This is a genomic window from Leptospira andrefontaineae (assembly GCF_004770105.1).
GTDB lineage: Bacteria > Spirochaetota > Leptospiria > Leptospirales > Leptospiraceae > Leptospira_B > Leptospira_B andrefontaineae.
Genome location: NZ_RQEY01000005.1, coordinates 230,685 through 346,027, shown reverse-complemented (window position 1 = coordinate 346,027; position 115,343 = coordinate 230,685). Strand labels below are relative to the sequence as shown.

109 protein-coding genes and 2 tRNA genes (2 of these 111 cut by a window edge) are annotated in these 115,343 nt (G+C 40.3%); 48 read left to right on the top strand and 63 right to left on the bottom strand.

Annotated elements, in window-relative coordinates:
• From amt to EHO65_RS03290, 3 genes are all read right to left on the bottom strand, one after another.
• Positions 1-2,075: the 5' portion of an ammonium transporter gene (gene amt, locus EHO65_RS03300; RefSeq protein ID WP_135772760.1), read on the bottom strand. The gene continues 199 nt to the left of window position 1, outside the view; the window shows 2,075 of its 2,274 coding nt (coding positions 1-2,075); its start codon is at positions 2,073-2,075; the stop codon falls past the left edge of the window.
• A 222-nt stretch (positions 2,076-2,297) separates the two neighbouring features.
• Positions 2,298-2,633, bottom strand: coding sequence for an Mpo1-like protein (locus EHO65_RS03295; protein WP_135772759.1), 336 nt, complete (start codon positions 2,631-2,633; stop codon positions 2,298-2,300).
• Between the two features lie 79 nt (positions 2,634-2,712).
• A complete protein-coding gene (locus EHO65_RS03290; protein ID WP_135772758.1) occupies positions 2,713-4,224 on the bottom strand; it encodes a deoxyribodipyrimidine photolyase in 1,512 nt (503 codons plus the stop codon).
• Between the two features lie 252 nt (positions 4,225-4,476).
• Between EHO65_RS03290 and groES the strand changes: the two genes are divergently transcribed.
• Both groES and groL read left to right on the top strand, forming a co-directional pair.
• Complete coding sequence (groES, locus tag EHO65_RS03285; protein ID WP_135649261.1) at positions 4,477-4,764, top strand: co-chaperone GroES; 288 nt, start codon at positions 4,477-4,479, stop codon at positions 4,762-4,764.
• 18 nt (positions 4,765-4,782) lie between these two features.
• Positions 4,783-6,423, top strand: coding sequence for a chaperonin GroEL (groL, locus tag EHO65_RS03280; RefSeq protein ID WP_135772757.1), 1,641 nt, complete (start codon positions 4,783-4,785; stop codon positions 6,421-6,423).
• A gap of 61 nt (positions 6,424-6,484) precedes the next feature.
• On the opposite strand, the gene EHO65_RS03275 is transcribed toward groL, so the two are convergent.
• From EHO65_RS03275 to lipB, 6 genes are all read right to left on the bottom strand, one after another.
• Positions 6,485-11,155 (bottom strand): LA_1737 family protein, encoded by a 4,671-nt coding sequence (locus tag EHO65_RS03275; RefSeq protein WP_244243420.1) that lies wholly within the window; start codon positions 11,153-11,155, stop codon positions 6,485-6,487.
• A complete protein-coding gene (locus EHO65_RS03270; protein WP_135772756.1) occupies positions 11,148-11,369 on the bottom strand; it encodes a DUF167 domain-containing protein in 222 nt (73 codons plus the stop codon). Before EHO65_RS03270 ends, EHO65_RS03275 begins: the two co-directional genes overlap by 8 nt.
• A 20-nt stretch (positions 11,370-11,389) precedes the next feature.
• Positions 11,390-12,979: a murein biosynthesis integral membrane protein MurJ gene (murJ, locus tag EHO65_RS03265; protein WP_135772755.1), complete on the bottom strand. Its 1,590-nt coding sequence runs from the start codon at positions 12,977-12,979 to the stop codon at positions 11,390-11,392.
• Between the two features lie 37 nt (positions 12,980-13,016).
• The gene (locus tag EHO65_RS03260; RefSeq protein WP_135772754.1) at positions 13,017-13,721 is read right to left on the bottom strand and encodes an STAS domain-containing protein; all 705 of its coding nucleotides are present in this window, start codon (positions 13,719-13,721) and stop codon (positions 13,017-13,019) included.
• 6 nt (positions 13,722-13,727) lie between these two features.
• Positions 13,728-14,708, bottom strand: coding sequence for an LIC_12071 family protein (locus EHO65_RS03255; RefSeq protein ID WP_135772753.1), 981 nt, complete (start codon positions 14,706-14,708; stop codon positions 13,728-13,730).
• 66 nt (positions 14,709-14,774) lie between these two features.
• Positions 14,775-15,464, bottom strand: coding sequence for a lipoyl(octanoyl) transferase LipB (lipB, locus tag EHO65_RS03250; RefSeq protein ID WP_135772752.1), 690 nt, complete (start codon positions 15,462-15,464; stop codon positions 14,775-14,777).
• Between lipB and EHO65_RS03245 the strand changes: the two genes are divergently transcribed.
• The 3 genes from EHO65_RS03245 (at position 15,442) to EHO65_RS03235 (ending at position 17,375) form a co-directional block, all read left to right on the top strand.
• A complete protein-coding gene (locus tag EHO65_RS03245; protein ID WP_100709536.1) occupies positions 15,442-15,975 on the top strand; it encodes a type II toxin-antitoxin system antitoxin SocA domain-containing protein in 534 nt (177 codons plus the stop codon). The genes lipB and EHO65_RS03245 overlap by 23 nt on opposite strands.
• 6 nt (positions 15,976-15,981) lie before the next feature.
• Positions 15,982-16,338, top strand: a complete 357-nt coding sequence (panD, locus tag EHO65_RS03240; RefSeq protein ID WP_135772751.1) for an aspartate 1-decarboxylase — start codon at positions 15,982-15,984, stop codon at positions 16,336-16,338.
• A 188-nt stretch (positions 16,339-16,526) separates the two neighbouring features.
• Positions 16,527-17,375 (top strand): hypothetical protein, encoded by an 849-nt coding sequence (locus tag EHO65_RS03235; protein WP_135772750.1) that lies wholly within the window; start codon positions 16,527-16,529, stop codon positions 17,373-17,375.
• Between the two features lie 65 nt (positions 17,376-17,440).
• On the opposite strand, the gene EHO65_RS03230 is transcribed toward EHO65_RS03235, so the two are convergent.
• Entirely contained in the window at positions 17,441-17,683 is a 243-nt protein-coding gene (locus EHO65_RS03230; RefSeq protein WP_100709534.1) for a hypothetical protein, read from the bottom strand.
• Between the two features lie 152 nt (positions 17,684-17,835).
• Complete coding sequence (locus EHO65_RS03225; protein WP_135772749.1) at positions 17,836-18,123, bottom strand: hypothetical protein; 288 nt, start codon at positions 18,121-18,123, stop codon at positions 17,836-17,838.
• A gap of 114 nt (positions 18,124-18,237) precedes the next feature.
• On the opposite strand from EHO65_RS03225, the gene EHO65_RS03220 reads away from it, so the two are divergent.
• Together EHO65_RS03220 and EHO65_RS03215 are read left to right on the top strand one after the other, a co-directional pair.
• Positions 18,238-19,719 (top strand): HDOD domain-containing protein, encoded by a 1,482-nt coding sequence (locus tag EHO65_RS03220; protein WP_135772748.1) that lies wholly within the window; start codon positions 18,238-18,240, stop codon positions 19,717-19,719.
• On the top strand, positions 19,706-20,506 hold the full coding sequence (locus tag EHO65_RS03215; RefSeq protein WP_135772747.1) for an ABC transporter ATP-binding protein: 801 nt from the start codon (positions 19,706-19,708) through the stop codon (positions 20,504-20,506). The genes EHO65_RS03220 and EHO65_RS03215 overlap by 14 nt, the downstream gene beginning before the upstream one ends.
• A gap of 88 nt (positions 20,507-20,594) precedes the next feature.
• Here EHO65_RS03215 and topA read toward each other — a convergent pair whose 3' ends face one another.
• The 5 genes from topA to EHO65_RS03190 all read right to left on the bottom strand — a co-directional run bounded on the left by topA (position 20,595) and on the right by EHO65_RS03190 (position 26,481).
• The gene (gene topA, locus EHO65_RS03210; RefSeq protein ID WP_135772746.1) at positions 20,595-22,439 is read right to left on the bottom strand and encodes a type I DNA topoisomerase; all 1,845 of its coding nucleotides are present in this window, start codon (positions 22,437-22,439) and stop codon (positions 20,595-20,597) included.
• Positions 22,440-22,477: 38 nt separating this feature from the next.
• Complete coding sequence (locus tag EHO65_RS03205) at positions 22,478-23,326, bottom strand: oxygenase MpaB family protein (RefSeq protein ID WP_135772745.1); 849 nt, start codon at positions 23,324-23,326, stop codon at positions 22,478-22,480.
• 422 nt (positions 23,327-23,748) lie between these two features.
• Complete coding sequence (cysK, locus tag EHO65_RS03200; protein WP_135772744.1) at positions 23,749-24,678, bottom strand: cysteine synthase A; 930 nt, start codon at positions 24,676-24,678, stop codon at positions 23,749-23,751.
• Between the two features lie 123 nt (positions 24,679-24,801).
• On the bottom strand, positions 24,802-25,872 hold the full coding sequence (locus EHO65_RS03195; RefSeq protein ID WP_135772743.1) for a hypothetical protein: 1,071 nt from the start codon (positions 25,870-25,872) through the stop codon (positions 24,802-24,804).
• Positions 25,873-25,923: 51 nt separating this feature from the next.
• Entirely contained in the window at positions 25,924-26,481 is a 558-nt protein-coding gene (locus EHO65_RS03190; protein ID WP_135772742.1) for a gamma carbonic anhydrase family protein, read from the bottom strand.
• Positions 26,482-26,594: 113 nt separating this feature from the next.
• Here EHO65_RS03190 and EHO65_RS03185 point away from each other — a divergent pair, with 113 nt between their 5' ends.
• The 10 genes from EHO65_RS03185 (at position 26,595) to EHO65_RS03140 (ending at position 37,079) form a co-directional block, all read left to right on the top strand.
• On the top strand, positions 26,595-28,166 hold the full coding sequence (locus tag EHO65_RS03185) for an LA_3751/LA_3752 family putative glycosyltransferase (protein WP_135772741.1): 1,572 nt from the start codon (positions 26,595-26,597) through the stop codon (positions 28,164-28,166).
• A gap of 69 nt (positions 28,167-28,235) precedes the next feature.
• A complete protein-coding gene (gene lepB, locus EHO65_RS03180) occupies positions 28,236-28,793 on the top strand; it encodes a signal peptidase I (RefSeq protein WP_135772740.1) in 558 nt (185 codons plus the stop codon).
• 137 nt (positions 28,794-28,930) lie between these two features.
• Positions 28,931-29,938, top strand: coding sequence for a type I glyceraldehyde-3-phosphate dehydrogenase (gene gap, locus EHO65_RS03175; protein ID WP_100709523.1), 1,008 nt, complete (start codon positions 28,931-28,933; stop codon positions 29,936-29,938).
• Between the two features lie 3 nt (positions 29,939-29,941).
• Positions 29,942-31,132 (top strand): phosphoglycerate kinase, encoded by a 1,191-nt coding sequence (locus EHO65_RS20015; RefSeq protein WP_135772739.1) that lies wholly within the window; start codon positions 29,942-29,944, stop codon positions 31,130-31,132.
• 24 nt (positions 31,133-31,156) lie between these two features.
• The gene (tpiA, locus tag EHO65_RS20010) at positions 31,157-31,909 is read left to right on the top strand and encodes a triose-phosphate isomerase (RefSeq protein ID WP_135772738.1); all 753 of its coding nucleotides are present in this window, start codon (positions 31,157-31,159) and stop codon (positions 31,907-31,909) included.
• A gap of 134 nt (positions 31,910-32,043) precedes the next feature.
• Positions 32,044-32,424: a preprotein translocase subunit SecG gene (secG, locus tag EHO65_RS03160; protein WP_135772737.1), complete on the top strand. Its 381-nt coding sequence runs from the start codon at positions 32,044-32,046 to the stop codon at positions 32,422-32,424.
• Positions 32,360-33,124, top strand: coding sequence for an endostatin-like outer membrane lipoprotein LenA (lenA, locus tag EHO65_RS03155; RefSeq protein WP_425269320.1), 765 nt, complete (start codon positions 32,360-32,362; stop codon positions 33,122-33,124). The genes secG and lenA overlap by 65 nt, the downstream gene beginning before the upstream one ends.
• A 5-nt stretch (positions 33,125-33,129) precedes the next feature.
• Positions 33,130-34,254 carry an LIC_12097 family sensor histidine kinase gene (locus EHO65_RS03150; protein ID WP_135772736.1) on the top strand — a complete coding sequence of 375 codons (1,125 nt, stop codon included), beginning with the start codon at positions 33,130-33,132 and terminating at the stop codon, positions 34,252-34,254.
• 1 nt (position 34,255) lies between these two features.
• A complete protein-coding gene (locus EHO65_RS03145; protein ID WP_135772735.1) occupies positions 34,256-35,251 on the top strand; it encodes a response regulator transcription factor in 996 nt (331 codons plus the stop codon).
• Positions 35,252-35,399: 148 nt separating this feature from the next.
• The gene (locus EHO65_RS03140; RefSeq protein ID WP_135772734.1) at positions 35,400-37,079 is read left to right on the top strand and encodes an AAA family ATPase; all 1,680 of its coding nucleotides are present in this window, start codon (positions 35,400-35,402) and stop codon (positions 37,077-37,079) included.
• A 48-nt stretch (positions 37,080-37,127) separates the two neighbouring features.
• Here EHO65_RS03140 and EHO65_RS03135 read toward each other — a convergent pair whose 3' ends face one another.
• The 14 genes from EHO65_RS03135 to rpsF all read right to left on the bottom strand — a co-directional run bounded on the left by EHO65_RS03135 (position 37,128) and on the right by rpsF (position 50,862).
• On the bottom strand, positions 37,128-38,216 hold the full coding sequence (locus EHO65_RS03135) for a hypothetical protein (protein ID WP_135772733.1): 1,089 nt from the start codon (positions 38,214-38,216) through the stop codon (positions 37,128-37,130).
• Positions 38,213-39,469 carry a CinA family nicotinamide mononucleotide deamidase-related protein gene (locus EHO65_RS03130; RefSeq protein ID WP_135772732.1) on the bottom strand — a complete coding sequence of 419 codons (1,257 nt, stop codon included), beginning with the start codon at positions 39,467-39,469 and terminating at the stop codon, positions 38,213-38,215. The genes EHO65_RS03135 and EHO65_RS03130 overlap by 4 nt, the downstream gene beginning before the upstream one ends.
• Positions 39,466-41,232, bottom strand: coding sequence for an arginine--tRNA ligase (gene argS / locus EHO65_RS03125; protein WP_135772980.1), 1,767 nt, complete (start codon positions 41,230-41,232; stop codon positions 39,466-39,468). Before argS ends, EHO65_RS03130 begins: the two co-directional genes overlap by 4 nt.
• Before the next feature lie 19 nt (positions 41,233-41,251).
• On the bottom strand, positions 41,252-41,509 hold the full coding sequence (locus tag EHO65_RS03120; RefSeq protein ID WP_135772731.1) for a hypothetical protein: 258 nt from the start codon (positions 41,507-41,509) through the stop codon (positions 41,252-41,254).
• A complete protein-coding gene (gene recO / locus EHO65_RS03115) occupies positions 41,502-42,275 on the bottom strand; it encodes a DNA repair protein RecO (RefSeq protein WP_135772730.1) in 774 nt (257 codons plus the stop codon). The genes EHO65_RS03120 and recO overlap by 8 nt, the downstream gene beginning before the upstream one ends.
• Entirely contained in the window at positions 42,248-42,682 is a 435-nt protein-coding gene (ybeY, locus tag EHO65_RS03110) for an rRNA maturation RNase YbeY (RefSeq protein ID WP_425269323.1), read from the bottom strand. Before ybeY ends, recO begins: the two co-directional genes overlap by 28 nt.
• A 49-nt stretch (positions 42,683-42,731) precedes the next feature.
• Positions 42,732-45,140 (bottom strand): HD family phosphohydrolase, encoded by a 2,409-nt coding sequence (locus EHO65_RS03105; protein WP_135772728.1) that lies wholly within the window; start codon positions 45,138-45,140, stop codon positions 42,732-42,734.
• Positions 45,140-46,108: a PhoH family protein gene (locus EHO65_RS03100; protein ID WP_135772727.1), complete on the bottom strand. Its 969-nt coding sequence runs from the start codon at positions 46,106-46,108 to the stop codon at positions 45,140-45,142. The genes EHO65_RS03105 and EHO65_RS03100 overlap by 1 nt, the downstream gene beginning before the upstream one ends.
• A gap of 4 nt (positions 46,109-46,112) precedes the next feature.
• The gene (gene aspS / locus EHO65_RS03095; RefSeq protein WP_135772726.1) at positions 46,113-47,918 is read right to left on the bottom strand and encodes an aspartate--tRNA ligase; all 1,806 of its coding nucleotides are present in this window, start codon (positions 47,916-47,918) and stop codon (positions 46,113-46,115) included.
• A gap of 96 nt (positions 47,919-48,014) precedes the next feature.
• On the bottom strand, positions 48,015-49,337 hold the full coding sequence (dnaB, locus tag EHO65_RS03090) for a replicative DNA helicase (protein ID WP_135772725.1): 1,323 nt from the start codon (positions 49,335-49,337) through the stop codon (positions 48,015-48,017).
• Positions 49,338-49,349: 12 nt separating this feature from the next.
• Complete coding sequence (rplI, locus tag EHO65_RS03085; RefSeq protein ID WP_135772724.1) at positions 49,350-49,814, bottom strand: 50S ribosomal protein L9; 465 nt, start codon at positions 49,812-49,814, stop codon at positions 49,350-49,352.
• A 10-nt stretch (positions 49,815-49,824) separates the two neighbouring features.
• Complete coding sequence (gene rpsR / locus EHO65_RS03080) at positions 49,825-50,139, bottom strand: 30S ribosomal protein S18 (protein WP_086446611.1); 315 nt, start codon at positions 50,137-50,139, stop codon at positions 49,825-49,827.
• 14 nt (positions 50,140-50,153) lie between these two features.
• On the bottom strand, positions 50,154-50,594 hold the full coding sequence (locus tag EHO65_RS03075) for a single-stranded DNA-binding protein (protein ID WP_008592888.1): 441 nt from the start codon (positions 50,592-50,594) through the stop codon (positions 50,154-50,156).
• Positions 50,587-50,862: a 30S ribosomal protein S6 gene (rpsF, locus tag EHO65_RS03070; RefSeq protein WP_008592451.1), complete on the bottom strand. Its 276-nt coding sequence runs from the start codon at positions 50,860-50,862 to the stop codon at positions 50,587-50,589. The genes EHO65_RS03075 and rpsF overlap by 8 nt, the downstream gene beginning before the upstream one ends.
• Before the next feature lie 315 nt (positions 50,863-51,177).
• Here rpsF and EHO65_RS03065 point away from each other — a divergent pair, with 315 nt between their 5' ends.
• Both EHO65_RS03065 and EHO65_RS03060 read left to right on the top strand, forming a co-directional pair.
• Positions 51,178-51,456: a FitA-like ribbon-helix-helix domain-containing protein gene (locus EHO65_RS03065; protein WP_135772723.1), complete on the top strand. Its 279-nt coding sequence runs from the start codon at positions 51,178-51,180 to the stop codon at positions 51,454-51,456.
• Positions 51,440-51,844, top strand: a complete 405-nt coding sequence (locus tag EHO65_RS03060) for a type II toxin-antitoxin system VapC family toxin (protein WP_135772722.1) — start codon at positions 51,440-51,442, stop codon at positions 51,842-51,844. The genes EHO65_RS03065 and EHO65_RS03060 overlap by 17 nt, the downstream gene beginning before the upstream one ends.
• Here the strand turns inward: EHO65_RS03060 and EHO65_RS03055 are convergent.
• The 3 genes from EHO65_RS03055 to purU form a co-directional block, all read right to left on the bottom strand.
• The gene (locus EHO65_RS03055) at positions 51,841-53,049 is read right to left on the bottom strand and encodes a CapA family protein (protein ID WP_135772721.1); all 1,209 of its coding nucleotides are present in this window, start codon (positions 53,047-53,049) and stop codon (positions 51,841-51,843) included. The two genes, EHO65_RS03060 and EHO65_RS03055, sit on opposite strands and share 4 nt — an antisense overlap.
• Positions 53,050-53,121: 72 nt before the next feature.
• The gene (locus EHO65_RS03050) at positions 53,122-54,525 is read right to left on the bottom strand and encodes an SLC13 family permease (protein WP_135772720.1); all 1,404 of its coding nucleotides are present in this window, start codon (positions 54,523-54,525) and stop codon (positions 53,122-53,124) included.
• Positions 54,526-54,563: 38 nt separating this feature from the next.
• A complete protein-coding gene (gene purU, locus EHO65_RS03045) occupies positions 54,564-55,427 on the bottom strand; it encodes a formyltetrahydrofolate deformylase (RefSeq protein WP_135772719.1) in 864 nt (287 codons plus the stop codon).
• Between the two features lie 265 nt (positions 55,428-55,692).
• Between purU and EHO65_RS03040 the strand changes: the two genes are divergently transcribed.
• The 3 genes from EHO65_RS03040 (at position 55,693) to EHO65_RS03030 (ending at position 56,937) form a co-directional block, all read left to right on the top strand.
• Complete coding sequence (locus EHO65_RS03040) at positions 55,693-56,100, top strand: Hsp20/alpha crystallin family protein (RefSeq protein WP_135772718.1); 408 nt, start codon at positions 55,693-55,695, stop codon at positions 56,098-56,100.
• Positions 56,101-56,111: 11 nt separating this feature from the next.
• Positions 56,112-56,507 carry an Hsp20/alpha crystallin family protein gene (locus tag EHO65_RS03035; RefSeq protein WP_135772717.1) on the top strand — a complete coding sequence of 132 codons (396 nt, stop codon included), beginning with the start codon at positions 56,112-56,114 and terminating at the stop codon, positions 56,505-56,507.
• 88 nt (positions 56,508-56,595) lie between these two features.
• A complete protein-coding gene (locus EHO65_RS03030) occupies positions 56,596-56,937 on the top strand; it encodes a DMT family protein (protein WP_135626087.1) in 342 nt (113 codons plus the stop codon).
• Between the two features lie 64 nt (positions 56,938-57,001).
• On the opposite strand, the gene EHO65_RS03025 is transcribed toward EHO65_RS03030, so the two are convergent.
• The 12 genes from EHO65_RS03025 to EHO65_RS02970 form a co-directional block, all read right to left on the bottom strand.
• On the bottom strand, positions 57,002-57,529 hold the full coding sequence (locus tag EHO65_RS03025) for an SCO family protein (RefSeq protein ID WP_244243419.1): 528 nt from the start codon (positions 57,527-57,529) through the stop codon (positions 57,002-57,004).
• 77 nt (positions 57,530-57,606) lie between these two features.
• A complete protein-coding gene (locus tag EHO65_RS03020; protein WP_135772715.1) occupies positions 57,607-58,641 on the bottom strand; it encodes a multicopper oxidase domain-containing protein in 1,035 nt (344 codons plus the stop codon).
• 16 nt (positions 58,642-58,657) lie between these two features.
• Positions 58,658-58,972 carry a PLDc N-terminal domain-containing protein gene (locus EHO65_RS03015; RefSeq protein ID WP_100768743.1) on the bottom strand — a complete coding sequence of 105 codons (315 nt, stop codon included), beginning with the start codon at positions 58,970-58,972 and terminating at the stop codon, positions 58,658-58,660.
• A gap of 50 nt (positions 58,973-59,022) precedes the next feature.
• On the bottom strand, positions 59,023-61,029 hold the full coding sequence (locus EHO65_RS03010; protein ID WP_135772714.1) for a right-handed parallel beta-helix repeat-containing protein: 2,007 nt from the start codon (positions 61,027-61,029) through the stop codon (positions 59,023-59,025).
• A gap of 188 nt (positions 61,030-61,217) precedes the next feature.
• A complete protein-coding gene (nhaC, locus tag EHO65_RS03005; RefSeq protein ID WP_135772713.1) occupies positions 61,218-62,666 on the bottom strand; it encodes a Na+/H+ antiporter NhaC in 1,449 nt (482 codons plus the stop codon).
• Complete coding sequence (locus EHO65_RS03000; protein WP_135772979.1) at positions 62,663-63,562, bottom strand: RluA family pseudouridine synthase; 900 nt, start codon at positions 63,560-63,562, stop codon at positions 62,663-62,665. The genes nhaC and EHO65_RS03000 overlap by 4 nt, the downstream gene beginning before the upstream one ends.
• 64 nt (positions 63,563-63,626) lie before the next feature.
• Positions 63,627-64,838: a PilZ domain-containing protein gene (locus EHO65_RS02995; RefSeq protein ID WP_135772712.1), complete on the bottom strand. Its 1,212-nt coding sequence runs from the start codon at positions 64,836-64,838 to the stop codon at positions 63,627-63,629.
• 208 nt (positions 64,839-65,046) lie between these two features.
• Positions 65,047-67,311 carry an alpha-hydroxy-acid oxidizing protein gene (locus EHO65_RS02990; protein ID WP_135772711.1) on the bottom strand — a complete coding sequence of 755 codons (2,265 nt, stop codon included), beginning with the start codon at positions 67,309-67,311 and terminating at the stop codon, positions 65,047-65,049.
• Positions 67,308-68,462 carry a tRNA 2-thiouridine(34) synthase MnmA gene (mnmA, locus tag EHO65_RS02985; protein WP_135772710.1) on the bottom strand — a complete coding sequence of 385 codons (1,155 nt, stop codon included), beginning with the start codon at positions 68,460-68,462 and terminating at the stop codon, positions 67,308-67,310. Before mnmA ends, EHO65_RS02990 begins: the two co-directional genes overlap by 4 nt.
• Positions 68,455-69,474 carry a retropepsin-like aspartic protease gene (locus EHO65_RS02980; RefSeq protein WP_135772709.1) on the bottom strand — a complete coding sequence of 340 codons (1,020 nt, stop codon included), beginning with the start codon at positions 69,472-69,474 and terminating at the stop codon, positions 68,455-68,457. Before EHO65_RS02980 ends, mnmA begins: the two co-directional genes overlap by 8 nt.
• Positions 69,475-69,582: 108 nt before the next feature.
• On the bottom strand, positions 69,583-69,813 hold the full coding sequence (locus EHO65_RS02975) for a hypothetical protein (RefSeq protein WP_008592549.1): 231 nt from the start codon (positions 69,811-69,813) through the stop codon (positions 69,583-69,585).
• A gap of 66 nt (positions 69,814-69,879) precedes the next feature.
• The gene (locus EHO65_RS02970; protein ID WP_135772708.1) at positions 69,880-70,944 is read right to left on the bottom strand and encodes a sensor domain-containing diguanylate cyclase; all 1,065 of its coding nucleotides are present in this window, start codon (positions 70,942-70,944) and stop codon (positions 69,880-69,882) included.
• 199 nt (positions 70,945-71,143) lie between these two features.
• Between EHO65_RS02970 and EHO65_RS02965 the strand changes: the two genes are divergently transcribed.
• Positions 71,144-71,216 (top strand) — tRNA-Met (locus EHO65_RS02965).
• A 118-nt stretch (positions 71,217-71,334) separates the two neighbouring features.
• On the opposite strand, the gene proC is transcribed toward EHO65_RS02965, so the two are convergent.
• Genes proC through EHO65_RS02950 form a run of 3 tightly spaced genes read right to left on the bottom strand, consistent with a single transcriptional unit; the run spans position 71,335 to position 73,465 of the window.
• Positions 71,335-72,114: a pyrroline-5-carboxylate reductase gene (proC, locus tag EHO65_RS02960; protein WP_135772707.1), complete on the bottom strand. Its 780-nt coding sequence runs from the start codon at positions 72,112-72,114 to the stop codon at positions 71,335-71,337.
• The gene (locus tag EHO65_RS02955; protein WP_135772706.1) at positions 72,111-72,776 is read right to left on the bottom strand and encodes a YggS family pyridoxal phosphate-dependent enzyme; all 666 of its coding nucleotides are present in this window, start codon (positions 72,774-72,776) and stop codon (positions 72,111-72,113) included. The genes proC and EHO65_RS02955 overlap by 4 nt, the downstream gene beginning before the upstream one ends.
• Positions 72,777-72,778: 2 nt before the next feature.
• Entirely contained in the window at positions 72,779-73,465 is a 687-nt protein-coding gene (locus tag EHO65_RS02950; RefSeq protein WP_244243418.1) for a hypothetical protein, read from the bottom strand.
• Positions 73,466-73,564: 99 nt separating this feature from the next.
• Between EHO65_RS02950 and EHO65_RS02945 the strand changes: the two genes are divergently transcribed.
• Positions 73,565-74,305, top strand: a complete 741-nt coding sequence (locus tag EHO65_RS02945) for a flagellar filament outer layer protein FlaA (RefSeq protein WP_135772704.1) — start codon at positions 73,565-73,567, stop codon at positions 74,303-74,305.
• Here EHO65_RS02945 and EHO65_RS02940 read toward each other — a convergent pair.
• A complete protein-coding gene (locus tag EHO65_RS02940; RefSeq protein WP_135772703.1) occupies positions 74,277-74,894 on the bottom strand; it encodes an HAD family hydrolase in 618 nt (205 codons plus the stop codon). The two genes, EHO65_RS02945 and EHO65_RS02940, sit on opposite strands and share 29 nt — an antisense overlap.
• Before the next feature lie 6 nt (positions 74,895-74,900).
• On the opposite strand from EHO65_RS02940, the gene EHO65_RS02935 reads away from it, so the two are divergent.
• A complete protein-coding gene (locus tag EHO65_RS02935; RefSeq protein ID WP_135772702.1) occupies positions 74,901-76,166 on the top strand; it encodes a 3-deoxy-D-manno-octulosonic acid transferase in 1,266 nt (421 codons plus the stop codon).
• Between the two features lie 241 nt (positions 76,167-76,407).
• Positions 76,408-78,297 (top strand): NAD(+) synthase, encoded by a 1,890-nt coding sequence (gene nadE, locus EHO65_RS02930; RefSeq protein WP_135772701.1) that lies wholly within the window; start codon positions 76,408-76,410, stop codon positions 78,295-78,297.
• Here nadE and EHO65_RS02925 read toward each other — a convergent pair.
• Complete coding sequence (locus tag EHO65_RS02925) at positions 78,294-78,953, bottom strand: TetR/AcrR family transcriptional regulator (RefSeq protein ID WP_208743953.1); 660 nt, start codon at positions 78,951-78,953, stop codon at positions 78,294-78,296. The two genes, nadE and EHO65_RS02925, sit on opposite strands and share 4 nt — an antisense overlap.
• 52 nt (positions 78,954-79,005) lie before the next feature.
• On the opposite strand from EHO65_RS02925, the gene EHO65_RS02920 reads away from it, so the two are divergent.
• Complete coding sequence (locus tag EHO65_RS02920; protein WP_135772700.1) at positions 79,006-79,884, top strand: alpha/beta hydrolase family protein; 879 nt, start codon at positions 79,006-79,008, stop codon at positions 79,882-79,884.
• Positions 79,885-80,011: 127 nt separating this feature from the next.
• Here the strand turns inward: EHO65_RS02920 and EHO65_RS02915 are convergent, their stop codons facing one another.
• Positions 80,012-80,734, bottom strand: coding sequence for an LIC_20245 family lipoprotein (locus EHO65_RS02915; RefSeq protein WP_208743951.1), 723 nt, complete (start codon positions 80,732-80,734; stop codon positions 80,012-80,014).
• A gap of 94 nt (positions 80,735-80,828) precedes the next feature.
• On the opposite strand from EHO65_RS02915, the gene EHO65_RS02910 reads away from it, so the two are divergent.
• From EHO65_RS02910 to recJ, 6 genes are all read left to right on the top strand, one after another.
• Complete coding sequence (locus EHO65_RS02910; protein WP_167481999.1) at positions 80,829-81,518, top strand: LIC11073 family putative lipoprotein; 690 nt, start codon at positions 80,829-80,831, stop codon at positions 81,516-81,518.
• Positions 81,515-82,264 (top strand): 16S rRNA (cytidine(1402)-2'-O)-methyltransferase, encoded by a 750-nt coding sequence (rsmI, locus tag EHO65_RS02905; protein ID WP_135772697.1) that lies wholly within the window; start codon positions 81,515-81,517, stop codon positions 82,262-82,264. Before EHO65_RS02910 ends, rsmI begins: the two co-directional genes overlap by 4 nt.
• A gap of 12 nt (positions 82,265-82,276) precedes the next feature.
• On the top strand, positions 82,277-82,600 hold the full coding sequence (locus tag EHO65_RS02900; protein ID WP_008592868.1) for a flagellar biosynthesis anti-sigma factor FlgM: 324 nt from the start codon (positions 82,277-82,279) through the stop codon (positions 82,598-82,600).
• Positions 82,601-82,682: 82 nt separating this feature from the next.
• Positions 82,683-83,852: an iron-containing alcohol dehydrogenase gene (locus EHO65_RS02895; RefSeq protein ID WP_135772696.1), complete on the top strand. Its 1,170-nt coding sequence runs from the start codon at positions 82,683-82,685 to the stop codon at positions 83,850-83,852.
• A gap of 215 nt (positions 83,853-84,067) precedes the next feature.
• On the top strand, positions 84,068-84,388 hold the full coding sequence (locus EHO65_RS02890; protein WP_010515397.1) for a bactofilin family protein: 321 nt from the start codon (positions 84,068-84,070) through the stop codon (positions 84,386-84,388).
• Positions 84,389-84,390: 2 nt separating this feature from the next.
• Positions 84,391-86,295: a single-stranded-DNA-specific exonuclease RecJ gene (recJ, locus tag EHO65_RS02885; RefSeq protein WP_135772695.1), complete on the top strand. Its 1,905-nt coding sequence runs from the start codon at positions 84,391-84,393 to the stop codon at positions 86,293-86,295.
• A 7-nt stretch (positions 86,296-86,302) separates the two neighbouring features.
• On the opposite strand, the gene pcnB is transcribed toward recJ, so the two are convergent.
• Complete coding sequence (pcnB, locus tag EHO65_RS02880; protein ID WP_135772694.1) at positions 86,303-87,787, bottom strand: polynucleotide adenylyltransferase PcnB; 1,485 nt, start codon at positions 87,785-87,787, stop codon at positions 86,303-86,305.
• A 59-nt stretch (positions 87,788-87,846) separates the two neighbouring features.
• On the opposite strand from pcnB, the gene EHO65_RS02875 reads away from it, so the two are divergent.
• Both EHO65_RS02875 and EHO65_RS02870 read left to right on the top strand, forming a co-directional pair.
• Positions 87,847-88,863 (top strand): M23 family metallopeptidase, encoded by a 1,017-nt coding sequence (locus tag EHO65_RS02875; RefSeq protein ID WP_135772693.1) that lies wholly within the window; start codon positions 87,847-87,849, stop codon positions 88,861-88,863.
• A 71-nt stretch (positions 88,864-88,934) separates the two neighbouring features.
• Positions 88,935-89,897, top strand: a complete 963-nt coding sequence (locus EHO65_RS02870) for a prolipoprotein diacylglyceryl transferase (RefSeq protein ID WP_135772692.1) — start codon at positions 88,935-88,937, stop codon at positions 89,895-89,897.
• A 127-nt stretch (positions 89,898-90,024) separates the two neighbouring features.
• Here EHO65_RS02870 and EHO65_RS02865 read toward each other — a convergent pair whose 3' ends face one another.
• Both EHO65_RS02865 and EHO65_RS02860 read right to left on the bottom strand, forming a co-directional pair.
• Complete coding sequence (locus tag EHO65_RS02865; RefSeq protein ID WP_135772691.1) at positions 90,025-91,431, bottom strand: cytochrome c biogenesis protein CcdA; 1,407 nt, start codon at positions 91,429-91,431, stop codon at positions 90,025-90,027.
• Positions 91,432-91,661: 230 nt separating this feature from the next.
• Complete coding sequence (locus tag EHO65_RS02860; RefSeq protein ID WP_135772690.1) at positions 91,662-93,590, bottom strand: alginate export family protein; 1,929 nt, start codon at positions 93,588-93,590, stop codon at positions 91,662-91,664.
• A 238-nt stretch (positions 93,591-93,828) separates the two neighbouring features.
• Between EHO65_RS02860 and EHO65_RS02855 the strand changes: the two genes are divergently transcribed.
• Positions 93,829-94,587, top strand: a complete 759-nt coding sequence (locus tag EHO65_RS02855) for a hypothetical protein (protein WP_135772689.1) — start codon at positions 93,829-93,831, stop codon at positions 94,585-94,587.
• A 253-nt stretch (positions 94,588-94,840) separates the two neighbouring features.
• Here EHO65_RS02855 and glnA read toward each other — a convergent pair whose 3' ends face one another.
• On the bottom strand, positions 94,841-96,262 hold the full coding sequence (gene glnA, locus EHO65_RS02850; RefSeq protein WP_100723541.1) for a type I glutamate--ammonia ligase: 1,422 nt from the start codon (positions 96,260-96,262) through the stop codon (positions 94,841-94,843).
• Positions 96,263-96,581: 319 nt separating this feature from the next.
• On the opposite strand from glnA, the gene EHO65_RS02845 reads away from it, so the two are divergent.
• The 3 genes from EHO65_RS02845 (at position 96,582) to EHO65_RS02835 (ending at position 98,337) form a co-directional block, all read left to right on the top strand.
• On the top strand, positions 96,582-97,829 hold the full coding sequence (locus EHO65_RS02845; RefSeq protein ID WP_135772688.1) for a hypothetical protein: 1,248 nt from the start codon (positions 96,582-96,584) through the stop codon (positions 97,827-97,829).
• 123 nt (positions 97,830-97,952) lie between these two features.
• Positions 97,953-98,026: transfer RNA gene (locus tag EHO65_RS02840), tRNA-Met, on the top strand.
• A 23-nt stretch (positions 98,027-98,049) separates the two neighbouring features.
• Complete coding sequence (locus EHO65_RS02835; RefSeq protein ID WP_135772687.1) at positions 98,050-98,337, top strand: Cys-rich protein; 288 nt, start codon at positions 98,050-98,052, stop codon at positions 98,335-98,337.
• Between the two features lie 3 nt (positions 98,338-98,340).
• On the opposite strand, the gene thiH is transcribed toward EHO65_RS02835, so the two are convergent.
• The 3 genes from thiH to EHO65_RS02820 are packed head-to-tail and all read right to left on the bottom strand — an operon-like array spanning position 98,341 to position 103,063.
• A complete protein-coding gene (thiH, locus tag EHO65_RS02830; RefSeq protein ID WP_135772686.1) occupies positions 98,341-99,477 on the bottom strand; it encodes a 2-iminoacetate synthase ThiH in 1,137 nt (378 codons plus the stop codon).
• The gene (locus tag EHO65_RS02825; protein WP_135772685.1) at positions 99,458-100,270 is read right to left on the bottom strand and encodes a thiazole synthase; all 813 of its coding nucleotides are present in this window, start codon (positions 100,268-100,270) and stop codon (positions 99,458-99,460) included. Before EHO65_RS02825 ends, thiH begins: the two co-directional genes overlap by 20 nt.
• A gap of 9 nt (positions 100,271-100,279) precedes the next feature.
• A complete protein-coding gene (locus EHO65_RS02820) occupies positions 100,280-103,063 on the bottom strand; it encodes a chromosome segregation SMC family protein (protein WP_135772684.1) in 2,784 nt (927 codons plus the stop codon).
• A gap of 77 nt (positions 103,064-103,140) precedes the next feature.
• Between EHO65_RS02820 and EHO65_RS02815 the strand changes: the two genes are divergently transcribed.
• The 3 genes from EHO65_RS02815 to EHO65_RS02805 all read left to right on the top strand — a co-directional run bounded on the left by EHO65_RS02815 (position 103,141) and on the right by EHO65_RS02805 (position 106,838).
• Complete coding sequence (locus tag EHO65_RS02815; protein WP_135772683.1) at positions 103,141-104,967, top strand: motility associated factor glycosyltransferase family protein; 1,827 nt, start codon at positions 103,141-103,143, stop codon at positions 104,965-104,967.
• 62 nt (positions 104,968-105,029) lie between these two features.
• Positions 105,030-105,296 (top strand): SMI1/KNR4 family protein, encoded by a 267-nt coding sequence (locus tag EHO65_RS02810; RefSeq protein ID WP_135772682.1) that lies wholly within the window; start codon positions 105,030-105,032, stop codon positions 105,294-105,296.
• Positions 105,297-105,785: 489 nt separating this feature from the next.
• Positions 105,786-106,838, top strand: a complete 1,053-nt coding sequence (locus EHO65_RS02805) for a serine/threonine protein kinase (protein ID WP_135772681.1) — start codon at positions 105,786-105,788, stop codon at positions 106,836-106,838.
• Between the two features lie 12 nt (positions 106,839-106,850).
• Here EHO65_RS02805 and EHO65_RS02800 read toward each other — a convergent pair whose 3' ends face one another.
• A complete protein-coding gene (locus tag EHO65_RS02800; protein ID WP_167481998.1) occupies positions 106,851-107,963 on the bottom strand; it encodes an SH3 domain-containing protein in 1,113 nt (370 codons plus the stop codon).
• Positions 107,964-108,260: 297 nt separating this feature from the next.
• Here EHO65_RS02800 and EHO65_RS02795 point away from each other — a divergent pair, with 297 nt between their 5' ends.
• The 6 genes from EHO65_RS02795 to EHO65_RS02770 all read left to right on the top strand — a co-directional run bounded on the left by EHO65_RS02795 (position 108,261) and on the right by EHO65_RS02770 (position 112,800).
• Complete coding sequence (locus tag EHO65_RS02795; protein ID WP_135772679.1) at positions 108,261-108,941, top strand: biliverdin-producing heme oxygenase; 681 nt, start codon at positions 108,261-108,263, stop codon at positions 108,939-108,941.
• 3 nt (positions 108,942-108,944) lie between these two features.
• Positions 108,945-110,195, top strand: a complete 1,251-nt coding sequence (locus EHO65_RS02790; protein ID WP_135772678.1) for an MFS transporter — start codon at positions 108,945-108,947, stop codon at positions 110,193-110,195.
• Between the two features lie 28 nt (positions 110,196-110,223).
• Complete coding sequence (locus EHO65_RS02785) at positions 110,224-110,829, top strand: TetR/AcrR family transcriptional regulator (protein WP_135772677.1); 606 nt, start codon at positions 110,224-110,226, stop codon at positions 110,827-110,829.
• A 3-nt stretch (positions 110,830-110,832) separates the two neighbouring features.
• Complete coding sequence (locus EHO65_RS02780; RefSeq protein ID WP_135772676.1) at positions 110,833-111,249, top strand: acyl-CoA thioesterase; 417 nt, start codon at positions 110,833-110,835, stop codon at positions 111,247-111,249.
• Between the two features lie 105 nt (positions 111,250-111,354).
• Entirely contained in the window at positions 111,355-112,566 is a 1,212-nt protein-coding gene (locus EHO65_RS02775; protein ID WP_135772675.1) for an EAL domain-containing protein, read from the top strand.
• A gap of 12 nt (positions 112,567-112,578) precedes the next feature.
• Entirely contained in the window at positions 112,579-112,800 is a 222-nt protein-coding gene (locus EHO65_RS02770) for a hypothetical protein (protein WP_135772674.1), read from the top strand.
• On the opposite strand, the gene EHO65_RS02765 is transcribed toward EHO65_RS02770, so the two are convergent.
• The 4 genes from EHO65_RS02765 to plsY all read right to left on the bottom strand — a co-directional run.
• Positions 112,797-113,729 (bottom strand): DMT family transporter, encoded by a 933-nt coding sequence (locus EHO65_RS02765; protein ID WP_135772977.1) that lies wholly within the window; start codon positions 113,727-113,729, stop codon positions 112,797-112,799. The genes EHO65_RS02770 and EHO65_RS02765 overlap by 4 nt on opposite strands.
• Before the next feature lie 113 nt (positions 113,730-113,842).
• A complete protein-coding gene (locus EHO65_RS02760) occupies positions 113,843-114,055 on the bottom strand; it encodes a hypothetical protein (protein ID WP_100707304.1) in 213 nt (70 codons plus the stop codon).
• Between the two features lie 103 nt (positions 114,056-114,158).
• A complete protein-coding gene (locus EHO65_RS02755) occupies positions 114,159-114,845 on the bottom strand; it encodes a hypothetical protein (RefSeq protein WP_100768778.1) in 687 nt (228 codons plus the stop codon).
• Positions 114,846-114,924: 79 nt separating this feature from the next.
• A protein-coding gene (plsY, locus tag EHO65_RS02750) for a glycerol-3-phosphate 1-O-acyltransferase PlsY (RefSeq protein ID WP_135772673.1) crosses the window boundary here: on the bottom strand, positions 114,925-115,343 show its 3' portion. The gene runs 214 nt beyond the window's last position; the window shows 419 of its 633 coding nt (coding positions 215-633); its start codon lies off the right edge, out of view; it ends in the stop codon at positions 114,925-114,927.

Here is a 115,343-nt window from a genome sequence, read left to right as displayed (position 1 = left end):
TCGCTCATATTGGCCACTCCTTGGATGGAAGTTTCCAATTCTTCCGATCTGGAGGAATAATCGCGAACGGAATCGAAAGCGTACTTCATAGTTTTGGAAAGTTCGGGGATCTGGGTTAAGATGGATTTGAAAGAGTCGACTGTTTCGGATAAGGACTGTAAGGAACCGGTCACAGTCTCCCAAATCTCTTGCAGATATTTGTTTGCCTGTTTGGCGTTCGAAGCAGTTTTTTCGGAAAGGACCGAGATCTGTTCCGCAACAACTGCAAATCCTTTATCTCCACCTCTTGCGGATTCGATAGAGGCGTTGATCGACAACATTCCAAGTTGTTCCGCAATTTTTTGAAGAATTACTACAAGTTCTTCCACTTTCTTGGCGGAACCGTTCAGGCCTTGCATACTTTTCACTGTTCTTTCCAAAGTCCTCTCACCGGTGAAAGCAATGGATTGTATGGACTCGCTTATCTTGCCCGAAGTCAAAATATCCGTCTGCAATTCCCTCATCCCTTGGGACATTTCCTCGGACATTCTTCTCATTTCGGAAGACCTTCTTCTTTCTTCTAGAACCAAATCCAAAACCGCCTTTAAGGAAGATTCCAATAAGTCGGAAGTTTCCCGAACGAGTGCTGTCCTTTCCTTTTGTTTTTCGATCTCTTTGGTGATGGCAAGAGTGGAATTTTCCAAGAGTCCGGATTCGTTTTCGATCTTATCCGAATTCTCTTTTACAACTCCTATGATCTGAGTTAAGCTCAAAAGCAAACGATTGAATAATTCAGCAACTGCTCCGGATTCAACTCCAGGATCTACTTCTATTCTTTTTCTCAAGTCCTTGGAATCTGCGACGTATTTCATCGCGTTCATCAAATCCAGCCAAACTGTTTTAGCGCCATGTTCGGATTCGTTCAATCCTCTCTCCTCTTCTTCCGAAGAAACCCGAATAGATATGGTGAATTTCATTAGGAAAAACAGGATCAGTCCCATGCTGAAGGACCAAACCGCGCAAACAGCTATTCCTACAAGTTGAGCCTGCCATTGGTTCCAACTACGTAATGTTTCGTCTTGGGCGAATATACTTACAGCGAGAGTTCCCCAAATTCCTCCGACCCCATGAACAGGAAACGCACTTACAACATCGTCTAACTTTAAAATGTTCTCCATGATCCAAGCAGCGATCTCAACTAAAATTCCCGCAATCAACCCAACAAGCAACGAAGATGCAGGACTAATAACATCGCAGCCGGCAGTGATCGCGACTAATCCGGCAAGGACCCCGTTAATCGCTCCTCCTACATGAGGAACACCTTTCGTGATATAATCAAATATGATAGCAGCAGAACAACCTGCACAAGCAGCCAAGCTAGTATTTACTATAATTTTCGGAACAGCATCCGTAAGCGAAAGTGTACTTCCTCCGTTAAATCCGAACCAACCAAACCATAAGATGAAAGTTCCTAGGACGGAAAATGGAAGATTATGCCCATACAATTCCCTTGGTTTTCCATCGGAATCAAAACGGTCTTTTCTTGGGCCTAGAACGATTACTCCTGCAAGAGAAACCCAAGCTCCAACGGAATGGACAACAGAGCTTCCTGCAAAATCGTGAAAGCCCGATTTAGAAAGCCAACCGCCTCCCCAAGCCCAATGTCCGAATATTGGATATATCAAAAAGGAAACAAAAATAGAACAGACTAGATATGCCTGGAATCTTATTCTTTCAGCGACTGCTCCGGATACAATTGTAGCTGCAGTTCCCATAAAGGTAACCTGGAACAAAAAGAATGCGAATTCTTTTCCTGTATTTAAACCCTCTAAAAGGAATAGGTCATTACCGATCCATCCTTCGACACTGGTTCCATACATAAAACCGTAACCCATCAGAAAAAAACAAATGGTTCCGACTACGTAATCCAGTAGATTCTTGATCGCTACGTTGATTGAATTTTTAGAACGAACCAATCCGGATTCTAAAAGTAGAAAACCGGCTTGCATGAAAAAAACAAGAGCGGAGGCGAAAATCACCCATAAGGTGTCTACATTCTTTGCTAATTCTTTGGCGGCGGGAAGAACGGGATCCAACGAGAACCTCTTTTCGTTCTAAGAATGAGCATATGTATCGACTAATCTTAGATTGAGAAAGAAAAAAACGTTAGTTTATAATAATTTATGACGTGGATTTAATAAACGAAGTGAATGTATTTTGTTTTCGGCGCTCGGGGAATATCCCTCAAATGAGGTAATGATTACGAAATCGCAGGTAACGTGAAAATTCCCATCCTGCGATTCCGCAATATAGTTAACTTACTTCACTCCAGCTTTTTGCAATTCCTTACCGAGCTGTCCTGTAATTGTGCAAAAATACATTCTCCAATCGCTTATGAAAGATTTGAACGGATAAATAAATGTGGCAGGACGGTTTTTTTCTAAGAAGAAATGCCCCACCCATGCAAAAAAGTACCCGCTAAACAATGCTCCCAGTAAATACCAAGCATTTAGATAGAAGATTGCAGAAACGATAAATACCAGAGCACATGTGGTTCCTATAAAATGGAATACCCGGTTCATCTTGTTTGAATGTTCTCTTAGGTAGTATGGCCAGAATTCCTGTAGGGTTTCGTATTTTTTGTTTTCAGTCATCTTTGACCCTCCGGAACTACATGATACGGCAGAGAAAAAGAATCCGCAACAACTTCTCTTTCATTTATAATAACGTCTGTTATTTAAAAAGTCCTAGTTCCGACATTCCTTCCAGAGATTGGATATATTCCAGGTACGGCTTTATTTTGAATTTTTTAGAAGTAGAATCCGAGGACATATAACGAATATTTCCGAGCACCGCTCTTTCCGGGGACCAAGGTCGGTCAAACGCGCCAAAACACCAGAGGATACCCGTATACGAATTAGGATCCCTTCCATCATACGCATATTTATGATTCAAATCTTCTAATATACGAAATGCTTCTTCCGGTGAAGAGGACCATTCTATTACTTTTTTACCCCAAAGCATTCTCAGATAATTTTGGATAGTCCCAGTTAGAATTAATTCCTTCTGGGCTGCATTCCAGATTGGATCATGGGTCATCGCCTTCTCAAATTGTTCTTTAGTATATAGACATTCTCTTTTATCCTCCCTGTGAGCATCCAAAGAAAGTTTTGCCCAATTCGGAAGAATGGAGAGATCCTTTCTAAAACTTGGCTCTTTATAGAACAAAAGATAACCAAGCTCTCTCCAAGTTAGAAGTTCATCTAAAAAAGAATTTATATTTGGATTTGGATGAAAAAAACCTTCGTTCTTTCCTCTATAAGAATGATTTAATACATCCGGGCTCCAATCAACCTTTAGGTCAGACTCCAAGACCGCAGTGACAATTTCATCTACCGAGATCATTCCAAAATGTAAATAAGGAGATAAATAGGAAGATTTTGTTCTTTCAGGAGGTCTTGGTTCACTTCTCTCTTCCGAATAAAAAGGAACTCCTTCTTTTAGGAATTTTTTAAGAAGTTTTAAGCCTTCTTTTCTTCCTCCAATCTTACCGGAAACAGGAAGAATATTCGGAAATTGTGAACTCATTTTTTTGAGATAGGAAGGGACATCCTCCTTCTTTCCAGAAAATAGAAATTTCGGCTTTTTTAAAAATTCAGAACTCGGAATTCCTTTTGAACTCGGCTTTGGATTGGATCGATGAACATAAGATTCCACAAACCTATCATGAAGTTTTGGCCTTAAAACTCTGGCGTATCCAAATGATTTTTCATAAGAAGCAAGTGGAGTGATCGAATTAGAATCCACGAGTAATAGTTTACAATTTAGGATCTCAGAAATTTTCTCAGCATGTTCCGGAAGAAAAAAGCAAGGGAAATCATCCGTGATCACTACGGATGCTTTGGATAAAACTGTAGGAATTATTTCAGAAAGAGAATGTTCTTTTGTTTCAACGAAAGGCCAATAGGTAAAGCCAGTGCGAGAAGCATCTTCTACAGTATCACAAATTCCTTCTAAAAGGAATTGATGGAATCTAGGAGAACTCCATTCGAATTCCATCATAACCGATTCAAAGATGACTAATGGTTTTCCGAATTTTTTGGCAAGATGGATGGAATAATCCAAAGAATGGTTCCAAGCCAATCGTCGATTCGCTCGGATCCAATACAGAATATATTCTCCATCTTCTAAAACAGGCTTCTTATTTCCTTCTCGAACCCGAATTAAATTCTTCTCAGAAAACAAATACTATATCCTTATTTCTTTTCTCACGCGGAGGCGCAAAGACGCGTGTGAAAATAACTTTGCGTCTCTCAATTCGCTCTTAGACTGATTCTTCCAAAAAACGGGAAATGAAAAATTCGAGGGTTTAAGCGGATTTTAACGAATATTTTAGCACTCTATCGCCTAAAGTGCTTGACCGCCTACCCCAGTTTCGGATTTCCTGGAATTTATATTCAAGCACTCATTTATTTCAAGTGCTAAAAGGAGAAAGTCATGGCGATTAAACCGCTAGGTGACCGTGTTTTGGTCGAGCCTAAACAAGAAGCTGAAGAAAAAATCGGCAGCATCTTCGTTCCTGATACGGCTAAAGAAAAACCGCAAGAGGGAAAAGTTGTAGAAGTAGGAAGCGGACGTTATGAAGACGGAAAGCTTATACCACTAGAAGTTAAAGCCGGCGACGTCGTTCTATACGGCAAATATTCCGGAACTGAAATTAAATCCGAAGGTAAAGAATACTTAATCATTCGCGAAAGCGACATTCTTGCCATCGTGAAAAAGTAATAGGCCGAGGAAATAAAAATGGCAAAAATTATCGAGTATGATGAAACAGCTAGACGTAAACTTTTAGAAGGCGTTAACAAACTTGCGAACGCTGTAAAAGTTACTCTTGGTCCCAAAGGAAGAAACGTAGTAATCGACAAAAAATTCGGATCTCCTACTATCACTAAGGACGGAGTTACCGTAGCAAAAGAAATCGAACTAGAAGATTCCATCGAGAATATGGGCGCTCAGATGGTAAAAGAAGTTTCCACAAAAACGAATGACGTTGCTGGAGACGGAACTACCACTGCGACTATTCTCGCTCAATCCATCGTTAACGAAGGATTGAAAAACGTTACCGCTGGTGCAAACCCTATGGCACTTAAACACGGTATCGATAAAGCTGTTAATGCAGCAGTAGAAAGTATCAAAAAACGTTCCGTAAAAATCGAAAATAAAAAAGATATCGCGAACGTTGCAACCATCTCCGCAAACAACGACAAGGATATAGGAAATCTGATCGCAGATGCTATGGACAAAGTCGGAAAAGACGGAGTTATCACTGTAGAAGAAGCAAAATCTATCGAAACCACTTTAGACGTGGTAGAAGGTATGCAATTCGACCGTGGATACGTTTCTCCTTATATGGTGACCGATCCTGAAGCAATGATCGCTACTTTAAGCGATCCTTATATTCTAATCTACGACAAAAAGATCTCTTCTATGAGAGACCTTCTTCCTGTATTAGAAAAAGTTGCTCAAGCAGGAAGACCTTTAGTGATCATCGCAGAAGAAGTAGAAGGAGAAGCATTAGCTACTATCGTAGTAAACACTCTTCGTAAAACTATTTCTTGCGTTGCTGTTAAAGCTCCTGGATTCGGAGATCGTCGTAAAGCGATGTTGGAAGATATCGCGATCCTTACCGGTGGACAAGTGATTTCCGAAGACCTCGGAATGAAATTGGAAAACGCAACAGTTCAACAACTGGGACGCGCTAAAAAAGTTACCGTGGATAAAGAAAACACGACCATCATCGAAGGACAAGGTGCTTCTAAAGATATCCAAGGCCGCGTAGGTCAGATCAAAAAACAGATCGAAGATACTACTTCCGAGTACGATCGTGAAAAACTACAAGAACGCCTAGCAAAACTTGCTGGTGGTGTTGCAGTGATCCATGTTGGTGCAGCTACTGAAGTAGAAATGAAAGAGAAAAAACACCGTGTAGAAGACGCACTTTCAGCTACTCGCGCAGCAGTAGAAGAAGGAATCGTTCCTGGTGGTGGATTAACTCTTCTAAAAGCTCAAGAAGCAGTCGCAGGTCTTAAATTAGAAGGCGACGAAGCTACTGGAGCAAAAATCATCTTCCGTGCATTAGAAGAACCGATCCGTATGATCACTTCTAACGCTGGTCTGGAAGGATCCGTAATCGTAGAGCAAGCAAAAGGTAAAAAAGGAAACGAAGGTTTCAATGCTCTTACTATGGTTTGGGAAGACCTATTACAGGCTGGAGTCGTTGACCCTGCTAAAGTAGTTCGTTCCGCACTCCAAAACGCTGCTTCTATCGGATCAATGTTGTTAACTACAGAAGTTACAATCACCGACAAACCTGAAAAAGACGGTGGCGGAATGCCTCCTATGGGTGGAATGGGCGGTATGGGAGGAATGGGCGGCATGATGTAATGCCCGCTCTTCCTTTCGGAAAGTTAAAAGCCGAGGAGAAATCCTCGGCTTTTTTTATTTATCACCAGAGCGGAATCCCGAAAATTTTATTCTTAGTCTTACCTTCTTTATTTGTTACGTTTGCATAAAGTAAGGAAAGGATCGTATAACGACTATACTTTGTTTTCTCTTCATATTCCCAATCCCAGAGCAAACCTCCAAGCCCAGGGAGAGCCAAAATTCCCATCGCATTCAAGCCATTAGAGTTCGGGTATTTTCTATAATAGAATAATCCGGGCCCAACAAGCATCAGATCTTCTTCTTTGGAGATCTTTTGGTTCCTATAATACAATAATCCTAAACCAAGCATATCGAATCTTCCGTCTTTTTCGGAAGAGAAATATCCTAATACCGGAGGGATTAAAGATGCAGTTCCTGTAGCATCCGAATGATAATAATAGACCGGAAGGAAATTCGCTAGAGTATCTCCTGGAGAAGATCTATAACGTAACCACAACAAATTCGCATCAAAATAGTCAGGACGTTTTTCGATCCCAAAGGCTAAACCACCTAAAATTGCGAATCTAGTTCTTTCTTCTTGTAATTCAGTATGGATTAAACCTAAAAATAAATTCAGGCTTTTTCTCTTTAAAACAGCTTCGTTATTATAATCAAATATTCCTGCAAATCCGAAACGGTCCCAATCTCTATCTATATAACTATAAAGACCGAGTGCGAACCAAAATTTGGACTCATTACTTTTTCGATAGAAAGCGAGAGGAACAAGACCATACAAATATCTTTCGGAATTATTTGCATAGAATGCAGGACCAAAAATTAATCTTTCTAAACCTGAATTTCCGGATTTAAAATCAGAGATTAATAAAAAGTTAATATGTGTCTCTTTGCCCTCTGAATATGTTTCTGCATTATACCAGTATAAAGGGAAGAGATACGATTTTGTCCTGTATGATTTTTCGCCCGTCTTTTTCTCCCATGTTTCGAATTTATTAGAGAATAAAATGAAGGCAGAAAATTCTTTTTCGAAAGTTTTTCCGATCCCGGAAGTATTGTCCGGTGAATTGTTTACCTCTTCCAAACTTGTATAATTTACCAATTTTAAGAAGCTGACCTCCTTTCTTTTTATCTCCTTCATATACTGATTGGAATTATCTGATTCAGTATATAAGAATGGGATCGGTAAAAAATAGAGAGAACTACTGTAATTGCCAGTTTTATTTCCAGAAGAAGAGAAGGACCCGAAAGGATTCAAATTATAGGAATTCCACGTACCATTCTCATATTCCGATCTATCAGAATAATAAAGTAATCCCCAAGTTGTTCTGAATTTATATAAATTCGGATTATTCGTTTCAGTATTCGAATAAAATGGAAAAATTCGGACTGAATTCGATGTCTGTCCCTGGCCATTCTTTTCTTGAGAAGATGATACTAATCCCAAAAAGCTCCCGCTCGAAACAGTTGGAGAAGATTCACTATAATAACCTAACAAAAAGAATTTGCTCTCTGTAGGACTTCTTTTCCAATAAAAACCTGGGACCAGCAAAAAATCAGTCTTAGTAGTTTGCTCCGGAGTCACTCCAGCATCTCTTGATCTATTAGAATAATAGAATGGAGTCAGAATGGTTGTCGATTCTTCCCCATTTTGTTCCTTCTTATTGGAATAATAAGATAATAAAGTATAAAAATTAGATTCCGAAGCCTCTCCGGAAGAAGAATAACGTTTCGAGCCTATACTTAAATAAAGAGGTAAAAATAAACTATAAGAATCTTCCTGAAAGATATCTCCATTCTGATTTGACTCTGATCCAGAGTGATACAAGGGAAGCAATAAACTATGAAAAGATCGACTGGTTAAATTTCCTTCTACGATCCTTTTTCTATAATAGAATGGAGAAATGGTTCTGGAAAAATCCTTGGACTGATCATGAGCAACCAAAGGAAAGACCCTAAAGCCCCAAGCATCCGAAGAAAAATATAATCTAGTGATTGGCCATAAAATAGAATAATCTCTAAGTTCTCCCTGCTTTCCTCTTAAGAAACCGAATAACAAATAAGACTCTTGGAAATTTTCCTTTTGCTCTTGCCTACCGTATATAGGAAATAGAACGAAATAAGATTCGTCTCCGATCTTACTGGAAAAAAACAAAGGAGCAGCATACACTTTATCCGCTGTTTTTTCCGACCAGGAAAACCAACTCAAAGGGAGAAGCCTGAAATGCCGTTTATCATCCCCTTTTTCATAACTGAAAATCCCAAATAAAGCACTCACACCCCAAAAGGATCGGACTTTCTCTCGGGTTAATCTATTGTATTGACCTAAACCTTCTTTTTCTTCCCCAGAATTCTTAGCGGAAATATTCTGAACAGGTGCGTCGGATGTGGATAATTCAGCAGGGTGATTTTCCTTCCAAAATTGTAATTCCTCTTTGTTTATGGAAGTTCGTGTGGAAATGCTAAACAGACTATAGAATAAAGAAACATCTGCGTCTAGATAATAATCTTTTTCTGTGGTTCCAACCCCGGCCGTTCCAGAAAAACTTCCCAATGTTTTCGAGGAAGAATAAGCCAATTTCAACTCTAAAGTTTTATCCGCCTCATAATAGTTTAACCAAAGGGGAAGAAACATATCCCCTTTGCTACGTGAATTATTCCAATTCCAATAGAGCGGAAACCAAGTGGAGAATTCCTCCTTACGAACCTTGTCTACATTCGAAAACCATAATAAAGGCCAGATCCAAGTATTATCCTTCTCTTCAGATCTGTTCCAATAATGAAATATGCCAAAATGTGTATAAATATCATAATCTTTTCCAAAACGGAAATAGAACGGTAAAACTAGCCGAAAACTATCTCGTTTATAAAAATAGAACGGAAATGCATAAGTATACCTTGAATCTCCTGCTTTATCAAAACCTCGACCTACAAGTCCTAGGACATTCCAATAAGAGTATTCATTAGTATTATTCGAAAAATAAAACGGATACACCCTTCGTCTGGATTCCTGGTCCGTATCATATTTTTCGTATAAACCAACTAATGAATAATTTTCAAACTTAGTCTTATATTCTTTCTGATAAGAAATAGGTGTGGTCAGTTCTTTATATTCGGATGTATTATTCCATTGAAAGAAAGGAAATATAACCAATTTTTCGAATTTATCACCGGATTCATTTTTTCTGGAATAATATGGACCAATCCAAGTACGGTCCTTGTCCCAGTATGTAAACAGAGGAATCAACCAAGTGTATTCATTACCAGGTTGATTTCCTTTTGCAAAGAATGGAAGAAAATGAAAATACTCTTGCGATTTATAAAACCAAAGAGGAAAGAAAATCCCTTGATTAAATTCTCCCTTTTTATCCCAAGAAAGATAGGTATTGATGAAATAATTTTGAGATGAATTCCCATCCGTATTTCGGTAGAAGAAAGGAAAGATTGTCCTACTTCCGGATTCATTTTTAGATCGATAGAACAACGGAAAGAATACGAACTTACTTCGCCAGGCATTAGAAGTATAATATGTATTTAGAATATAAAAGTCTGTCGAGCTTCCTTTGGAATAATAGAAAGGAATTGGTAACAATCCAAATTTAAGTTGCCCAATATTGAAATAGGCAGGGAACAATCCGAATGATCCTTCCTTCGTATGAAACATAAAAGGAAAAAGATAGGAATAACTATAATCTCCTTTTGAGTCGGAGCCCCAACCTCCGATTAATAAAACGTTCGTTTGCGTTTCGTTATTGGAGTCGCTCCATTCCCGGGAGAATAATATCGGGAACATAGCTTTATAACTTCTTAAAGTACCCCCCTTATAATGTCTATTTATGAAAAGAAAAAGATAATAGTCGGTTTTTGTTAGAGTTCCTTCCGGCCCTCGATCCTGATCATCCCACCAAAACCGGCCGAACAATGGAGTTAGGAAATTTCCTTCCTTTCCTGCTTTCTTAGAGTTGTAAGAGAAAAAAGGAAGAAAGGTCAGATGAGATTCCTCTTCCTTAGTGTTAGCTTTTTCAGAATCAAAATAAAATAACGGAAAAAAGGAAAAATGTGATCTATTTGCTCCCTTCCCCCAATACAATAAAGGTAAAATGGAACCGTAAGAAGATTCTTTATCTTCTCCCCAATGAAAGATCAAAAAATGATTCCAGTCATCTCCCGTACCCCTATTCCTAAAAAACAAGAATGGAATAGCAAAATGAAAGGTTTCTTCCTTCCCGTTGTAGATTTTCCGAGTTCTACCAAATAGTGGTACAATAGAAGGAAATGATAACCAACTGTCAGAAAATTTATCTCCGGAACTTTCGTAAGAATTATAATGGAATAATGAAAAATTTAAGCCTGAGTCTCTTTGCGGACCTTGGATCCTTTTAGCATAATAGAATGGAAAGAAGTAAGATTTAAATGATTCATTCTCTTTGGCGGATACATGATCGATTAGTGGGAAAAAACTTGTCTGCTTAAACTTAGGATAATCTGTATAGGTATAAAGAATCAGTAGATTCAAAGAATAATGAGGCCCCCAATTCTCAATACTCGCGAATGGCGGAAGTCTGAAAGTATATTTATCTTCTTTATCACTTCCTAATATAGGTTTTTTTTCTGAAGTAAGAGTATCAAAATAATCCGAAGCCTGGATTTCAAAAGAGAAACAAACCAGAAGGACTGGAAAAAATAAAATAACACTCCCGATTTTGGCATAAAAAAATTTCAGAAAATTTCTAATCATAAACTTCTAGAAGTTTTAACTTACTCTTTTCTCCTCTGAGAATTTTTACCTTAGAAGGAGCCAGTCCTAATTCTTCCGCAACCGCTCGAACAACTGCATCATTCGCCTTTCCTTCAGTGGCAGGCTCTTTTACTGCAACAATCCAAACACCATCTTCCCCTTTAGTTACGGATGGTTTTTTAGAATTCGGCTTTACCCTGACCTGAATTTTCACCGCGGATCAATCGGGCAAAATTACTTCTTACGAAATATTTTTCCAGCTATTAACCTTATCTCTTCAATGCCCAAAAGCAGACTGATCAGGAAAAAAATTGCCATACCTGGGAGGACTGCAGTGCAAAGAGAGACCCTGGAAGAATTCGCATAACTTAGGCCTTTTTCGGAAAGAAAACCTAAGGCCCAAGGATGGATCATTTCTCTATAAAAAAATAAAAATGCGGCCATGGCCAAAAGTGGCAGGATCAATTTTGCAATTTTAGAAAGAAATCCTTCCCATGGAAAAGCTACCTTATGTTTTTTTAAATAACTAGAAAGTAAGGTCCAGGTAACTACAGTTGATATCGCGGAAGACAATGCGATTGCTGAATGTTTTAAGAAAAGTATCAAAGAAAAATTTAAGGTCAGATTCAGGATAAAAGTGAATGCTTGGACCCTCAAAGGAGTTTTGGTATCCTGGAATGCATAATAGGTTGAGATCAGGACCTTATTCATGCTGTAGAATGGGACTGCTAAAGAATAAAATACCAAAGGTAAGATCGTAGTTTCCGTAGCAAGATGATCCCATCTTCCTCCATAATAGATGGAATCCAAGATCGGTCCAGCCAAGATTCCAATCCCGAGAGCGGCAGGTGCTGTCAAAAATCCTGCAAATCCCAAAACGCCCAACATTTCCTTAGGAACTTCAGAATGTTTATCCTGCTTCAAAGAAGAAAGTAACGCAGGCAAAGTTGTGGTAGCAAGTGCCACTCCGATAATTCCGGTAGGAAGTTGTACCAACCTTTGCGCGTAATCCAAACTAACAACCGCACCCAAACCTGGATTCATATTCTGCACATAGTTTGCTAAAAATATATCCACTAAAAGTCCGAGTTGGTAAAAACCGCCGCCTACTGCAGCCGGTAACATTAGTTTAAATATTTTTGAAATAGCCGGATGTTTATAATTCCAGGAAAATATCGGACCTTCTCCATTTTTAGAAACATACCAGGCCTGAACGCCTAATTGTATGATCCCGCCTCCAACAATCCCAAAACAAAGAACTCTTACCTTTGTCAAAAGTTCCCAATCTACAAAAGGGAAAATTCCCAGAAATACTGTAAGATAACTTAGGTTTAGAATAATAGGAGAAAGAGAAGGAACAAAAAATCTATTTTTGACATTGGAGATCGCCATATAGATCGAAGACAAACTCGCAGTGACGATTAAGAAAAACAGAATATAGGTAAGCTCTACCACAAGCCCGGAATACTCTGGAGTTCCTCCTACAAGGAAAGGCAAAGCGAAAGGTGAAAATGTAAATACGATTACTACAAAACTTAAAAGAATTATAAAAAGAAAACTTAATACAGCACCGCTCATTTTTCGAGCTGCGACTACTCCATCCTTCTCCGCATCAGAATACAATGGCATGAAGGATTGGGAAAGAGTTCCCTCTGCCAATAAGTTGCGGAACATATTCGGTAATCTATAAGCTACTGAAAATGCGGAAGCCACTGTGCCTGTCCCGAAAGACACGGCCATAAAATGGTCTCGGAACACTCCTAAAATTCTGGAAACGAGGGTGTAAAAAGAAAGAGCGAAACTTCTTCTGGCTGCTTGGGACAAGAGATCCTACGTGGTCGGTGTTTCCGACGGACTGAAACTAACCTAATAGTTTCTCTAAGTATCGAACTCCACCGGTGCGACTCACGTCAAACTGAATTCCGCAATTAGGACATTGATGGCGACCTAGAGTTTTGATCCTAAGTCTTGCTCTACAAGACTCACAGTATAAGACTCTTTCTTGGATATTTCTTGCCTGCTCTAAGGAATGATCCAGATCCTTTCCGATCTTAGTTTTCTCAGCCGGTTCTTGTCCAGGGATAGGAACAGTACTGATCTCAGGAACATATACGTCCGACTTAGTTAAAGAAGAAGAAGGACTAGAATAAAACTGAATAGGTTTAGTTTGTCTGAGAGAAGAAACACTTTCAGACTTCTCCGATAAAGTCCTTCTATCTTCGATCTTCAAAGAAGAAAGCCATACTTCCGCTTCCTTTTCATGTGCGAAGAAGTTCGGACTCTTATTCAAACCGAATAATCCTAAAACAAGTAAACCTTCTTCATTCCAATCGCTAAACGCAATATTACCGCCGAATTTTTCGAAGAAGTTTTTCAATTCTACTAATGCGGAGATACCATCTTCTTCTATATATTCCACCAAACGAGAATTGACTAGTACAAGCCTCTCCCCTTCTTCCCAGCGAGTTTTGATAAAGCGCACCAGGTCAAATGCAGAATACGAATCAAGAACCCCTTTCGGAGTTACCTTCAATATATGTCCCAGCTTTGTAGTATGAATTTCCAAAAAAGTTTATCCTAGATAAATAGCGTCTATAATTTCCGCTTTCTCTCGATTGACCGCTTGCGCTGTAGAAGGAGCCGATACTACCGGAGTCGCCGGAACATGGCTCTGAGAAACAGGTGCCGCGTTTTGGCTTTGGTAAGAAGGAGAAGGAGTATTCTCTCTCCAACGGATAGGCCCTTGAGTTTGCGCAAAATCAACCTTCTCCCATAAAGGAGGTGCAGATAGATGTTCGGCGATATACCTTCCATCCTGAGTAAAAGAAGTACGAACGCTCTTAATGAGTAAATGAGCAAATCCTAATATAAGAGCACAGATAAGAGCGATGATCGCGTTATTCTGTAAGGTCCACCAGAAAAGTTCAGTCTGGATCTTCACAAAATGTGCAAAATTCCCTCTTTCATATTTCATATGGAGAGAAGCCACTCTTTCCAATTTTTCAGGATGATACACTGCCATAGAAAGAAGAACGCTTGGTTCGGAAATTTCTGGGAAATAAGGAGAAACGATCTGCATCAATTTATCATTCTGGAAAGTATTCTTATCTCCCAAAAGGATTGGAGTTCCTATCTGCCATTTTCTCAAATGATGTGCAGCAGTATAATTAGTAGATAAAAACTTAGGCTCTGGTTTTCTTTTTGCCCTTGGGCCGGACACATAATCTTCGTTAGATGATGCAAGAACTACTCCTGAATCATCAGTCAGGCTGATCTCTGAAATGATAAATCCTTCTTTGTCACCCGAAGTCACTTTCACAAGTCTAGTGAATGCAAAATTCAGATCTTCTAATCTGTCTTTACTTAATTTTCCTTCACTAGACTTAGAGATAGCACCAATTGTATCTCTGGCTCTTTGGTCCGAAAGATTTTTGATCTGCTCGAAAGATGCAAGAGAAGATTCCAGAAAGGACCATGCAGAGGCTCCGGCAGCGATCCCTTCGCAAACCAAAAGTGCTAAAATGAAAAATAATATATGTTTGAAAATTTGCACCTGAGAACCTCTCTTCTTTTAAAAATCGGCCGATTTCGGCTTTTTTCTAAAGAATAAAAATCTATTTTAGGTGCTGATCTTGTCCCGAATCGGCTTTAAATTTTCCAGAAATTTGGACTGAAAAGTCTGGATCCATTCCTTCTTCTTATCTTCTCCGCTTGGCAGACCCAATTGAGAGACCGAAATCATAGATTTCCAGTCCTGCCCGCAAGGATGGATACACTGAAACGCGGAAAAATCATTGGAAACGTTGAGAGCGATCCCATAACTCGTGAACCAGGACTTGAACAAAACTCCCATGGAAAGAATTTTGCGAGTTGGGGAATTAGAAAGATAGAGCCCGGGAGCATGAGGATTTTTCACTAGGTCCAAATCCCAAACTTTCTTTGTGGAATAAATTGCAGATTCCAGGACCCCGTCCAAAAATTCCGAGATCGAAATTTCTCTTTTTTTTAAGTCCAAATGTATATAGGTAACGATTTGTCCGGGCTCATGAGCGGTATAATCCCCTCCTCTTTTTATGTATTGGAGAGAGATCCCGTGTTCGGAAAGGAAGTCCTCATTTCGGAGAAGATTGTCGATATTATAATTGATCCCCCCGGTTATCGTAAGAGGGTGTTCCAAGAATAGGATCGATTCCCTTCGATTCTCCCGGGACTTCTCCTGGAAGCGGACGTAATCTTCGTATGGAAGGGGATTTTTCAGGGAAAAAGCCTGCACACTCGTATTATTTATGGAAAAGCTGCTCGAAGTCATCTCCTTTATACTCCAAAGATCTCCGCGAGGAAGAAACCGTCAGGAACTTGCAAAACTAGTTTATCTTTCTGATGGAGTATTCTTCCAAAAATACGCCAAAGTAATTACGGAGCAAAAATATATCCATCTGGAAGATTCTCCGTATCCGATGGAATTAAATCAGGCACTTCTACACCTGAAAGAAAATCGTCTAATAGATGTGACCCCAAAATTGACCGAGACCGGGATCTCGGGTTATTTATTAACCTGGGTTGGTACAGAGCATGAGGATGAAATAGACCTGAATCGTCAGGAAAAAAGAATCCTTCGCAAAGTCCTGGAAAATTTCAAAGGAAGTGTTTACGACGAAAATAGAGTGTACCCGAATTTATATGAGAATTACGTGATCACTCCCCTTTTCTCGGAAATTAAGTTTAGCAAAGAAACTATTAACACTAAAATCCATTTCTTTAAGAGAAAAACGCTTTTGAATATCTCGGGCAAAATATTTAAGGTACTTTTTAGCGAGTAAACACGAATGCTCATCACTATTTGTAAAGGTAAAATCCATAGAGCCACCGTAACCGACGCGGACCTCAATTATGAGGGAAGCCTGACGGTAGACATGGATTTGGTAGATGCCGCTGGAATGTTTCCTTACGAAAAAGTTTCTGTTGTGAACGTAAACAATGGATCCAGATTCGAGACATATCTGATTGAAGGCAAAAGAGGTTCTGGAGAGATCTGCTTGAACGGCGCTGCTGCCCGTCTCGGAATGAAAGGAGACAAAGTTATTATCATCTCCTACGGCTCCCTAGAAGAAAAAGACCTGCCAAAAGGTTATAAACCCCAAGTCGTTCTCGTAGACGACAAGAACCATATCAAAAAAGCCTAATTCCTTTAGGCTTTTCCTAAACTTTAATCCGCTGGACTAAATTTCCTAGCTCAGATAGAATCGATCCGTTTTCCCCCCGAAGTGGAATTCTTCTCATTTTTTTGAGGAAAAAGGAGAAGGAACGGCTAAGTTTCGGGGCTTAGAAGTCGATATTCAATATGAAGAACCGTACTGGGACAATTAATCGCATGAAATCCGTCGCAAAATTTTCTTTTATCCTATTATTCGTCCTTTTTGGAAATGGCGTTTCCGGCCAAAACAATGCAGAGAAGGAAAGTAAAGGTTCCGAAGGAGTGGAATACTATCCACTCGCGTATTACGACGATAGACTCTTAGTCAAAGAAGTGTCCTTCTTCCGTAGACACGCGGATAACGGAAAAGGCGAGTTCATGGACGTAATGGTTGAACTCGAGAATAGAGACTTCGACGCAGCGAACTTCTCCATTTATATTTTAGCAGTAAACGAAACTCCTCTTTCTAGAGTAGATGACCGCAGAGAGTTGGTCCCATTCCCTAAATGGAGACAGTACGATGTGGAAGAACAAACTAAGGTAGTAAACTTCCAGAACCTGGTTCCAGTAAAACTAGACAGTAAAAATGTTTGGGGTGAGAAGAAATACGGAGAAGTAAAGAAGAGCTACGACGAAAAGATCGCGAGAGGAGAAAAAGTAAAATTCCCGAACCCGAATCTGGACACTTTAGTTCATTATCTTACTAATAATCCGAAGGATGCACTTCCTATCGTTCTTTATGGAGAAGAAGGTCCTGCAAAAGACAAAGTCCTGATCAGTAACTTCGTGCCTCAAACTGCAGAAGATCTTCAGAAACAAAAACACGATACTTTAAGCAAACATACTTATACCGTATACAACGCTAAGTATAAATCCACGATCTTCTCTCACCATTACACTGAGTATCGCCCTGGATATTTTACTTTTAATAAGGTTGTAGTTCTGATCTTCAATCCTCAAAAAGAGAAGAACAAACTAGTCTATCGTAAGATTATAGACATCAACGGATTAAAATTGGTGAACTAAGACTTAAGGTCGAGGTTTTAGCCTGTATAATAAAAAAGGACCCCAAAAGGGTCCTTTTTTTATGCTCAGGGACTTTGACCGGACCCGGGTCGACGGTAACGATCTATACTGCCCGGAACGAATCTTGTGGTCCATTGTCCTCGGTCGATGTTTTTCTCCACCCAACCTTTTCCATGATCCCATCTACCATCCGATATAAAATCGAAAAAGTAAGAGGAGTTCATGTAGCGGTAGGAGTCCATGATATCTAAGATATCTCGACTCTCCGAGTCCTCAGGAGCCTCTTCGAAGAAGAAGTTGCTATCCATTCGCCTCTACCATGATTCTTTCCGCCCAAATGTCCATCTTTATTTATAGTCCGCCTCAAAACTTATGTCATCAAATTTGTATCAGGTCGCGGGCTTCAAGAGCCTGAATAGGCTCTTAGCTAATGAGAAAATAATCTGGGGTGGCTCTCATTCTAAAGCTGATCCCCTGATACTTTAGACTCCGGCTCTTCCCTGTTCCCCTCCCTTTGTCTGGAAACGGAATAGAGAAAAGGCAAAAATCCCTGGTTTTTTTCAGGATTGGACTCATGCCTCAAAAACTTGGATCGGGTTTTTCTATAGGATTGTTTGGTTTGCCTGAACTTCTCCGCTTCGTCCAAAAGCCCATCCAATCGATTTTCCAGAAAAAATCTGAGTTCTTCCTGTAAATCCTCTCCGATTTTTTCGGATCCTTGTTCTGATTTTTTTGGCTCCTTCTCCATTTCCGGCCCCCATATAATATTTTAGGTTTTCCCCGGACAAACGGGTGCCCAATCCGAAGAATGGAGCGCATTTTTTTTCTTGCGACAAGGGAGTTTAGGCCCAAATTTGAGGGAATGCTAAATCCGACAGAACTCACGGAAACTCTAGTATCTGGAAAAGATATCGAGCTGGAATATAGATTTATTTCGGACGAGGACCACCAGCAGATCTACCTTCTGCTGCTTCAGGTTTTAGGAAACTTGGACAGGTTATTTCTTACGGAAGTGGTTTCTACCATTCTGAAAGAACTTTTGATGAACGCGAATAAGGCGAACGCCAAGAGACTTTTCTTTCTTACAGAAGGGCTGAATATCAACGAGGCATCTCATTATAATAAAGGGATGAAACGTTTTCTGGAAGATATCATCCATAAATGGGATGAACAGGAAAAGGTACTCAAAGGTTCCAATTTATCCGTCCGTCTTCGAGCTAAGATCATGAACCAGAATCTGATCTTTTTGATTGAGAATGATGCAGCACTTCTTCCCCAAGAATCGGAAAGGATCAAGGCAAGATTAGAATCTGCAAACAAGTTTAACGATCTGTCGGATGCGTTTCTTTCGATGGCGGATAGCCAAGAGAGCGCAGGTCTTGGACTTGTACTTATACAATTATTATTAAAAAACTCAGGCATAGGTTCTGATAAATTTAAGATAGAAACGGATGGAAAGATCACAAGAGCGACCTTAGTGATCCCTAAACAAATCGTTCCATTGGATGTAGCTACTAAACTCAAAGACAAGATTTTGGCAGAAGTAGATGGACTTCCCCCACTTCCTCATACTCTTACAAGGATCATAAACCTTTGTAATAATCCTGACTCAGATTTAGGTGTAATTGCTAACGAGATAGAAAGAAACCCGGCGATCAGTGCGGACCTTCTAAAACTTTCAAACTCAGCCGGTTTCGCGAGTAGGAATAAAGTAAATACGATCGTCCAAGCTGTTAAGGTTGTGGGACTGAAGAACGTCCGAAATCTTTTGTATGTATCAGGCGTACGAAAGATCATGGAAGGAAGATATTCCAAACTTCAGGAAGTATGGAATCATTCCAACCTTGCGAGTTTTTTCGCGAGGCAGGTTTCTCAAAGAGCGGGACTCGGAAAACTTTCCGATATCGCTGCAGTAGGAGCCTTACTTCATGATTTAGGAAAATTCATTTTGCTTTCATTGGATCCTACATTGTTCAAACGTTTGGCATCTTATCAGAAGCATAGGGATCTTTCCAATTCCACCATCTTAGAAGAAATTTCCACAGGTATTTCTCATCCGACTTTGGGAGCGATGCTCGCCAGAAAATGGGATTTCCCTCCGGACCTTGTTCATATGATCGAATTTCATCATAGAGCCTTCATGGCGACTAACACGATTTATACGGATTTAGTTGATTCCGTATACGTGGCAAATATGATGTGCGATTATCTGGATAAGAAGACCAGCTATTATGCTGCTGACTCGAATATACTAAAAAAGTTCCAGTTAGATGATAAGGCAAAGTTCGAAGAGACCTGCGAAAAATTAGCTAAGGCCTACGAGATCGCGAATGAAGAAAACTGAATCCAATAATCTACTCAATTTACACGGAATTAAGTTTTATAGATCCGGGACTCCTATTCTGGATGGGATCGATTTCCAGATCAATTCCGGGGAACATTGGGTGCTGTTAGGCCGCAACGGTGCCGGAAAAACTACACTTGTAAATTTGATTTATGGTTCAGTTTGGCCTACTGCAGGTAGGATCAATCTTTTTGGAGAAACATTCGGAGAAACTCCTCTACAGATCTTGAGAAATAAAATTGGGATCCTGGATTCTTCCCAACAAGAAAGCGCTCTTCAAAAAAGTCTTACTGTTTATGATGTTCTTCTTACAGGTTTTTTTCATACCATAGGTTTTTATAGAGAATCAAACGCCTGGGAAGAAAAGGAAGCAGAACGAATTTTAGAAGAAAACGGTTTCGGGGCTAAAAGAAACCAATTATTCCGAACTCTATCTTCGGGAGAAAAGAAGAAGGTACTCTTTCTTCGAGCGATGTGCACTTCTCCCGAATTTGTGATCTTAGATGAGCCTTGCTCCGGATTGGATCTGACTGCTAGAGAGGAATTCATAGACTTCTTGGATGAATATAAGAGGAATCGGAATTTCACTTCTATCTATATCACTCATAGGATCGATGAGATCCCTCCATTTTACGAACACGCGGCACTTCTGAAGTCCGGCAAAATTTTATTCTCCGGTGAGATCAAAGAAGCGTTCTCTTCTGCAAGGCTTTCGGATCTATACGATCGTAAGGTAGAAGCAGAAAATCGCAACGGCACCTGGGTCGCAGTGACTGAAAGAAAGTAATCAAGCTTTCGCACGGAGCACACAAAGAACACAGAGAGTTTTGAGAAAGTATTTATTCTCTGTGAACTCCGTGGCCTCTGTGTGAAACTTAAAGATATTCCGCGTAGTCGCATTGAGGAAAACGAGAACAGATATAATATTCCTTCTTTTTGGAAGATTTTTTTCGAACTCTCTCCCCTTCTTTACAAACGGGACAAATTCCGTATTTGGGAGTTTTTGGTTTTTCTTTTAACTGTTTATTTATTGCGATTATATTCGTTTTCTTTAATTGAGAATCTAAGACTGAGTAAAATTCGGAAAGAACCTTAGATCTGCTTTCTTCTCCGGAAGCAATGGAATCTAATTTTTGTTCCATTTCAGAAGTAAATTTTTCCCTGAATAGATCAGCAAATGCAGCCTGCAAGAATGCATTCACTCTTTCTCCGAGAGTCTCCGAATATAACTTCCCTTTTTCGGAGTATACGTATTTTCTTTTGTATAATGTTTCGAGGATAGAAGCAAATGTAGAAGGCCTGCCGATCCCCTCTTTTTCGAGTTTGGAGACAAGACTTGCTTCCGTGTATCTGGAAGGAGGTTCTGTAGTTTTTTCTTGGATCTCCCACGGATCGGGAGCCAGAGTTTCTCCTTTTTTCCAATTAGGAAGAATGTCAGCGCCTATATTATAGATCTTTTTATAACCTGGATCTAGAGTGAAAAGTTTTTCTCCTTCCCAAATTTCTCCTCCTCCGTTTGCCACAAACTCCAATCTTTTCCAAATTTCAGGTTTCATCTGAGAAGCAATGGCACGCTTCCAGATCAATTCGTATAATTTTTTGGAGTCCTTACTTAAATTACGATCTGCGACTTCTAATACAAAGTCAGGTTCTAAAAATACATCCACAGGACGAATTGCTTCATGTGCATCCTGTGACTTCCCTTTCGTTTTTTTAAGTCTATACGTTTGGGCTTTATCTGAAACGAATTCTTTTCCGAATTTAGAGGCTATCTTTCTGCGAATAGAATCTCTTGCATCTTCACTTATCCGAACAGAATCAGTTCTCATATAAGTGATGAGTCCTTGGGATTTTCCTTTTCCTAGATCTGTTCCCTCGTACAATTCCTGAGCGAGTTTCATTGTTTTGGATGCGGAAAATTTTAAGACCCTAAATGCTTCCTGTTGTAAAGTAGCAGTAGTAAAAGGAGGTGGAGGTAATGTTTCTCCTACCTTCTCTTTTATTTCAGTGATTTGTAATACTTTCGTTTTTTTTAATATAGAATCCAGGAACCCAGATGCTTCTTTTTGGGTGGCGAACGCGTCTCTTTTAGGGCAAAAGACGATCCTTTCATTTTCTTCCGATCCGTAAAACACAGTTGCAGAAACAAGCCAGGTGGTGACCGGAATAAAACTACGGATTTCTTCTTCTCTATCGCAGATCCATTTTAAAGCGACTGATTGTACCCTTCCTGCGGACAGACCTTCTCCGCTTACTGCTCTCCATAAAAATGGACTCACCTTATATCCGATCAGTCTATCTAAGATCCTTCTTGCTTTTTGGGAATCTACCAGGTCCAGATCGATCTCATCAGGTTCTGAAATTGCCTGTAAAATTTTGTCTTTCTGGATTTCTTGGAAACGAATTCGGGAGATCTTTACCTTCTTCCCTAATTTTTGGGCCAAGATATATCCTATAAACTCGCCTTCTCTATCCGGATCGGTTGCGATCAGTATGGATGAATGAGACTTTGCTTCCTTTAAGATAGAAGATAGGATTTTTTTCTTACCTTTGAGAGGAACATACTCAGGTTCGAAATCTTTTTCTATTTTGATCCCAATACGATCCGGAGGAAGATCCAAAATATGTCCGAAGGTGGCGAGCACCTTATACTCTTTGCCCAAATAGGAAGAGATGGTTTTAACTTTGGTAGGAGATTCTACAAGTACTAGAACGGACATTTCGGAACGGACCGGAAATCCGGCCCTTCCGTATTTTTCTAATGTGGTCCTAACTCTTCAATCAAATATCCGTTCGGATACGTAGGGTTATTTCTTTTGGTCACGTAATAAGGTGTTTTTCTAGGAGGCCAAAAATATCGTAAGAAGAATGCTCTGAATTTAAAAAGAGAATAAGTCAAGGCTGCAACGATCGGATTTGCTTTAGGAAATCCCATAGCCTCTCTAAGAGGTTTATCCATAAGAGAATATACTGCGTTATATACTAAATATTCCAAACCGGGGATTTTAGGAATTCTAGCAGAAGCGATCTTCATAGTTGCAAGTGCAACTTGTTCCGAGTCAGTAGTACGATGGAATTTTTCTTTTTCGAATTTCTGATTGAACTCCAACATTTCCTCGTAGGTTTCCGGAATATTTTTGATATTCATCATTTTTCCGATCCGTTTCCAAAGATAGAAATTGGCTAACCTTTCTTTTTCAGTACTTTTTCTCCAACCGAACTTTTGGTTCCAACGATCCGGCTCGAATATAAAAGTTGTGAGTGTATAAAGAAAGTCCTCATTCTTGATATCGTATTCTTTATGGATCTGGTTCAACCTTCTCATGGCCTCTCTTCCTCTTTCGCTATCCAGTCCATTTTCTATAAATTCTGCGAGGATCAAAGCGGTATCGTCGTATCTTTTCTGTCCTGCAGATTCAAATCGTTTGGTTGTATTTAATATTTTAGAAATAGAAGGAATTGCGAATGTCCTGAAAAATGAAATTGCAAGTGAGATCTCCACATCCTGAGGAAAATCATAACTTCCAGAAAGAAATACGATCTTCTGTGCATCCTTCTCCGCATCTAATTCATTAATTTCTTTTAATATTTTCAAACGGTTGAACATCTGTTTATTTTTTCCTTTGATACCGAACTTTTTATTTTATCACTTTTTCGCACAGATGTTCGATTAAATTCGAAAAGCAAGTATTTTATTTAGATACTTTTATCCCAAACAATAGAGATAGAGACGCAGACCTGTGGAGGGTTTTACGAGTTTTTTAATTTCACAATCCTTCATATTGATAAAACTCAAATGCTCTTCTTCTCTTAGCGTCTTAGCGAGACCTTAAAACTTATCATTTTCACGCAAAGCCGCGAAGGTAAGAAGATTCTTATACTTAAACTATTAGAAACTTTTACAAATTTCGAAATATAATTTAGGCAAAAACAATCATCAAGTCTCTGTGGCTTTGCGTCTCTGCGTGAAAATAAAAAAATCCCGGTGGTTTAGGCCGGGATTCTTAAAACTTAGACTTAGATTAAATCTTAGCCGTTAGAAGGAACTGGGAAAAGTCCTTCAATAGAAAGATATCTTTCTCCGGTGTCGTAGTTGAAGGTAAGAACTGTAGCTCCTTCTGGAAGTTCAGGAAGTTTTTTAGCAACAGCTGCAAGAGCTGCACCGGAAGATACTCCTAAGAAAATTCCTTCTTCTTTTGCTGCACGAAGCGCATATTGGAAAGCCTCGTCTTTAGAAACTTGGATCACTCCGTCTAGTAGATCAGTGTGTAAGTTTTTAGGAATGAATCCGGCTCCAATTCCTTGGATTGGGTGTGGTCCAGGTTTTCCTCCGGAAATTACAGGAGAAGCTTCCGGCTCAACTGCGAATACTTTAGTTTTAGGGAACTTCTCCTTTAAAACTTTAGCAACTCCAGTGATATGTCCACCTGTTCCTACTCCAGTGATCAGAGCATCCACTCCGTTAGGGAAGTCTTTCAGGATCTCTGCTGCAGTAGTTTCAATATGCACTTTAATGTTTGCTTCATTCTCGAACTGTTGAGGCATCCAAGCTTTAGGATTTTCAGAAACAAGTTGTTTTGCTCTTTCGATTGCTCCAGGCATTCCTTTTTCGCGAGGAGTTAGGTCGAATTCTGCGCCGTAAGCAGCCATAATTCTTCTTCTTTCCACACTCATTGACTCAGGCATAACCAGGATCAAACGGTATCCTTTTACTGCCGCAACAAGAGCTAAACCGATACCGGTGTTTCCGGAAGTTGGCTCGATGATTACTGTATCCTTAGTGAGTTTTCCGCTTTTTTCAGCGTCCTCGATCATAGAAAGCGCGATACGATCCTTGATAGAACCGCCTGGATTGCTACGCTCTAATTTAGAATATACGTTGTATTTGGATCCAAAGAGTCGGTTGATTTTTACGTGTGGAGTATTACCGATCGTCTCTAAGATATTATTTGCTTTCATTAGGAATTCCTACCTCTGCAGCTGGATTTTTGTGAACTTGTCAATATATTAAACATCTTTTTCAATATATCAAATGCGATCAATGAAAAAAGATCAAAACTGTCTGGATATTTCTAAGAAGATCTAAACTTCTTTCAAGACAATTCCAGCTAGAAAGGCTTCCGTTTCCGGTCCGAAGGAAAGCCCTAATCCTTTATAAACCGCATATATACTTGAAATATGCACATTCGAATCTCCTGGAGTAGCAGCATATCCTCGCACTTCTTTTCCATTCACTTCCAATGCGGACAGTGGAAATACGGCATGAGAGAAAATTCTGCCATACAATCCTCTGTCTCTTCCGGAGGAGAAGATAGAGTTGGTAGAAACAAGCTCTGTGATGCTTAAGAATGGGTCATTATCGATCTTAGAAACCAACCATTCTTTAGTAATTTCTCTCTTTAGGCGAAGATGAAAACGGATCAAATGCATATAAGGCGAATTGATCGTTACGGAAGAAGACCCCAATTTGATCTTAAAACCAAGATCTGCATATACTTCGTTCAATAATCTTCCATGGTGAGTACCAGTTTCCGATTCAGGAAGAACAAGTAAAGGTCCTGTAACGTGAGGATCGTTTTTTGCCATATCCGCATCTCGTCGGATCACAAAAAAATCAGCCTCTTCTAATATATTTGAAAGCTCTTGAGGTTTTTCCGAATAGAAGGGTCTAAGAATTCCGGCTAACGTATGAGTATTACATGTAGAAACATGTATGAACTTAGGGGGATTTTTTTCCAAGAGTGGAGCACTTTCAGGATACAAAAATTGAGGTCCGAAAGAATGTTCACTTCCCTGAGCGATAAAAATTTTGATCTGATCGTAGATTGGTTCCGAATATTCAGATTTTCTTTTGTCTGCAACTCCAGGAGGAGAAGAATCGCATACTACCTGAGATTGGGATAATGCATCCTCTTTAGAGATCCATTCAGGAAAAAAATTCCGGACCCCATTAGAACCATCATCTACAATGATCCCGCCTTTTTCGAGTAGGGAAAGTATCTGGGGTATTTCTGATTTTTGCAATTTGTACGGTTCTACAAATACTTGGAATCCGCCAAATTTATTCTTTAATAATAATAACAAAGAAGCCAGAGGCCAGCCTATGACCCCTGTCCCTCTTAGATACACTCCCGGAATTTTTGTTTCGCCCACATAGTAAAGTATTCTGCAGATTCCCTAAACGTATAGGAAAATTTTGGAAAATTAAACTATGCTGATCCTATAGGAAAAATCCTGAAGATAATTGTTCTTATAGGTGACGTAATTTGCAGCGGTCCTTTCTATCAGATTCCTTTCATCTTCCGTAATATCTCTCACGATCTTTGCGGGAGATCCCATCACCATCACTCCCGGTGGAATGATCTTACCAGGGGTTATCATTGCGCCCGCAGCTACGAAGGAATATTCTCCTAGCTCCACTCCATCCATGATGATAGCGCCCATTCCTACGAATGAATTATTTTTAAGTTTGCATCCGTGAAGAACGGCTCTATGACCCACGGAAACATTATCTCCAATTTCCACTGGATGAGTATTTCTGGAAACATGGACCACTGTCATATCCTGTATATTCACATTGTCTCCAATCCGAATATAATTTACATCTCCACGGATCAATGTTTGGAACCAGATAGAGGAATCTTTTCCGATCACTACATCCCCTACTACCAAAGAGCCTGGAGCTAAGAACACTCCATCTTTGAAGATAGGACGTTTTCCCATATATTCTAATATATTCCCGGCCAGATGTACTTCTTGCATATACTTTCCCTCAATCGCTGTTCAATTTTAAGGCTTTTCCGAAAGAGAACAAGTGTAAAATTTTCAAACTTTTCTTTACAATAAGAATTTCCATAGAAACATTCTCGCAATATATGAATCTTTTAAGAAAGAATGGAATCTGGCTCTTTGCTATTTTACTGATCGGAGTCGTTTTTTCTAGCGTAAATTATCTAAAGCCAAAATATTCATTTAATTGGGACTCACATAATAAATTAGTTCAATCCTATTCTTTACTTCAGAATAAGTTCCAATCTGAAGAATTATTTTATCCGGGAAAGAAATTTGATCCGGACTACAAATACTTTCCAGTTCAGAATAATGTTTTTTTGAAACTAGATCAAAGACATTTAAGCGCTTTCCCAGTTTTTTTTGCCGCAATTTCTTCTTTGTGGCTCTGGGTTTTTGGATTTTCGGCTCTTCCTTATTTAAGTGCGATCGGATTACTACTTTCTCTACTGCTTCTTTATGAAAAATGGAAATTCTCCAAGCTTTCCTTGGCAATTGCGGGATTAGGAACATTCGCTTGGATCTTAAGTATAGAATATTCCGAGCATAGTTTTTTTATGTTTTCCACATTATGCTCTCTTACGTTCGCCTTAAGAGGAAAAAATTCGTTGGTAAAATTTATCTTCTCCGGGATCTTTTGCGGGATCTCCGTTTGGTTCAGACATGAAGGTTTAGTTTACTGCGCATCTCTTGCATTCTGGATCCTTTTTGCCGGAAACAAAAAAGGATCATTCAAAAAATCCATTTCTGAATTCTTATTTTTCAGCTTAGGTGCGGCGATATCAGTAGGGATTTTCTTTTTATTTAATTTTATAGACTACGGACATTTTCTAGGACCCAGATTCTTAATCAATGAATCCGGTCTAAATGTTTCCTATATGACCAGATTAGAATGGGCAAAGACCTTATTATTTTTCGGAACCTTCAAATTGGGATATTTCGGATATATGCCCGCGTCTCTCCTACTTTTTCCCATCTTAATTGCAGGTTGGAAAAAATTATCTCCCAAAAATAGGATTCTTTTAGGATCCACATTAAGTTATATATTTTTAGTTTTACTCATTATCCCGAACGATGGGTTTAATAACTGGGGACCTAGATTTTTCGGACCGGCCGTATTTCCTTTTGCAATCTTATTCTCTAAATATTATTATTTTCTAAAGAAGAGAAGAAAATTCAAATTTATCCGCATTCTATTTTTGATATGTATACTTTTTTCTTTCACATGCGGTTTAATCGGTTTAAAATACTTAAAAGAGGGGCGCAAACAACAGGAAGCGAATAATTTAGCTTTGCATTCTACAAATTCTGAAATCTGGATTTTTTCAGATGATTCTTTGGCGTATATAGCCGGCTCAGATTATTTTAATAAAATAATTTTCAGGGTTTATTTAGCGGAAGACTTACCCCAATTTTTATCCGATCTTTCCAAATTTTATCCCGGTAAAAAGATAACATTGATCCAAGCAAATGATGAAATTTTCGGAGAAAAAGTAAAAAGTACGATTAAAGAAAATTCCAAATTTGCATATGGAATCGGCAAAATGATCTGGGAAAAAGAATCCTTTGAATCTGCAGTCCGTTCCAATCTGGATAACCGGGAAGAATTGGCTAAAGCAAGTTTGAAATTCAGTATTGGAAATTTAAAACTTAGATAAGTATATAAAATATAGTAAGGCCAAAATCTATTTTGACCTTTTGGAACTACATTCTTACCTTAGCCTATAATGTTCTCATTAAAAAAAGAGTTCGGAGAGAAGGAAAAAAAATTCGATCGAAAGAAATTCGTTCAGATTCTTTCCATCTCTATTATAGTCGGATTTTTATTCGCGTCTGTAGCTCGTATCTGGTTTGTATTTCCATTCGTTCCGGAAACGGAAGAAATGTCCCCTGCATTCCCTAAAGGAAAAAGAATTTATATCTCAAGATTTGTACGTGATTCTTCTTTATTTTTAGGTGATGTGGTCCTAGTCGAACATCCTACGCAAAAAGGAAAAGTAACGCTTGTACGTATTATGGGAAAATCGGGGGACCAAATATCTATAAAGGACAAGATTCTTTATAGGAACGGAATCTCCGAGACCCAAGGCAAATCCGACTTCTCCTTACAATTCAAGGATGCAAGACCTGCCTTTTCCGGAACATATTCTACCCGGGACAATCTATCCAACCTAACTATAGAAGATCGAAATTACTTTCTCCTTTGCGATAACCGAGACGACTGTGTAGATTCCAGAGATTTCGGTCCTATACCTTTCGAAAAGATCATAGGCAAAGCCCTTTAATCCTGTTCCGCCTTAGAATCCGTTACAAAATTCACGAAAAAACGGATTTTCAGGATGGTTTTGTTCTAAAAACATGTATTTGAAGAGCTTACGGCTCCTGTTTTATCAAATAACATTAAGGAAATAAAGGGAAGAAAATGACAAGAATCGCTATCAACGGTTTTGGCCGAATCGGTCGCTTGGTATTCCGTTCAGGGATCAAAGACCCAAATATTGAATTTGTAGCAATTAACGACCTAGTAACTCCGGACAACCTAGGATATCTTTTAAAATACGATTCTACTCATGGACGTTTTAACGGCACCGTAGAGCATACTGAAGACGCACTTATCGTAGACGGCAAAAAAGTTCTTTGTGTATCCGAAAGAGATCCTGAAAAACTCCCTTGGAAAGATCTGAAAGTGGACTATGTGATCGAATCTACCGGTCTATTCACTGACAGAGTCGGTGCTGAAAAACATATCAAAGCCGGAGCTAAAAAAGTGGTGATCTCCGCTCCTGCAAAAGACAAGGACATCCCTACTTTTGTAATGGGAGTGAATAACGAAAAATACGATCCAAGCAAGGATCATGTAGTTTCCAACGCTTCTTGTACTACTAACTGTCTTGCACCAATCACTAAAGTGGTTCTGGACAATTTCGGAATTGAAGAAGGTCTGATGACCACAATCCACGCAACTACTGCAACTCAACCTACTGTTGACGGTCCTTCTAAAAAAGACTGGAGAGGTGGAAGAGGAGCAATGCAAAACATCATCCCAGCTTCTACTGGTGCTGCAAAAGCGGTTGGTCTTTGTATTCCTGAAGTAAACGGAAAACTGACTGGTATGTCTTTCAGAGTTCCAACTCCGGACGTTTCCGTTGTGGACTTAACTGTTAGAACTACTAAAGAGACCAGCCTAAAAGAAATTTCTGCAAAAATGAAAGAAGCTTCTGAAGGTGCAATGAAAGGGATCCTAGGGTATACCGACGAGATGGTTGTTTCTAATGACTTCCTAAGTTCTACACTTTCTTCTATCTTTGACGCGGATGCTTGTATCGAATTGAATTCCAGATTCTTTAAATTGGTTTCCTGGTATGATAATGAGATGGGTTACTCTAACAGAGTTCTAGACCTGATCCGTTATATGGCTAAAAAAGGTTAATAGATGCAATTGCCCCAATTACCCAGACTCGAAAACGAGGATGTCAAGGGGAAACGAGTTTTCCTGAGGGTCGATTTTAATGTCCCTCTGGATAACGGTAAAGTTTCCGACAAGACTAGAATTGAAAAGACCCTTCCTACCATTGAATTATTGGTAAAAAAAGGTGCCAGGGTGGTGATCGCAAGTCACCTTGGCCGCCCTAAAGGTAAACCGGATCCTCAATATTCTATGGAACCTGTTTACGAAGTTTTTAAAGGTTTAGTTAAAACTTCCGTAATATTCTCCAAAGACGTAATCGGAGAGAATGCCGTAAAACTTTCCAAAGAACTAAAAGACGGAGAGATCCTGGTTCTGGAAAATTTACGTTTTCATAAAGAAGAAGAAGAGAATAATGCTGCTTTTTCCAAAAGCCTGGCTGCTCTCGCTGATGTTTATGTAAACGACGCATTCGGTGCAGCTCATAGAGCTCATGCTTCTACGGAAGGAATTGCACATCTTCTACCTTCTTTTGCAGGTTTGTTGATGTATAAAGAGATCACCGAACTTTCTTCCCTTCTTTCCCGCCCTGCAAAACCTTTCGTTGCAATCATCGGAGGTTCCAAGGTTTCTTCTAAGATCAGTGTGATCAAAAACCTGATCGAAAAAGTGGATCATATTTTGATCGGCGGAGGAATGGCTTATACCTTCCTAAAATCCAGAGCAATCCCAGTCGGAAATTCTCTCATAGAAAAAGATTTCGAAGTGGAAGCTTTCCAACTGATCGAAAGAGCAGGAGTTGCAGGTGTGGATTTCCAATTACCTGTGGATCACGTGATCGGCGATAAATTCTCTGCAGATGCCAAAACCAAAACAGTAGACAAAATGGGAATTTTGGACGGCTGGATGGGAATGGATATCGGCCCTAAAACGATCGCAAATTACGAAAAAGTAATTAAGAATGCAGCAACAATCGTTTGGAACGGTCCTATGGGAGTTTTCGAATTCGATAAATTCGCACCAGGAACAATGGCGATCGCTAAAGCGGTTTCTAAGTCCAAGGCCAGAACGGTTGTAGGTGGAGGAGATTCCATCGCTGCGATCAATAAGGCTAAGGTAGAAGATAAGATCACTCACGTTTCTACTGGAGGAGGAGCCTCCTTAGAATTTTTAGAAGGTAAAAAACTCCCCGGAGTTGTTGCTCTTCTAAAACAATAATCTAACGAATCAAAGGAAATATATATGCGCCCTAAAATTATCGCTGGTAACTGGAAAATGAATCTTTCCGAAAAGGAAGCATTGGCACTCGCGAGCGGCCTAAAGGAAAAGTCTTCTTCTCTTCCCGATAATAAAAAGGCAGTTGTATTTCCTTCTTCTATTCATCTAGCTTCTGTTGCTCGAATATTAGAAAATTCGAAAATTGCAGTTGGAGCACAGAATATTTATCCTGCTCCTCTTACTGCTATGACCGGAGAAACCGGTCCAGATCAACTTTCTGAACTAGGTATCAAATTCGCACTTGTTGGCCACTCCGAAAGAAGACAATTCTTGGGTGAGACAAGTGTATTCTGTAATCAAAAGATCTCTTATCTTGCAAAACATGGTTTTACTGCCGTGTATTGTGTGGGAGAAACTTTGGCCGAAAGAGAATCAGGCAATACTTTCGAAGTTCTTAAAAAACAGATCCAAGAAGGCCTAGGTTCTATCGAAAGCGACCAATTCTCTCGTATCTGGGTAGCTTATGAGCCTGTTTGGGCGATCGGGACAGGTAAAGTAGCAACCCCTGCTCAGGCACAAGAAGCTCACGCATTTATCAGAAAAGAAATTTCGGGATTATTCCAAAATGGAAAAACAATCTCCGATGTTATGCCTATCCTTTATGGCGGTTCAGTAAAAGCCGATAACGTAAAGGAACTACTATCCCAAGCGGATATTGATGGTGGGCTCGTAGGCGGGGCTAGCCAGAAGCTGGAAAGTTTCTTAGCTTTATTCTAATTTATTCCTACCGTCATAGAAGCCGCTTAAGGAACTACTAAACGGCTTGTCAGCCTAGGGCTTGGCGGTAGTTTGGATTTAAAGCGGATTATTTCGCCAAAATATATACCTTTTTACCTTTAGGAATTCGACTCATGGGCTTTATCACCGGAACCATCCTTGTTCTTTTCGTTTTCGTCAGTCTATTTCTGATCCTTCTTGTTATGATCCAAACAGGCAAAGGAGGAATGGGTGGAGTTCTTGGTGGAGGAGCAAGCCAATCCGTTTTTGGTTCCTCTACTGCGGATGTTTTGACTAAAGCAACCAGAGTTGCCGGACTTCTTTTTTTGGCACTGTCTCTGATTCTTTCTTTCCTTTTTGCGAAGACTAGCGGATACAATACCACTCCAACGCCTGAGATCCTTCCTCCACCTGCTGCGGAAGAGGCCCAGGGCAACCAAGGAGGGACAAATGCCCAAGAATCCGCGCCTACTAACGCACCAAGCACAGAAGCGCCAGCGCAACCTAAGCCTTAATTTTACCTCTTCTCAGAAGGCGGCTCTCAAGGCCGTCTTCATTCTGCTCCTTCTTCTTTCCTTTCTTTCCGTTCACGCTCAAAACCAGGATGGGACAAAATCCCAGAACAATTCCTCCTCTTCTTCTACCCAAATGTTGAACCAACGTATCTTACGTGCGTATGAAAGCCTAAGTGTTGCGAGAGAACTTTTGAAATTTGAAAGAATGGAGGCTCTTCCTATCGGGACTTTAGTAACTTGGGTGGGAAATTATCCGAACCGCAAAGGAGTAAAGATCACCAAGTTCTCTGTGACCCAATCAACTACTCCAGGCGGGATAGAAAGAGCGGAGGAAAAGTCCATTCTTCTGGAATTTAACGGTTCCACTCTTTCCAAGGTGGTTTCCGAAATTAAAACTGCGAATTATTCTGCGGAAGATACCATCATGATCCGTATGACGGACACTACTCCGTTGGATAATAATGTGGATGATCTGGTGATCTATGCTGATAAGAACGGAAAAGAGGCAGAATATCCTCTGAATTACCTACCTGATGAGGGGGTAAACAGGGATAGATCGGAGTTTAAGAAAGAATTTTACTTAAAACTGATCGAAGACTTTTTTGTGCATGTTCTAAGACTTCAGGAAATGCAGTCTCAACATTCTTCCAGAAATCAAAAAAAATTACTGCAAAGTTATAAAGAATCCCTAGAATATTGATCCGGATGTCATCCCTAATGGAAAACCTCCACGAAAGAGCGGAGGAACTCCAAGCTATTTTGGACGGAATCACAGAGCCCCTAGTTTTAATAGACTCGGGCTTCAGGGTCCGTCGTGTAAACAAGGCCACTCTTGAATTTTCGAGTGAGCCTGACTTCCCTTCTACCCTTGGCAGAAAATGTTACGAGGTTCTGTACAATCGTTCTGCGGTTTGTCCTTATTGTCCGATGAAGGACCATCATGAAAACGAGTCCGACTTCGACGCACAATTCGAAGGAAAGGGAGAAATTGGGCGCGAGATATTTCACGTTGCCAACGATCAAAAAGAAACTTTATATTTAGATTTTTTCCCAATTCGTAAGGATGGAAGTATAATCTCCATTGTAGAGAAGATCAGTAATATCACTCGTATCAAAGAAAAAGAAGAAGAGAATCTTAGGATACGTAACCTTGCTTCTCTCGGTATTTTTATCTCCGGTGTGGCTCATGAGTTGAATAATCCGCTCACAGGTATGAGTCTTACTCTTCAAAACTTGATGAATAATTTATCCAGTATGGATCCGGCTTTTTTCCGTAAAAGATTGGAAATGATCAAAGAAGATCTAACTCGCGCTGCCATGATCGTTTTAGATGTGATCAGTTTTGCGAAACCGGATAAATTAGTTACTACAAATGCAGATATTCATGAAACCATAATGAAAGCAAAAGACTCAGTGACTTGGGTTTATCCGGTTCTTTCTAAAAACACAGAATGGGAAATTTTAAGCGAACCCGGTATGACTTTTCAATTCAATCCGGTCAAAATGGAGAGATTGTTTATTAATCTTTTCAAAAACTCTCTACAAGCCTACGACTATGGAGAAGGTAAGATAAAAGTAGAGGTCAGGCGTACTCGTAATATGATGCATATTTTTGTGGAAGATACCGCGGGAGGAATTCCAGAAGATATGCTGGATAAAATTTTCTCTCCGTTCTTCTCTAAAAATAAGTCCGGTATCGGAACCGGTCTCGGACTTTCCATCTGCCACTCAATCGTAAGAGAACATTCCGGGGAATTGACTGTTCGTTCTTATGATAGAAGGACCAGATTTAAAATTTCTCTTCCATTAGTACAACCAAAAGGAAACTAAATTGTCCAATCATCGTATCTTAGTAGTAGAAGATATACATTCCATCCGGGAGGCGGTAAAAGATATCCTGGTCCGAGATTACGAAGTTTTCGATGCAGAAAATTACGATGAGGCAGTCAAAATTCTTTCTAACGAGCATGTGGACCTAGTCATCACGGATATTCGTATGCCTGGAAAATCAGGACTGGATCTGATCAAGACGATCCAAAAGGAATATCCTTCCATCCAGTATTCTCTGATGACTGCTTATAATATTAACGATTATATTAACTTCGCCTACCAACACGATATCTGGAATATTATTCCTAAATATTCCTTCTTGGATATTAATCTGATTACCGTGATGGTCAGAAAACTTCTCTACAAAGATATCTTCGGTGTAGAAAAATATTTCGGCCCTGACTTCAGGATCTTAGAAGGAAGCGGAGAAGAAGAATTTTTAGTACCTCCGGAAAACGGGATCGTATTCCGTAAGATCAGCTCTGACAAGGACAGGAATTATATCTGTAATCGTGTAGGTAAATTCCTGATCGAAAAAGGAGCACCTAATGCTGTACAGCAGATTTTAGAAGAGTTAACTTCCAACGCAATGATCCGTGCTCCAAGAGACTCTAAGGGAAATTCTAAATACCAATATGAACTTCCTTCTAGAGATCTTCTCGTTCCATTAGAACATATACAACTTGCCGAAACTGATTATTTCGAAATTGGTTATGGGATCGCAGAGAATTCTTATATCGTGGTGGTCCGAGATCATTTCGGTTCTTTGAACAAAAAAGAAATTCTAAAACGTTTGGACAGACATATTACCGTAGATAGCCCAACCGGTTTACCCGCAGGTCTTGCGGATTCACATGGTCGTGGTTTGTATATTTGTAGGGAGATCTCAGACCAGTTAATCTTTAATATAGAGAAGGACAGAAGAACTGAGATTATCGCTCTATTAGACAAGCAGACCAATAAAGGTTATAAGTCTCTGTCTATTTACGAGGTTTGATTTTTAAGTCACTGAGTTAAGAGAGAGTCACTGAGATTTTTTTCACACAGAGGCACAAAGCCACGGAGATTTCTCACGCTGAGGCGCAGAGCCCGCGAAGGTCTTTTTGGTTTAACTTTTTAACTCTAACGAAATAAAAGCTAAAAGCATGAACCAAAATGACCTAGTAAATCTACTTAAAGACAAGCTGTTATCGCAAAAATCCAATAGGCTCTTTATTGATGGTGCTTGGGGAATAGGAAAGACGCGAGCAATCCAAAAAGTAGAAGAAGAACTTAATGGAAAGAAAGAATTTATCTATATCTCTCTCTATGGATTACAAAATATAACTGAATTTCGAAGAAAACTCCAAATCGAAATTGCAGCAAGATTAAAATATTCAAAGAAAATTACGAACAATAAAATTACAAAATGGATAATTGAGCTCTTCACTAAAGGTTTCAAGGATTCAACAAGCAAATTTACCGGAATCTCAATTGACCTCTTAGAACTAATCGCGATAGAACTCCCCAAAAACACCGTTTTAGTTATCGATGACGTAGAAAGGGCAAACGATAGTAACTTCCAAATCGAACTACTAGGCACAATTGAAAACATAGCAGGAGAGATCATTCTTATTGGTAATATACAAAAAATCGTAGCGCAAAGCAGTCGATTCCAAGAGTCCCTTGAAAAAACAATCGATCGAGTTTATTCATTAGATAGAATTTCCGATGAGTTGCTAAATTCCATTTCATTTAAAAATCTGCCCGAAAACATAAGAGATCAGATAAGATTTTTTTTCAATGATCACAATAAAGAGAATATTCGAACGTTCATCAAAATGAATGGATTTGTTTTAGAACTGTCTGAAACGATAGAAATCCAAGAAGAAATTACAGTAATTGCTTGTGCAGTAATTAATGAATATTATTTAGGGCATTTCGAAATCAAGAAACGAATCGATTATGAGGGAGAGAATATATTCAAAATAAATGGTTCATATTCAAGCGATGACTTTTATAAAAAATATTCCATTAGTGCGTTTAGAAATTTTCATTTAGTAAGAATGGTCGTTGACTATCTAATAGAAGGGAAGATTAACAAAGACATATACTTCAAAAAAGACGAACGTGATGAAGATAGCTTATTCATACAAGACTTAAAAGACTCTTTATATGGAACCGAAGAAAATCTAATACGAACATTAAATAAACTAAAGGAAATAATCGAAACAAACCAATTCGAATTTTTCAAAACATTCCAAAAGTCCATAGTTGCCATTTCTTGGGCACGATATAATCAATTGGAATATAATATAGGTGTAATCTCAGAGCCCGAACTGATAGCCGGAATGGAAAGAATTATACGATTCCATTTCGAAGAAAATTGGAATAAATTAAAATCAAATACAGTAATCGAAGATTTTTTTGAACTTTCTCCGGATTCACTACTTCCGCATGATGTTTTTGTACATAATGAAGACCTTTGGGAAATTGCGAGAAGACTAATTAAGGAATATGAAACCCGAATTGAAGAAAGCATATTCAAGGAAGCAATTCGTCGCCAAGATTATAAATCTGCAAAATATATTCTCAGAAATAATCAGACTATAATTTCAAAAAATTTTGAACTATATGACAGAATCTCTCAAGATCTTAGAAATGATCCTGCTTTCTTGAATTTTCTAAAAGAAATCACAGAGTCGGTGATTAAAAACGATCAAAATTTATCCAAAATTCTTTCTAAAAAGTTACGCGATTTCCTCGATAAAGAAAAAGATTCTCTCATACGACATCGCATAGAAATGTTAATAGGAATATTGAATGTAGGGGGTGATAAAGATTAAATCCCTTTATGAGCCCTGCTCAGCGTCTCTGCGTGCAAATTCCTATTCTTACCTCTGCAATTCTCTATAAAGAACGATATCGCTTCCGCCTTCCAAGAAAGCTTCTCCGTTCCGGCCGGAAGAATAAAAACGAAACGGTTTCTCCCCAGTGCGGATCTTTTCTTCTTTTAAGATATGACCTTCTTCGTCTAAGAGGAATAAAATCCCCTCCCATTCTCCTGCAAACCAAGTCCCGGAATGAAATACTGTTTGGTAAACTGACTGTGCCTTATTACGATTCTTTTCGAAGATCACTTTTCCGGATTTAGAATATAATGTCAATTTATCGGAGAAACCTGCAAGAACTCCTCCATTATTCGAAACGGCTAGATTCACTCTGTAAGGGATTACTCTACCAAGATTCCATTCTTCTGATTCGGATCCGTCCCTATCATATACTCGTATAAAGTCTCGATTGTTTTTTAGAAAATGAACTGCGATCTTTTGCCCGTTAGTAGAGATAGAAAGGCTTTTTGCAAATACAGGCTCCTTCTCCCCTAATATCGTTTCAAAAAGTTTTTCTCCTTTTCCATCTAAAAGGAATAATTCGCCGCCGGAAAATAATACTGCAGTTTCTCCATTAGAAATTCCTTTTGGAGCAAATGAGATATCAGTTAAAAATCTTCCGTCAAGTTTCTTAGCACCTAGGGAGTTTCCGTTAATATCGGAAACCAAAACTTGGTTATTATCTCCGGATAAAAATAAGACCAGATTCCCATCAGGATGAATACGAGGATAACTTTTGTAATCTTTGGTCCAAAGTAATTCTCCTGCTTCGGAAAAAAATTCAACAGAACTACCTATCTTTTTGTAAGCCAAATACCCTTTTGCTCTGAGAGGATATTCTATTCGAAGTGAATCATCAGTCGGAAGGGATTCTCCCCAAGGAATTCTAATATAAGAAGTTTTGGTTTTATATCCATTGATAGTTTTTTCTGCATCGAAATCACTGCGAGGATCAGGGAAACTGGCAAGCTTAGATTCTTTATTCCAGTACCAGGTTTTTTGCACGGTTCTTGCCGACTCGTATGGATTCCCTAAAAAATAATAAAATCCTAAAAAGAATACTAAACTTAAGGCCAAAATCCTAGAGATCATACGAGTTTCCTCAATCGATTGTACATTAGATAAAGAGAAGTAGCGGCCACCACTTCTCGAAAAAGCTCTCTCTTAAAAGGTAGAAAGAGTTCCTTCACTTCCGTTGGTTCACCCTTGATATGGGTTCCTATAAATACTGTTCCTACTTTTTTTGTAGGAGTTCCACCACCTGGACCTGCGATACCGGTAATGCTGATTGTTAGATCCGTTCCGAGTAGTCTTGCTCCATTATCAGCCATCTCTATTGCGGTTTCTTCACTCACTGCACCGTGTGCTTCCAGAGTTTCCTTTTTGACCCCAACTAGATTTTCTTTGATCAGATTGGAATAACTGACCACGGATCCTAAAAAATATTCGGAAGAACCTGCACGGTCTGTAAGTATTTTTGCAGCAAGTCCGCCTGTGCAACTTTCTATCGTTCCTAGGGTAAGTTTCCTTTCGGAAAGAAGTTTGGGAAATTCTTCGAATAGATCCCCTGTGCAAAGTCCGCGATATTTCTCTTTGGTTTTTTGAATCAGTTCTTGTACTAAACTTTTGTCTGGCGATTGATACGTAACTCGGATAAATCCTTTTTTGGCGGCCACTCCCCAAACTGCCTTACCATCCTTTAGCGCATCAATATCTATTATAAATTCCTGTTGGAATAGTGACTCGCTCATTCCCCAAATAAACAGAAAATCTGAATATAGTTCTTCCGATTGAAATTGTTTCTGGACCAGAGGAATTAACTCCTCTTTGAACATAACAACCATTTCGGAAGGAACTCCCGGCATACAGGCAAGGTAAGCACCTGGTTGGAGTTCCGACCAAAATCCCGGGGCAATTCCCACAGAATTATTCAAAACGGTAGAATTAGATGGAATAGAAACCTGTCTTAATGCCGTGGTTAAAGCTTCTTGGAATCCTTTTCCACGAAGACGATACAATGCCTGAAGTCTATCATGAGCTTTATCGTTCAGAACAGGTTGAGAAGATGTGAGTTCGCACACTACTTCTAAAGTATAATCATCTTCCGTGGGCCCAAGACCCCCTGTCATCACAAGAAGGACTGGGTTTTCTTTGGAAGCTCCAGAAGCTAAATTTTTTAGCTCTTCACGGATCAGCTTAGGGTCATCAGGCAATACCAGGAACTTTTCAGTAGAATATCCTAATCCGAAAAGTTCGTTTGCGATCCAGGAAGAATTTGTGTCTTGGCTTCTTCCCGCAGTCAGTTCTGAACCTGTGGAAATGACTGTGACCCGAGGTGGATTCAATCTTCTTTCTCCAATCTTTCCGGAGCAGAAACTCCGAGTAAAGCTAAACCTTCTGCAAGCACTACACGTGTAGCTTGGCAAATTCTTGCGAGTCCGAGTCTCGTAGACTCATCGGAATCTTTAAGTCGATTATTCTTCGCTATATAGAACTGAGTGAATGCTCTTGCAAGATTTTGCAGATAATTTGCGATTCTATGCGGCTCCAATGTTGCAGCAGCATCCAAAACTTCTTCCGGAAAACGAGAGATCCAAAAAAGAAGTCTTTTTCTCTCTTCAGTCATTTCAAGATTTTCTAATGCTTTTGCATCCGAGTTAGTTCCAACTTCCCTGAATATGGAACAAACTCTCGCATGAGCATATTGGAGATAAAATACTGGATTTTTATCCGACTCATCTTTTGCCAGATCCAAATCGAAATCCAAAGGAGAATCCAAAGACCTCATTGTGAAGAAGTAACGCGCAACATCCTTGGCATGTTTTCCCAAATAACCCAAAAGATCTTCCATTGTCTGGAATTCTCCCGCACGTTTACTCATCTTCATCTTCTGGCCAGCCATGAGAAGATTGACTTGTTGAGCGATAATCACTTGGAAATTTTCTTTAGGATAACCCAATGCTTGGACAGCACCAGCAAGTCTTGCAATATATCCATGATGGTCAGGGCCCCAGATATCTATGATCTTCTCATAACCTCTGGAAATTTTATCGTTATGATAAGCTATGTCTGCAAGAAGGTATGTAGGACGTCCATCATCCCGAACCACAACACGATTTTTGTCGTCTCCGTAATCCTCGGATTTAAAGATCTGTTTACCTTCTTCTTCAAAAACTTTGCCGGATTTTTTTAGATTTTCAAGAACTCCTAAAACTTTTCCGGATTCGTGTAGTGTTGTCTCGGAGAAAAATTTATCAAAACCTACTCCGAATAGATCCAGATCTTTTCTTTGCCAGACCAGATTGGACGCTACAGTCCAACGGGAACACTTTTCTGCGAGAGCTGAATATTCTTTTTTCTCCAGATGGGACTTGATCTCTTTTTCAGTATCCGGATTCTCTAATAATTGTTTTGCGATGATATTGAGGTAATCTCCTCTATATCCTTCCGCAGGGATCACATTTTGAGAAAGTAGTTCTTCAATGGATCTTCCGTCTTCTGCATTTTCTTGGATAGAAGAAGTTTCTCCCTGAGCTTCCCGGATACGGACCATTGTGGAAACCCCGAGTAAAAATACCTGGTTCCCGTAATCATTTACGTAAAATTCCTTATCTACCGAATGCCCGACAGCTTTGAGTAAATTTGCAAACGCTTCTCCGGTGGCCGCAGCTCTCGCGGATACTATATTCAAAGGTCCTGTCGGATTCGCGCTTACGAATTCCAAATTTACTTTTTTAGGATTTTCTAATTTAGGAAAAATATCCTTTTTCTGGACTGTGTTTTCCAAGAATCGGATCAAAAAAGAAGGAGAGATCCTGAAATTCACGAAACCTGGAGGAGTAAAATCCACCTTTTCAAATAGATCCGTCTTTGCTTGCAGATAATTCACAAGAAGTGCAGCCGAATCCAAAGGTTTTTTGCCCAGAAGTTTGGAATTTTCCAAAGCGAAAGAAGTGGAATAATCTCCGAAGGATTCCTCTCTGGAATATTCTATTCGGATCCTTAGATCTCCAAAAGAAACGTTAGGCGCTTCTTTTTCGCAATAGAGTTTTACTCCTTCCTTTAAAGCTTCTAAAACGAGTTGTTTAAGAGTTTCCGTTTCTTTCATTCTATGTTTGTAGTAGTTCCTATTTTTTAGGGGAGTTATCATCCCAATCCGGAAACATTCTTTTGCTTCCGATCAGTTTCCAACTTTTATCCAGTGCCCCAAGGACCAGATTTTTCTCCCTTAGGATACATTCAAGATATTGGCAATTCCTAGGGGTCTCGGCTATTACGGGACGAGGAGGAATATCCTTTTTCCCCCATCTTTCCTGAAGAACGATCAGAAAAATCAGGCCTACAGTATATATGAGTAAAAATGCAGTTCTAAAAAGTTTATCCAAGATTTTCCCCTAAGGATTCGTAGAGCATCGGTTCCGATTTAAGTCTTCTTCCTAGAAGAGGTTTTAAGGCCCGGTTGCTTAAGCTATCCGCCTCCTTCAGGAGTTCAAGGGAAATCTTTTTGTCCTTCAGATCTCTGTATCTCAAGGCTAGGCAGTCTTGGACGAATAATACGAGTCCGTACTTGTCCGGTTTAGGATTACCGCAATCCCCGCAGACTATCTCGAAATGAGTCTCGTCTAAAGTGCAGGACTGGATCTCGGAAAGATTTTTTCCGCAGCTCGCACATTCCAGCTCCTTAGCTAAAAACCCTCCCACATATAATAACTTTAGTTTGAAAAATGGCAAGAACACGGGTTTATAACCGTCTTCATCCAATTCCTTTAAGGCTCCCAGAAGAAGTTTATACTCCATCGGATGAGAACCTCCTTCTGTCAAAAAGGAAGAAACTAGTTCCACAAGATAAGAAACCAAAACCGTTCCTGAATATCCTGTCTTTGCCTTATCGAACCTTCTGATTAACCCGATCTCTTTTACGTTAAACGTTTCTCTTCCTTGGGTGAAATAATAATCTAATACAGTAAGAGATCCAGGTTCCACTGCCGCAATAGGTCTTGTTTTACTTTTTTTGATCCCTTTTACACGAAAACTTCCTACTTCTCCTTCTTCTGGTAGAAGTCGCAAGAACGCATCTCCTTCGGGAAGGATACGGCTTTCCATCACGATCCCTGTGGTTTTTTTTAAGGCCCCAGTACCAGATCCAGACATAGATCCTCCTTCTCCTTCATTAGAGCCTCGTCTTCTTCTCCTCGTTCATGATCGTAACCGATTAAATGTAAAAAACCGTGCACAAATAATCTGAAAAATTCATCTTCTTCGCTATGACCTATACTCTTCGCCTGGGCCTTGCATGTGTCCCAAGAGATCACTATCTCACCTAAACTTAAGATTGGTCCGAAGTTTTCTTTTTTATTCGGGGGAAGTTCCCAAGGAGTTAGATCAAAACTTAAAGGAAAAGAAAGAACATCTGTCGCATAATCCTTTCCTCTTCTGACTCGATTCAATTCCCGAATGGATTCATCGTCGGTTAGAACCAAGGAAACATGAGTATTTATATTAGGAAAAGAGAATGCACTTAGAATTTTCCAACGAGATTCCAGAGCAGATTCGGACAACCATATAGGAAGAGAATTCGGATCGAAATCCGAAGAGAACTCGAACAAGTCAGTGACTCTTAGGGGCGTGTTTCCCCAAAATATTTTTGTTCTTCTCCTCTAAAGCTTTTGTATCCTCAGGTTTAGGATATTTAGGTCTAGAGTGAAGACTAGAAAGAAGAACTTCTTTGAAAGAATATTTTACTACTTCCAGATCTCCCAAGGTAAGTCCACATTCATCTAATTGGTTCTCTGCTAATTTTCCGTTCACGATCTTGGTGATGAGTGCATCCAAAGCTTCCGGAGTTACTTCTTCCAAGGATCTACTCGCTGCTTCCAAACTATCCGCGATCATCACGATCGCAGTTTCTTTTCTTTGAGGTTTAGGGCCAGGATATTGAAAGTCTGCTTTTTTCAGCTTCTTCTTCTGAGAAGGAGAAAGTTCAGCAAGTGCCTTATGATAGAAAAACGCCATGGTAGAAGTTCCATGATGTTCCGGAATAAAATCGATCACTTCTCTTGGAAGCCTCGCCTTCTTCGCCATCTCTATTCCGTCCAAGACATGATCGATCACGATCTTCGCAGCTTTTGCAGGATTATTCTTATCAATGTTTTCCTTTTTAGGGATCAAGTGCTGGTTCTCTACGAAAAATCCTGCATTCGGGATCTTACCGATATCGTGGAAATACACACCCACTCTAGTCAAAAGCCAATCCAATTCCAAATTTTGGGCCGCCCTTTCGGACATAGCAGCCACCAAAAACGTATGTGTATAAGTAGAAGGTGCCTTTGTCAGCAAATCCTGCAGCAATGGATGGCCGGTATCTGCAAGCTCCAACAACTTAAATCTAGTAGGTATATTAAATACATACTCGTAAATTGGAAGAAGCAACTGAGTCAAAGTGGAACAAACAAATCCATTCACTAAACATAATAAATACAATCTGAATATATTCGATTCCCAAAGGTCTCTCAAATGAGAACCGGATGGAACAGCCACCCAATAATTCCTAGAATCGAATAAATATCCGGAAGAAGAGATCAACATCTGGACCAAGGCCATATAGAAGCCTGCCTTGATAAAATCGATCCTCTTTCTCATTTTTCTTCCATATGTTGCCGCGACTACGGTCATCACGAAAGCAAGTATGAAAGAAGTAGGATTATATCTGGAAGCAGCAAACACGAAGAAGGAAAGGAAGAATCCGATCGCAATCGACAATTGTTCGTCATAGATCATGGACAGGATCAGACAAACCATTCCGGTCGGGATCACAAGTGCGAAGTAAAAGACGGAATCGTAACTATTCTCGAAACTGAAAAACGCCTTGGACGCCAAGTAAGCCCATAACACCAAAGACCAGATCAATGTGAATACGATCACGTTACTCGATACGTCATTCAAACGTTTTGGATTGTACTTCTTCAAAAACGCATAAACTATAATTACAAAAATGGATTGGATAAGAAGAATAGATGTGATGGATGCAATATTCGCACGAGTAGCGTATCTATTTACTATTAGTAATTTTTGATAAATATCGGGAGTGATGATCTCCCCTGCTTTTACTATAGTTTCTCCTGCATTGATCCGACTACTAACAGGCTCCGTCCTATCCATGACGGCTTGTTTTTGATTTTTGGTTTCTTCCGCATTATAAGTACAAGCAGGGTTAGAATACACATAAGTAAGAGCAAGTTTTTGGATAATAGAAAGAAGCTGAGGATCTGTGGCTTGTAATTTCTCCGCAGCCATACGATTCAAAGTATCTATAGTAGCGCTATCCCTATACAGATACATACGAGGGATTACAAGTGTTCCCTCTACAGAAGAGATCTGTTCTTTATTTCCACTCGCACCCGAGTTACGAATTCTTGCTTCAGCGGTACGGATCGCAGAATAATCCGCCGGTTGGTCTCTCAAAATACAAAAATTAGAAAAAACTAAATTGCTATATTGTTGGACTAAATCCCTAACTCTGGATTTCCCAGGGGTTTTAAGTAGAAGTTCCAACTCTTCTTTGGATCTGTTCTTCCATCTTGGAACTGCGGCCAGCAATTCTGCAGAAGTTTTCACTTCTCCTGTCGGTTTTGGTTCCCTATACTTCTCCATATCTTCTTGGATAGCTGGGCGAATGACCTCTATTAGAACTCTATAATCTCTATCAAAAAAATTCGGGGCAGATTGGAAGGCCTTCAGTCTTTTGGCTTTGGTTTTTTCTTCGTCTTCGTAAACTATATCTTTGGTGGAGACAACCTTATCCAAAGCATTCTTGCCTTCCGAATAAGGACCGTCTTGGGAAAGATTAATTTTGTCCTGACCGAAAAATGGGATCGCAAGCATCCAAGTCACGATGATCAAAGTGATCGCCGTGAGGATTACCTGGAATTTTCTCACGAAAGAAATCGGACGGATCTTGGTCAAAGTATCCGTGATCCAAGCCATCCCTCTTTCTAAAAGTGATCCCAAAGGAAACATTACAATTCCTCGAACTTCCTCACGATGGTTTCAACCAAAGGATGTCGGGTGATATCTTCTTTTCCAAAAAACACCTGACCAATTCCTTCCGTCTGTCTAAACAAGTTTACCACACGATCGAAACCGGATCTACCATGTTCTAAGTCGATTTGGGTCACGTCGCCTGAGATACACATCCTGGAATTCCGGCCCAAACGGGTCATAATCATCTTTAGTTGTGCAAGAGTACAGTTTTGGGCCTCATCCAAAATGATAAAACTTTTGGAAAGAGTCCTTCCTCTCATGAATGCGACGGGTGCGATCTCAATTTTAGTAAGTGCGATATATTCTTGTGTTTTTTCAAAACCGATACATTCGTTCAAAGCATCATAGACTGGACGAAGATACGGATCCACTTTTTGGTTTAAGTCCCCAGGTAAAAATCCAAGATTCTCTCCCGCTTCTACCGCAGGTCTAGTTAAAACGATCTTATCCACGATTCCATTCTGTAAAAATCTACAAGCCATTGCTACGGATAAGAATGTTTTTCCTGTTCCGGCAGGGCCAATCCCGAAAGTGATCAGATTATTTAAGAAAGATTGAATATACTTTTCTTGGTTTTTCGTTCTGGAATAAAGATGTTTTCCCTTATAAGTGGTGAGTATTTTTTCGGTAGGTTTGAAGGGCTCATCATCCGACTTACGCTCTTCCTTCTTCTTTTCCCGAGTAGCTTGTTTAAGAAGATATCCGAAATCGAAAGAATCCGTAAAATCACGATCCGGCCTGTCCCGATAATTGGTTTCTAATAATCTGAAAAAATCTAAAGCGAATTCAACCTTTGTAGGAATTCCTTCTACCTGGAAACCGTTACCTCTCGGGATTAGATCGATCTCCAATTGTTTTTCCAAATTTTTGACACCTGCATCGTTGATCCCGCAGATCTTACGATACAGGTCTTGGTTTTCGAAAGTAAATTGTTCTTTCCTGATACGATTAAACCTTTATCAACCTAAGCTTCAATTCTTGGAGCTGTTTCTCTTCCACTTCAGACGGACATTCGCTCATCAAACAAACACCCTTCTGTGTTTTAGGGAATGCGATCACATCTCGGATGGATTTTCCGCCGGTCATCAGCATCAAGATCCTATCAATACCGAATGCAATCCCTCCGTGAGGAGGTGCCCCATATTCCAAGGCCTCCAATAAGAAGCCGAATTTTTCTTTAGCTTCCTCAGGTCCGATCCCCAAAGTGGAGAAGACTCGAGTCTGCACATCTTTGGAATGGATACGAATGGAACCTCCACCGATCTCCACACCATTTAGCACCAGATCATAGGCCTTTGCGAGAGCATTTCCTGCTTCTTTTTGGAGTCTTTCCTCGGAAGAAAAAATTTCCAAACTGGAATCTCCAGGAGAAGTGAACGGGTGATGCAAGGAATCCCAACGTTTGTTGTCCTTGTTCCACTCGAACATAGGAAAGTCCACGATCCAGGAAATATGAAAGCTTCCTTCTGCAGGTTTGTCAAATCTTTCCGAAAGTTTCAGACGGAGTGCGCCGAGAGAATGATTTACGATTTCTCTTTCATCCGCTCCGAAAAAGACCATGTCCCCTTCTTTTGAGCCGACAGCATTTGCAATTTTAGAAAGAGCTTCCGGAGTGAATCGTTTTGTAATAGTGGATTCTAATCCTTCTGCCCCGTGTTTCATGTATGCGAGGCCTTTTGCTTTATAATCTCTGTTCAACCAAGCAGTCAGATCTTCGATCTCCTTTCTGGAAATCACAGAACCGCCAGGAACGCAGACTGCCTTTACTACTCCGCCGTTTGCAACAGCACCTGCAAATACTTGGAAATCCGAATCTTTTACGATTTCGGAAACATCTACAAGTTTCATTCCAAAACGAAGATCCGGTTTATCGGAACCGTATTCTTCCATGGCTTGTTTATAAGGCATTCTGGAGAAAGGACCCTTGAAATCCAAAGAGAATACGTCTTTCATCACTTTGGAAAATAGACCTTCGATCTCGGATAGGATCTCTTCTTGGGAAACAAAGGAGAATTCCATATCCAACTGAGTAAACTCAGGCTGCCTGTCCGCTCTCAGATCCTCGTCTCTGAAACATTTTACTATTTGGAAATATCTCTCCATTCCTCCAACCATCAGGATCTGCTTAAAGATCTGAGGAGATTGAGGAAGAGCATAAAATGAATTCGGGTTTAAGCGAGAAGGAACCAAAAAGTCACGTGCTCCTTCCGGAGTGGACTTGTTCAGGATAGGAGTTTCTATCTCTACGAATTTGCGAGAATTTAGATAATTACGAATTGCGAATACGAACTCATGACGTTTCAACATCCTGTTTTTGAGTTCGTCCCTTCTGAAATCCAAATATCTGTATTTGAGTCTATTTTCTTCGGAGATCTCTTCGAATTCATCCAGGGAGAAAGGAGGAGTTTTTGCCGAGTTCAGAATAATCAGTTGGTCTACAACAAGTTCAATCGTCCCGGTTTTCATCTTGGGATTGATACTTTCTGCATCCCTTTTTTTAAGCTTTCCTTGGACTGCGATCACATACTCGGAGCGGATCTTTTCCGCAGAAGCAAAGTTTTCTCCCAGTATTTCTTTACGTAATACTACTTGCAGGATCCCTGTTCTATCACGGAGATCCACAAAGATAACCCCGCCTTGGTCCCGGAATCGGAAAGACCAACCGAATAGAGTGAGAGTTTTTCCTTCTTGGGCCTCAGTTACTTCTCCTGCCCAGGCTCTTGATTTATAACCTTCTAAAATCCAATCTTCCAAAGAAATTCCAGTTCCTTATTTATTATATGAGTGCGCGTCCAGTTCGGTTAACATCCGAATCAGACTACCGTTTTGCGAAATTCGTTCTTTCCGAATCTACACGTTATCAAATCTGGAAAGTTCAGGTCGGAAGGCAAGTGGAAAAGAGCCGGTTGGTCCAGACCTATTTTTGGCGATGATGATCTCCGCCATCCCCTTCATTCTAGGATCTTCCTCTTCGTCCTTACCCTTCTCTCCGCGATAAATGAATGTAACAATATCCGCATCCTGCTCGATCGCACCCGACTCCCTTAAGTCCGCAAGTTGAGGTCTTTGGTCCTTGGATCTCTGCTCGATGGAGCGGTTCATCTGGGAAAGCGCGATCACAGGACATCTTGCTTCTTTGGCCATCTGCTTAAGCGCCCTGGAAATCGAAGACACCTCTTGTTGCCTTCCCCCGTCCCTATTTTTAGGATCATTCATGAGCTGTAAGTAGTCTACGATGATGAGCCCAAGAGTTTCGTTGGTGAGAAGTTTACGAACCCTTCCCTTAAAGTCATCCACACTCAGTGCACCGGAATCATCTATATAAATGGGAGAAGAAGTTACCTTTATAATTGCATCGATCAGTTTAGGTGCATCCGACTTAGTGACTTCAGAACGTTTTAATTTATTGGATTCTACCTGAGCGTAAGAGCATACAAGTTTGAGCAGAAGTTCCATCCTACTCATCTCCAAGGAGAAGATGACCACAGGTCGGTTATGAATGAGAGCCACATTGGATGCGATATTCAATGCCAAGGTAGTCTTACCGTTACCAGGTCTCGCAGCCAAGACCATCATCTCGTATTCTTTTAAGCCGGAAGTCATCTCATCGAACTGAGTAAAATTCGTTCGAAGACCTTTTATCTGGCCTCTACTCTCCATGATCTCTTTGATATATTCGGAAAGTGCCGCCTTATCTCCGGAAACTGGAAGAAGTCCTTTTACGTCCGCAGATCTAGAAACATCTGTAAGGCTTTGTTCAATTTGATTGAATACTGATTCGTTTTCACCCGGTTCTTTCTGGATCAGTTCCAGGGCGTTCATTAATAATTTAGAATATTTTCTTCTTTCAGAAAGACGTTTGATCCTTTCCGCATAATAACCCAGTGGATGGGAAACTACAGAATCCTTATAGAGAGAATAAATATATTCGTATTCTCTTTCTGGATCTTTGAGTAGAGAGTTTTCTTTTAAGAAGTTTAGGACAGAAACCGGATCTACTGCGGTCCTTTTGTCCACAAGGTCAAGAATTGCCTTGTAAATTCTTCTGTTTGTATCTTGGTAAAAATCCTCAGGAACGAGGGGGATATCGATTAGATTATCCGCTCCCTTAAGAAGCAGAAATCCGAGAAAAGATTTCTCGGATTCCAGTTCGAACAAGGAGTCGGATTGCATTCTAGTTCCGGCTTACGCTTCGGTAGAAACGACTTCCTCTTTCTTCACATGAACTGTGATAGTTGGGAGGATACCTTCTGCAAGACGCACTTTTAATTTATAGGAACCTAGGTTACGGATAGGCTCTGGGAATTCGATTTTACGTTTGTCTACTTCGAATCCTGCGGTTTTCAACAAAGCTGCTACATCAGCAGGAGTTACCGCTCCAAAAAGTTTATCCCCGCCTCCGGTTTTTACGGAAATTTCGAATTCTTTTCCGTTCAATCCAGAAGATACAGATTCCATATCTTTCTTGCGTTTTTCTTTTTTAAGATCTGCAAGTTTCTTTTGGTGAAGAGCCATTTTGGTCTTACCTTCAGAAGCTCTTACAGCAAGTCTTTGAGGGAAAAGAAAATTACGAGCAAAACCGTCCGCTACTTCCCTAACGTCCCCAGCGTCTCCTAAGTTAGAAACATCTTTTTGTAATATTACTCTCATTAGTTTCTCCTTAGTTTACTTTGAACGGCAGAAGACCGATGCTACGCGCTTTGCGGATCTCTCTTGCAAGTATTCTTTGATACTTAGCAGAAGTTCCGGTAATTCTTCTTGGAATGATCTTACCACGGTTAGTGATGAATCTTTCCAAAAGTTCAGTATTCTTATAATTAATTTGTTTAGCAAGCTCAGGGTCTGCAGTAAAACGGCAAACTTTCTTCTTATACTTGTTTTGTTTTTTAGGGGGGCGTCCTCCATCTTGATCTAAAGGCATGCCCTCAGCAGTCATTTCCTGCTTTGTTTCTTCTTGTACTTCGTTATCTGACATGAGTTTTGTCCTCGTTAAAAAGGTATATCGTCGTCCATTGCAGAACTTCCCATATCATCTTGAGCAGATGAATAAGAAGAAGATCCGCTATTTGCGGAAGAGCCGTACTCTCCGCTTCCATTCTCCCTTGCACCGCCTATCATCTGGAAATTTTCCACAACGATACGAATGCGGGAGGCCTTCTTGCCTTCCATGGTTTCCCAGGTATCCTGCTTAAGGCGTCCCTCGATCACGAGTTGTTTGCCTTTCTTGCAGTATTGCTGGATGATATCCGCGCCTTTTCCCCAAGCCTCGCAGTCGAAAAAATGAGTTTCCTCTTTTTTCTCTCCGCCGGTTACATAAGTGCGACCGTTAGCTAAGGAAAAATTCACAAGAGAAGTCCCGTTTACGGTTTTAAATTCCGGGTCACGGGTCAGGCGCCCAACAAGGGTCACCCGATTGATATCGTTAGCCATTGAGGCGGACGATCATAGAGCGAAGTAAATTTTGGTTTAGACCAAAGTCACGCTCTACCTTTTCTAAGGCGGATTGTTCTGCATTCACTTTGAAGTGAGTGAATATTCCGTAGTCTTGGTGTTGGATTGGATGCCAAAGTTTCTTTTGACCCCAATCTTCTTCTGCGGTCACGTTGATGGAATGCTTTTTGAAGATCTCAAGGACTTCAGTTTTAGCTACTTCCTTCGCGGTTGAACGCGTGATTGTAGTAATCTCGTAGTTTCTCAAAAGTTTCTCCTATGGGAAAATGCCCGTCTGCGCAAATGCGGCGAGCAGAAGAACTAAATTTTGTCCTATTTTCGGCTTTAGGGGCAAGGGGTCAAGTGGAATAGATTCAGAGCCCTAATTCCGAAAAAGGCTCTAAGGTGTAATTAGAATGAGTATTCCGGGACCTTCTTCATTTCTTAATTTTCATTTTCTGAGTCCATTCTTTGACTCTCCAGAATGCGAAGGAACGTCTTTTCTATTCTAAAACCCAAGATTTCATGAAATTTGCTTTTAATTTCATGAAATCGGCCTACCATTTTCTGTAAGGTTCAGATTATGGCAAACTTACAAGTCAGGGATATAGACGATAGACTCTACGAAGCATTAAAAAGGAGAGCCGAAATGGAACACAGATCCATAAGCCAAGAGGTTGTTCTTATGATTGAGAACTACCTATCACACGACAATAAAGAGTCCGAACGTAGGACCTTAGGTTTCCTAGAATTATCAGGCTCCTGGGTAGATGACAGAAGTCCTGACAAAATTGTAAAAGATATACGTTCTTCTCGTACTAAGAACACATTAGGGAAAGATGCAGATGAGCTATTTGATTGATACTGATATTATCATCTATAGCTTAAAAGAAGTTCCCATTGTTCGGCAAAATTTTTTGAACCGTAAGAACTCTATCAAATCGGTTTCCGTAATCACTTACGGAGAATTGATCTTTGGAGCACAGAAGTCGACTTACAAAGAAAGAAATCTGGCAACGGTCCGAAGAATTGCAGAACTTTTTCCGGTGATAGAATTGACCGAAGGAATTATGGAAACCTATGGAGAACTCAAGGCTACTCAACAGAAAAAAGGAAATACGATAGAAGACTTTGATCTACTCATCGGATCCACGGCTTTATATTTGAACTATACCTTAGTTACGAATAACGAAAGGCATTTCCAAAAAATTCCAGGATTGAGGATCGAAAACTGGGCTAACATAGCTTAGTCCAATTCTACCCAACCTCTGCCTCCATCGATCCGAATCTTAGTACCCAAGTCTTGGGAAAGTACCGCAACTTCTTTTAAAAAATTCTCTGCTTCCTTTCCTTCAAGAGGTCTGACCAAATGATCTTCGTTTTGGAACTTTCCGAAAATAGGAACAAGTTCGATATTGACCAATTTGCTTTTTTTAATATGAAGTATTACGATTAAATTATGATTTAAGTAGGCATTCCTACTTCCGAAGATCAGATTTCCCAGAGAATAAAATACGATTGTGTTCCCGATCTTCTCGATCCCTTGGGGAATATGAGGATGATGTCCTACTATAATATCTAATCCACCATCAGCCAAAGTTTTTGCGATCTTCCTCTGTTCGATCGTTGGAAAAGGAGAATATTCCACTCCCCAATGAAGAGAAAGTATTCTGAATTGTTTTCCGACAGATATCGCCTTATTTTTTTTATCTCTTTTAGAAGTTCGTAATGAATTCAGTTGGAATTTTTCTATCTGAAACTTTTTTAAGATTAGTTCCGGGTCCAAAGGCATAACACCGGGAGTTTGTCCTGCATAGTGGGATCTACCCTCTGCAACATTCGTAGCAGAATAAATTCTAAGAGTTGTATCCTTCCCTTCCCAAATCCAAGGACGAAAAGCAAATTCTAAATTTTTTCCAGCGCCGATAGATGCGATCTTTCTATCATTTAAAAACTTTAAAGTTTCTTCCAATCCTTCCGGGCCATGATCCATTGCATGATTATTACCAAGAGAGACAAGATCCACTCCTAAGAAGCTCATACTTTCCAGATCGGATTCTTTCGCTTGGAAAACGTATGCCTTGCCATGGTCCCAACTTTTTTCGGATACTACTGGAGTTTCTAAATTTAATACTCTGAGGTCTGCAGTTTCAAAAACGGATTTAAGGCCTTTAACTGGGGCCAATTCTCCTTTAGATTTGATCGTATCCCGGATACCCCAGTTAAACATTACATCCCCACCGAGCAGGACCTTTACTAGTTCAGGATCTTCTTCATTTCCAAATAATTTTTCAATTTGGGTTTCAATCTTATCTACTATGCTTGTCTGTGCTTCCGCAGGTTTTTCGGAACCGGAAGAATTTTCAGGAATTCCAGCGCAGTAAAATACGAATAAAATCGGAAAATAGAGAAGGACCGAAATCGAGGAAATGAAGTGTTTTCGAAAAAACCGCATCTTTCCAGACAGTTTTTAGATCTGTTTTGATTTAGGAAATAAAATACTTACAGAAAATACAGGTTTTATAGTTTAGAAACTCAAGAATCCTAAAAGAACAAGGACCAATCCCAAGAGTCCGATCCTCACACCTACTTTGGCCATATCCTTTATCTCAAAACCTCCCACAGCATAAGCTACCGCATTCGGAGGAGTGGATACAGGTAAGGACATTGCCAAAGAAGCACCTAACGCAGATCCTAAAACCAGCTGGATCGCATAAGATTCATTGCCAGGAAGTAAAAGTGCAGCGACAGGAAGTGCCAAAGGAACCAAAAGATTTGCAGTAGCTGTATTGGATAAGAATGTAGAAAGAAAAAGTCCAATCGAAAAAAAGATCCCAAGTACCCAAAGACTTTCGCCAGGACCAGCTTGTTTACCGATCAACTCTCCGAACCAGATCCCTGCCCCACTTTTTTCTATCCCGGTTCCGAGAGCGATCCCGCCTGCGACTAAAATAAGAACATCCCATTCCAAAGAACGTAAATCATTGGATTCTAATATTCCGAACGAAGTAAAAAGAAGAAGTGGGAATAATGCGATTACTCCAGCAGGAATTCCATGAAAAGATTCAGTCAACCATAGAAGGACCGTTGCCAAAAATCCGAACAAAACGAATCTCAACTTTTTCTCGGAACCTTCTTCCGAGATAGTTTCATAACGAAGAGAAAGTGTTAAACCTTCAGTTGCGGGAAATGCACGAAGAAGCCAAAACCATGCGGCGAATAGTAAAATTATCAAAAGTGGAACTGCAATGAGCATCCATGTCCCAAATGAAATAAAATCTCCATATCCCTGGTTTTTCAAATTTGCAAATGCGATCACATTCGGAGGAGAACCGATCGGAGTTCCTATCCCTCCCAAATTTGCGGCAAATGGAATTCCGATCAGAACTGCTTTTCTAAATTTTTCGTCCTTATCCAAAACCATGAGCAAAGGAAACACTAACGCAATCATCAAAGACGCTGTGGCAGTATTACTCATCCAAAGAGAGATGGTTGCAGTGATACACATTAACCCTAATAAAACATATTTGGGAGAAGTTCCGAAATAAGGAAGAACACGATTTGCCAACCAACGATCCACTCCTACTTTTACACAAGACTTGGCTAAAGCAAAACTTCCTAAAAAAAGAACGACTGCGGAATCGGCGAGGGATGCTAAGAATACCGCAGGAGGAGTTGGTTTTCCCGGTCCGGCATATTGTTTTAAAAATTCCCATTTGCCCGGATTGGAAAAAATAATGATCTCTGAAAATATGATCAGAATAGAAGTAGCATGACCTGGAATAATTTCAAAAATCCATAATCCAGCAGCGATCAGAAATATAAAAAACATCGCTCCGACAGAAGAAGGAACATATCCGTAGAATGAGAATAACGGGGGAATACAAGCTACTAGTATAGAAAAAATAAAGCCGATATATTTTAATTTCATGTATGTTCTAAAAACCTAATATTCAAATCGCAATGAATTTACTCGAAAATAATCGTCCTGTTCTGGAAGATCATCACCCTATCTTCCAAAAGTAGGCGGAGAGCCTTGGACAAAACTACCTTCTCCAAATCCCTTCCATATAAAACCAAACGTTCAGGAGAATAACCATGATCCACATGACAAACATCCTGGACCAGGATAGGCCCCTCGTCCAGATTTTCAGTCACAATATGAGCTGTTCCACCTATGATCTTGACTCCACGTTTATACGCCTGCTCATAAGGTTTTGCACCCACGAACGCAGGTAAAAATGAATGATGGATATTTAATATACGATGCTCCCATTTTTTTACGAATTCGGGAGTGAGTATCCTCATATACTTTGCGAGTACGATCCAATCGGGTTGGAGTTCCTTCAAATATGAATCCAATTGGTTTTCATGGTCTTCTCTGCTCATTCCTTCACTGGAAATACAATGAAAAGGAAGTTTAAAATCTCGGACCAAGTCCTCTAAAATCCTGTGATTGGAAACTACACCCAAAAGTTCCATGGGTAATTCTCCATATCTCCAACGAAGAAGGATATCTCCCAAACAATGAGGCTCTTTTGTGGCGAGTAAAACCACCTTTGGGAATCTTGGATTAGATAGAGTAAGCTCTGCATCTTTTGGTAAGATCTTTGCGAGTTCGGAGATTAGGCCTTCTTCTTTATTACCGTCCTCGAGAGAATATTCAGTTCTCATAAAGAATACCTTCTCTAATGGTTCAACGAACTCCTGGTTACCGACAATATTGGCGCCTATTTTTGCCAAAAATCCTGTGATCCTATGGATCAGCCCTGCTTCGTCTTTGCAACGGATTAGAAGTATTCTGTTCTTTTTCAGATTGGGTCCTGAGTTCAAAATTTCTCCTTTTGTGGTCCGAAGAATCTTCAAGAAGTCTAAAATTTCGGCTAATCTTCCTTCCGAACCGGAAAAGGAATATCTTCTTTTTTCCTTCCAGAAGCCAGTTTTCGGCCGGAATGAGCCGAATTAAGGGAAAATATGGGGCCTTCTACCCATTAGCACTCTATAAAAAAAAGTGCTAATTTTTCAAAAAACAAATGGAACCTTTTTTACCATTTAGCACTCTAAGATTTAAAGTGCTAAATACGCCCAGGAGGCAATAATGAGAACCCCAAATTTTTTTAGCGAAGTCAGAAGAATTCAAAATAGATTCCATAATTTATTCGATCCAGTCTCGGAAGGCGGACAGGTATATCCTGCTCTGAATGTATACACAGACCAAGACAAGATCACTGTTACCGCGGAGGTTCCGGGCCTTTCCCCAGAAGACTTGGACATCACCGTGGCTCATAACCTTCTCACCATCTCAGGTGAATGGAAGGAATACACACAAGATAAACCTCGTAGGATAGAAAGAGCCAGAGGCAAATTCCAACGTAGATTAGAACTGCCAGTTGCAGTAGATTCAGAAAAGGTAGAAGCAACCGTGAAAGAGGGAGTTTTAACTTTAGTCCTTCCGATCCTTGAGAGCGAAAAACCTAGAAAGATCCGCATCGAAGCAAAAGCATAAGGAGAAAAAAAATGAGCGTATCAGAATTACTAAAAACAGAAGATAAAGTAGCAGCCGAACAAGAGAAGGCTCAGAGGCCAAGACCAACCTACACTCCTTCTACGGATCTTTACTCTAATGAAGAAGAACATCTTCTCGTTCTGGATCTTCCTGGCGTAAAAGAATCCGATCTTGAAATTTCTTTGGAGAAGGACGAGCTTAAGATCTTTGCAAAAACTAATATCTCTGAACCAAAAGGAAGTTTAAGATATTCGGAATACGGAACCGGAGATTATAAAAGGACCTTCCTTATATCCGAACCTGTGGAAGAAGATAAAATTTCCGCAGTTCTCAAAAACGGGGTCCTACAACTCAAACTTCCTAGGAAAAAACCTTCGAGCAAAAAGATAGAGGTCAAGACTAACTAATTGTTTTTCAGCAAATCCTTACTTGATAACCGGGTTTTCCGCCCGGTTTTTTTTTGCCTCCATTCTTCCATTCGGTTTTCCTGGATTTATGAGGACTTTTCTATTACTCACTCTTTCCAATTTATTCATGACCTTTGCCTGGTACGGTCATCTGAAGTTTTTCAAGGACTTCCCCATTTGGAAAACGATCCTGATATCTTGGGGGATTGCGTTTTTAGAATATTGTCTTATGGTTCCAGCGAATCGGATCGGATATGCAGAAGACGGATTAAGCGGATTCCAACTTAAGATCTTACAAGAAGTGATTACGATCACTATTTTTGTGGGATTTGCAATTTTGGTTTTAAAAGAAAAAATGAAATGGAATCACGCAGTTAGTTTCTTCCTCGTGATCCTTGCCGTCGTATTCGCTTTTTATGATAAAGAATGAAAATTTCGAACAGAAACAACAGAGTCTTTTATTTTACTAGCTTATCAATAAACCAGAATAGAATTTATAATAACTCCCTGATCTCCTTCGCCAGTTCTTCTCCTTTGATTCCTGTGGGATAAGCTCTTAGTATATTTCCAGTTCTATCCACTAAATAGATAAAAAGAGTATGGTCCATCCCATATTCTCCATTTCCTTGGGGGACCTGGGTCTTTTGAGAAAATACTCCAAATCCTTTCTGCAATTCACCGATCTGATCCTTTCCGCCAGTTAAAGCAATGAGTTCTTTTCCAGGAAAATGGGAGATATACTTTCTCAATACTTCAGGAGTATCTCTTTCAGGATCGATTGTGATAAATATAGGAGTGATATCTTTAGAATCATCTTTTAAGGATATAAATGCATTTTCTATATCGTTTAATGCCATCGGACACATATCAGGACAATGAGAAAATCCGAAATACACTACGAACAAATTCCCAGGTAATTCCGCAGGGCGAACGGATTTCCCTTCAGTATCTTTTAGGATAGAAGTTTTCCATTCCGCAACAGGAGCCTCGGATGCGAATCGAGAAGAAGGTTTCTTCTTCATATAATATCCGACGCCGAAGCCGACCCCTAGGATCAGCAGGGAAAAGATGATATTTTTATAATTCGATTTTAGAAAATTCATACTGCTACGATCCAGCCCATTGCTCCTCGATCCGCCATATGGGTCTGGTGAGGATGGAACATATATCTTCCTCTTTTAGTAAGTGTAAATTCTACGATTGCTCTTTCCGTTTGTCCAAGAGTGATCACATCCGTATGTTCGTCAGGTACAAGTTTGGTCCCGGTCCTATACACATCGAATGTTTGGGAATGAAGATGGAATGAAGCAACAGGATCATGTTCAGTCATATTTGCTATATACAATCTTACTTTTTTACCAACAGGGACTTTGATCGGGAAACGATCATAATATCCTGCGATACCATTCCAAGCATAGATATCATTGCGACCGGTTTCATTCAGATCCCAACCCGCAAGTATCAACATAAACTCTAGTGCAGGAGGTCTTCCACCTGGAGGATCTACTATAAATCCACCGTACAAACCCTTAGACATGTGACTCGCTAAAGGAGGTACATGGCAATGATAAGGATGAAAACCGATCGGACCCGCAGTGATCTTATAGATTCTTTCAGCACCCGGAGCGATTGGTTCCCAACCGTCCTGCTGAGGATCATGAGTACCATGAAAATGTACTGAGTGAGGATGATTGGAATGATTCCTAAAAAGAAGTTCCATCTCCTGGCCAAGTCTCGCACGGATCACTTTTCCAGGAACAACACCGTCAAATGTCCAAGCATCCACAACTGTGTTATGAGCCACAGTCAATGGCATTTCTATAATATTGACTTCGGAACGAAATTTAGAACCGGAAGGTGCCTGCGGAATGGTCGTATTTAATTCCATCCTAGACAAGAACGCGGCATCCGCGAACATCGGAGGATGGATCATACTTCCGTAGGAATTCCCACCTATAGATCCAGGCAGTCGAATAGAAGGATTCGGAGCAGAAGAAACCTGGCCAGGAACAGAAGATCCTGTCCTACAAAGTGGATCTTCTTTTTTACCCGAGGTAATTCCGGCGATCCCGGTACCCGCTGCGAGTCCGGCACCGCCTATCCCTAACCAACGAAGGAAATCCTTCCGATTCATATTACCTTTCCGTTTATTAGAATCTTGCGATCGTGGAGATCAGAAGTGTTAAAACCAGAAGTCCGATCCCGCCATACACAAGACTATTCTTTGCCCAAGATGGGATCTTAGAACCGCCCACTATATGATAGGCTCCTGCCCCGAAGAGAGGGACAAGAATAATCGCCGCAGTCCATAAACTTCCTTTTTTAGGATCCACATCGTCTCTTTTAGACAAATCGATCAGGGCTAAAGGAGCCCAAAGAGCGAATAAAATGTAGAAAATGTAGTATCCGTAAAAGTTGAAAAGTAAGGTAAAAAATCCTGGATCGTAAAATTGAGCAGTTTCCATAAATAACTCCTTATTATATTCTAAAATTTTAATGTATTAGTTTCCTGAGATCAACCCGCTCCCACGTTCCCCACAATGGTAAACCCAAGGTAGAGAATGAAGGCAAGAGAAGCTCCAAATCCGGCAAACACAAGAGTGAATCTCAAGTATTTAGGATAAGAAGATTTTCCAGAGAGAAGATAAGCTCCTCCTCCGATATAAGGCACTAAGGAAACGAACGCTAACCATACGTATTTGCCAGGGCTAATTTCCGATTTAGAAACCAGATCATAAACACTTAAGCTGACCAAACATACGTAAAGAAGAAGTGGAAGCAAATATCCGAACCAACGGAAGATCACAATTTGGAAATCCAAAGGTTTAGGCACTGAGAATCCGCCAAGGACGTCTCCGAACTTAGGTTTTCTTTCTGCGAGGATCTTAGCCGCTTCTTCCGGAAGTTTTACCTTATCCAAATCCAAACCGAAATCTTCGAAAGGATGAATAGCAGGTTTGATTGGAGCAGAAACTCCACCAGGAATATTTGCTTGAGGAGCAGGAACCGGTTGGTTCTTCCAATCTCCGCTCGGATAAATTCCGTGAGTCGCATCCACCATTAAAGAAAGTGCATTATATGCAGTGAAAATTTCTCCGCCCATTGGGAATCTGATCCCTGAACCGCAAGAATTCGTTTTTTCTAATAACGGAGGAACGGATGTTTGGAATTTATTATTAGAGAAACAGTTTCCAATACTAATCGGCCCCGCAAGAGTCAAGTCTCCAAAACCGGAAGAATGTACAATGTTTCCTTCCACAATATTTCTATGAGAGAACCAGAAATTCTCATCTAGATTCGGGAAGATCGCAATCCCGTGATTATCATGTCCGATCACAACGTTATTTTTGATCACATTATGTAAACCGCCTGCGATCAAGATCCCTGTTCCGTAAGTAGGATATTCCAGAGGTTTGATTGGAGCGGTCAGGTTATTATTATCATAGATTAAATTCCCGATAATATAAGTCTCTCTTTCCGGAGGAAGAAGTTCCCTATCTAAGGAATTAGGTCCCAAACCTACGATATTATTTCTCCAGATGGAACTAATAATATATAATTCTCCTCCAGCATTCGTTCCGGAATAACCGAGAGCGCTATTCTCAGAGATAACATCGTAAAGGATGGCTTTACAAGGATAACATTGGCCTACATAAATACCAGCATCAGGAGATCCGGAAGCATAAGAATGTTCTAATACTCCGTTCACTGAATCGAAAGCATAAATGCCGTAGTCACCATTATTATAAGCTGTGAGATAAGAACCTCTATATCCTTTTACACCGGTCCAAAAGAATCCGTTTAAAGTTGCGTTCCTTGCAGTCATATTCTCTACTGCAACACCGTTTGCTCCTACCACGATCACGCCGTTCGCTCTTTGGAATTGACCGTCTAAGATTACTTTGTTTCTATCTGTTCCTCTTAAGATAAGGGAAGGTGTAGTAACCACAACTTCTTCGTAATATACACCTTCGTCGATCAGGATAAGATCTCCTGGAGAAGCAGCATCCACTGCGTTTTGGATAGTAGGATACATTTGAGGAACCTTACGAGTGGTTCCTGAAAATTTTTCAGCGACCTTCCAATCCTTACCTGCTCTTGCTGCAGGATTGTAAGCGGCATTTCCTACTACTATATCCGCAACCATTCCACTTTTTCCATCAGGAGAAGCGTGGAAACTACAGTAATAAGGAAACACTCCCTCTTTCGGATAACTGATCTTTACCTTGGCGCCTCTTGGCATCACGATATTACCGAAACTTTTTTCGGTAGACCAAGACTTATCCACTGCGATCGCATTATGAGGGTTAGCCCCTGAATTTATAAATTCGATCTGACCACCGACTGGGATCTTTTGCATAGGGGGAGAAAATGCATTATCCACCATTACCACATGGGCAAAACCTTCCGTTGTCTCTCCCTCTTTGCCGCTGCAAGAAGAAGCGAAGGCTCCCATCAAAATTCCCAGGACCAAAAGTCCTATAACGGGAATGTACCTTTCTTTAAAATGGAATTTAGGCATCGCAACTCCTCTCCTCATATTCGAAGTATCTCGGAATTTCACCCGAGACATGCCTTTTTCAAAATGTGAGCTTTTGCTCACTTTTTTAGTATTTTCGCATATCGCTGTGACGACACAAGCATTTTTCTAAGATTTATAATCGAGCAAATGTTATAGAAAGCTTCTTCTTCTTAAAAGCTAAAAAGATTTCAGGATAGATCTTTTTTAGATTCAGGATCTTTTCCTGCCAGTCCCCAACCGGTCCATCCTGTGACCAAAGAAAACAAAGGAGAAAGTAAATTTAAGAATGCATAAGGAAGATACACAAGTGTAGGAACTCCTAATGCCGTAGCCATAAAGGAACCGCAGGAATTCCAAGGGACTAAAGCAGAAGTCATTGTTCCAGAGTCTTCTAAACAGCGGGAAAGATTTCTAGGATCTAATCCTTTTCTGGAGTAAGCTTCTTTGAACATTTTACCAGGTACTACGATCGCAAGATATTGGTCCGCGCAAAATAGATTGGTTCCGACACAGGTGAATACTGTAGCCGCAAACAAGGAACCCCTCGCCTTGGCCCAATTTAAGACCTTCTCCGCCAAAACTTGGGTCATTCCACCTCCTTCCATAATCCCGGCATAAAACATAGCCGAGATGATCAGCCAAACTGTAGAAAGCATGGAAGACATTCCACCTCTGGACAATAATCCATCTACAACCGTATGTCCAGTCTTGACCTTTGTTCCTTCGGAGGCGGCCGAGACCAAATTTTTAAAGGCAGAAGAAGCAGCATCCTGGAAGTTTAAAGAATTTGCATATATATTGGACTGGGTAAGAACAAAACAAACTCCGCCGCTCAAGATCCCAATGAAAATAGAAGGAATAGCGGAAACCCTAAAATAGATAAGGAAGAATGTTAGAAGTGGCGGAAGTAGCAGAACCCAAGAAATTTGGAATTCTGATTTTAATGCAGAGATCACGGGTCCGGTTGTAGTTTCTGTTTCTCCATGGCTTCCGCCCCAGCCTAAAAATCCGAATGCCAAAAGACAAAACCCGAAAGCAGGCAAAGTGGTCCTGGCCATATTACGTATATGTGATAGAAGTGAAACCCCAGTGATGGAAGATGCAAGATTTGTAGTTTCCGAAAAGGGAGAAAGTTTATCTCCAAAGTAGGCCCCCGAAACAACTGCTCCTGCTACCATTCCCAAAGGTTTTCCAAGTCCCGCTCCCACTCCGATCAATGCGACACCGATAGTTCCTGCAGTGGACCAAGAACTTCCGGTAGCCAAAGAAACAACGGAGGATAAGATCAAAGCAGATGGTAAAAATATCTCAGGTTTTAATAATTCCAATCCCCAGACTATTAATGCAGGAACTATTCCGGAACGGATCCAAATTCCAATCAATGCTCCTATCAAAAGTAAAATGAGTATGGGTTGCAAAACATTTCGGAGAGAATCTAAAACTGTATCTTCTATCTTTTCCCAAGAAATTCCTCTGAGTCTGGAAATTCCTGCAGAGATCGCACCTGCGCTAAATAATAAAATTTGAGCAGGACCTTCGGCGATACCACTTCCGAATAAATATCCCGCAGTACTCAAAGAGAGTATCAAAAATCCAAGAGGAAATAAGGAGATCCAGAATCCCGGTTTTTCGTTCATTCTGGAAAGTCCTGAGGTAAATTAGATCTGATCTTGGTTTTTATACCGGTAAATGGATGAATGAACTTTAAGGAACTGGAATGTAGGGCCTGTCTATTCATCCCAAGTTTTGTGATCAGATCCGGATCTTTTCCTTCTATAAATTCCAGAAATGTATCCTCATCCTTTCCATAAATTTTATCTCCGAGTAAAGGAAATCCTAATGAATACAACGTGGCCCGTATTTGATGAAGTCTCCCGGTTTTTGGGAAACAATACACTTTAGAAAAAGTCATTCCCTGAAACGTACCTTCTCCAATTTTTCTAAAATTAGTTTCGCAGGTTTCCGGATTTTCTTCTTGAGTTTCTAATTTTCGAAACGAATCCTCGGAGACAAATTTTCTTTTTTTACGGATCGAAGAAGAAGGATCCGATATCAAATACCCTTTTGCGCTAACGGATACCGGGAAATTTCCCCAAACGTAGGAAATATAGGTTTTGTTTATTTTTCTTTTGGAGAATAGATCCGCCAATTTGGAAGCGGCTTCCGAATCTTTTCCAAAAACCACAACCCCGGAAGTCTCTCTATCCAATCTATGGATTGTGTAAATTTTTTCGAAACGAGGATCTTCTTGGATCAGATCTGTGAGATTATTTTTTCTATATCTTCCTGCGCTATGAATCGGGATATCTCCAGGCTTATCTACTGCGATATATCTGGAATCTTCGAATAAAATCCTGAAATCAGTTTGAACAGAAGGCTCAAAACTTTCTCCAGGAAGATAAAGTATCTCATCTCCTTCTTTGATGGAGTAAGAAGGTTTCGCAACTTTTCCTTGTACGAGTATTTTACCTTCCTCTAATATTTTTCTCCAATTGGATCTGGATTGATAAGTAAACCTGGAAGCAAGAAACACATCCAGTCTAACTCCGGCCTCTTCTTTTCCGATCTTTGTTCTGAGACCTTCTTGTGTTGGAGAATTAGACAGACTCTTCTTCTCCTTCAAAACCCATATCAGGCACCTCTTCCGAAATTGTTTCCATTTCAGGAGCTGATTCCTCTTCGGAAGGAGGAGACGGATCTTGGGCAGCAGATTCCGGTGCTTGGGAACCTTCTCCCGGTCCTAATCTAGAATCTACGAATTGGTTCAGTATCTCTTCTTCTTTGGAATTTAAGTTGAAGAATTGTAAACCGATCCGAAACATTTTATCCGTGTTTGTGATGTTTCGGATAACTGCCCTAAAGGTTCCTTTCAATTCCTGATTCAATTGTATATCACAGAGTAAAATTTCCCCCACGGCAAAACTTCTCGAAAAGAAAATGGATTGTGGATGGAAGAATCCGAGTCCACTTCTACTTATATCTTCTGCCATACATCTTTCTTTTGATTCTTGGAAGAATCCGGAGGCGATCACATCTCTAGAGATTGCAGCGGCAAATAATGTAATCTTATTATAATCTTCCGTATCTAATGGTCTGTCAGATAGAACCTGCACATAACCAAGAGGAGTATAATTTTTATAACGAATCAAAACTGAAATTTCGGAAATAAATCTGGATTCTAGTTTATTCAATGCCAAAAGTTTTATATATTCTTCGATCGGAACAAAATTTTGCCCCGCTCCACCTGAACTTCTTTCCAAACGATTGGTAACGAAGATAGATTGTTCGAAGTTGTACATGATCCTAAGTCTATTATCCATTCTATCCGAAAAATAGATCAAAGAATCGGGATATGTTTCCTTCATCTTTTTGGAATGTTTTTGCAGGATGGTCTCCACTATTTTATCAATAAAACCTAATGAACGTCTTAGGTGTAGTTGATTGATAATATTAGTAAGAAAAATAGGCTCTCCGCCGCCACCTTCCAGATCCACCCTTCCTTGGGCACGTTTTGCCTCGCTGACTTTTACAGCCTGGATCCTAAGTAATTCTAAACCATTACCTGCGTTTCTTTGAACAACAGTAAAAACACCATGAAAAAAATGATTATTATGAGTGAGAAATAAAACCCGTGTCTTCTCCCCGTCCGATTTTCCGGGTAGAGAAGTGAGAAGATAGAGACCGTCTTTGATCCCTACGATTTTTGCGGGATAGGATCTACCCTTAATTTCCACGGAAACGGGTAATCTCGCAAACAATGTTTGGAGGATTTTAGTCAGAGCCTCTGTTTCTTTGACTGTCCGATCCAAACTTTCCTCCTAAAGGATCACTTACCCTTTAACAAGGAATCCGAGTTTAACGACTCCCTCGTTTAGGGAAAGGAAATTACTGGTTCTAAGGAATTTTCCGGATCATTCTTTTTGCATTATATTCTACTAATACGTTAAGGGGATGTTCGGAGATCCTTTTGTGGAATTGTATCAAAAGTCTGGCAAAAAGAAAAACCTAAGGTTGATTTTAAGAGGAAGTTTCCTCTTTTTTTCTGAAAATAAATTCTTTCCTAATCTCGGAAATTCTGGAAACTCCTACAGTATTCATTGCCTGTGCCAAACCTTCAGTGTACTGACCCACTAAAAATCGGACTCCTGCAACACCTCCACCAACTGCGGAAATCGCCATAGGTCTTCCGACTAGAACATTGTTCGCACCTAATGCATGCATTTTGAAAACGTCTGCTCCACTTCTCACTCCTCCGTCCACAGAGATAGGAAAATCAGGGCCCAATGCTTCACGGATCATAGGAAGAACTCTCGCAGTTCCAGGCATATCGTCCAACACTCTGCCTCCATGATTGGAAACAACGATCGCGTCCGCTCCCGCTTCTTTCGCAAGGATCGCATCTTCTGGACTCATCACACCTTTTAAGATAAAAGGAAGTTTTGTATAAGAACGTATTTTAGAAAGAGCGTCCACTCCTCTTGTGACCGAAGGGATTTTTTTCTGGACCAGAGTTTTGAAATTCACCGCGTCTATATCCATACCTAAAGCGAGAACACCTTGTGCCTCTGCTTCTTGGAATCTTTCCTTGATCAGCCCTTCGTCTTCTCTAGGTTTGCAGATTAAGATACCCTTACCTTCTACTTTTTTGAGGGCTTCCAGAATGATCAGATATTTTTCAGGACTTGCACCATCGCCTAACCATGCTAAGCTGCCGGAGGCCAAACATCCTTCCAATAAAACCGCGGCCAAAGTATATTCATCCATGGCCCCACTCATATTCGTGATTGCACCTGTCATAGGAGCACACATGAAAGAAGTGGATAATTTCTGTCCTAAAAATTGGCTTTCGGTACTCGCCTGAACATTCTCTCGGATATATCTTGGTAGAATAGAATATTCTTCTAATGCTTTTGTATTGTCCTGGAAGCTGAGCATTCTTCCAACACCGCCCATTCCGGGAACCCCTGAGGCACAATCTGTTCCGTCGCAAACCTTACAGACCCAACAGATCTCTTTTCCGAACCGGATTCTTGCATTCGCAGCAATTTCTTTTTCAGAAATAGAATATAATTCATCACAAGTAAATTTAATCGTTTCTAATACTTTAGAGAATACGTTCTCTGCCTGGTTTAAATTTTCCGCAGAGATAATCACATGCCCGGTTTTTTCGATATTGTTTGTGGGCTCCGGGATAATATCTCCCACTTTGTGCAATAGATAGATATCGGTTACACCTTCTATCTTCTTGGCCTCTTCCAATCCATCGATCGAAAGAAGTTTTCCCTTAGGTGCAAGTAATGCTCTTTCAATAGAAACTCTATGAAATAATGGCTCTAAATTATCCGGCTCTTCTCCAAGTGCGATTAAGATGGCAGCTCTATTCAGATTAATTCCGCTTGATAAAGGAAAAGTAAAAGCGGACATGAATCCTCCGGAAAGTCTTGCAGCGATCTCTCCTACTTTTACACCGGTAGGAGTTACTTTAATATCACCTTTACCTGCACCTCTTCTGATCCCGAGAGCTTGCATTCCTCGGAACATCACATCTTCTATTTCTTTTTGTATCTCAGGAGAAAGAGCGGAAGGCATATTATGGCCCATCTCTATAAAATAAGGTTCTCTCTCTATGATACGGTCCGCAAGACCTGTGATCATATATTTTCCGTCCCATGCGAGCGCATCTACGGAAACTTCAGGACCTGGCATATATTCTTCTAAGATCATCTCACCAGTCGGTGAATATTTTTTGGCATGTTTGAATGCGGCCTGTAACTCTTCTCTATTATTTACTTTTACAACTCCACGGGCTCCCATATTGTCCGCAGGTTTCATTACCAATGGGAATTGTAGGAATTCCAACGCGTCACGAGTATCTTGGATACTCCAAACAGGAGCAAATCCTGGAATCGGGACACCCGCTTTTTTCAGGCGTTCTCTCATCTTTACTTTATTGGAAGCAGCTTCCGCGTCTACGAATCGGATCCCGGGAAGATCTAACGCGTTAGCAACCGCTGCAACAGTCATACTCGCATCTGTTCCTGCAGTGATTACCCCATCTATCTTAGTAGTTGCAGATAATTTTTTGGCCTCTCTCACCATACCTTCTATGTCCTTTGTAGACATGATAAGAGGAAGATCACAAATTTTCAGACCAGGTGCATCCGGATTCATATCCGCCACCACAGTCCTGAGAAGCATTGTTTTTGCCGTTTGGATGATTGGGACTTGAAGAAGTCCTCCGCCTATAATTAGGATCGTCTTACCTGCGATTTTTTTACTCACGGAAGAACGCTTACTCCTAGTTCCGAATTTTCCGAGATACTAAGTTCCGATTTTTCATAAGTGGTCACACTTCCTTTTCGGATGATCCCACCTGCGAGTAAATAATCGGAATCATTCGGATAGAAGACAGCGGATTGACCTGGAGCCACACCTTTCACTTCTTCTAATGGGAATACTTCTATAAAGTTTTCGTTACGTACTACTTTTGCTCTGATAGGACGAGAACGGTATCTTACTTGGACTCTACATTCCGAACTTTCTGTTTCCAGAACGGGGGCCCAGGCTTGTAGATTCAGATCTTCCACAATAAAAGATTCCACGAAGGTTTGTCTCTCTTCTGCCAAAACAACCGTTCCATCGTCTTGGATAGAGATCACATATAAAGGAGCCTTCCAAGCAATACCAAGACCTTTTCTTTGTCCTATGGTGAAGTTTTCTTTTCCGGAATGTTCTCCAATCACTTGTCCATCTTGTAATTTGAAAAATCCAGGAGTGAAGTTAATATTCTTCTTAGCCAAAAACTTTCTATAATCGTTTTCAGGAATAAAACAGATCTCTTGAGACTCCGCTTTTTCGGCAACTGGAAGTCCCATTCTTCTTGCGATCTCTCGAACCTCAGGTTTAGTCATTCCACCCAATGGAAAAACGGTATTTTTCAGATTCTCTTGGGATAATCCATACAAATAATATGCCTGGTTCTTATTCATATCCTGAGCGTTGGACACGGCATATCTTCCATCTATCTCTACGATGTTTGCATAATGTCCGGTAGCTATTTTATCAATTCCTAATGCTTGCGCCTTTTCGAATAAGGCACCGAATTTCACGAAAGTATTACATTCCACGCAAGGATTCGGGGTCTTTCCTTCCTTGTAATCATTTACAAATCTGTCTATGACCTTCTCTTGGAAAAGTTTCTCCATCTTGATCACATAAAAAGGAATGTTTAAAGAGAGACCGACATCTCTCGCGTCCCTTATATCTTCAGGAGAACAACAGGATTTTTTAGTGGTATCGCAAGCAGGAGCCTCATACTCCCAGGTACGCAGGTTGACCCCGATCACTTCGTAACCTTCTTCCATGAGTAGGCCTGCAGTGACAGCACTGTCCACCCCTCCACTCATAGCTACTATGATCTTACCTTTACTCATTTCCCGGGACCGATTCCTTTCCTACTATACCAATAAGACTCCTTTTTGTGTCCAAAAGAATTCGATAGTTTTCCATCCAATTCCGGCCCAAGATCCCGACGATCCCTCTACGGTGGTCCGAATGCAAAGCGTCGGGGGGAATTCCTCCAGGAAAAACCTCCAATTCAGGAGTGCAGAAGCCTATCCCTTCAGAATCGTTTTTTACAAAAACAGGACAAAAAGGCCGAAGAGTTCTGATCTTTGCTTTAAGTCGGCCTCCACCAAAATTGAATACTGTGGCTTCCTTTCCCTCTACATATTCGGTGGAATGATCCGCCTTGATTGTATCCCAGTCTAGAACGCTATATTCGGCTCCAGTGTCCAAGATCCAAGATTCTTTTCTGGTTCCAGGTGGACGAAGAAGTACCGCTGAAGGTTGGCCAGATTTTAAAAACATAGGAAATAAATTTTCTTCCAAAAAACCGGGAGCAGGACTGGAAGTAGAAGATCTCCAAAGAGAAATTCTATCAGGCAAATCAAGAACTACGACTGAACCTAGGAATGCATTCATCCCTAAGATCCCATCCACTCTTAATTCTTTAGGGAATACATGAGAATAAAATTCCACAGATTCGAAAGGACGTATCCCTCCGATGAACAAATCGTTTTTAATCGTTCTTCTGACTGACTGGACAGAACCTCCAGGAAAGCTAGCACTCAAAATTCTTTTAGGAGAATTTTCCGGAACATGATCCTCGGAAAGAAATGAAACAAACGCACCTGTATCTATCAAAAATCTGAGAGGTTCCCTATCCTTGTCCAAGGAAAGATAAATCACAGGAAGATGATCCACTTCTTTTAGAGGAAGCCGGATCCAAATTCCTCCTGCATCTTTTTCATAACGAATATAGCCGGAGAATAAATTGCGATAATCGAAACTAGTACATCCGGCTACATAAAGGAAGAAGGCACCAAGCAGAATCCTGGAAATAATAGTTCTTTTTTTGAATGTACGATTCGGAAGAAAAAACATTGCCGGTGTTCGAAAACCCAATTAGGATTTCAAATTTAAGGAAAAAATCGATTCTTTTTTATTAGGAAGGAATTTGGAAAAGCGAACTCATCCGAGTTCGCTTGAGAATTAGAGTAGTTTTTTGATACAACGGGAATTTGGACAGCGAGTGTAATCGATCACACAGTCTCTATACTCAATTCCTGTCTGAGCATCCTTTGCTTTATACTCGATAAAGCAGGAATAAGGAGAAAAATCGAACTCTTCTCTTCCTAAAGCACGGTTACGGATACGTTTTCCGAGCTCCGCCTCTTCGATCTGGCTAATATAATAATGGTCCAGCTCAAGTTGTTTTTCCATGGTAGAGGTTTCGGTCGAATTTTAGAATTCGATAAGCCCGAAATCCCTAAGAAACTAGGAAAAAAGTTAGTTCTGGACCGGAATTTGGAAGGAAATGGTCTTGTTTTTACCCGAGTGTTTTGCCTCGTAAAGCGCCTTATCCGCCCTTTCTATCAGATCTTTATTGTTCCGGTCACTTGTCCAAAACTCGGAAACTCCTATAGAAAGAGTCACTTGGAAATCAGGACCCCCGTTAGGATTCGGGATAGAAGCTGCTTCTACCGCCTTTCTCAAACGTTCTCCCATTTCAAAACCGCGCTTTAGATCTGCTCCAGGCATGACTAAACAAAATTCCTCTCCACCATATCTGGCAGCGATATCATGTTTACCTGCACATTGGATCAGCCTTGCAGCAACTTCAATCAATACCTGGTCCCCAGCTTGGTGGCCATGGGTATCATTGAATTTTTTAAAATTGTCCACGTCGGTGAATAGAAGAGCAAGATTCGTTCTTTTTTTACGACAACGTTCCATCTCTTCTTTGAGTTTGGTTTGGAAGTAATGATGTACTTTCAAGCCGGTCATCATATCAACGGTAGCAAGTTCGTATAAACGAGAGTTCTCTACTGCAATTCCTGCAAGAGTGGAAAGAGTTGTGAGGAAGTCTCTATCCTCCTCCATCCATTCTCCCATGGTGATCTTTTCACCCAACAGAAGGAGTCCATTCACTTTTCCTTTTGCATTCAAGGGAATGATTAGGTCTCCGCCGATTCTTCTTAAAAATTCCAGTTCAGGACTTAGGCCCATCGACTCTTCCACCTGGTCGGGAGTCATAGCCTTAAGTTTTGTTTCTAAAAAAGTAACTAAAGGTGCATCTGTTTTGATCTTGAATCCTGCATCATCTTCTGCAAGATCGAATCCTTTAAAGCTCGGCTCCAATTCGAAATAATTAGAGTCAGCTTCCGGTGCTAAAAAGATAGCCGCGCTCAAAGTTTGAAGTTGAGCTAAACAAATATTTAAAATAGCATCAATTAGATACTTATAATCCAGTGTGGAATTAAGAGCCTTACTGATCTCGAGAAGTTGTTTCTGATCATAGATCTTCTTCTCATAATATTCGATCATCAATGGATCATTGTCTTTTCCGATCAACTGTGGAATCTCCCAATACAAAATTGAAAAGATAATTTATTTCGCTAATCCGTTTCTTCGCCTACGGACTCTAAACATTTTCCGTGAAGTCGATCCGCGAGAGGTAGTAGCATCAAAAAGCTTTCCTCGGGGAAATCAAACTCTTTTTACTTTTTCATTTGACTTTCAGCCTGGGTTCAGGAAACATGGTTTTAGACGCCGCGCGGTGGAGCAGCCGGTAGCTCGTTGGGCTCATAACCCAAAGGTCACAGGTTCGAATCCTGTCCGCGCTAGAGCGTTTTACATCAAATCATTATCCTCAAAAGTAGACAAAGAGACGTTTAATTTCTACCTTTTCTACTCTTTCCTTATAAAAAAGAAACAAATCTCTTATTTGCTAATCCTTTCTATTTAGTTTCCAAGCTCTTTAGAACGTTCCGTTGCTCTTTTCACTGCTGAGATAATAGCATACGGGAACTTATTCTTCTCCAACTCTTCTAGACCTGCGATAGTTGTTCCGCCTGGAGAAGTTACTTTGTTTTTCAAAACTTCCGGATGAGTATCAGGATTCTTTTCCAATTCTTTTGCAAGTAATTCGGCACCACCTATCACGGTTTGTATGGAAAGTTCCAATGCTTGAGAGTATGTCAAACCGGAGGCAACTCCACCTTCTGCCAAACTTTGGATAAACCTAAGTACATAGGCGGGACCTGAACCGGAAAGTCCAGTTACAGCATCTAACAGTTCTTCTTTGGAAAGTTCCAAACAATAAGAGATTGGTGAGAAGATCTCTTTTAGACTTTCGTATAATTCCTTATCTCCATAATAACCCAAAGCACCCTTTCCTACCATAATAGGAAGATTAGGCATAATACGGACCACTTTGGATCCGGCAGGAGCGGAAGAAGAAAGTATCTTTGTATCGATACCTGCAGCAACAGATAGAATTGCTTTAGGAGCCTCGAAAGACCTTAGAGTTTTAGAAACCTCTGCAGGTTTTATTGCTAAGATAATAAGGTCGGATTTCTTTTGGAAGTTGGACCAATCCGATTCTAAAACCATTCCTTCCGCTTTTTTAGGATCTAGATAAGGATCAAAACCGATCACGTCTATCTTTCTAGATTGGAGAGAACGTAATATCGCTCCTCCCATATTCCCGCAGCCTACAATACCTATTTTATTATATTTCATGTTCTTTCTCCGAATATTGCGGTCCCGATCCTAAGATAATCGCTACCTTCTTCCAAAGCAATCCTGTAATCGCCTGACATTCCCATGGATAATTTTCCTTGGGGTAAAAATTCTTTTCGTAAGTTTGCAATCTCTCTAAACACTTTTCGTGTTTCTTCCGGATCTCCTGAGCTTGGACCCATGGTCATAAATCCTTCTAACGCACAAAACTCTGAACTGAGAATTTCCTTTTTACGGAGAAGTCCCAAAACTTCTTCTTTTGAGAATCCTGATTTTGAATCTTCTTCCGTTAGATTAACTTGTAGGAAGTAACGTATCTTCCAACGGTCTGCGTCCATTCTTCTTTTCAATTCTTGTAAGATCTTTTCGGAACCTACTCCATGTACAAAGGAATAAAGTCCTGCATACTTTCTGATATGGGAAGATTGAACGGGACCTATATGATGTAGTATAAAATCTTTTTCCGGTTTTCCCAAGTCGGAAAATTTTTCTATCCCTTCTTGGACTCTATTTTCTCCGAAATGGATCACTCCACCTGAAATTGCCTCTTGGACTTTTTCTTTGGGTTGGAATTTGGAAACTGCTATAAGTGTTGGAGTTCCTATTGGTTTCAGGGACTCCAGTTCTTTTACTATAGATCTATAATTCTCAGAAACACCCACGCCTAATCGGCCTTGGACTTTTTTTTCAGACCGGAAACTTCTTGTTCCAGGATTTCCACTCGTTTACGTAAGGAGACCTTACTCTTTTTCTTTTTAGTAGACCCGTTTTTCATCCCCAATTTTCTTTCTAAACGCCCTACTCTTTTTTCCAAAGAACTTATCTTAGCATTTACGGAAGAATGAGCCACTCTTCTTTTCTTATACTTTTTAGAATGACGTTTTTCTTTTTTAAGTTTTGGACCGTCGTCGTATTCTACTAAACTTTCGTCCCTTTGTTTTGTTCTAGGACGTTCCATTTCTTCTCTTTTAGGGAGGTCTGAAGTTTCAGTAACCTTTGTGTCGGGCTTCTCTGTAGTTTTTGTGGAGAGAGTATCCTTCTTCTCCTTTCCTAAACCAGGAACCTCATAGTCTTTAGGCAAGGGTTGCGAAGAAGGTTCAGTAACCGAATCTTTAGGTTTGGAAAAATCTGAGTCAAAGTTTTGGCTAGGAGAAGATAGATCTTTTCCGTCAGGTACTTCTTCCGGAGTAAGAATAGTACGCTCTGGCTGGGACTTCTCCTCTACTTGGACATTTTTGTCCTTATACCAAGCGGCGATCCGCTCTCTCTCCACATATAAATAAAATGCAAGAGATCCAAGTAGCAGGATTAGAAGTCCGCTCAGTAGGATTTTGAGAATATCCCGGTTCATAAAATACCTTTTAGAATTATCGGCCGGGAAAACCCGAGAATTGGGCAAAAAACCCGGCTTCTTATTAGGAGATCCACAAAATCTACCGAAAGATCTAGAGTGATCCGGACCCTTCTATTCTGTTTTTGCCTAAGTTTATGGATCCTTCCTAAACCGACCTGGGCACCTCCAGTCAAAAGAGACCAAGACGAGGCGAGCAAAGTCCTTCAATTAGAAAAAGTACTAGTCGATTGGAAGCATTACAATCTTTTTCTAGTAGATTCATTCGAAGGAGAAAGACCCTGGGAAGTTTATAGAGGAGTTTCCTTTTTAAATAGGATAGACTATGTTTCTCAAGTACCCGACTCACAGGCATTCCTAAAGGAAAGGGAATTATACAAAGCCTCTCCTAAAGAAGAATACAGATCCATGATGGTCCAAACATTCTTCGAAAATCCAAAACATGAACATTTAGAGATCAGACCCAAGGAACCGATCCGACTACCGATTGGAATTCCAACAAGAGTGTTTTTCTGGGCATATTCCAATAATCATAACGTGGTTCTAGAGTTGGTATTCCATCAGAAAAAATCCAAAGAGATCGTTCTGGAATTAGGGGATCTAAAGTTTGATGGTTGGAAAAGAATAGAGACCCAAATTGCTGTGCCTGCAAAAAATATCAGACTGAATCAATCCCTTCGTTTTCCTTTGGAACTGGTTTCTATCCGGATCAAACCGAATCCGTTTCAACCCAAAGGTGAATTTTATTTTTATATGGATCGTTTAGGGATACTCATAGATAGCAGAGAAGAATCTTATCCTGGCGCAGAGGTCAAAGACAATTGGGGTACTGCTCTGTAAGGAATTCCTTCAGCTCTCCCGGTTTTTTAGGATTAAACTTAAAAGCATTCCAATTCATATAACCCGCGACTTCCACATTGGTTGGATTATCATCAATGAACACATAATCTTTTCCGGGAAAATCAGTTTCTATCCATTGGTAATATTCTTGGGCAGGTTTTCTAACACCCATCTCGCAGGAAAAATACAAGGCGTCCAGAGAATGAAGAAGTTCTCCTATCTCTTGGAATTTCATAACTTCTTTGTACCAGATCGAATAATTGCTGGCAAGGATCACTGAAAAACCTTTTGCCTTCAGGCTTTTTACGATCTCCAAAGTTTCGGAAATAGGATTGATCTTGGAAAACATCTTTTCTTTCAGATCCTTAGGATGAGGAAGTCCCTTATCCTTATGAGAATCCAAATAAAATCTCTGGAAAAAATCCTCTTCTTCGATTCTTCCCATTTCGAAATCTAAGAAGGCTTGCTTTTCCCGACCGTTCTTAAAATCTTCCCAATGTTCTCTGGGCAAAAGTTCTTTTAAGGCCAGATGGAATGGGTCCTGGATCAGGGTATCCATTAGATCGAATACAAAAAGAGGAGATCTCATACCACTATGCTAATAACGTATCGGATTTTGACGATCCTTCTTTGGCCCTGGATTTTCGTTTTCTCACTACTCATTCCGGGAGCTAAAAATTTTCTAAAAACCAGAAAGGAAGATAAACGAAAAATACTCTCCTACCCTTTTGCACCTAAAGCACAAAAAGTAGTCTGGTTGCATGCAGCATCCGTCGGAGAACTGGACCAATGTAAGGCCGTTGCTTTGGTATATAAGAAGAAGGAGCCGGAAACTTTTATTCTACAAAGTGTATTCTCAGATTCAGTCAGAGATTCTAGTCTCGAGGCATTTCCAGCCGATCTAAAATTTCGTCTTCCTTTGGATTTTCCTTGGAGTTATGATTTTATCTTAGATAAATTTTCTCCCCAAGTTTTAATATGTATGGCCTGGGATCGTTGGCCCAATTTACTTTTGGCTGCTAAAAGAAGAAGGATCCAAACTATCCTAGCCTCCGCTGTTATCACTGTCCCGAAAGGATTTCTAAAAAGAAAATTTTACAAGGCAGCATTTTCTTTATTCGATAAAATTTTAACTTCTCATTCTTCCGGAGAAGAGAAATTTAAAGAATTACTCGGAGAGAAAAAAAACATAAAGACCCTAGGAGATTCCAGATTTGATTCTGTGATCCAAAAAATAGAAACAAGCCAAAGAGAATTTAAAAGACCAAAAAATTATCCATTCTCTCAAGTGTTTCTACTCGCTTCTACATATGAACCTTGTGAAAAATTACTTCTTCCTCTTCTGCAAGAACCTTCTCTCAAAAATACATCCTTCTGGATCTTCCCCCATAAAACAGATCCAACAAGGATCACTCAGTTAGAATCCGAGATCAAATCATTCACCTCGGATTATACTCTATACTCTCGCACTGAGTTTAATTCTATTTCTTCCAGAGTGATCTTATTCGATGTGCTTGGAATTTTGGCGCACGCATATAGAGCGGCTGATTTTGCATATATAGGTGGAGCATTACATAATAGGGTTCATAATGTTCTGGAGCCTGCTTACTTCGGACTTCCACTTCTAAGCGGCCCGAGGATCACACATGCGCCTGAAGCGATAGAACTGAATCATAGAGGCGGGTTATTCATCATCCGCACAAAAGAAGAAGTTTTAGAAATACTGCAACTAAGCTCGGAAAGAAAAGAGGCTATTCGTTTTTCTAACCGCCAATTTGTGGAAACAGGCAGAGGAGCAGCAGAGAGAATTTATTCTGAGATTGTTAGCCACGCAGAGACGCAGAGACGCAGAGGATTTTAGGAAGCCTAAATTTAGAATCTTTTCCTCTTAGCGGCTTCGCGTGAAAAACAAATGAAATACATTTTTGGGATCACGCTAAGGCGCAAAGAAAAGAAGGGTTTTACCTTGTTAGAATTCCAACATCCCCTTCTCTGCGACTTCGCGACTCTGTGTGAAAACACACTCTGAGCCTCTATAAACTCTGTACCTATCTATGAAAAATCCTTTTCTATAACTCCCAATCGGCGATACTAGGAGCGAAATGTCCGTCTACCGTTGTACAGCAGTAAGTTTAAAAACAACCGCCTTAGATTTTAAGGGGAATCGAGAAAAGATCCTGGCAGCTATCCAGGCTAACGAAAACTCTTCTCTCATCCTTTTTCCGGAACTCTGTATTTCCGGTTACGGTTGCGAGGACACTTTTTATTTTCCTTGGGTTTGGGAACAATCTTGGAGAAGCCTTTTAGAGATCGCAAAAGCCACCTCGGGCAAAACAGTAATTGTTGGACTTCCATTCTTCCAAAGTCCTTATCTATTTAACGTGACCGCTATTTTGCAGAATGGAAAAATACTTGGACTCGTCCCAAAACAAAACCTGGCTCAAACAGGTGTACATTACGAAAATAGATGGTTCACAAAAGGAGAAGAATCCAGAAATTACGCGATCACTCCTGATGGATCGGAACTTCCTTTTGGCTCCTTACTTTTTGAAAGTGCAGATTTCAATTTTGGAATAGAGATCTGCGAGGATTCCTGGGTCCAAACAAGACCTGGCCAATATCTGGTAGAAGCAGGAGCAGATCTCATCCTTTCTCCCGGGGCTTCTCACTTTGCTTTGGGAAAACAAGAGATCCGTAAAAAGATGTTCTCAGAGTCTTCTCGTAATTCCTCCACCGCAATTCTTTATGCAAACTTAGATGGAAATGAATCAGGCCGTTTGATCTTCGAAGGCGGATGTATGGGGATCGTGGATGGAAATGTAAAACAAGAAGGTCCCAAACTCCATTTTACTGATTTTGAAAGTACCCATTTGGATCTGGATTCCACAGAACTTAGATCCAATCGTGCAAGAAATTTTAGATCATCCGGTACAAGAGAATTTAGATCCAGAGGAAAAGGACTTCAAAGAATAGAAATACTTCCTCTAAAGGCCCAAAAGAATTTTGATAATTCAGTCCAAGTTTCCAAGTCGGACCTATTCCAAGATTTTACAAGAGCCACTTCTCTTGGATTATTTGATTATCTGATCAAATCCAAAACAAAAGGTTATACATTATCTCTTTCAGGCGGAGCGGATAGCGCTGCCTGCGCACTTCTTATAAAAGCAGGAATTCTATTTTCTGGGAAAGAACTAGGACCTAAGTATTTGGAATCCTTAGGATTAGATCCTAAAAATCTACTCTTCACACTTTTTCAGGGAACGGAAAACAATTCGGAACATACCAAAAATTCAGCAAAACAACTTTCGGAAGAATTAGGTTTTACCCACGCAGAGATCACAGTAGATTCTGAAGTTAAATCCATGTTGGAAAAAATTTCTTCAGTGAAAGGTCTTATTCCTAACTGGAAAGATCATAATCTTGCACTCCAAAATATACAAGCCAGGGTCAGATCACCTCTTATCTGGTTACTTGCAAACTTGAATGGACATCTTCTCCTTTCTACAGGAAACAGAAGCGAAGCAAGTGTAGGATATACAACAATGGACGGGGATTCTTCGGGTTCCGTTGCCCCACTCACAGGTGTAAGCAAAGAATTCGTACTTTCTTGGCTAAAGAATGTGCATGAAGGAAAGGATATCATACTTCCTAAGATAAATGCGCTCGAAGGAATTTTGAATTCGAAACCTACTGCAGAACTAAAACCACTTTCTGAAAAACAGGAAGATGAGAAGGACCTGATGCCTTATCCTCTTCTCCAAAAATTAGAAAGGAATTTTGTATTCTTAGGAAAATCTCCGGACAATCTTTTAGAGTCCCAAGAATGGTCCGACGCAAAAGAAGCAGAAGAAGGCAAAAAGAAATTTTTGAAATTATTCTCCGCAAGCCAATGGAAAAGAGAAAGGCTCCCACCTTCTTTTCATTTGGATGAATACGGTTTGGATCCTAAATCCAGTTTCCGTTTTCCAATCCTAAGCGAGATCTCTTTTTAGTCCTTAGACAACCCTTCTAGAATAATATTCAATCCGGAGATAAACTCTTCTTCCGGACTGCTCGACTTGGCAGAATTTGCAATTTCAATTAGAAGGGGATAACGTTCTTTCGGTAAAGATAAGAATCTGGAAATAGTTTCTTCAGAACTTTCATCTTGAGAAGAAGACAGAGGACCTGCAAGTTCTGCCTGAGCAATTCCCATAGAAAATCCGGAGACTGTTCTAAACGCCACAAGCAGATCCAATCCAGATCTTCCACTTTTTACAAGTGCACGCAAAAGAGCTTCCGAAGGATCTAAAAATGCTGGAGAAAAACTTCTTCTGGTTAAAATTAAAGGAATTACATTCGGGTGCAAACGAGCCGCTTTCCAAAATGCTAAGGCAATCGCTCTTACATCTTCCTTCCAATCTGATCTTTCAGATCCGTCCCAAGAAGCCTTCAACATCACAGCTTCCACAAGAAGAGCTTCTAAGTCAGCCCGGTCTGAAACATAATTATAAATCGTCATTGCTCCGGTCCCAAGGGAAGAAGCTAGGGTCCTCATAGACAAGGCCCCTAACCCCTCCTGGTCTACGATTTCTAAGGCAGCCGACTGCAATTGTTCTCTAGTAAATTTAGAAGGTCTGGGCATTTTTTTTACTTGATTTACGTACATCGTACGTATATATTCCGTCCTATTACGTACACCATACGTATTGGAGAATCCTATGACAACCAAAACAAAGTTTAATTCTGGAGACAGCTTCTGCACCTCCTGGCTCACACTTCCCTCAGGCAAAAAACCATTTCCAACAATTATCCTAGTACATGGAGGAGGAGCGACCCATGATATGAAGTTGGAACAGTATGAACGGGAATTTTCAGATGCAGGATACGCAGTCCTTTCTTTCGATTTCAGACATTTAGGAGAATCAGGAGGAAATCCAAGACAATACATGAATATTTCTCGGTATCTAGAGGATATAGATTCCGCAATCCGATTCGTGAAAGAAAATCCTGAATTGGATTCTTCAAAAATCGCGTTATGGGGAACTTCCTTAGGTTCCAGTCATGTTGTGGTTTCCGCTTCCAAACATCCTGAATTAGGGGCAGCAATCGTACAATGTCCCGTGCTACAAGGAAGAGCGCCCGCTCTTAAATCAGGATTCGTAAATCTGCTTCGTTTAACTTTTCCGATCCTATCCGATACTTTCCGCTCCTTCTTTGAGTTACCAAGAAGATACGTTCCAATTGTAGGACTTCCTGGAAATAAAGCATTCGTCACCGTTCCCGGCGCATTAGAAGGATGGAAATCGGTCATGCCGGAAGGATATAAGTTTGATAATAGAGTTACGGCAGGCTCTGCAATCGATATGTTATTTTACGACGCTTATAAATATGCAAAAAAAGTAAAATGCCCTTTACTTGTATGCGTTAGCGACAAGGAAACCTTAATGGATCCAGAAATCGCAATAAAATGCGCGAATGATGCGCCGTTAGGAAAAGTTATCCATTATCCCGCGGATCATTTTGAGGTGTATCATTCACCTTTATTCGAAAGATTAATTCGCGATCAGATCAAATTCTTGGATCAATATATGAAATAAAGTTTAGTTCACGCAAAGTCGCAAAGAACGCTAAGGTTTAGTAGTTTGTAAAACTACTTGCTTGCTGTGCAATAAACCTTCTATTCTTAGCGGCTTCGCGTGAGAAAAGACTATCAAAAAAGAACCTTCACAAACCGGCTTGTTCGTAAGCTCTTTGCTTATCCTTCTGTACTTGTTCCAACTGTTGGATCATAGTTTGTTGGATAGTTTCTAATTTCTTCTCTTGTTCTGGATCTCCGGATCCCTTTTGCAAATCCACCAGATATTTTACGATCTCGAGTCTGTCCTTAGATTGTTTTTCCATATAATCGTAATACGTTACTGTTTGGTCCTTAGATGCAGTGCGACTCAGAACTGCCCGAGTAGCTTCGGATACTTTTTGTTCAAAAACTTTTCTCTGTTCTTTTTCTGCGGGACTCATACGGCTAGGGAGAAGGGAGTTATTCGGAAATTTTTCTTTAAGTTGAGTAAACCTTTCCATTTCTTCGTTGGTATAAGGTTTTCCGGTTTGAGGATTTACTGGGTTGTCCGAATCGGAAGCAGGTGCTCCTCCAGGTTTATTTTCAGAAGAAGGTTCCCCTACTTCCGGTTCACGATATTCTGCTTTTCCGGCTTTATAAAAATCAGAATTGGAATCGAATAAGGAAGGATCCGCGCCTGTTTTGCCATAAGCAGAATTTCCCGAATTGGCTCCGGATCCCCCACCAAAAATGCTGGCGAGTGCTTCTGCCTCACTTTTTTTATTCTTGGAGTCTGACGTATCGTCATCGGTCCAAAATAAGACCACCAATAAGAAGATGAAGAATACTATAAAAACTACGGAAATTAATAATGTTCGAACTCTAGTCACGATGAGGAAGCCCCATTTTTTTAGTTGTAAGACCACTCCAAGGTCGAATTCTATCCTTGTGGGTTGTAAATTTAGAATCCAACATACCCTAAAGATGGGCAACCTAAAAACCCCTGCCTTTCAGGCGGTTTTATTCTCGGTTTTTTTATTTTTCGCATCTTGCGGAACGAATACTGAGGTGGCCCAGTCACCTTATGTGTTCATAACTCCGGTAGGAGTTCCCCAGATTTTTTCAATCACCGCTAAATACGATAATATAGATACTCATAAGCCAGAGTATGATCTGAAGTATTATATCACTAATCTGGAACCTCAGTTTGTAGGTTATAATCTTTATATTACTTTTGCCATTCCTTCCGCCGGAGAAACGATCAGTAGCGCAAATCTATACTTAGAAAACGGGGTACAACCTTCTTTTCCTCAGCTGGCGATCCAAGCTTCTACCTCTAATGTAGTAACTCAGACGATCGAAAATTATCAGCCGTTCTCCCCGATACAGATGTTCCAAAAATGTGAGGTATATACTTTCACATTAAGAGCATTATTGAATACGGGAATCACTTCTAATATGTCCACTCCGATCACAAGATGTAGTTCCATCTATCCGGATCATTGTGGAACCAATACCAGCTGCAATCCTACTGCATGCACTGTGGCAAGCTGCTCTACTTCTACACAAGCCCTTTGTCCTGTCGGAACCGCCTGTAATCCTTGTACAAAGGGAAATGCGGCTACAGGCTGCGCCTGCCCTGCGGGAGAATCTCCGCCGGGTTGCAATCTATGAGCGAGGCTAACGCTTCTAAATTTACTATTCGCCCGGGCGCTGCCTATGTAGTTGCTACTCCCATAGGAAACTTAGAAGATATTACTTTCAGAGCCGTTCAGGTGCTTAAGCAAGTAGATGTAATCTATTGCGAAAATTCTTCTCATAGCAGAAGACTTCTACAAACCTACGAAATTTCTACCCAAGCTAGGACTTTATATAAAGACCAAGGTGCCGAACCTTATAAAGGTATTATAGAAGATCTGAAATCAGGAAAGACCTTGGCCTTAGTTTCAGATGCAGGAACTCCAGGAGTTTCGGATCCGGGCTCCCAATTGGTCCGAATTTTAAGAGAAGAGAATATTCCAATCGTTCCGATCCCCGGAGCAAGTGCTCTTACTTCCATGCTTTCTGTTTCAGGATGGCAGGTGCAACCTTCCCTATTCTTAGGTTTTTTATCAGAGAAGAAGGGTAAAAAAAGAAACCAACTCAAAGAATGGGAAAACTTCGAAGGGGTTCTTACCATCTTCGAATCGGTTCATAGGATTAGGGATACCCTGTCTGCGATCCGGGAAATTTTTCCGAATTCTCCTATTCTTTTAGGGAGGGAGTTGACCAAAATCCATGAGGAAATCCTAAAAATAGAACCCGTTCAAGCCCTCGAGTCCCTGAAATTCCCGGAAAAGGGTGAATTTGTAGTATTAATCTATACAAATCCTAAAAAAATGCTTAACGGACGTGTCGGAGATGCCGATACTTTGGAGTGAGAGGGAAAACCCATGACTATCGATAAAATAGGCGGCATTGGCGGAGGATCTTACGAGCCACGTAAGTCGACTCCTGTACGCAAATCTGAATCTAAAGAATCATTTGATAATATTTCTATTTCCGACACTGCTAAACAAAAGGCTTCGGAAGCACGTATCCAAGCAGAAGTGCAAACGATCGCACAAAAGATCGTAGCAAGTCCTGTGGATTCTGAACGTTCTACCAAACTAAAAGAAGTTAAGGAAAAACTTAAGAACGGAGATTACGATAATCTCAGCCCTGAAATTTTAAACGCAGTAGCTGATCGTATCGCAGAATCTTTTTTAGGCCGTTAATCACTAATTAAATCCGGAATTGTTTCCCTTGGATTCCGGATTTTACATACTTCCTCTCAATTAAAAGGGAGAACGACACACAATGCCGATACTCCCCGACTGGATCAATTTTAGTTTTCCCACCAAAATCCATTTTGAAGTCGATTGCGGCTTTAAAATGGGTAACTTCGTTAAGAACATCGGCAACCGCGCGGTCATACTCTCTACTCAAAGTGAGTTGGAGAATATGGACGAGTTCTCCATCATAAAAACTTCTTTAGAGAAACATATAGATGGTGTAATTCTTTATGATAATATCGAGAAGGAACCTACATTAAAAGAACTAGATACCGCCGCGTACTTCGCTAGGATCTCCAACGCAAATTGTATTATAGGCTATGGTTCTTACGAAAGCCTGAACACTGCAAAGTTAGTCGCACTTCTTGCAAATAATGATGCTTTCGCAGAAGATGTTTTCATCCTGAAAAAGAATATCAGGCTTAAAAAACCGATACCTCTCATTCTTATCCCTACTCATCCGGTAATGGGATTGGAATGTTCTCCTACTGCTACAGTGTATATGGATGACGATAGGACCGTTCGTTATTTCGCTAACGAATTCCTTTTCCCAGAGATGGTGATCGCCGATGCAAAGATCAGTAGCTTTATGACTTCTGCTGACGTTGCAAAAGTCGGAGTTGGAATTCTAGCGGCTGCAGTGGACAGTATTCTTTCCAAATATTCGAATGAACTCACAAACTCTTCTTCCTTAAGAGCAATAGAGATCATTTATAAAAACTTAGTTCCCGCTATCAGAGATCCGAAGAACTTACAATATAAAAACGCGATCTTTGGAGCAAGTTTGCTTGTAGGAATGTCACATTCATCTAGCTCATTAGGACTTTGTTATGCACTTTCCTTAGCTGCTTCCAACTTAACGAACCTGGACGTTTTCCAGGCGATGTCCATTCTTCTTCCTCACGTGATGGAATATAACCTCACTTCTTCCGCGGGTAAGTATGTGATGATCGCAAAAGCCTTGGACGAGGACATCACCAATATTTCGGTGATCGAAGCGGCCATCAAAGCGGTAGAAGGAATTCGTAAAATTTATATAGAACTCAAAATCCCTCAAAGGCTTTCCGAGTACGAAGTACGTAAGATAGATCTTCCAGGGATCGCAAGTCTTGCTTCTTCTTTTCCATTCTTGGATTCCTTGCCTAGGGAACTCCCTAAAAACGAGATCGAAACGATTCTAGTCGCAGCATTCTAGTAAGTTTCGCACGGAGAGCACCAAGATCACGAAGGGATGTTGTTTGTTGGAATTCCAACATCACCCCGCCTAAGTTGTAGGAACTCCTACATCCTACCGACCCTTTTCTTCGTGTCCTCCGTGAGCTTTGTGCGAACCTTTATAAACTCAAAAAAATAGTCTTATGTCGGGAAAAACATTTGAAAGGTCCGATCGGGGTCCGAGAATGGAGACTCATGAGCGAAGAATCCATAGACACGATTATCGGGGAAGACATCCAATTCCGAGGCAAACTACGTTTCAATAACGCACTGAAGATCAAGGGTCAATTCAAAGGCACCATTGAGACCACAGGATCTTTGATCGTAGGAGAAACAGGAAGAGTCGAGGCCGATATCGAAACAGGAACCCTGGAAATCGAGGGAGATCTAAAAGGAAATATCAGCGCTGCCTCCAAAGTTTCCGTCCGCAAGACAGGCAAATTAGTCGGAGATGTTCGCACCCCGGATCTTGAAATCGAATCAGGAGCAAAATTCAGCGGGAATTGCATCATGTAATTATGCCCCAGCATGGACCGGATTTTCATAACCTACCAAATTCTTCCATCCAAGGCCTAACCCCTCTTCAGTCCCATGTGTTCGGGACAAAATTCGGAGGGGTTTCCGAGCCTATAAAAGTCCTTACCCAAAATATTGCAGATCTTCCTTCTCCGTTTTTATTACCGGACATGGATGAATCTATCCGCATTCTTCAGACAGCAATCAAAGAAAATAAATCCATCCTACTCTATGGAGATAGGGATAGTGATGGCGTTTGTTCTACAAGTCTACTCGCCAATTTTTTAAGAGGGATACATCCTGGAAAACTTACCGTAAAAACTTCCAGCGAAGAAGATTACGGCTTATGTGAACCAGCGATGAAATATGTGAGAGAGGTCAAACCTGACCTACTCGTAACACTTGACTTTGGAACAAGCAATAGTGCTGAAATAGAAGAATTGAACAAAGAAGGAATGCAGGTTGTGGTTTTGGATCACCACGAAATTCCGGAAAGAATACCTTCTTCTTGTAAACTTATCTCTCCTAAAAGAGGAGATTCTCTTTATCCTACGGAAAAGATCTGCACTTCCGTGATTGCATGGAAACTGATCACTGCATGGCTTTATACTACATTAGATAATTATAATTCTTTGGTCTGGATCTCCGATGGGGAAACATTCTTTAGCGGGTCTCTTGTAAAAAATGGGATCAAACTTTTCCAGGGAGATAAGTCGGAAGCAGAAAAACGTTTTTCCGGTAGTTTTATAGATTGGCCTACTACTTCCAAAACCCAATTTCCGGAAAGAGAAGTTTTCTATTCTCAAATTTCTTCTTCACCTGCCATTTGGGAACAGGTTTTGAAAAATCTGGATCTTGCCTCTATTGGAACAATCACCGATATGATGCCGCTTGTGGGAGAAAATAGGATTATAGTCAAAGAAGGTTGTTTTACTCTTCAGAAGATCAAAACGGGAGAATTTTCACATCGTCCCGGTTTGGAAAAACTTTTATCTCAATTAGATCTAGATAAGAAGAAGATACTCTCTAGAGACTTGGGCTGGAGCATTGGTCCTGCATTAAACGCTGCAGGCAGGATGCAAAAAACAGAAGCGGCACTTGGGCTTCTTCTTTCCAACTCGGACAAGGAAGCGGAAATTCTCGCAACTGACCTTCTGAAATTAAACGAAGAAAGAAGAGAAAGAACCAAAAGAAATTTATTCAGAGTAGAAGGTTTCCTAAAAAGGAAAAGAGAAAGAACAGAAAGGCCAATCCTTTTCTGTTACGAACCCGATTTCGAACCAGGTGTATCAGGGATCGTAGCCACAAAACTTGTGGAACAATATAAAAGACCCGTTATTTTTATAGCCCCGGATCATGGACACGCAAAGGGAAGTGTAAGAGCCTACGGACGTGAGAATGTTCTGAACCTTCTTAAAAAAGCTGAGAATATTTTTCACCAATTCGGCGGCCACAAAGAAGCGGGAGGATTTTCTCTTTCAATCGATCAGATACCAAAACTTGCAGAAATTCTTCTCCAAGAAGCAGGAAGTTGGTTGGAATCGGAAAAAGTTTCAGGCCTACAAGAAGAGACCAAAAGTTTGGTAAGTCTCAGGCCTCAAGAGTTAAGAGAAAATTTATACATCGAACTTGGACTATTTGAACCTTTCGGTATGGAAAATCCCGCTCCATTACTTTCTGTGAAAGGTGCAAGAATACTTTCTTATCGTCCTCTATCAGATGGTAAACATGCAAGGTTCAAAATTTTAGCATCTTCCGAATCCATCCAATGTATTATTTGGAATAAGGCAGAAGAATTTTCTCAGGTATTAAGAGAAAAAGGTGAGTTAGATCTTTGGGGAAGTTTAGAAGAGAACACTTTTAGAGGAAAGACCAACCTTCAATTTGTGGTCCAATCCTTCGAATAGAACAATATCAATCCGATTCGTTAAAATCGGAATCTTCTGAACTTGTTTCAGATTGTTGCGGTTTAGACTGTTCTCCGTTTTGACGGCCGCCTTTTTTATTACGATCTTTGAATCGACCGCCACCGCCTTCTCTTTCTTTACGATTTCGGTTTGGACGTCCACCCTGTTGTTGGCCGCCTTCTCTTCTGCCTCCTCCTCCGCCGCCAATACTGTTTGGTAGAACCGGCCTTTTACGGAGAGAGATTTCCCAGAAGAATGCAGACTGTAGGGCCTTATCATTATTATCCGCGATCGCATTGATCTTATAAACGTAAAACGCGTCGTAGAAGAAGTCTTTCTTACGGAAAAAATTATTTTGAGAAGCTTTATCGTCTTCGATATGGGTAAATCTTTCTTGAGACGCAAATACCTTGATCAGTCTTTCCTTATCTTTTTTAGGAGTTCCTAGTCTCTCGAAAATAGGCTCCAAAGATTGTTTTAAGGAGGCAACCAGGTGCCCCCCACTCTTCTTAGTTAAAGACTCTTCCGCAAGGTCGGAAAATAAAAGTGCATAAAATATCTGAGGAGTGAGTTCTTCTCTTTCTGTAAGAAGTTTGTCCGCAATCGCCAGACGTTTCCCAACTCGGGTCTCCAAAAACTTCTCTCCGAAGTCGGGATTTTTCCTGCGCTCTCTTTCGAACGCTTCCTTAAGTAGGACTTCGAGCAGGGAATTTTGAGCCATACCTTGGAAAATAAGAGAAGTTCTCCAGGTGCGGAAAATTTTATTATATTCTTCCAACATACGGGAAGAAGAAGCCTTTTCCAACTCGTGTACATTCTTCTTAATAGATTTGGAAGTTCCCTTGTCTATTTTAAGACCAAGAAGTACTGCAAATTTTACTGCACGCAACATTCTGACCGGATCTTCTCTAAATGAGATGTCCGGATTTCCTATCACTCTGAGTTGTCTGCTTTGGATATCTTCGTATCCGCCTACATAATCCACGATGGAATCATTACGGATATCATAGTATAACGCGTTGATCGTGAAGTCTCTTCTCGCAGCATCTTCCTGCGGAGTTCCGAATTTATTATCTCGTTTGATCAGATAATCCTGATCTTCTACAGGTTTTTCAAAACGATGTTCGGGAAGAGAACGAAAAGTACTGACCTCGATCACCTTTCCTTTGAAAAGAATATGAACGATCTTAAATCTGCGACCGATGATCCGACAGTTATTAAAGATTTTTTTAATTTGATTCGGAGTGGCGTTGGTGACTACGTCGAAATCTTTTGGCTTGCGTCCCAAAAGAAGGTCCCGAACTCCTCCGCCCACGATATAGGCCTTGTATCCAAATTTATGAAGACGGTGGATGATCTTTACCGCATCCTCGTCGATCATGGTCTTGCGGATCGGATGTGAATCCCTATAAAACCTCTTTCCCTCCGGATAAATAAGAATGTCGTCGACGGATCCTATTTTTTTCTTGAAGAGATTGGACAGAAATTTCATATGATGGGATAGTTAAGTCCTATAATCCCCGTCGGACCCCTACCTGCAAGTAAAAATCTATGAACAACGAGGCAAAGTTCGAAGACCGCCCCAGAGCCGCAGAAAGGCTGAAGATCAAGTATCTTCGCTTCCGTTCTTCCTGGCTAAAAATCAAAGAAAAAGGGTCTCGCAAAATTTCTTTCCTGCTCGTACCTCACGATCACGAAGCTGTGCTGAATGTAGAGCTGAGTGTCTTCATGGCTGCGTTCTTAGGAGTACTTTCAGTCCTACTTTTTCTACTCGCAAGTGCATTCGTGGTGTACATGAACTTCTTCTTTGTACCAAATCGAGAGTTGATCCGAGAGACTGACAATAATGTCGGGCTATTTCTTTATTATAACTCTCTTCTCAAAGACGCGAAGAAAGAAATTTCCGGTTTAGAAAAGAAAACAGAACAATTAAACTTAGTTGCTTGGGAAGAAGTTCCTTGGAAAAGAATTCTCACCTTCGATTATGTACCTGAATTTAGCCTGAAGAAGAATGTTCCTGAATCTTCGACTAACATGGATTTATATTCTGATACAGTAGAAGGTTTTGCAGAAAGAAACATTGAATTATACAAGATCAAACATGCCTTCCAAAACGCATTCGATTATTTGGAAGAAAGAGAATCCATTCTATACGCGATGCCTAGAGGTCGTCCCTTAAAACCTGGAGTAGGATTTGTGACTTCTACTTTTGGAGGAAGGGTGGATCCATTCGGTTTAGTAGAGATGGGAGAATTCCACTCGGGTATAGACTTTGCTGCCGGCGAAGGAATTCCAATATATGCTACAGCTCCAGGTGTGATAGAAGACAATGGACAATCAGCAGGCGGACTCGGAAAAAGTATTCGTATCAATCACTTGAATGGATTTTATACCGTGTATGGGCACTGCTCCGTGGTCTTTGTAGAAAAAGGACAGATTGTCACAAGAGGCCAGCATATTGGAAATGTAGGCTCCACAGGAAAGGCCACGGGACCTCACGTGCATTATGAAGTCCATATAGGCTATGATCCTCCTATGGACCCGGCTGAATTCGTGAATATGGAATAATTTTTAATCTCTCCGAAACTTTCCCGATTCGGGGAACGAATATAAGGGAAAAAAGATCCAAAGAAGGAAACATGTATAAAGTCATAGATATTCCCGGACTAGTACCTTTCGTCCAGAAATACATCAGCAGCGGCTGGGAAGGAATTTCCACATTCAGTATTTTAGTAGTGATCGCCTTTCTGGCGGCTTCTTATTTTTTACCTAAGGAATTAGAAAGAAAACATCTGGAGCCGGCTCATGCAGATTGGCTTTTGATCTTAGGAGTTTTTGGAACATTCGTAGGTGCTAAGATATTTTTTATCTTCGAGATCTGGGACCAAGTATTCGTAGATACCCCTGGCTTTGATGGAAAGTATCTCTACCCACTCACCCACTTTGATGGTTTCCCTGGTCGTCCTGGGCTTTGGTCCAGTTTATTTTCAGGAAGCGGTTTGGTCTTTTACGGAGGATTCCTTTTCGGGATCTTATTCATCAGCCTATATATGATCCAAAACAAATTGGATGTAAAAGCATACTTGGACGCTACAATTCCGAGTATGGCATTAGGTTATGCGATTGGTAGATTAGGATGTTTTGTTTCTGGGGACGGCTGTTACGGATTTGCAACTCACACAGACATTCCTCTTTTAACATTCACCTACTGGCCGACAAGTGCGGTTCCAAGTGGTGTTCCCGTTTGGAATACTCCAGTTATGGAATCAGTTGTATCTTTCCTATTCTTCATTTACTTTCAAAAATGGGCAAGATTCCAAAACTTCAAAAAGTTCAGTTTAGGCGCACAGTATTTAATCCTTCATGGGCTTGCAAGATTAGCGATAGAATTCTTAAGAGTGAATAAGGCAGTGATCCCTTTCTTCGATCCACCTGTGCAATCCAATATTCCAGGAGCAAATGGAGAAACGACTACCTTCTTAAACGGATATTACTGGCATGGATTTTCCCAATCACAGTACGTATCGATCGCGATCATACTAGTCGGTCTATATTTCTTAGTGAAATGGAAACTCTGGGAAAAGGAACCGGTCCCAGCTTAATTACCTCAAAAGAGTTTCGCACGGAGGACACCGAGGTCACAGAGGATGAATTAAGAAGCATGTGGGAATTCCTACATTGCTACTCACAAACTCTCTGTGTTCTCCGTGAGCTCTGTGCGAGACTACACTACTCACCTGAGGCGTGGAACTTCTCGCCTTTGATCGTTCTGATCATATCTGCAGTATTCAAATAATTCGTAGTTTTAAAAAGAACCTTCCCATCTGGAGAGAAGATCACAAAGAAAGGAAGACCAATTTTTAATTCAGGAAATCTAGGATCATTCTCATATATTAAAAAATCCTTATCATCGTCCCTGATTTTCAGAAGGATCGTTTTGCCGAGTGCCTGGTTCAAATTCGGATCGGATATAGTTAACTCTTCGAAAGCTTTACAATTAGAACACCAATCTGCATAAAAATCTGCAAACACCAACCGGTCTTCCGTGCGAGCAGTCTCGAATGCCGTATCGGAAATTCTATGCCACTCTAGATTTCCATGTTCTTCTACCACATCCTTCTTGATCCCGCCTGGAACGGTTCCCCAACCGGCAAGTCGAATGAGGATCGCACTAGAACAAATCAGTCCTGTAAGAAGTAATGCCTTCTTCATCCTTTCTGTGCGAAGAATAGATGCTGGCTGGTAAAAATATGCCGTAGCCAAAACACCAAGAGCGGCAGCCAAGATCCCGAGGCTTAAATCAAATGGAACAGACCATAATTGCATCGCTTTATTATAATAAGACCAAGCAAAGTAGAAGACCACAAATCCTAAAACGATCTGTATCCATCTGGTCCATCTACCCCCGCGAGGAAGAGAAAGACCGAATACACCTAAAAATAAAAAAGGCAATCCTAAACCGAGACCGAATAATGCCATCTTGAATGCGGAAACCGCTAAAGAATAAACAGTTATACTTTGGACTCCTGCAGTCACTTGAATGAGAATTGCAACTACAATCGGACCAACACAAGGAGAGGAAAGAAAACCTGCTCCCATTCCCAAAAGGAAAGTTCCCTTCCAGCCTTGGCAACCTTTCCACTCTTTCACGGGGAAAATTGGTAAATGCAAAATTCCTAATGAAGCAAGTCCTAGTAAGAAAATAATTACGGCTAAGAATAGATTGGTTCCCGGAAATCTTAGAACAGTATTAAATGCTCCACCGGAAACTCCTGCCACGAGCCCGAAACAAAAATACATAGATGCCAAGCCGGCATAATACACCAACGGGTGGAACATTTTGTTCGTGGCAGTTTCTCCCCTTGCTTGTATGATCCCTACAGTGATCGGATACAAAGGGTATACACAAGGAAGAAGACTTGCGCAAAGTCCTCCCAGGATCAGAAAGATCGCGGAATGGAATCCAAACTCTGAACCTGAAATTCCTGTCTCCAACCATTTGTTGAGAGAGGACATCCAGGATTCGGAAACTACCTGGGACTGGGCATGTAAGGAGCTAGTTAGGAAAAAGAAGAATATTAGAAGTCCGGCTCTTAGGCCAAACGTTGAGGAGAGAAGGATCCGAATTTTCTTCATGAGATGGACGATTAGACCTAAACAGGATTTGTCTTTCTCCTAAGATTCATTATCGGCCCCATAACCTCGAAACCAAGTTGCGATTTCTAAAAGTATGGTCAATCCTGAATTCCTGGAAGGATACCCCTGGATTTGATCCGTACTTGTTTGGACGAAGCAGAAAGGTAGAAAGGACGGAAAAAGCCCGATCCTTTTCTAAAAAAAGACCGGGCATGAGAGGAATGACTACCTCAGATGGCGAACTGAAGAGTGAGTGAGAAATAAGTACTATTTCTATCTAGATTGAATTGTTTTTGGTTTTTGATCGCATCTCCCGCATAAAGAACAGTGGCTCCTGCCCAGATCGAGAAGTAATCGTTAATCTTCTTGATATAAATCAGGTCATATTCCAGCAAAAGTCTATGTCCAGGTTGCCAATTTTTCAGGAAAGGATTATTGGCATAGTTTTCGGTACTTCCAGTAACAGTCTTGTTCGCGAGGAAGTCTCCATTTGCATCGTATCCGGTGCTACCACTGACCGCGTTTCGATTACCGTCATACCAAGCATCTTGGACTTTATCCTTACGAATATCATAAACTGCGAAAATGAATCTTCCCCAGGTATCATCATAGTATTGGATATGAACGGAAGAAGTTCTTACGTTCGCCCAGAATGCAGCGTTTGCGATACCGTTCCCCGAATCGAAATATGGGAATCCACCGGATCTTGTAGCAAATAAAGGATCCCAAGTTGCAGATTTTCCATCAGCACGGTTAGGGTCACCGGAGGCTCTTGCGAATTGAACTCCCACACGGAAACCTTTATAAGTATAACCTGTTTGAGCCAAGAAGAAGGAAGCGTCATGCTGAACGGTTTCCTTATAAGCGGCATGTTTGTTCGTTCCGGATCCTATGGTTGTATTCAAAGTATCCCAAGAGGCGTCTATTGTTTGGCCGGTACTTCCGGTTTGAGCTGCATATTCTAAACCCCAGTCCCAGGATTTACCTGCAGGAAGACTTCTACCGGAAGCTGTCCTATTACTCAAACGAATACCTGTAGTGAATAGATTGTCTCTACCGTTTGTTCTTTCATTCGGATCCACAAGAGGGCCGGTAGCCGTAGTAGTATTATATTTTTTGATAACACCTATCTCATATAGATCGACTACCAATTCCTCAGAAGGTTTCCAAGTATTGTACAAGAAAGCAAGATAAGTATCGTTAAGAGCTTTTGCTCCGCCAACTTTCTGACTGTTTGCAGTTACAAATCCGTTCGGACCATTACTCTCTTCTGCAAGAACAGTGTAACCTGCATGAGTGGACCAAGTCTTAGTATCGAATGCGACTCTAACCCCATCAAAAGAGTTACCGATCTGGCTATCGTTACGAGCACCGATGATCCTGGAATCTCCATAAGAGAAAACCTGACGACCTAAATACAATTTTGTATAAGGAAGAAAATCCTTCCAGATCACATAAGCTTCTCGGATATCCGTATTATTTTTTACTGGGACCTGGCTACCCGGGGCATATGCAGTCCCAATAGAATTTGTGAAAGAAGTTGGACCGTATCCAGTTCCACTCGGGTCTTTATATTGTCCGTAAAGACGAGTGTCTTGGATGGTCAATTTTACTGCGAAGGATTCATTGATATCCAAAAGAGTCCAAAACTGGCTATTTTGCGTAACGTAGTTTTTGGAATCATTTGTGGATTTATCAAAATCTTGATTATTAAAATTTTCGAATCTAGGACGGATCTGTAAACCGAAACGAAGGTTATCGGTGAGCCAAAGATTGGAACTTTTTTTGACCGAATCCTGGTGCTCAGGAGTTAAGAGTAAAGTCCCAAGTAATTCCCCGTCTAACTTACCTTTCCAGGGACTTTTGTAAGGAACCGCAGGAGCTTTATCTTTTTCCTTGTCTTTATCCTTAGTTTCCGCAGTTGGAGTCGCAGTTGCAGCAGGAGTTTGGGTAGAAGGAGCAGAAGTTTTTTCTTCGGTAGCAGTAGGTTTCGCAGGAGTTGTGTCAGCCTGAGTAACCGTTTCTTGTTTTGGAGGTTCTACCCCTTGGGCCCAAAGAGTTCCTAATCCTAAAAGTCCGAAAGACAAAAGTAGTCTAACCGGCAAAAGTGAATATTTTTTGTTCCGACTCTGTCGGTTTGCAGGTGTATTTTTTAACATATGGGGAGTCCCTTATTTTGGATTAAAATCCAATATAGCGGATATAAATCGGAGTTTAGCAGATTTTGTAAACAATTTATTTGATATTTTCCTAGTTTTTTTGACCCACAGTCGCTTTTTTAAACTCGAAACTACTCAGATATAATGACAAATTGTCACTACCTCTGCTAAAGTAGAATTTTTCGAAACTTCTTTTCCCTTCCAGGATTGGCGAGAAAGACCGATAGGATAAAATAGAATGCAGAGAAGAATAAGACACATAACGCGGGTCTGGATCCTAGTTTTTCTGCTATTCTCCCCTACATTACAAAAATTGAATCCAATCCCGGTCTCAATCAGCACGGAACCTGACCTGGACTATAATTACGAATACGAGAAGAATGGTGTATATACCAAGTTTTCCGACTGGGTTCCCTATAAACTCCATAAATGGGAACCAAAGTTTTTAGAAGACTATTACGAGATGTATGGGCTCAAACTTCATTATAAAGAAAATGAACTCAGAAGGAATATATTCTTCTTAAAAGCCGGCTTACAAAAAAGATTTAGACATCCGAGGAATGCACTCTGCAGAGTAACGAATGAAGAAGAATATCATAAATACAGACTTCTAATCTTCATGCACATGAATCTTCAGATCATGAGATCCTATATGAGGATCGCTTCCCAATTCGATAAAAGGCATTTATATTTTTATAATTTAGATTTTGCCCATGAGCTCAAACAATCCTTCGAGGTGGCGGATTCATTCTACAAAGAAGCTATTCCTTATTGGGAAGCTTCCAGAAAATACGCAGACCAGGCCTCTGAAATAGATTATGATCTGGATCTAGGAACTATAGAAACGGAAAGATACGAGATCATCACCGGTAAGTTGGATTTCGGACAGATCATTTCAGATCATAGAGAGCGGCTTACTAAAAAGAGAGAAACGGTTGGCGCTTATCTGGCCAAATACCCCGAAGCAGATAAGCCTAATTTAGATCAGATCCCTTAATAGAACGAAAAAGTTTCACACAGAGGCACTGAGAACACAGAGCGCTTTATAAGCGGAACCTTCTTTTCTTCGCGGCTTCGCGTGAAAATTGTTTTAGGATTTTTTTTGGGTTCACGCAAAGGCGCAAAGACGCTAAGGATCTTATCTTCGTTAAATCTCCGTGAACTCGGTGGCCTCCGTGCGAACCGAACCTATAAAACAAAAAACCCCGGAATCAATCCGGGGTTTTTTAATCCATACTGAATTCTTACGATTAGCAAGAATAAGTAGTAAGGAACTCGAATGGGTGAGGACGTCCTTCCCAAGGCCAAATTTCAGTTTCGAATTTATAAGCTTTGTAGGTTTGGATGAACTCTTCGGTAAATACGTTTCCTTTTTTGAAAATTTCTTTACCAGCCAACATATGCTCAACTGCTTCTCTAAGAGTGTGAGGCATTTGTTGGATTCCTTTCTCGCGGATCTCGTCCAGAGAAAGTTCGAACAAGTCTTCTTCCCGAGGTGGTCCCGGATCGATCTTGTTCTGGATCCCGTCAAGTCCTGCCATAAGCAATGCTGCAAATGCAAGATAAGGGTTCGCAGAAGAATCTGGGAAGCGGAACTCTACACGTTTAGCTTTTTCACCGCTAACGAACGGAATTCTCGCGCATGCGGAACGGTTCTGAGCAGAGTAAGCTAAGATCGCAGGAGCTTCGAATCCAGGAAGAAGTCTTTTATAAGAGTTAGTAGAAGCGTTAGTGAAAGCAGCTACAGTTTTTCCGTGCTTCAATACACCACCAGTATAGTTAAGAGCTAATTCGCTCAAACCTTGGTATCCGTTTCCTGCAAATAGGTTTTTGCCGTCTTTCCAAATGGATTGGTGGCAATGCATACCGTTACCGTTGTCTCCGTAAAGAGGTTTAGGCATGAAGGTTGCAGTTTTTCCCCATTTATGAGCTACGTTCTTAACAACGTATTTCAGTTTTTGAACGTTATCTGCTGCTTCAATAAGAGTTCCGAATTTAACTCCGATCTCTCCTTGAGCCTGAGCAACCTCGTGGTGAACCACGAAAGTTTCCATTCCGATCTTATGAAGAGTTTTAACGATATCAGCACGAAGATCCACTTGAGAATCCACTGGAGCTACTGGGAAGTAACCACCTTTGGTTCCTGGACGGTGTCCAGTGTTGATGGAACCTGGCATATCAGTGTGGGAATTCCAAATACCTTCGGAAGATTCTAATTCGTAGTATTGGATATTGATCGCGTCTCTTACTTTCAAACCGTCGAAAAGGAAGAATTCATTTTCTGGTCCGAAATAAACAGTGTCACCGATCCCGGTATCTTTCAGGTATTTCACCGCATTTTTAGCGATGGAACGAGGGCATTTTTCGTAAGCTTGGTTCTTATAGATGTCCCAAACATCGCAGAATACTACAAGAGTAGGATCTGCAGTGAACGGATCCAAAAAGATGGAAGTTGGGTCAGGGATCAACTGCATGTCCGATTTGTGGATCGGTTGCCAAGCAGGGATGGAAGAACCGTCGAAAGGAAGTCCTTTTAGAGTGTCTTCTTCTACGGAATCTACGTGGTAAGAAACGTGGTGCCAAGCTCCTTTAATATCCGTAAAACGGAAATCGTAGAAAAGAACCTTGTTCGCTTTCGCGAAAGCGATCACTTCTGCGGCATTTTTCGCCATTGATACTTATCTCCTATATGTTTGTACTAGGGGTCTCTAATTCGCACGCGAAAAGCGTGTCCTGCTTATGTTTATGCAAGAGATGTGCCAAATCCTAATACCCATCTTGCAAGTATCTTCCCTATTTGTAAAAAAAGAAGGAGCCCCTAGAAAAGCAGTCCATGCTCAGGCTAAAAATCCTTGAACCTGAGGCAATCAGTAAAAAACTCCGATTGAATGGATTCGGTAGAATTTTCAGACCCAAGGTTTTGGATCTACCTGTCCTTTGCCTTGCGCTAGTTTGGTACACTACGCTCAAAATATAATCATGGGAGAAACCATGCAGACCCTTGCCAAATGGCCTAGTCCATCGGAACTTTCTTTTTCAGACAGGCGAGATGCCCAAGTAGGAGTTCCAAACTCCAAAGAATATTTTCAATCCGTGTTGGCATGGGCAAAGGAAAATGGAGCCGAAGAATACTATCTAGTTCCGCTGGAAGAATGGGTTCCTTCTTCTAAACTACTATCTACCCTTCCCTCTTATCCTGTTCTCACCCAAGTAGAGTTCCCAAATTCAATTACCTTCTCCTATATGCTCCCTCCGGTATTATTCGGAAATAAACTTTGCTTCTGGACTTCCGAAGGAAACAGCTTAACAGACTCTTATATTCATGTTTTGGAAAAAATAGAAAGATCCGAAGAACACTTAAGTAAAATTTTAGAAACAGAACTCCATTCAATTCCTAAGATCGTTTGGAAAGAAGAAGAGAAACATTCAAATTCTCTATTATTAGAAAGGAAATTATGGGGGAAAAAAGAGAATGGAAAAAGATATTCTTCCTCCTTCTCTTTAGCCAAAGCGTTTTTTGTAGGATCTTTGACAGATATCAGGGAGATAGGCGAATACGAATTAGTCTCTGAATCTTCTTCAGACTTAGAAGAAGCGATCCAAAAGTTCGTATATAAAAGAGCAGATTCCAAATACTTCTCCGTTTTATCTGCGCTTGGAAAAATCGAATCCGAGAATAGATTTGTTTTTAAACCTAAGATCTATTTTTCATTCGGACTACAACTTCTAATACTCTCTTCTATCCTTGCAGAAGCATACGAAGAGTTAGTTTCTCGTTGGATAGAAGAGAGACCGCAATATAAAGACGCTTTAAACAAATTGAAAGAATGGACTGAAAAAGAATTTCATCCAAAAACAGAACTCGGAATGGAAGCGATCTTTGAAGAAAAGGTCATCCATTTATTGGATAAATATTCAGGACGATCGGACAGATTCCTTCTTAAAAGATTGGAACAAGAATATTCACATTCTCAGAAAGACCTATCAGAACATTTCCAACTCAGGAAGAAGGAGATAGAAGAAAAATTGATTCCAGATCTTCTCTCCCAGGTAGATTCTCATTCTAAACTTTCCTTTCCGGAAGAACTAAGATCTGAGTGGGAAAATTTAGGAAAAACATTACAGGTTCGTCTAGAAAATCTTCTCTTAGAAAGAAAAAATTTACCAAATCCGGAACAAAAAGGGAACGGAAAAACGCCCGAAAGCTGGAACGTTCTAATCGGGCAAAGGTCTGATTAAAGAATATAAGGCCAGTTTTGCCTAGGAAAGGTTTCGAATCACCCGGAGAGAAATCTTTGACAAGGCCGGTATTTCAAAAAAAATGACCGGTAAATACCTTTTAAGGTATTTCCTAGGAATAACGGCGACGTAGCTCAGCTGGTTAGAGCAACGGAATCATAATCCGCAGGTCCGGGGTTCGAATCCCTGCGTCGCTAGGTCCTTTGGAGAAAACACACCCATGAAAAAAACAATCCTCGCAACCCTAATCTTGCTCGCTACGGTTTTTGCCGGATTCTCTTCCGTTTCCGCTCAAAGCCAAGCATGCAATCAGATCTGTGATTTTTATACAAACTGTGTAGAAGGGCAAAAAAAACTTAGCGCTGCAGATAAACAAAAAGTGGGAGCAGGCTGTTTAAATACCTGCCGTAAAAATTATTCAGCTGTTACTTCTTGTTATGAAACTCATGCAGGACAGTGTACTGCTTTTAATAGCTGCCTGATGGGTAGTTATAAAGGTAAAAAATAAGTTCTAATTCATTCGATCGGGTACTTGAAAAAATGCCCGGTCGAAATCCTTAAAGACCGGATCCAGTCCCTTCTTCCTTAACATCTCGGTAAATTCTTCGATCTTTCTAGTATCTTCTATCTCGAATTGTTTTAATTCTTCTCCACCAGAATAACCTCCAGGATCTGTCCTAGATTCCACGGACATATGAGTGATAGGCATTCCTGCAAGATGGTTTCTCATCCGAATAGATTCTCTTGTGGATTGAACGAGTCCGCTATCCGGTAAAAAAAGACGAAGTGCAAATAAGAAGCGAACATACTCTCTATCAGATACAAAGATCGCCTTATCAAACTCACCTTCCGCGGGTCTCATGCGAGGAAGAGAGATTTGGATCGTAGTTCTCCAATATTTTTTTGTAAGATAATATGCATGTTCTGCAAGGCGGAACATTTCTCCGTACGGATCCGAAAGTCCAAGAAGTGCGCCTACTCCGATCCGACGAAACCCGGCAAGCCCCCCTCTATCAGGCGCATCCAGTCTGTATCTCATATTCTTTTTCATCCCGCGTAGATGATACTTAGAATAGACCTCCGGATCATAGGTCTCTTGGTAAACTACTAAACCTTCTACCCCTTCTCCAATCAATACCTCGTATTTTTCTTGGTCCATCGGATAAATTTCGATGGAGATGGAATCAAAATAGGATTTTAGAATAGTTACCGCAGATCTTAAATATTCTAAATTTGTGATAGAATAGTCTTCTCCGGTTAGGATGAGAAGATGTCGAATCCCTTTGGAGTATAGAACTTCCGACTCGGCCCGGATCTCAGACTCATTTAAAGTTTTTCTGGGGATCTTGTTTTCAAAACTGAATCCGCAATATATGCAGGAAGATCTACATTCATTGGAAAGATACATCGGCATATAAAGAGAAATCGTATTGCCAAATCTTCTTTTGGTCCAAGCTAAAGAATATTCTGCCATTTCTTCCAAATAGGAATCAGCAGACGGATGTAATAAAGAAAGGTATTCTTCGAAGTTAAGAGGTTTTCCGGAATGAGAACTATGAAGCGCAGACTCAATATCTAATTTAGATTTAGATAATACTCTTTCCTTCGCTTCTGAGAAGGAGATTTGGTCAAATAACTCCGTGTACATTTCTAGATTCTTCTTCTAAAAATCCTGTGAGAGGACTGGAGGCCGCAGCTTTTTTGGATGTGGATATTCCGGAATTGGAATACAATCTAGAGATCCTTCCCGCTTCCGTAGCGAGTTTGAATGCATAAGCTGTTTTTGCCGGATCTTTTGCGATCGCGATAGCAGTGTTGACGAGTACTGCATCTGCTCCTAATTCCATTGCTTGAGCCGCATGAGAAGGTAACCCAAGTCCTGCATCCACTACAACCGGCACATTGGATTGTTCTATAATAATCTCTAAATTTGCCAAGGTGCGGATACCTTGGTTTGTCCCGATCGGAGAACCTAAGGGCATAACTGTAGCGCAGCCTGCATCTTCTAAATGTTTACATAGAATAGGATCTGCATTGATATACGGCAGAACATTAAATCCCTCTTTTACAAGGATTTGAGCAGCTTTCAAAGTTTCGATAGGATCAGGAAGAAGGTAAACTGGATCAGGAGTCACTTCCAGTTTTACCCAGTCGCCCCCTCCAAGTTCGCGAGAAAGTCTTGCAAGACGGACAGCTTCTTCTGCGTCTCTTGCTCCACTTGTATTAGGCAAAAGTAATATTTTTTCCCGGTTGATCTTGGTGAGAATATCATCTTCAGTTGAAGACAAATCCACTCTGCGTAGTGCAACAGTCACCACTTCCGTCTTGGAGGAATGGATCGCTTGTTCCAAAGCGACACCGGAAGAAAATTTGCCGGTGCCCAAAAACAGCCTGGATTTGAACCTTCTGCCTGCGATAATTAGATCGTCTGATTCCGCCACAATTCCAGATTATACTGCTTCGGTCGCTCTTCCAGCAAAATCTCTAGCTTCGTCCAGTCTCAAGCTGATAATTTTAGAAATTCCAGGCTCTTCGTTTGTGACCCCGAAAATGGAATTTGCTCGATGGATCGTAGACTGCGCGTGAGTGATCACCACAAACTGGGACTTGTCCTTGAACTTATCCAAGATCTGGCAGAAACGAAGTTTATTCGCTTCATCGAGTGCAGCATCTATCTCATCCAAGAAACAGAACGGAGAAGGTTTTACCATATAGATCGCAAACAAGAGTGCGATCGCTGTTAAAGATTTTTCTCCACCGGAAAGTAATCTCAGGTTTTGGACATGTTTGCCAGGAGGTTCCGCCATGATCTCGATTCCTGCGTTTAAGCTATCCTCTCCATCCACGAGCTCAAGCATCGCTTTTCCGCCGTTGAATAGTGTAGAGAATGTTTCCTGGAAATTCTCTCTGATCCTTTCAAATGTTTCTCTGAAAAGTTTCTCAGACTCTTCGTTGATATTCTTTAGGATCTCAGTGATATCATTTTTAGATCTTTCTATATCTTCTTTTTGAGTACGATGGTGTTCGTAGATCTCTTTTACGTTTCGATATTCTTCGATAGAAAGCGGATTGATAGAACCAAGCATTTGGATGTCGGACTTCAAACGTTTGAGTTTTGTCTCACTTTCCCCTTTTTCAGGTTTTCTATCCTTAAACTCGTCAGCAAGTTCCTGCTCGGAGATAGAATAATCGTTGTATAATTCTTCCGAGAAAGACTCCAGCTGTACCTTATATACGGAGACTGCCTTTTCCTTTTCAGTTAGGATAGGGAATAAGTTCTTATAATCTTCTTGGTTTTTCTGGATCTCGTTTTTAAGACCTTGGATCTCTTTTACGATATTTCTAAGAGCTTCTTTTTCGGAATCAAGTGCACGGCTCATTTCCAAAAATTCGTTATATCGGTTCTCGATCTGTTGTTCCAGTTCGATCACTTCTTTTTCGAATTCAGTTTTTTTAGCGCCGAGCGTTTTGATGGATTCCTGAGCGGCAAGAATTCTCTTTTGGGTTTCTTCTATCCTTACGGTAAGAGATTTAGCCGACTCTAATTTTGAATTCTTCTCGGAATTCAACTCCAAGATTCGTTTTTCTAAATAAACGATTTTTTCACGGATATTTTCAGCTTCTTCTCGGAGAGATTCGATCGCCAATCCGGATTCTTTTATGGAACGAGTCAAATTTTCGTTCTCTAAGATCAGATCTTCTATCTCTTGGTCTAAGCCCTCTTTCTGGGATAAAAACCCGTCTCTATCAAATAATAAGGTACGGATACTATCTTCTAAGGAGAAATATTTTCCTAACTGAGACCTAAACTTTTCAGTTTCCAATTTTCCAGCAAGATAGGAGATCTTGTTTTTAGTCTCTTCTCCAGTGTAAGAATCTAAAGCGATTTTTAGATCCGTTTCGACGGAATGAATACGATCCGCTTCGCCCAGTAGGAGTTCCTTCAGACGATTTCTTTCCTCTTCTGTGGATTGAGCTTCTTTTTTGCGGGACTCCAATTGAGAGATCAGGTCAAAAATAACCTCTTTTAGTCTTTCTCGGAGTTCCACATGGCGTTTGTCATTGGAGAGAATTCTCGCTTCCTTCTCTTGGATGGAAGTATTCTCCGCTTCTATCTTAGATTCGATATCAGCTTTGTTTTTACGAAGATCTTCGATACCAAGTTCTAAAGATTTACTTTCTCCTTCCAGATCGATCGCTTCTTTTTCGAGCTTTTCTTTATCGATCTGCAGAAGGCTTTGCGCGGACTCTTCTTTAGTTAAGGATTCTCTAATATCGGAAATTCGATCGGAATAATCTAGAATAATACCTTTATTACTCTCAACCTTGTCTTTTTGGATCTGTGTTTGAGTGAGATGGTCCAAGAGTTTTTTGTCAATCTCTGCAACCTTCTTTTCCAAGTCGGACTTATGATGATCTAATTCTTCGATCCTGCCTGTCTCTGCAGAAATTCTTTCTAGAAGGACTACGTTCTTTTCTTTAATTTCTTTTAATTCATTCTCAGAAGTCTCATACTTCTTAGTTAAAGTAGAGAATTTGATATAACGGATGATCTTATCGGTCTCATCCAGCTCTTGTTTGAGTTTAAAATACTCTTCTGCCTTCTCTGCTTGTTTTTCCTTAACTTCCATCTCCTTCTTCATCGTATTCATAATATCTTGGATACGAAGAAGGTTTTGGTTCGTGTCGGAAAGTTTTTTAAGAGCCTCTTGTCTTTCCATCTTAAATCTGGAAATACCTGCAGCCTCTTCGAAGATCAGTCTTCTTTCTTCCGGTTTGGAATGAAGGATACGATCCACCTTTCCTTGTTCCATAATCGAATAGCTGGATTTTCCGATACCAGTATCGAGTAAGATCTTTTCGATCTCCTTACGTTGGACACGAGAATCGTTTATTAGATATTCGTTATTTCCATCCGCGTATAATCTGCGGGTCAATTTGATGGTTGGATAATCCATCTTGATAAGTTTGGAAGAATTATCGAAAACTACGCTGACTTCCGCGAAGCCCGCAGGTTTACGAGCCTCGGAGCCGTGAAAGATGACATCATCCATCTTATCACCACGAAGACCTTTGGCGGATTTTTCGCCGAAGACCCATTTTAAAGCGTCGACTATATTCGATTTTCCGGAACCGTTAGGTCCTACAACTGCGGTAAATCCCGGATCGAGAAGAACTTCTGTCTCGTCCGCAAAGGTCTTGAATCCAACAATATTCAGGCTTTTGAGATACATATGTATTTTTGTGTTTCTTTGGGAAATTGATTGCAAGTGACCAGAATCGGGCGGACTCTGGAATGCTTAGGAGTATTATGTCTCACGATCTCCCGGAAAAAACAAGAGAAATATTCGGGAAAAAACCCTATCTCAGCCTGTATTTCCAAAATCCTCCCACAGAACTGTTGGAGTTCCGACTAGAAGCTGCAAAAAACCAAAACGAGTTCTTTCTTTCTAAAAAAGGAAGAGCATTAGCAAGTTCGGTTTCTCCTTTTACCCAAGCAAAACGCCAGGTGGATTCAGTTTCGATACAATCCACAGATCTGGTCGCAGTTTTAGGGCTTGGAAATCCACATTTGATCCGAGAGGTAGAATCCAAATTAGAGCCGGGACAAATTTTATTACTCATAGATAAGGACAGAGATCTACTCTTTCCACTTTGGGAAGAATGGTTGGGACCTGTGATGGAAGTCCCAGGGAGGCATTTATTCTTAGGAGAAAATTCACTTTCTCTTCTCTGGAATTATTTGGAGTCGCTTCCTGTAGAAAGAGTTTCAGGTATCAGAATACTGCGGAACGCAGCAAGTGTTTCCTTGGAAGAAATGTTCTATGCGGAAACGGATATACGACTTAGAAAAATTTTATCTTCTAAGATGAGCGATCTACTCACCAAATTCGAATTCGAAAGAATTTGGGTCAGAAATTCACTTGTTAACACTGCAAACTTTTTATCACCACCAAGCCCTAAAACCAAAATAGAATCCTTAAAGGAAAAATTTAACGGGACACCTTCCCTACTTGTATCTGCAGGTCCAAACTTACGCAGGCAATGTGAATGGATCAAAAGTATTAGAGATAAGGTTTTTGTAATGTCTTGCGATACTTCTCTCAAAGTACTTCTTAAATACGGGATCATACCTGATGGAGTAATGACATTAGATGCACAAACTCATTCCGTATTCCATTTTTTAGGAGAAGATACATCGCCAATCCCATTATTCGCAGACTTAGTTAGCTCTCCTCCTATATTAAGAAATTTAAAATTCAAGTCTGTAGTTCACAGCATCACTGCAAAATACCTGGTAGATGCTTCCGGAGCATTAAAAAGAGAAGCGACTGCGGGAAGTTCTAGCGCAGAATCTTTGCTTGGACCAATCGGAGACGTTCAATCCGGAGGAAGTGTCGCCACAACTGCATTCGATCTACTCAGAAGTCTCGGATGTAAGCCCTGCTTTTTAGTTGGCCAAGATCTGGCTTATTCAGGAAGAGAGATCCATTCTACCGGAACCCATCATAATGAAAAATGGCTTACCTTACTCACAAGAAAAACAAGTTTAGAAAAAATCAATGAAGCGGTGGTCCGAAAAAGAGATACAAGATACGTTCCTTCTGTCACTGGCGGAGAAGTATTAACTGATTATGTATTGGACTTATACAGACATTGGTTTGAAGAATCCTCTAAATCCTTGGACTTTCCGGTCTATAATGTAAACACACAAGGTGCCAAAATAGAAAACGCAGAAAACATAGGACCGGAAGAAGCTACCCAGATCCTAAATGGATTCCAAGATCACAAATACTTCTGGAAAGAATTCCCTGCCTGGAAACCTGAATTGATCCAGGAAACATTGGTAGGATCTCCTGCAGAATTCAAAAAAGAATTATTAGAAAGAATAGATACGATCAAAAATGAATTTTCCAAACCGGAAAAAAAAGAAGAAGTTTATGCAGATCTACTTTCTCTCTTCAGAGATACATTAGGAAAATGGGAAGATCTGAGATACTTAATCCGAAAAACGGAAGTTTATATTCTTCGCCACAAAGATAAGCTGGACGAGGAAAGAAAAAAACAACTCTTCCTCGGAGCTATTCTAAAAGAATTCACGATGCTTCGCAGAAAACTTTTGGCCGGGGAAAATTAGAGGAAATTTAATTAGTATCATTTGTAGTTTAAGTGTAAATTCTATATTCATTATATAATCTAATGCTGCAGAAATTATTAGAAAAATTATACACGCTCACCTGGAAAAAAACAGGAAATCAATACGAACTCTTAAATCTTGGATCAAAAGCAGATCTTAAAAAACTTCCATTACCGCTTCAAAAATTATATTCCATTGCAGATGGACAAAAAGAAGAATTTCCAAGCCTATTCTTAGGTTATTCGTTTATGCCCTCCTCAGATTCTATCGAAGCTAAAAAATTATTAGATGAATTAGCAGACGAGGAAAACTGGAAAAGTGAATGGTGAGATAAAAACTGGTATCCATTCGGAGACGGAGGAACAGGAGATCATCTCGTTTTAGATAAAAAGACGGGCGGGATCTTAGAATTCATTCATGATTCAGAGGAAAGACCTAAAAACACCGACTCTTTAGAAAATTATCTAAACGATCTCATTGAAGGATTAGAATCTGGAAAATTATATTTCGATCCTAAATTAGGAATCTTTAAAACGGAGCGGCCTACATTCATAAACCCAAAAAAGCCAGAGATCAATTGGAAAGAATTTTGGGTAGATGTAATTCTATGTGAAAAGCCTAGAGGATTTGGATTTTCCGGAAGAATTATCCAAGCATTCGCCTTTATATTTTATGTTTTCCTAGTATTTTTATTCAAATGGATGTATTCCTATTTTACCGGTAATTGAATAGAATATAGAGCTCTCGCTGCGAAAACATCCGTGTCAAAATAATAAAAAATCCTATGATTGCAAGTTTCCGTATAGATACTAGCAATCATGGAAATCCCGGGCAAAGAATTCTATAATAGACTCGATATAGATTCGGTCTTATCCGCCGTAGAAGATGCTGGATTTTCAGTTTCTGGGCATTGTCTCGCCTTAAACAGTTTAGAAAATAGAGTATATGATGTCGGTTTGGAAGAAGGTGGAAGACTCGTTGTAAAATTCTACCGTCCTGGACGATGGACTCTCAATCAAATATTAGAAGAACATTCTTTTCTAAAAGAACTGGAAGAAGGAGAGATACCTGTAGTAGCTCCCTTAGCTTTAGAAAACGGAGTCACCGTCAGAGAAACAAAAGGAATTTATTATACGATCTGGCCTCTCCAGAAAGGAAGATTGGTAGAAGAGCTGGACAAAAACAATTTGGTCCAAACGGGAAGACTACTCGCTAGGATCCATAATATTGGAGCATCTAAACAGGCAACATATAGGATCGAATACAATCTCAAAAATTTTGGAGAGGAACCTCTGCGATTTTTGAAAGAGAAGGAGTTCCTACCCTCTCATCTCTGGAAAAGATATGAAGAAGCAGCCAATCGAATTTTTAACTCTTTCTTCGAAGCTTCCAAAGATATGCCATTCCATCGTATCCATGGGGATTGCCATAAAGGAAATTTAATACAAACCGCAGATGGACTCTGCTTTATAGACTTCGACGATTTTGTTACCGGACCTGCTGTCCAAGATTTTTGGATGCTTCTTCCTTTTGGAGACTCCGCTTCCGAATACGAAAGAGAGATATTTTTAGAAGGTTACCGAGAATTTCGCGAATTTCGCTCTTCTTGGTTCGATCTGGTTGAACCATTACGAGGTTTACGATATATCCATTATTCCGCATGGATCGCAAAACGTTGGGAAGATCCTTCTTTTCCGAATGCGTTTCCTCATTTCGGAACGGAAGAATATTGGGAAAAAGAAACCCAGGACCTGGAAAGATTGGGTTCGGATCTTCCTTTATCTCCCGAAGAAGATGGAAGGAACTCCTTTCAAAAGACGGAAGAATCCGAGCTTACTAATAAGGATTTTTTCTGGGATATGGAGGATTGATTGAAAATTCTGTTAACAACCGGTCCGGTATTTAGATCCAAGCAGAATAAAAGAATCTTTATCTAACAGAAAAACTTTTGTCTCAAAACTTTCTCCAAGAGAATCTATATCTTCTACCCAGATTTCATGTTTCCCATTTGCATCCATGTCTGTGATTGTATGAAAGAATCTTCCAATACTTTCGGAACTTTTATCATATAGAAAAGAGACAAGTTTTTCCCTACCATCTTGGATTGAAACTATTAGAAATAATGAATAATGGCGTCTAACTTCTCCTGTGAACATGGTTTCAAGGGTGGCAAACAGATATGATTTCCCAGGAAGTCTCCAAACAACAGTGTGACAATGTTCTCCCTCACATCTTAATGGAGTAACTTCTCCATTTCTTATTTCTTTTATATCCGAGTATTTTGCTATATCTTTCGAAATTCGATTCAATATTTGTATATACTTTTCATCTTTTACTCCATACTGAATTTCACCTTCAGGAAATTTAGGATGTATATCGCCTCCAAATACCAAGTCTTGTCTGGAATTGATTTCGGATTCGTTTAATCCGATTTTAGAATTATAATTATATCCAAACCAACAACCAGACTCTACATCGTATTGTTCCTCCAACCTTCTGGCCTTTCCCAATTCCAAAACCTGCGCTTTCGACTTGGACAAATATTTCAGCCCCTCTTTCGAGCTTACTTTGTACTGTTTGTATTTTTTCTTTTCCCAAGGACCGAAGGAAATGATCTCTCCTTTATATAAGAAAAAGTTCAATATTAATCGTAAGTTTTCTCCGGGCTTCGGTTTCTCATCATCCCTTCCCTTGAATAATCGACTAGATGCAGAGTAGATTTCACCGATTCCATCATTAGGCAAAAGTTTTGCTGAAATCGAATCCTGACGAATCCAAGCCTCTGCCCCAAATTCATTTTGGACAAGTACCCAACCGTATAAATTCCTCCGAATATCGGATAAGGTTTCGAGTATTTTAACTTTTTGACCTTTAGAAAACTTGAATATTATTTGGGATTGCAAATTCGGAGTCTCATATCCGTTTCCATCTTTTCCGGAATAATAGGTATTGATGAGCTGGAACTCTTCCTTTATCGCTTCTTCAGGAGTTATCAAATTTTCCTTAGAACAATAAATCGAAAGCGTAAGGAGTGCAAAATGAGGGACTTTCCTAAATAACATGAATTCTATCGAATATAGAATAGAAGCGAATCAAGCCAGACAAATCTACCTCGTTTTCTTAGGCTTCAATAACATTTACCTTGGTAAGAACTACTTACCTCTTCTTAAGTCATTCCTTGTCGAAGTGCCACGAAATTCGCTACCCGCATAATTCTGCCAAAATTATTTTTTGAGATTGACTCTCAAACCTAAAATTAGAGATTTGTCACAGTATTGTCAGGAGAAGCCCACATGAGCCTAGCCCAAGCATTAAGAGACGGAACCTCCGAATCTCATACCATCGCAGAAAATAACGCATTCATTCGCTGCTTTATGAAAGGTGTATTAGAGCCCAAAAGTTACGCCAAACATTTGGAATCTTTTTATTTCGTTTATGCAGCAATGGAAGAAGAGTTGGAAAATAAAAAAGACCATCCAATCGTAGGAAAGATCAGATTCCCTGAATTATACAGAAAAGGGATGATAGAAAAAGACCTGGCACATTTTTTCCAACCAGGACATTCTCCAAAAACCACCCCAGCAACCGAAGCTTACGTAAAACATATTAGGGAAATTGCAAATACTTCTCCGGAATTATTAGTCGCTCATAGTTATGTTCGTTATTTAGGAGATCTTTCAGGCGGACAGATTTTAAAAAGAGTAGCTGCTAAGGCTTTAGGAATAGAAGGGACATCAGGCTTGGACTTTTATGAATTCCCTGAAATTTCTAGCCCGAAAGATTTTAAGGATAAATATAGAAATACCTTAGATTCTCTTTCTCTTTCCGATTCTGAAAAAGAAAAAATCGTGCAAGAGGCAAATGAAGTTTTCAAACTGAACGGAAAAATTTTCGACGAGTTGGAAGAAACCTTGATCTCCTCAATAGGCAAAGCAAAATTCGAAGAAGTTCTAGCAAGTCCTGCGAGGCACTGATTTTTGTTAAATGTATCTGCCAAAAAAGAATCCTCTTTCTTGGGAGCGGATTCTTTTCCCTGGATCACATTATCCTTCATCTTTTTAGCTATGCTTCCGGTCACGATGATCGTGCCGGTATATAAAGAGATCATAAAAGATAGATTGGGTGGAACCGGATACGGAGTAGCCTGGTTCCAAAGTTCCGCGATGCTCGGTTCTTTTTTATTTTCACCTTTAGCAGGATGGCTATCGGATAAATTAGGGACGAGAAAAAAATTAATCGGAACTTTTGCTATATTGGATGCGTTTTTGTTAGCCCTTCTCCCATTCATGCCAAATATCTCTTTTCTTTTTGTTTTGAGATTTTTAGAGGGAGGAGCGCATATTTTTGTAATAGGTTTACTTCTTACCTGTATTTCGGATAAGGAGAAGGATCAAACATCTAGTTTTTATAATAAAGGAATTTTATTCGGACTAGGGGGAACACTTCTCACATTAGGAGGAGGTGTTGGCCAATCTCTTGGATTTTTAGGAAATAAAAATCCACTTCTTCCATTTTTCGTGGGCGGATCCATTCTTTTGATATTGGGAATTTTATCTTTTTTCTTGCTGGAAGAAGGTAATCTAAAAAAATTAGAATGGGAAGGTTGGCAAAAAACAAAAACAGCCTTGGCTCTTTCTCCCTTATTGCTCGTTCCGATCGTTTTCCATTTTGTAGATCGATTCACTGTAGGATATTTTTTAAGTTCCTTAAACTTACATTTAAGAGAAGATCTTGGATTTTCCCCAGGCCAGGTAGGCGGACTTTTCGGGGTCATGTTCCTGCTGATGAGTGTATTATCCCTTCCGGCTGCACTTCTATCCAAAAGGTGGAATTCTATCTCTTTAGTTTGGATCGGTTCTTTCATTTACGGGATCGCGCAAGCAAGCACTGGGTTTTTGAACACTTCTCTCGGATTGTATTTATCAATGATCGCCTGCGGAATAGGAGCCGGGATCATGTATGTACCTGCAATGAGACTTGCCTCTTCTCTTGCGCCTAGCGGCTTTAACGCAAGTGTCATGACTGTATTTACCGGTCTTGGATCCTTAGGGTTTTTATTAGGTCCTTTAGTTTCCATTTCCGCCCAAGAAACTTTCAGCAATTTATACAACAGAGCATCCGGCTTGGAATTCACAGGAATACTATACGGAGCCTTGGAAGTTTTACTAGTTTTAGGCACTCTTCCCCTATTATCTAAAATTCTAGAGAAAGAAAAAAGACTTGATTAATACGACCGATTGGTCGTATTAATTTGGTATGAGGATTAGCGCAGAATCCGTAAAAGAGAAGAGGAATACCCTTATCCTGAAAGGGATCGATCATTTTCGCAAATTCGGGTATTCCGCAACGGGGATCCAAGAAATCGCAGATGAGGCCGAAATCCCAAAGGCCTCCTTTTATAATTATTTTCCTACAAAACAGGACTTTGCCTCTGAAACATTAGAATATTATTCTGAAAATGCAATCTTATGGAATAAGCGGATCCTTGAAAAAACAAAGGAAGATCCGATCTCTTCTCTTTTAAATTTATATAAAGAAAGGATCAAACTGGAGAAAAAACTCCTAAAAGAAGGTGTTTCCTGCTTAATCAATGTCTTCGGTCAAGAGTTGGGAAATTCCGAAACTTCTCTACAAAAACCTCTCAAAAACTATTTCGATTCAGCTATAGATCAACTGATAGCTATCGTTCAAAAAGCAAGATCATTCAAAAAGCTGAATATTCCGGGCTCGGATAAAGAATTTGCTCTGTTCCTGGAATCTTCTTGGAGAGGAGCTCTGCTTGTAGGTCGAGCAATCGGTTCCCTGGAACCGGTTGAGAACTTTTATAAAATTCTAATACAAATTTTAGATACTAAGGAATAAGACATGGAAACTGCGGAAACACAAAGAATCAGAGAAGGTCATAAACATTCTTTAAACGTAAGATGGGACGAGTTAGATGCAAACAGACATGTTAATAATAAGAACTACCAAGGCTATTTGGATGAAGCCAGAATGAGAGCAATGAGAGATTGGGGGGCTCCTATGGATGAATTTGCAGATAAAGGTTTTGGTCCCGTGATCTTGAATTTAAGCCTGAAATTTATAAAAGAGATCTGTTATCCGGAAGAGATTACTATCGAGTCCGATCTGGTTTTAACATCTCCCACAAGAGCAGTATTTGAACAAAAAATCCTTTTATCTAACGGGAAAATTGCCTGCCAAGCCAACACTGAATGGACCTTATTAGATCTGAATCGAAAACGTCCTGCTAAGTTTTTGGAAGTGCTTCCTTTAGTTTAAATTATATTAAATTAAGTTAATAATATTAACACATTTGAATTCAAAACTAATTCGAGTATGGATTTAAGTTTGCTATAGCGATATCGTCATTCGATATAACGAACAATGATCCTCCAGACTCAGGAAACGGAAATCATTCCTTTTTTTCAGCCGATCTTATCCGTAGAAGATGGGCAGATTTTCGCTCATGAAGTTTTGGCTCGTAAAAAAACTTCAGACGGAATCGTTTCAGCCGGATACTTATTTTCTTCAGAAGCATGTCTTTCCGATTCTGAGTTGGGGGAATTAGAAGAAGGGATCTGGAGAAAAGCATTAGAAAAGCTTAAAGTTCATCCCGACCAATCAAAATTATTCCTGAATATATCTCCTAACCGTCTTTATAGGGAATTGGAGAATGAAAGGATAGATTCCTTTAGATTATTACGTTTGGCCAGAGAATATGGAATAGAACCGAATCGTATCATCTTGGAAGTTACCGAGGAAGAATTTTCAGGAAGTTTAGATTCATTAAGAATTGCAGTAGATCTTCTCCGCGCGTACGGCTTCAAGATTGCATTAGATGATTTAGGATCTGAGGCTTCGGGCATAGAAAGAGTGGGACTTCTCCGGCCGGACTTTCTAAAATTAGATCTCAGATTGATCAGAGCATCTTCTCGTTCTCCATCCGTAAGAAAAGTATTAGAACATATCCGCGATCTAGCCTTCTCCTTAGGCGCTTCCGTTCTATACGAAGGATTGGAAACCCAGGAAGAATTGTACTTTGCCTTAGAAGGTGGAGCTAGGTTTCTCCAGGGATTTTTACTTTTGAGACCGGGGGCAGAACTTTCCACAGGCAAAGAACCTTCTCTATCCATCAAAGAAATGGTGAAATTTTTCCATCAGAAAAAGATAGAAACACTTAAACAAGAGTTAAGTTTTGAAAATAAGGTCAGACTGACTTTAGGGGAACTTCTAAATCCATTTCCAGTATTAAAAATAGCTAATAGATACTTGATAGATGCATATACTGTTTTTCAATCCTCCAAGGAGATCCATAGGGTATATATCACTGATTCTAAGGGAACTCAACTGTCTCCTTATTATATGAGAACCGGTGAGGACTCTTTTAGAGAAACAAGTCATGGGATCGGTAAAAATTGGTCTTATCTTCCGTATTTCTACAGGCAGCTTAGAGATTCTATGAGGAAGCCGGATGATTGGGGAATGAGTGAACGTTATTTTGATAGTGACGCGGTCAAGGATCTGATCGTTTTTAGCAGAGAAGTGGAATCGGGCGCTTATGTATTTTTGGACGTGACCGCTCCCCGACTGTACTAAAAAACGGTTTCAATGAGTGGTATCGAAAATCAAATCCTTCAAGATATTTATAGGGCGTCTTCCGAAGGAGGATTTCTTACTATGAGGGATTTGGAACTGAACACTTCTCTTTCGGAATGGAATTTGAGGCCTCACTTAGAGGATCTGAAAGAAGCAAGCCTGATCGTGGAGCACCCGGAAGGTTTCCAGGTGGCTCCTAAAGGTAGGCATTTTTATAAAAGTAACTGGGGTTAATTCGGAACTTCTAGTTCTTCTTCCACCACTAAAACTTCTTCTTTTTTCCCTTGAGTTCTATTCAGTATGAGCACTGAAGAGATCGCGAATACTCCACCAAGTAAAGTGCTTAATGTAGGCTCTTCTCCCAAGAAGATCCAACTTCCTAAAAGTGCAGTGACAGGGACTAAGAATATAAATGAGCTCGCTGTCCTGGATCCTAATCTGCTGGATGCATAAAAATATACTGTTGTCCCAAAGGTCGTAGATATTACAGAAAGATAAAGTAATTGGACCCAAAAATTCCAGTCATTATCCATCACTCCACTAAGATCATATGGAAACGCGAGAAAAAGATCTAAAACCGTTCCTATGCTGAATACATAAAAGCTGTACACCATCGGAGACATTCTTTGACCTGTGCTATGACTATTCATACTTAGAATAGCCCAACTAAATGCGCAGAGTAAAAAGTAAACGTTCCCGGATTGGAATAATAGAGTCCAGTCCCCTTCCCAAATTTTTAAGAGTAAAAATCCTCCAGTTAATCCAATCAACAGTCCGATAAATTCCTTTCCGGAAGGAAGTTTTCTTTGGAAGGTGTGGACCAAGATATAAGTGAAGATCGGATTCATTGTAGTAACTAAGACCCCACCCGCTCCAGCCAAACCTTGGCTAAGTCCTAATAAGAAGAATTGGTTGTATATTGTGTATAAAACAGCGCCGATTGCAACCTGCAGTAATCCTTTTTTATCAGGTAATGCGATGGATTCTTTTCTGATGATGAGTACCGGAACCAAAGAAATTGCTGTCGCTAAGAATCTCCAGAATACGATCACGATCGGAGGTTCTGTGCCCACAATGGATTTTGCGGAAGGCCAAGCGAATCCCCAACTCACCATGGCGACCACGAGAAGGATAAAGAATTTTATAGATTGATTTTGGAACATCCCTAGTTCTGCCTCATTACCAGTTTTTTTGTTTTCTCCTTGAAGAGGAGTATAATAAAAAACCCGGCCTTTAGTGCCGGGTTTTCCTTTCGATTTAGTCTGTATCTGAAAGATCATGCATTTAGATCGATTAGATAACCCCTGCGTGTCATTTGATCGTCGGTATTTACGCCTACCTTGGCGAGACTCTTCGGCGCTGTAACAACTGTATCCATGTTGCTGAGCGGGTGAAGACGATCCGGCATATTACGGATAGTGAATTCGGATTGGGAGAATTGTTGGGCGGCTCGGTTATTGCTTCCGGCTGCGTTGATTTCTTGTAACATAACTGCGAATCCTATTTTTACAAAATTTAGACTATTCAGGAAGTTCTGTAAAGAAATAAATTTCGGGTCAGAAAGACCATTTTAGTCGCGTGCGGAGGAACTCCTACAAGGCCTCACCTTCCCAGCGAGGATAAACCATTTCTTCTTCCTCTTCAGGAATGGAAGAACCGGCCTCGTCCTCGAGTAATGTAAATCCTCTTGGTTCTCCTATAAATTCAGGGAAATATTCGAAGAATAATTTCCCCGCTATAATCCTTTTGGCAGCGGGATAATTTTGTTTGAATGTATCTGAGAAGTCCAATTCAGGCAATTGGTGGAATTGGATCCTATCTTCGAAATTGATAAAGTCTTGTTTGGAGAATCCAATATTCCTAGAAACAATCTCGTCCTTGAGTAAGATCCAATCCAATTTGAATCTCATTCGATATCCTTGGAATGCAGACGACCTTTGAATAAGATTAACCACTCTCATCAAAGGATATTCCATATTATAATAAGGTGTAAGATATACCATCAGGTATCTTTGGGAAAAACCAAGTGGCTCCCAAACATTTTCAGGAGAAATATTATTATCACCGTCGAATCTTAACTCTTCGAGCATGGAATGAAGAGCAGGAGCATTTTTCTTTTCAGTATAAAATTCCTGGATGGCGATCTCTCCGAATTCTCCATAGTAAAGCCATTTGTAAAGATCTTGGATCTCTGCCAAAGGGTGAGCCTGCAAGAATCGATTCAGACTCTCGATCTTCTCTTCCCTGGTACGGTTTTCGTCTATCTCCTTGTGAATCATAAACCTTAAGGAAGATTTTTAGATCGGATCATCTCCGAATTCAAGCTTAAAACGGATCTCTGGAAATTTTAGAAAAAGATTATTCTTGGTCTTTATACTTTTCTTTATCGGAAGCGAATTCTTGGCCTTTGAAGAGTCGGATCAGGTTAGTCTTATGTAAAACCAAGATCGTAGAACTGATACATATAATGGCCCAAAAGATAGGTGTATTAAAACTTTTTCCTTGTATTAAAGAAAGTAGATAATACGAAATAGGTAGAGTGATGGCTCCTCCAATGGAACCGATAGACACGAACCCAAAGATCTTTTTCAAACTTAAGAATACGATTAACGTAATAAGAATCGGTCCAGGAGCAAGTACTGCAAATACTCCGAAGCTAGTGGCTACCCCCTTCCCCCCTTTAAACTTTAAGAAGGGAGAAAACATATGACCGAGAACTGCTGCCACTCCGCAAAAAAGAGAAAGTAACTCTTGGGATTCTCCATAGATCATTCCGA

Bases quoted from the DNA above. Each gene is read 5' to 3' on its own strand.
- EHO65_RS03295 (WP_135772759.1), bottom strand. From the start codon at position 2,633: ATGACTGAAAACAAAAAATACGAAACCCTACAGGAATTCTGGCCATAC.
- groES (WP_135649261.1), top strand. From the start codon at position 4,477: ATGGCGATTAAACCGCTAGGTGACCGTGTTTTGGTCGAGCCTAAACAA.
- groL (WP_135772757.1), top strand. From the start codon at position 4,783: ATGGCAAAAATTATCGAGTATGATGAAACAGCTAGACGTAAACTTTTA.
- EHO65_RS03275 (WP_244243420.1), bottom strand. From the start codon at position 11,155: ATGATTAGAAATTTTCTGAAATTTTTTTATGCCAAAATCGGGAGTGTT.
- EHO65_RS03245 (WP_100709536.1), top strand. From the start codon at position 15,442: ATGGAAAAGCTGCTCGAAGTCATCTCCTTTATACTCCAAAGATCTCCG.
- lipB (WP_135772752.1), bottom strand. From the start codon at position 15,464: ATGACTTCGAGCAGCTTTTCCATAAATAATACGAGTGTGCAGGCTTTT.
- panD (WP_135772751.1), top strand. From the start codon at position 15,982: ATGCTCATCACTATTTGTAAAGGTAAAATCCATAGAGCCACCGTAACC.
- EHO65_RS03235 (WP_135772750.1), top strand. From the start codon at position 16,527: ATGAAATCCGTCGCAAAATTTTCTTTTATCCTATTATTCGTCCTTTTT.
- EHO65_RS03230 (WP_100709534.1), bottom strand. From the start codon at position 17,683: ATGGATAGCAACTTCTTCTTCGAAGAGGCTCCTGAGGACTCGGAGAGT.
- EHO65_RS03225 (WP_135772749.1), bottom strand. From the start codon at position 18,123: ATGGAGAAGGAGCCAAAAAAATCAGAACAAGGATCCGAAAAAATCGGA.
- EHO65_RS03220 (WP_135772748.1), top strand. From the start codon at position 18,238: ATGCTAAATCCGACAGAACTCACGGAAACTCTAGTATCTGGAAAAGAT.
- EHO65_RS03215 (WP_135772747.1), top strand. From the start codon at position 19,706: ATGAAGAAAACTGAATCCAATAATCTACTCAATTTACACGGAATTAAG.
- topA (WP_135772746.1), bottom strand. From the start codon at position 22,439: ATGTCCGTTCTAGTACTTGTAGAATCTCCTACCAAAGTTAAAACCATC.
- EHO65_RS03205 (WP_135772745.1), bottom strand. From the start codon at position 23,326: ATGTTCAACCGTTTGAAAATATTAAAAGAAATTAATGAATTAGATGCG.
- cysK (WP_135772744.1), bottom strand. From the start codon at position 24,678: ATGAAAGCAAATAATATCTTAGAGACGATCGGTAATACTCCACACGTA.
- EHO65_RS03190 (WP_135772742.1), bottom strand. From the start codon at position 26,481: ATGCAAGAAGTACATCTGGCCGGGAATATATTAGAATATATGGGAAAA.
- EHO65_RS03185 (WP_135772741.1), top strand. From the start codon at position 26,595: ATGAATCTTTTAAGAAAGAATGGAATCTGGCTCTTTGCTATTTTACTG.
- lepB (WP_135772740.1), top strand. From the start codon at position 28,236: ATGTTCTCATTAAAAAAAGAGTTCGGAGAGAAGGAAAAAAAATTCGAT.
- gap (WP_100709523.1), top strand. From the start codon at position 28,931: ATGACAAGAATCGCTATCAACGGTTTTGGCCGAATCGGTCGCTTGGTA.
- EHO65_RS20015 (WP_135772739.1), top strand. From the start codon at position 29,942: ATGCAATTGCCCCAATTACCCAGACTCGAAAACGAGGATGTCAAGGGG.
- tpiA (WP_135772738.1), top strand. From the start codon at position 31,157: ATGCGCCCTAAAATTATCGCTGGTAACTGGAAAATGAATCTTTCCGAA.
- secG (WP_135772737.1), top strand. From the start codon at position 32,044: ATGGGCTTTATCACCGGAACCATCCTTGTTCTTTTCGTTTTCGTCAGT.
- lenA (WP_425269320.1), top strand. From the start codon at position 32,360: ATGCCCAAGAATCCGCGCCTACTAACGCACCAAGCACAGAAGCGCCAG.
- EHO65_RS03150 (WP_135772736.1), top strand. From the start codon at position 33,130: ATGTCATCCCTAATGGAAAACCTCCACGAAAGAGCGGAGGAACTCCAA.
- EHO65_RS03140 (WP_135772734.1), top strand. From the start codon at position 35,400: ATGAACCAAAATGACCTAGTAAATCTACTTAAAGACAAGCTGTTATCG.
- EHO65_RS03135 (WP_135772733.1), bottom strand. From the start codon at position 38,216: ATGATCTCTAGGATTTTGGCCTTAAGTTTAGTATTCTTTTTAGGATTT.
- argS (WP_135772980.1), bottom strand. From the start codon at position 41,232: ATGAAAGAAACGGAAACTCTTAAACAACTCGTTTTAGAAGCTTTAAAG.
- recO (WP_135772730.1), bottom strand. From the start codon at position 42,275: ATGTCTGGATCTGGTACTGGGGCCTTAAAAAAAACCACAGGGATCGTG.
- EHO65_RS03105 (WP_135772728.1), bottom strand. From the start codon at position 45,140: ATGTTTCCTTTGGGATCACTTTTAGAAAGAGGGATGGCTTGGATCACG.
- dnaB (WP_135772725.1), bottom strand. From the start codon at position 49,337: ATGCAATCCGACTCCTTGTTCGAACTGGAATCCGAGAAATCTTTTCTC.
- rplI (WP_135772724.1), bottom strand. From the start codon at position 49,814: ATGAGAGTAATATTACAAAAAGATGTTTCTAACTTAGGAGACGCTGGG.
- rpsR (WP_086446611.1), bottom strand. From the start codon at position 50,139: ATGTCAGATAACGAAGTACAAGAAGAAACAAAGCAGGAAATGACTGCT.
- EHO65_RS03075 (WP_008592888.1), bottom strand. From the start codon at position 50,594: ATGGCTAACGATATCAATCGGGTGACCCTTGTTGGGCGCCTGACCCGT.
- EHO65_RS03065 (WP_135772723.1), top strand. From the start codon at position 51,178: ATGGCAAACTTACAAGTCAGGGATATAGACGATAGACTCTACGAAGCA.
- EHO65_RS03060 (WP_135772722.1), top strand. From the start codon at position 51,440: ATGAGCTATTTGATTGATACTGATATTATCATCTATAGCTTAAAAGAA.
- EHO65_RS03055 (WP_135772721.1), bottom strand. From the start codon at position 53,049: ATGCGGTTTTTTCGAAAACACTTCATTTCCTCGATTTCGGTCCTTCTC.
- EHO65_RS03050 (WP_135772720.1), bottom strand. From the start codon at position 54,525: ATGAAATTAAAATATATCGGCTTTATTTTTTCTATACTAGTAGCTTGT.
- EHO65_RS03040 (WP_135772718.1), top strand. From the start codon at position 55,693: ATGAGAACCCCAAATTTTTTTAGCGAAGTCAGAAGAATTCAAAATAGA.
- EHO65_RS03035 (WP_135772717.1), top strand. From the start codon at position 56,112: ATGAGCGTATCAGAATTACTAAAAACAGAAGATAAAGTAGCAGCCGAA.
- EHO65_RS03030 (WP_135626087.1), top strand. From the start codon at position 56,596: ATGAGGACTTTTCTATTACTCACTCTTTCCAATTTATTCATGACCTTT.
- EHO65_RS03025 (WP_244243419.1), bottom strand. From the start codon at position 57,529: ATGAAGAAGAAACCTTCTTCTCGATTCGCATCCGAGGCTCCTGTTGCG.
- EHO65_RS03020 (WP_135772715.1), bottom strand. From the start codon at position 58,641: ATGAATCGGAAGGATTTCCTTCGTTGGTTAGGGATAGGCGGTGCCGGA.
- EHO65_RS03015 (WP_100768743.1), bottom strand. From the start codon at position 58,972: ATGGAAACTGCTCAATTTTACGATCCAGGATTTTTTACCTTACTTTTC.
- EHO65_RS03010 (WP_135772714.1), bottom strand. From the start codon at position 61,029: ATGCCTAAATTCCATTTTAAAGAAAGGTACATTCCCGTTATAGGACTT.
- nhaC (WP_135772713.1), bottom strand. From the start codon at position 62,666: ATGAACGAAAAACCGGGATTCTGGATCTCCTTATTTCCTCTTGGATTT.
- mnmA (WP_135772710.1), bottom strand. From the start codon at position 68,462: ATGAGTAAAGGTAAGATCATAGTAGCTATGAGTGGAGGGGTGGACAGT.
- EHO65_RS02980 (WP_135772709.1), bottom strand. From the start codon at position 69,474: ATGTTTTTTCTTCCGAATCGTACATTCAAAAAAAGAACTATTATTTCC.
- EHO65_RS02975 (WP_008592549.1), bottom strand. From the start codon at position 69,813: ATGGAAAAACAACTTGAGCTGGACCATTATTATATTAGCCAGATCGAA.
- proC (WP_135772707.1), bottom strand. From the start codon at position 72,114: ATGAAATATAATAAAATAGGTATTGTAGGCTGCGGGAATATGGGAGGA.
- EHO65_RS02950 (WP_244243418.1), bottom strand. From the start codon at position 73,465: ATGAACCGGGATATTCTCAAAATCCTACTGAGCGGACTTCTAATCCTG.
- EHO65_RS02940 (WP_135772703.1), bottom strand. From the start codon at position 74,894: ATGAGATCTCCTCTTTTTGTATTCGATCTAATGGATACCCTGATCCAG.
- EHO65_RS02935 (WP_135772702.1), top strand. From the start codon at position 74,901: ATGCTAATAACGTATCGGATTTTGACGATCCTTCTTTGGCCCTGGATT.
- nadE (WP_135772701.1), top strand. From the start codon at position 76,408: ATGTCCGTCTACCGTTGTACAGCAGTAAGTTTAAAAACAACCGCCTTA.
- EHO65_RS02925 (WP_208743953.1), bottom strand. From the start codon at position 78,953: ATGTACGTAAATCAAGTAAAAAAAATGCCCAGACCTTCTAAATTTACT.
- EHO65_RS02920 (WP_135772700.1), top strand. From the start codon at position 79,006: ATGACAACCAAAACAAAGTTTAATTCTGGAGACAGCTTCTGCACCTCC.
- EHO65_RS02910 (WP_167481999.1), top strand. From the start codon at position 80,829: ATGGGCAACCTAAAAACCCCTGCCTTTCAGGCGGTTTTATTCTCGGTT.
- rsmI (WP_135772697.1), top strand. From the start codon at position 81,515: ATGAGCGAGGCTAACGCTTCTAAATTTACTATTCGCCCGGGCGCTGCC.
- EHO65_RS02900 (WP_008592868.1), top strand. From the start codon at position 82,277: ATGACTATCGATAAAATAGGCGGCATTGGCGGAGGATCTTACGAGCCA.
- EHO65_RS02895 (WP_135772696.1), top strand. From the start codon at position 82,683: ATGCCGATACTCCCCGACTGGATCAATTTTAGTTTTCCCACCAAAATC.
- EHO65_RS02890 (WP_010515397.1), top strand. From the start codon at position 84,068: ATGAGCGAAGAATCCATAGACACGATTATCGGGGAAGACATCCAATTC.
- recJ (WP_135772695.1), top strand. From the start codon at position 84,391: ATGCCCCAGCATGGACCGGATTTTCATAACCTACCAAATTCTTCCATC.
- pcnB (WP_135772694.1), bottom strand. From the start codon at position 87,787: ATGAAATTTCTGTCCAATCTCTTCAAGAAAAAAATAGGATCCGTCGAC.
- EHO65_RS02875 (WP_135772693.1), top strand. From the start codon at position 87,847: ATGAACAACGAGGCAAAGTTCGAAGACCGCCCCAGAGCCGCAGAAAGG.
- EHO65_RS02870 (WP_135772692.1), top strand. From the start codon at position 88,935: ATGTATAAAGTCATAGATATTCCCGGACTAGTACCTTTCGTCCAGAAA.
- EHO65_RS02865 (WP_135772691.1), bottom strand. From the start codon at position 91,431: ATGAAGAAAATTCGGATCCTTCTCTCCTCAACGTTTGGCCTAAGAGCC.
- EHO65_RS02860 (WP_135772690.1), bottom strand. From the start codon at position 93,590: ATGTTAAAAAATACACCTGCAAACCGACAGAGTCGGAACAAAAAATAT.
- EHO65_RS02855 (WP_135772689.1), top strand. From the start codon at position 93,829: ATGCAGAGAAGAATAAGACACATAACGCGGGTCTGGATCCTAGTTTTT.
- glnA (WP_100723541.1), bottom strand. From the start codon at position 96,262: ATGGCGAAAAATGCCGCAGAAGTGATCGCTTTCGCGAAAGCGAACAAG.
- EHO65_RS02845 (WP_135772688.1), top strand. From the start codon at position 96,582: ATGCAGACCCTTGCCAAATGGCCTAGTCCATCGGAACTTTCTTTTTCA.
- EHO65_RS02835 (WP_135772687.1), top strand. From the start codon at position 98,050: ATGAAAAAAACAATCCTCGCAACCCTAATCTTGCTCGCTACGGTTTTT.
- thiH (WP_135772686.1), bottom strand. From the start codon at position 99,477: ATGTACACGGAGTTATTTGACCAAATCTCCTTCTCAGAAGCGAAGGAA.
- EHO65_RS02820 (WP_135772684.1), bottom strand. From the start codon at position 103,063: ATGTATCTCAAAAGCCTGAATATTGTTGGATTCAAGACCTTTGCGGAC.
- EHO65_RS02815 (WP_135772683.1), top strand. From the start codon at position 103,141: ATGTCTCACGATCTCCCGGAAAAAACAAGAGAAATATTCGGGAAAAAA.
- EHO65_RS02810 (WP_135772682.1), top strand. From the start codon at position 105,030: ATGCTGCAGAAATTATTAGAAAAATTATACACGCTCACCTGGAAAAAA.
- EHO65_RS02805 (WP_135772681.1), top strand. From the start codon at position 105,786: ATGGAAATCCCGGGCAAAGAATTCTATAATAGACTCGATATAGATTCG.
- EHO65_RS02795 (WP_135772679.1), top strand. From the start codon at position 108,261: ATGAGCCTAGCCCAAGCATTAAGAGACGGAACCTCCGAATCTCATACC.
- EHO65_RS02785 (WP_135772677.1), top strand. From the start codon at position 110,224: ATGAGGATTAGCGCAGAATCCGTAAAAGAGAAGAGGAATACCCTTATC.
- EHO65_RS02780 (WP_135772676.1), top strand. From the start codon at position 110,833: ATGGAAACTGCGGAAACACAAAGAATCAGAGAAGGTCATAAACATTCT.
- EHO65_RS02775 (WP_135772675.1), top strand. From the start codon at position 111,355: ATGATCCTCCAGACTCAGGAAACGGAAATCATTCCTTTTTTTCAGCCG.
- EHO65_RS02770 (WP_135772674.1), top strand. From the start codon at position 112,579: ATGAGTGGTATCGAAAATCAAATCCTTCAAGATATTTATAGGGCGTCT.
- EHO65_RS02765 (WP_135772977.1), bottom strand. From the start codon at position 113,729: ATGTTCCAAAATCAATCTATAAAATTCTTTATCCTTCTCGTGGTCGCC.
- EHO65_RS02760 (WP_100707304.1), bottom strand. From the start codon at position 114,055: ATGTTACAAGAAATCAACGCAGCCGGAAGCAATAACCGAGCCGCCCAA.
- EHO65_RS02755 (WP_100768778.1), bottom strand. From the start codon at position 114,845: ATGATTCACAAGGAGATAGACGAAAACCGTACCAGGGAAGAGAAGATC.